Source organism: Blastococcus sp. TF02-09, from assembly GCF_003319105.1.
Lineage (GTDB): Bacteria > Actinomycetota > Actinomycetes > Mycobacteriales > Geodermatophilaceae > Blastococcus.
In genome coordinates this window covers 112,848-225,095 of sequence record NZ_QOHH01000001.1, presented here as the reverse complement: position 1 = coordinate 225,095, position 112,248 = coordinate 112,848, and the positions used below count along the sequence as shown (strand labels likewise).

Below are 112,248 nucleotides of genomic sequence, written 5' to 3'. Positions count from 1 at the left end.
GCCGGGGTCTCCGGCGCGTCGTCGGCCGCGCCGTCGCCGTCGTCCCCGCGGGGACCGTGACCGGGACCGCCGACCGGGGCCTCGCTGTTCACCCGTTCGGTGACCCGCTCCTCGAGGTCGGCGAGCCGCTCGTCGGCCTGCTCCTGGGTGAGCCGGCCGTCCTCGACCGCGGCGGCGATGCGCTCCTGCTGGGCGGTCACCAGGGCGTCCACGAGGGCGTCCACCTCGACGCCCTGGTCCGCGGCGACGTCGGCCAGCGTGGTGCCGTCGGTCTCCAGCGCCGTGCGCAGCTCGTCCTCGGTCATGCCGAGCGCCGTCGCCGCAGCGGACAGGTCGAACCCGCCACCGCGGTGCCCCCCGCCGTGGCCGATGCCGGCCGCGTCGAGCGTGCTGGCGACCTCGTCGGCCTGCTCCTGGGTGATCGAGCCGTCGGAGACCAGCCCGGACAGCGCCTCGGTGATCCGGTCGACGGCGGAACCGGTGGACCCGCCCGAGTCCGCGAGCGCCGGGACCGCGACCGCCATGCCGCCCAGGGTCAGCACCCCCGCGGTGGTGGCGATGATGAACTTCTTGCGCATGAGGTCTCCTCCGTCTGCGGCCGGACCCTCCGGCCGCGGTCGCAGCCTCGGCGGTCTTCCTGGGACTGGCCTGGCACCGACCGCCGGTGTCCCTGTGAGTGGCCGAGGGGTCGACGGGCCCCGCTCAGCGCACGTCCAGCCGGTTCGCAGGTGCGCCGGGGACGGTGGCGGCATGGACGACGACCGGGGACGACCGAACGGCCAGCCGGCGCACGCGGGCGCGCAGCTCGCCCTGGCCCCCGCGCTCGCCGTGGTGGCCGCGCTGACGCTGACCCCCGCGGGCACCGGCTGGGCGTGGGGCGCGCCGCTGGCCGAACTGCGCTGGTACGCCACCGGCCTGGACTCCGAGGCCACCGTGCTCCAGCTCCTGGGGAACCTGGGTCTGCTCGCCGTCCCGGCCGGCCTGCTCGTCGCCGGGTGGCCGGCGGCGGGCCGCCCGGGGCGCCTGGCCGCGCTGGCGGTCAGCGCGGCGACCGCCATCGAGGTGCTCCAGTGGCTGCTGCCGCTGGGCCGGGTCGTCTCGCCGCTGGACGCCGCGCTCAACGCCGTCGGCGCCGTGGCGGCCGGCCTGCTCGTCCGCTCGGTGCTGCGGGCGTCCCCCGCCGAGCCGGCCGAGCGCCCGGTGACCCTCAGGCGGGGATGACCTCGTAGGTGTGCCCGGCCGCGCGGAGCCGCCCGACGAGGACGTCGCCCAGCGCCGTCGCCGGGGTGAGGGAGCCGACGCGGTCGGGCAGCCGGTCGCCGTCCAGCGCCAGCGCCAGGGCGGCCTCCCCCAGCATCACCGCGGTCGCGGCGTAGCCCGGGTCGCCCTTCCCCGCGGCGACGGCGGTGTAGCGCCGGCCGCTCTCGGTCGTCGCCGATACGTCCATGCGGAACCAGCCCTTCGCGCGGACCTCCTCGCTGGGGCCCGTGCCCGGTGCCGGCAGCACGCGGTCCATGAGCGAGCGCGTCGGCCCGAAGCTCATCGCGGACACCGCACCGAGCAGGCCGGCGGTCACGACACCCGCGGTCACCGCCCCGCGCAGGCCGCCGCCCACGCCCATCACCTCGCCGTAGCTGAACTCCCGGCCGTAGGCCCAGTCCTGCAGGGCGTTGCTCCGCCGGACGATCCGGGTGTTGAACGACGCCATCACGAACGGGGCCGACCAGCGCCCGTCCGGCAGCTGGGCCGGCAGACCTGCGTCCCTCGGCTGCTGCGTCCTCGGCTCGGCGGCCCGGTCGGGGCTGAGCGCATAGGGGTGGCCGGCCACCTTCCGCAGCGACGGGTCCTTCTCCAGCGCCTCCACCTGCGCCCGCATCGAGTCGATCGTGCCGCCGCTGAAGCCGCCCTTGAGCGTGGCCACCAGCCGGACGTCGCGCAGCCCACCGGCGCCGTCGGCGGCGGCCCGGGCGGCGAGCAGCATCGTGCTGAGGTCCGAGGGGATCGAGTCGTAGCCGCAGGCGTGCACGATCTTGGCGCCGGTGCCGCGGGCGACGCCGTCGACCCGGTCGATCGCGTCGCGGACGAAGAGCACCTCGCCGGTGAGGTCCGCGTAGTGCGTGCCGGCCGCGGCGCAGGCCTCGACCAGGGGCATGCCGTAGCGCGCGTACGGGCCGACGGTGGTGACGACGACCCGCGTGCCCGCGGCCAGCGCCGCCATGGAGGCCGGGTCGGAGGCGTCGGCCTCGATCAGCGGCCAGTCCGCGGCAGCGGCCGGCAGCGCGGTCCGCGCCTCCTCCAGCCGTGCCCGGGACCGCCCGGCGAGGGCGATGCGGGTGCCCGCGGGGGCGTGCTCGGCCAGGTAGGCGGCGAGCAGCTTCCCGACGAAGCCGGTCGCCCCGAAGACGACGAGGTCGGAGTCGCGTGCGCTGGCGGTCATGGACGCATGCTTACCGGGCCGGGCCGCCCGCGCGCGCACCGGGCGTCGCGGGAGGTGTCGGTACCGGCTGCCACGATGGGGCCGTGCTGCTCGCCGACGTCGTCGCCGCCTCCGCCCGGGTCGCGGCCACGCGCGCCCGCACGGCGAAGGCCGCCGCGATCGCCGAGCTGCTGCGGCGGGCCGACGACGACGAGGTCCGGCCGGTCACCGCGTGGCTGTCCGGCGAGACGGGGCAGGGCCGCCTCGGCGTCGGCTGGCGCACCCTCGCGCCCCGCGTGGGCTCCCCCGCCGCCGAGCCCGGCCTGTCCGTGCCGGCGGTGGTCAGCGCGCTCGGCGAGCTGGCGACGACGTCCGGCGCGGGCTCGACGGCCCGGCGCGACGCCGTCCTCACCGCGCTGTTCTCCGCGGCCACCGAGGAGGAGCAGCGCTTCCTCGTGGCCCTGCTCACCGGCGAGCTGCGGCAGGGGGCGCTGGAGGGCGTGGTGCTCGACGCCGTCGCCACCGCCGCCGAGGTCCCGCCCGCCACGGTGCGCCGGGCCTTCATGCTGTCGGGCCGGCTGCCCGAGACCGCCGCCCTCGCGCTGTCCGGCGGGGCCGGAGCGCTCGACGGGGTGAAGTTGGAGGTCGGCCGGCCGATCCGTCCGATGCTGGCCAGCCCGGGTGCCTCGCTCGACGCGGCGCTGCACGACCTCGGCGCCGAGGTCACCGTCGAGTTCAAGCTCGACGGCGCCCGCATCCAGGTGCACCGGAACGGCGACGAGGTCCGCGTGTGGACCCGCACGCTGCGCGAGATCACCGACGGCGTGCCCGAGCTGGTCGTGCTCGTGCGGTCGCTCCCCTGCCGCACCGCGGTCCTGGACGGGGAGACCCTCGCGCTCGACGACGACGGCCGGCCGCGCGCCTTCCAGGACACGATGAGCCGCTTCGGCAGTGACGCCGCCGACGACGAGGCCGGCGTGCTGCTCAGCCCGTTCTTCTTCGACCTGCTGCACCTTGACGGCCGCGACCTGCTCGACGAGCCGCTGGACGTCCGCCTCGACGCGCTGGCGGGGCTGCTGGCCGACGACGCGCACGCCGGGCTGCGGATGAAGGGCGTGCGGCGGCCGCGGGACGGGCAGGCCGCGCAGGTGCTCGACGACGCGCTGGCCGGCGGCCACGAGGGGGTGGTCGTCAAGGCGCTGGACGCCCCCTACGCCGCGGGCCGGCGGGGCAGGGCGTGGCAGAAGGTCAAGCCGGTGCACACCCTGGACCTCGTCGTCCTCGGAGCCGAGTGGGGCTACGGCCGCCGCACCGGCTCGCTGTCCAACATCCACCTCGGAGCACGCGACACCGACGGCGGGGAGCCGGTGATGGTGGGCAAGACGTTCAAGGGGATGACCGACGAGCTGCTCGCCTGGCAGACCCGCACCTTCCGCGACCTCGCCCGGGAGCGCCCCGAGTGGGGCGTGCTGCTGCGACCCGAGCTCGTCGTCGAGATCGCGGTGGACGGCGCGCAGCGCAGCACCCGCTATCCCGGCGGCGTGGCCCTGCGGTTCGCCCGCGTGCTCCGCTACCGCCCCGACAAGACCGCGGCCGACGCCGACACGATCGACGCCGTCCGCGCGCTGCTCGCCCCCTGAGCCGCCGGGCCGCTCACCGCCGCAGGGCGTCCCCGATGAACGCGACCACGTCGGCGAGGACCTCGTCGCGGTTGGTCTCGTTGAAGATCTCGTGCTGCGCGCCGGGGTAGATCTTCTCGACGAAGGTCTCCCCGCGCAGGTGCTCGACACCGAGGCGGCTGCGGTCCATCGGCACCAGCCGGTCGGCCTCGCCGTGCGCCCACATCAGCGGCAGTGCGCCCAGCGACGGGCCCTCCTGCACGGCGTCGGTCCCGCGGACGATCGCCTCGATCGTGGGCCGCTTGAACGGGCCGTGCCACACCAGCGGGTCGTCGGCGTAGTCCCGGCCGACCGCGGGATCCCGCGAGAGGGTCGTGATGTCGAGCGGCACGTCGGGGATCTCGGGGAGCGCCAGGAGCTGGGGGCCGGCCTCCCACGGTCCGACGAGCGGGCCCGACAGCACGACGGCGGCCAGCGAGTCGCCGTACCGCTGGGCGTAGCGGGCCGCGATCAGCCCGCCCATCGAGTGGCCGACGAGCACCACCGGGAGGCCGGGGTGCTGCGCGCGGGCCTGCTCATCGGCCAGGTGCAGATCGTCGACCACCCGCTCGAAGTCGGCCACGACCACCCGGTCGCCGTCGCTCTTCCCGTGGCCGACGTGGTCGACCGCGTGCACCACGGCCCCGGCGTCCACCAGCGCGGCCGCGACGTGCTCGTACCGGCCGCAGTGCTCGCCGTACCCGTGCGCCAGCAGCACGACGTGGGTCGGCGAGTCGCCGCCCCACGTGCGGCCGGCCAGCCGGCCGGCGTGCCCGTCGAGCGTCCACTCCCGCGCGGCGGTCATGCCGACGCCGCCACGCGCGGAGCGACCTCGGTGCCGAGCAGCTCGATGCCGCGCAGCAGGTCGGCGTGCGCGAGCCGGGGGTTGGTCATCTGCAGCGAGATGCGGTCAACGCCGCCGAGCTGACCGGAGATCCGGACCAGCTTCTCCGCCACCGTATCGGGGTCACCCATGAAGAACGCTCCGTTCGGTCCACTGGTCGCATCGAACTGCGCGCGGCTCGGCGGGGAGAACCCGCGCTCGCGCGACACCTTCTCGAACATCTCGTGCCAGCCGGGGTAGATGGTGTCGGCCGCGGCCTGCGTGCTGTCCGCGACGAACCCAAACACGTGCAGCCCCACCTGCAGCGCCTCGGGCGCGTGCCCGGCCTGGGCCCCGGCGCGGCGGTAGAGGTCGATGAGCGGGCCGAACTGGCGGGGCTCGCCGCCGATGATCGCCACCATGAGCGGCAGGCCGAGCAGGCCGGCCCGCACGAAGGACTCCGGGGTGCCGCCGACACCCACCCAGATCGGCAGCGGGTCCTGCAGCGGGCGCGGGTACACGCCCTGCCCGTTCAGCGGCGGACGGTGCCGCCCGGACCAGGTGACGTGCTCGGACTCCCGGATCCGCAGCAGCAGGTCGAGCTTCTCGGCGAACAGCTCGTCGTAGTCGGACAGGCTCAGCCCGAACAGCGGGAACGCCTCGGTGAACGAGCCGCGGCCCACGACCAGGTCGATCCGGCCCTTGGAGATCAGGTCGAGGGTGGCGAACTGCTGGAACACCCGCACCGGGTCCGCGGCGCTGAGCACCGCGACGGCGCTGCCCAGGCGGATGCGGCTCGTCCGCGCCGCGGCGGCCGCCAGGATCACCGGGGGTGCCGAGTCGTAGTACTCCGGGCGGTGGTGCTCGCCGATGCCGAAGGAGTACAGCCCCACCCGGTCGGCGAGCTCGATCTCCTCGAGCAGGTGCTCCATGCGCTCCTCGGGCCCGACCAGGTGCCCCGTGCCGGGGTCGGTCACCGCCGAGACGAAGCTGTCGACGCCGAGGTGCATGGACCGTCCTCCCGGGAGCTGAGCCGACGCCGGGCGCGGCGCTGACCGGCCCAGTCAAGCAGGCGGACCCGGCACCCGCCGGTCGCGGCCGTCCCGGCCCGCCACCTGCCCGCCGGCACCCCCAGGAGGAAACTCTGCGCCATGGCGGGAACGGTGCCGGGCCCGGTCGGGCCGGAGGTCTCGGAACGCGGGCGCAGCCGCCTGCGCCGCCCCTGGCACGGGCATGACGCGCACGCGCCGCACCGGATCCCGCCGCGTGGCTGGCTCGAGGTGCTCGGCCGGGCCGGGCGGCACGTCCTGGACGACCGCCTCATGGCGCTGGCCGCGGCCGTCTCCTTCTTCGCGATCCTCTCGATCGCCCCGCTGCTGGTGACGGCGCTGTCGGTGTACGGGGCGGTCAACACCCCCGACCAGGCGCTCGACCAGCTCTCGTCGGTCGCCGAGGTGCTGCCCCCGGAGCTGGAACCGCTGGTGGCCGAGCAGCTCACCACGATCACGACCGCGTCCGCGGAGGTGCTCACCTGGCGCGGGCTCACCGGGCTGGTCGCCGCCCTGGTCACCGCCACGACCGCGGCCACCTACCTGATCGACGCGCTGACCCTGGCCTACTCCGAGACCGAGACCCGCAGCCTGTTCCGCCGCACCCGCCTGGCCGTCGTCTTCGTGCTGGGCGGCGCGCTGGTCCTCGGCGCGGTGATCGCCGGCACCGGTGCGCTCTCCCGGCACCTGGACCGGCTGCCCGATCCGCTGCGGCCCCTGGCGCCGGCGCTGCTCTGGCTGTCGCTGGCGGTGGTCCTCGCCGTCGTCGTCGCCGTCCTCTACCGGTTCGCGCCGGACCGGAAGCGCGCCCGCTGGCGGTGGATCAGCGTCGGGGCGGTGGTCGCCGTCGTGCTGTGGCTGGCCGCCTCCGTCGGGCTCTTCGCCTACGTGCAGAGCCTCGGCTCCTACGAGACGACGTACGGCTCCCTGGGCGGCGTGGCCATCAGCATGTTCTGGCTGTGGCTCAGCGTCCTGCTGGTCATCGCCGGCGCCACGGTGAACGCCGAGAGCGAGCGGCAGACCGCGCGTGACTCCACCGTGGGCCCCGACCGGCCCGCCGGGGAGCGCGGCGCCGTCGTCGCCGACAGCGTGCCGCCGCGCCCCTCCGCCGGTTAGGCCTGGGCCGGCCGCTCCGCGCGCAGGTGCTCGGCGAAGAACCGCAGGATGCGCGCCCACGCGTCCTCGGCCGAGGGCTGGTGGTAGTTGAAGCCGGCCACCCGCTCGAGCACCCTGAACGGCCCGGCGTTGTGCCGGTTCAGGAACGAGTGCCCCGCGTCGGGGTACTCCTTGACGTCGTGCGGCACGCCGAGCTCGGTGAGCACACCCTCCAGCCGATCCGCGGAGCCGCGCAGCGCCACGTCCCTGCGTCCGTAGCTGGCCACCACCGGACAGGCGCCGCGCAGCACCTCCTCGGCGTTCTTCGGCAGCTGGCCGTAGTTCGGCGCTGACACGTCGAAGCCCCGGGTGGCGGCGAGCAGCGCGAATCCGCCCCCCATGCAGAACCCGAGGACGCCGACCCGCCCGGTGCTGTCCGGGCGGTCGGCCAGCCACCGGCGGGTCGCCTCCAGGTCCCCGAAGGCCGCGCCCGTCCCGCTGTTCAGCGCGCCGAACGTCGACTTCAGGCACCGGAGCGCCCCGCCGGCGCTGTACAGGTCCGGCGCCACCGCCAGGTAGCCCGCGGCGGCCAGCCGGTCGGCCTGCTGCCTGGTGTCGTCGGTCAGGCCGAACACCTCGTGGATCACCACGACGGCCGGCCAGGGGCCCTCCCCCGTGGGCGGCACCGCGAGGTAGGCCCGGAGCTCTGGTGCGCTCTCGGCGCCGGGGATCGAAATGTCGGGCACGGGACCTCCTGGGGCGGTCGGTCAGCTGCCCGGGCGGAACGGGTTCTTGCCGGCCCGGAACAGCGTCTCCTGCGTGAAGCTGGCGGCGAGGATGCCGCCCGCGGTGAAGATCGCACCGGTGTACCAGCCGCGTCCACCCGAGACCGTGCCCGGCTCCATGTCCATGAGCACCCACTCGTCCAACGGCGCGTGCCGGTGGAACCAGACGGCGTGGTCCAGCGTCGGCCCGGGGCTCGCCTCGTCCTGCGGCATGTCCGCGAGCCCCGTGCCGATGTCGGACAGGTAGGTGAGCACGCACGCGTGCACCAGGCGGTCGTCGGGCAGCGGCACCGTCGTCCGCGCCCAGAACCGCCTCGGCAGCCGCCACCCGGGATCGGCCTGCCCGGGACGGCGGCTCTCCATGCTGAACAGCCGCGGCATGCCATGGCTGCGGAGCCCCTCGGGTCCCTCCGTGTCCGGCATCTGCCGCACCGGGACGTCCGGTCCGACGCCGCCGGCGTGGAAGGAGGCGGCCATGCTGAAGATGACCTCGCCGCCCTGCACCGCGACGACCCGGCGGGCGGAGAACGACCCGCCGTCGCGGTCCCGCTCGACGCGGAAGATCGTCGGCCGGGCGGCGTCCCCGCTGCGCAGGAAGTAGCCGTGCAGCGAGTGCGGCAGCCGGCCCGGCTCGACGGTGAGCCCGGCCGCGAGCAGCGCCTGCGCGGCCACCTGCCCGCCGTACAGCGGGAACGGGTCGGCGAAGACCAGCGTGCTGCGGTAGAGGTCGCGGTCGAGCTCCTCGAGGGCGAGGACGTCGAGCACCGTCGGCTCGGACTCGGTCGGTGCGCCCCCGGGCTCGCTGTGCACGTGTTCTCCCTGGTCGGTGTCGGATCGTCCCGCGACGATACGGTCGCCGGAGTGCGACCCACGTCACCGGCTCGGGGGACGTGACCGAACCAGGCGGCGGGTCCGCCGGCACAGGAGGCAGTGCTCCATGACAGGAACGATGCGTGCCCAGCGCTTCTACAAGGCCACGGGCCAGTGGGCGATCGAGGACGTGCCCATCCCCGAGCCGGGCCCGGGCCAGGTGCTGATCAAGGTCGCCTACTGCGGCATCTGCCACTCCGACCTCAGCCTCATCGACGGCGTGTTCGGCGGGATGGGCACCCCCGACGTCATCACCCAGGGGCACGAGGCTTCCGGCACGATCGCCGCCCTCGGCGAGGGGGTCACCGGCTGGTCGGTCGGCGACCGGGTCATCCCCGCCGCCGGCCGCCCCTGCGGCACGTGCGCGAACTGCCTGCGCGGCCCGGTCGGGCAGTGCCTGAACATCCAGCTGATGGCGTTCGCCTACGACGGCGCGTGGGCCGAGTACACGGTCGCCGGGGCCTTCGGCCTCACCCAGGTGCCCGACGGGGTGCCGATGGACCAGGCCGCGATCCTCGCCGATGCGGTCTCCACGCCGTTCGGCGCCGTCGTGCACACCGGTCAGGTGCGGATCGGCGAGGCGGTCGGCGTCTGGGGCGTGGGCGGCGTCGGCACGCACATCGTGCAGCTGGCCCGGCTGGTCGGGGCCAACCCGATCATCGCCCTCGACCTCGAGGAGAGCGTCCGCGAGCGCGCGCTGGAGATCGGGGCGGACGTCGCGTTCGACTCCCGCGACCCCGACCTCCAGGCGAAGATCGCCGAGGCGACCAAGGGCCGGATGCTCAACGTCGCCTTCGACGCCGTCGGCGTGAAGTCCACCTTCGAGCAGGGGCTGGCGATGCTGGCCAACGGCGGCCGCGTGGTCGTCGTCGGGCTGAGCGGGGACGAGGCCTCGCTGGGGTCGACCCTCGGCTTCGGCCTGTCGCGCAAGCAGGCCCTCGGGCACCTGGGCTACGAGGGCACCGACATCGCGATCCTCGCCGAGCTGGTCGCCAGCGGCCGGCTGGACCTCTCCCGCTCGATCAGCGGGGTGGTCTCCCTGGAGGACGTCGGCGAGGGCATCCGCCGCCTGCACGAGCGCGACGGCAACCCGATCCGGATCCTCGTCCAGCCCTGAGACGATCCGCGGAACGGCAGGAGAGCCGCATGTCCTCTGATGGAGTCGTGTCGCTCGCCCTGCCGTTCCGCGGCACGTGGCTCGTGCGCAACAGTCCCGCACGGCGGCTGCCCAGCCACGGCACCCGGCTGTTCGCCACCACCTATGCGATCGACTTCGTCCCGGTCCGGGGACGGCGCACCGCGACCGTCCGCGACTGGCGGACGGTGCTGGACACCGAGCCGCCCGAGCGGTTCGTCGGGTTCGGGCAGCCGGTCCTCGCGCCGGGCGCGGGCACCGTCGTCGCGGTGCTGGACGGCGAGCCCGACCACGAGGCAAGGCGGTCCCAGGTGGCGCTGCTCCCCTACGCGCTCACCCAGGCGGCCCGGATCCGGGGCGGGCCGGCGGCCATCGCCGGCAACCACGTCGTCCTCGAACTCGCCGACGGCGGGGCGTTCGTGCTGCTCGCCCACCTGCGGCAGGGCTCGGTGCGGGTGAGCCCGGGCCGGCCTGTGGCGGAGGGCGAGCCGCTCGGGACGTGCGGCAACTCGGGCAACTCCACCCAGCCGCACGTGCACCTGCAGGCGATGGACGGCCCCGACGCCGCACGCGCGTCGGCCTTGCCGGTGGAGTTCCGCTCGTACCGGATTCTGCGGTCGAGGGGCGCGCCGGTCGCGGTCGCGCGTGGTATCCCCGGGGAGTCCCAGGTCGTCGAGCCGGTGTGAGCCTCGCCGCGCCGGCGAGCCCGACTCGGCGGTGCAGCCGCAGGTCGGAGGCGCGTGCGGTGGAGAATGGCGCCGTCCGCGCGGCCCGGAACACCGGGGCCCCGGGCATGAACGCGCCGGTTCGGCTGTTGCTCAGGGCAACGGTCCGCCCACGACGGCGTCGACCCCGCGCTCCAGACGAGCCCTGCCGAAGGACACTGCTTGCCCGAGACCCACCCCACGCCCCTGCCGCGGACGGCCCGCCGCCGCGAGCGCTCCGCCGGCCGCCAGACCGCGGCCCGCGAGGCCGACCGCGCCGCCGCCCGCGCCGAGAAGCTGGCGCAGCAGAGCTGGGTCGAGGGCGCCGAGCCCGCGCTGCCGACCCGCACCACCCGGCCCGAGGACCTGGTCTTCCACCTCGGTCCCACCAACTCCGGCAAGACCTACGAGTCGCTGCAGGCGCTGGCCGCCGCCGGCTCCGGTGTGTACGCCGCGCCCCTGCGCCAGCTGGCGCACGAGGCCTACGAGAAGCTCTCCGCCCTGCTGCCCGAGGGCACCGTCGGCCTGTCGACCGGCGAGGAGGAGATCGACCCCTTCGCGCCGATCGTGTGCTGCACCGTCGAGAAGGCCCCGCCGCGCGGCGAGATGCTCGTCCTCGACGAGGCGCACTGGGTGACCGACCCCGACCGCGGCCACCACTGGGCGCGGCTGCTGCTCACCGGCGAGTACCGCACGATGCACCTCATCTCGGCCGCCGAGGCCTACCTGGTGCTCAAGCCGCTGGTGTCCGACGCCGAGCACGTCGAGGTCGTCAACCACAAGCGGCTGTCGCGGCTGGACGTGCTGCGTGGCCCGGTCCGGCCCGACGGGGTCCGCCCGCAGACGCTGGTCGTCGCGTTCTCCCGCAAGGCCGTCTACGCCGTCGCCGCCGAGCTCGACCAGCACCGGCCCGGCAAGGTCGGCGTCCTGTACGGCGCCCTCCCCCCGGCCACCCGGCGCGAGGTCATCGAGCGGTTCACCAGCGGCGAGCTCGACGTGCTGGTCACCACCGACGTGATCGGCCACGGCATCAACGTGCCGGCCACCACCGTGCTGTTCGCCGAGACGACGAAGTTCGACGGGCAGGAGGTGCGCCCGCTGCGCACCTGGGAGGCCGCCCAGATCGCCGGCCGGGCCGGCCGCTACGGGCTCACCGGGCACGGCGCCGTCGGCATCCTCATCGGCGTGAGCGGGCTCAAGCCGGTGGGCGCGCTGGTCGCCAACGGCGCCGCGGTCGCCCGGGGCGCCGAGATGAGCGACCTGCCCAAGCGTGCGCCCCGGCTGCGGCCCGAGCTCGAGGACCTCGGCGCGTTCGAGGCCGTCGACCTGCCCGAGGCGCTCGTCCGCTGGATGGCCTGGGCGCGGGCCGCCACCCGCGACGAGGCGATGACCGCCGACGACGTCACCAGCCTGGTGCTGCGGGTGCACGCGCTGCTCCCCCTGCTGCGCGGCCCGCTCGGTGCGGCCGGTGACCTGCAGACCGTCTGGCGGCTGGTCAACCTGGCCATCGACTACAACCCGCCGCGGCGCACCCGCTGGCTGGTGCTCGCGAAGGCGGCGCTCCAGCACGCCGTCGGCCTGCCCGTGCCCCCGGAGACGGTGCTGCCCGACGTCCCCCGCGGCGGCACGGTCGAGGAGTACGAGCAGGCGGCCGCCGCGGCCCGCGACGCGCAGACCCTGCTGCGCCAGTTCCCCGGCGTGGCCGGCCTGGACGGCGACGACGCCGCCTGGGTCGAGGAGGAGTGCGCCGAGATGATCACCGAGCTGCTCCCCGACGCCATCGCCCTGGGCCGCTCGGGGAAGTGCACGAGCTGCGGCAGCGCGATCGCACCGTGGTTCACCACCTGCCGCCCGTGCAGCGCCCCCGCCGGTCGTCCCGGTGGTGATCGCGGTCGCCGTCCGGGCGGGGGGCACCGCACCGCCGGCCGGGCCGCGGGCCGCGCCCTGGGCGGCCGGCAGGGCGGACCGCGCGGGCGGTCCCGCCGGGGCTGACCCCGACCTGGTGCGCGGATGCACCGTCTCCGCGCCGCGAACGACACATCCGCGCACCAGGTGACGCCGGGGCACGACGGCGGCAGGCACGTGCGCCTGGAGTACGTCACGTCCTGGACGATCCGCGCGTGGAACGTGGTCATCGGGGGCGCCGCCACGACGCCGTAGCGGGTGTCCTGCCACCGGCGTCCGGGTACCCCGCCTCCGCCGGGGTCGACCGGCCCCGGCAGTCCGAGGAGGGATGCGGGATGACCACGAGCACCGGCGACCAGGACGTCGTCGACATCCTCACCACCGACCACCACGAGGTGCTGACGCTGCTGGGCCAAATCCCCGCCGCGGCACCCGACCAGCGCCGGGACATGGCCGACACGATCATCGCCGAGCTCATGCGGCACGCGATCGCCGAGGAGATGTACGTCTACCCGGCGATGAAAGAGCACCTCCCCGGCGGCGAGGGCCGCGTCGAGCACGACGTCGAGGAGCACCAGCAGCTCACCGAGATCATGAAGCAGCTGGAGCGCCTCGACGCGGACGACGCGTCGTTCCTCCAGACGCTCGGCCGGCTCGAGGAGGTGCTGCGCGACCACGTGCAGGACGAGGAGAGCGACCAGTTCCCGCTGCTGCGGGCCCACCTCTCCCGCGAGCAGCTGGTCGAGATCGGCACCAAGGTCGAGGCGGCGAAGAAGGCGGCGCCGACCCGGCCGCACCCCAGCGCGCCGCACAGCGCGCTCTTCCACAAGACGCTCGGTCCCGGCGTCGGGCTCGTCGACCGGATCCGCGACAAGCTGACCGGGCGCCCCAACTCCCTCTGAGCCCGGCTCAGCCGGACGGCCGGATGTTCTCCTGCCAGACGTCCCAGCCGACCCGCAGCACCAGGGCACCCACCACCACGAGGAACGCGACGCGGATGAAGCGGCTGCCGCGGGCCGTCGCGGTCCGGGCGCCCAGGTAGCCGCCGACCGTGTTGGCCGCGCCCAGCAGCAGGCCCAGGCCCCAGTAGACGTAGCCGTTCGGCACGAAGAACAGCAGCGCCCCCAGGTTGGTCGCGCAGTTGACGATCTTCGCCTTGGCGCTGGCCTCGAGGAACGCGTAGCCGAGCAGCGACACCATGGCGAACACGAGGAACGAGCCGGTGCCCGGCCCGAGGATGCCGTCGTAGAAGCCGATGGCCGCTCCGATCGCCGCCGCCGTCCCGTGGTGGCGCCGGCCGGCGTACCGGAGCGCGGTGACGTCGCCCAGCGCCGGCCGCAGCAGCGTGAACGCGCCGATGCCGATCAGCGCCACGACGATGACCGGCTTGAACACGCTCGCCGGCAGCAGCGAGGCCACCGAGGCGCCGCAGAAGCTCCCGACCAGCGCGACCGCCGCCATCGGCAGCGCCGTGCGCAGGTCGGGGCGCACGCGGCGGTAGTAGGTGACGGCGCTGGTCGTCGTCCCGAACACCGAGCCCACCTTGTTCGTGGCCAGCGCCTCGACCGGGCTGATGCCGGGGACCAGCAGCAGCGCGGGCAGCTGGACCAGCCCACCACCGCCGACGACGGCGTCGACGAATCCCGCGGTCAGCCCCGCCAGCAGGACGAGCAGCAGCGTCGCGACGCCCAGGCCGTCCGGCAGGAGGTCCACCGCCAGCAGGTCGGTCATCCCACTCCCCTCGGCCGGCCGTCCCCGCCCGGCCGGGACGCCGACCACTCCACCACGGCGCCCGGCGCCCTCACGCGTCGGCCCAGGAGCGGACGACGGCGACGTCCAGCGGGAAGTCGATCGGGAAGTCCCCGAACAACAGCCGGCCCGCCGCCGCCGCTGCCTGCCGCACCGCCTCGCCGACCTCGTCGGCCAGGTGCTCCGGGGTGTGCACGACCACCTCGTCGTGCAGGAAGAACACCAGGTGCGGGCGCTCGTGCAGCTCGCCGCCCCCCAGCTCCCACAGCCGGTTGCGCAGGTCGGCCAGCCAGCACAGCGCCCACTCCGCCGCGGTCCCCTGGACGACGAAGTTGCGGGTGAACCGGCCCCACGACCGCCGCCGCCGGTCGCGGTCCTGGCGCGCGCCGCCGTCCTCGTCGTCCGGGGCCTCGCCGAGGTCGCCTGGGCCGTCCGACCACCCTGCGGCCGGAACCGGTGACCCGCGGCCCAGCAGCGTGCGCACGACCTCCCCGCGCTCCCCCGCCCGCGCGGCCTCCTCGACCCGCCCGATGGCGCGCGGGTAGCGCTCGGTCAGCCGCGGCATCATCCGCCCGCTCTCGCCCCGGGTCGCGCCGTACAGCGCTCCGAGCATCCCGACCTTGGCCTCGGCCCGGGTGGCGACCACGCCCGCGGCCACGATGCCCTGGTAGAGGTCGGCGCCCCGCGCGGCTGCCGCCATGGCCGTGTCGCGGCTCATCCCGGCCAGCACCCGCGGTTCGAGCTGGGCGACGTCGGCGACGACGAACCGCCACCCGTCGTCGGCGATGGCGGCGGGGCGCACCTGGGTGGGCATCGAGAGCGCTCCCCCGCCGTTGGACGCCCACCGGCCGGTGACCACACCGCCGGGCACGAAGTACGACCGGAACCGGCCCTCGCGCACCCAGGCGTCCAGCCACGCCCAGCCGTTGGCCGTGAGGAGCCGGGCGAGCTTGCGGTACTCCAGCAGCGGCGGCATCGCCGGGTGGTCGAGCTGCTCCAGGGTCCACGACCGGGTGTCCGGCACCGGCAGACCGGCGCCCCGGAGCGCGCGCAGCAGGTCGGCGGGCGAGTCGGGGTTGAGGCCCGGTGCACCCAGCGCCGTCCGCAGCTCGCCGGCCAGCCGCTCCAGCACCGCTGGCCGCTGCCCCGCCGGAGGGCGCGGGCCGAGCAGGTCGGCGAGCAGCCGGTCGTGGACGTCGGCCCGCCACGGCAGCCCGGTGGCGGTCATCTCGGCGGCCACCAGCGCGCCGGAGGACTCCGCGGCCAGCAGCAGCGCCAGCCGTCCCCGCTCCGGCGAGGCCACCAGCGCCGCCTGCTGGCGGTCGTGCTCGGCGAGCGGGTCGAGGCGGTCGGCGGGGTCCTCCAGCGGGAACAGCCCCGGGTCGACGACGGTCACCGGCTGCAGCGCGTCCCAGCCGGGGGTGGTCGCCGCCGCGAGCAGGCCCCGGTCGACCGACGGCGACCGCCGCAGGATCGCGTGCGCCAGCCGCAGGTCGGTGCAGCGGGCCACGCGCACCCCGGAGGCCAGCAGCGCCGGGTACCAGCGGGTGGTGTCGTCCCACACCCAGCGCACCGGGTCCGGCCCGGCCTCCCGCCCGGCGACGAGCCCGGGCAGGTCGGCGGCCGGGAGCACGACCGTGCCGGCCGGCTCGTGCACCTCGACGTCCTCGCCGCGACGCTCGAGGACGATCCGGTTCACCCCCGCAGTCTCGCCGACGGGTGCGACGGGCGACGGCGGGCGGGCCCCGGCACCGCGCGCCGGTTAGCGTGCGGGCATGGCTGTCGATCCCCGTGGCACGGACCTCAAGCGCTACCTGCAGGAGGACCCGGGTGGCCCGGTCGTGATGCTCAACCTGCTGCGCTACGCCGAGGGCGGCCGGGAGTCCTACGAGCAGTACGCCGAGGCGCTCCGGACGACCTTCCTCCCCCGGTACGGCGGGGAGATCCTCTACGCCGGCGAGGGCTCCACCGTGCTGGTCGCCGAGGCCGGCCAGGACTGGGACGCCGTGCTGCTCATCCGCTACCCGACGCGGCAGGCCTTCAGCTCGATGGTGGCCGACCCGGAGTACCAGCAGGTCACCCCGCTGCGGACCCGGGCCCTCACCGAGGCGGTGCTGCAGGCCACCGTCCCGTGGTGAGGGCAGCCTAACCTCGCGAGCTACGCTGGAACGGACGGCGAGGGTCCGGTGCCGACCGGGCCGCCGCACGCAGGACCGTTCCGGAGGAGCCAGCATGACCGAGGCAGGACAGGGCGCCCGCCCGCCCCGCAAGCGGACGGCGCGGGTCGCCGAGGTGCTGCGCACCTCCCGGATCACGCCGCACATGGTCCGCGTCGTCCTCGGGGGCGAGGGGCTGGCCGGCTTCCCCGCCGGCGAGTTCACCGACCACTACGTGAAGCTGCAGCTCCCGCCGGCCGGCGCCTCCTACCAGGCGCCCTACGACGCCGACGAGCTGCGCGCGCAGCTCCCGCCGGAGCAGTGGCCGGTCATCCGCACCTACACCGTGCGCGCCTGGGACGCCGCCGCCGGCGAGCTCACCATCGACTTCGTCCACCACGGCGACGCCGGCGTGGCCGGCCCGTGGGCGGCGTCCGCCCGGCCCGGCGACCGGATCCAGTTCCTGGGCCCCGGCGGCGCCTACCGCCCGCACCCGGACGCCGACTGGCACCTGCTGGCCGGTGACGAGGCGGCGCTCCCGGCGATCGCCGCCGCGCTCGACGGGCTGCCCGCGGGCACGCGGGCGCTGGCCTTCGTCGAGGTGGCCGGTCCCGAGGAGGAGCAGCCCGACCTGGCGCTCTCCCCCGGCACCGAGCTGCGCTGGGTGCACCGCGGGGACGCCGCACCGGGCGAGGTCCTCGTCGACGCGGTGCGGGGCACCGAGCTGCCGGCCGGCCGCGGGCACCTGTTCGTGCACGGCGAGGCCTACGCCGTCCGCGAGCTGCGCCGCCACCTGCGCGAGCGCTGCGGTCTGGCCCCGGAGTGGACGTCGATCTCCGGGTACTGGCGGCGCGGCGACACCGAGGACGGCTGGCAGTCCACCAAGCGGGAGTGGAACGCCCGGATCGAGGCCGAGGAGGCCCCGGCGCCGGCCTGAGCCGCGGGCCGGGGCAGCGGGGCCGCGGGGGCGTCTGACAAGCTCGCAGGTCACCGACGCCTACCGCAGGAGGACCCGTGCGCGCCGCCCAGATCTCCACCCTCGACGGCCCCCGGGCGATCCAGGTCGTCGACGTCCCCGAGCCCGACGCCGCCGACAAGGTCCTCATCGAGGTGCACGCCGCCGGCGTCACCTTCCCCGAGGTGCTGCAGAGCCGCGGCGAGTACCAGCTCAAGCCGCCGCTGCCGTTCGTCCCGGGCAGCGAGGTGGCCGGCGTGGTTCGCTCCGCCCCAGAGGGCAGCGGGGTCACCGCCGGGCAGCGCGTCGCGGCCTTCCCGTCGCTGGGGGGCTTCGCCGAGGTGGTCGCCGCGCCGCCGTCGATGGTGTTCCCGCTGCCGGACCGGATGAGCTTCGAGCAGGGCGCCGCGCTGCCGATGAACTACCTGACGATGCACTTCGCGCTGCGCCGCCGCGGCCGGCTGGAGGAGGGCGAGTCGGTGCTGGTGCACGGCGCCGCCGGCGGCCTGGGGACGGCGGCCGTCCAGCTGGCCAAGGCCTACGGCGCCCGCGTGCTCGCGGTCGTGTCCAGCGACGCCAAGGGCGAGGTGGCCCGCGCGGCCGGCGCCGACGAGATCGTGCCCGCCGACGGCTTCCGCGACGTGGTCAAGGAGCTCACCGGCGGGAACGGTGTCGACGTCGTCGTCGACCCGGTCGGTGGCGACCGCTTCACCGACTCGCTGCGCAGCCTGGGCCGCGAGGGCCGGATCCTGGTGCTCGGCTTCACCGGCGGGGAGATCCCCACGGTCAAGGTCAACCGGCTGCTGCTCAACAACGTCTCCGTCGTCGGCGTCGGCTGGGGCGCGTTCTGGGTGGGCGGCTCGCCCGGCTTCCCGCAGGAGCAGTGGCAGGACCTCTACCCGCTGCTCGAGCGCGGCGCGCTGGACCCGGTGCTGGGCACCGTCCACCCGCTCGAGGACGTCGTCGAGGCCGTCACCGAGCTCGACGAGCGACGCGCCGCCGGCAAGGTGCTGCTCCGCGTCCGCTGACGCCGTCCACCCCGCCGGCTGCGGCGCTACTCCCCCAGGAGGCGCCGCAGCCGGCGGGCGGGCTCGCGCACCAGGGCGCCGGGCAGGCACAGCGCCGCCGACGCCATCCGCACCGAGAACCGGAGCAGGTCGGCCCACTCGGCCGGCCGGGGGGCCACGACCGGCGGGGTGTCCTGCACCGGCGGGGGCACCGGCGGGAGCGGCTGCTCCGGCTGGGCCTGCGGCAGGAGCACGTCCAGGGCCGCGTGGGTCCGGCGCGGTGCGCGCAGCGAGGCGAAGGACGGGATGGGCGGGGCCGCGGGCGACTCGTCCTCGTCGGTTCCGCGACCACGTCCGGTCGTCGACACGGCGGCGTCCTCCAGGTCGGGCTGGGTGGTTCCGGCGGCAGCCGTGGAGCGGCGCCGCCCGGGACCGACGACACTAGCGCCGGCCCCGGGCCCGACCGCGCCCGCCACCGGACGGGGTCGTGCGTGCGTCAGCGGTAGTTCACGTGCGGGTGGTCCATGTGGTTGGCCGTCGGGCTGCCGCGGTCGGCCATCGGCTTCCAGACGCCGGGCGAGCTCATCATCCGCTGCTTCCAGATGACGTACTCCACGCCCAGCTCGTTCCAGTGGGCCACGTGGTAGGCGACGATCGCGTCGCCCAGAGCGCCGTTCGCGAGCACCATGTAGTCCACCGCCAGGCCGGAGGGGTGGCCGCCCGGGTCGGCGGCGCTGGCGCGGGTGCCGCCGAGGGTGATCGAGGCCGCCCCCGGCACGTTGCTCACGACGGCGTCCGCAGCGGCCTGCGCGCGCGGGTTGATCGCGCCGGCGGTGTTGCTGATCCGGGCGCGCACGGTGGCGGCCACCGACCGGGCCGCCTCGGCGAGCCCGGCGGCCGGGGACGGCGCCGACGCAGCCGGTGCACGCCGCGGGGCGGGCGCGGCCGCGGCGGCCCGCTGGGCGGCTTCCCGGGCGGCAGCCTCCTCGGCGGCCTTGCGGGCGGCGGCCTCCTCGGCGGCCTTGCGGGCGGCGGCCTCGGCCTCGGCGCGCTGCCGGTCGAGGACCGCCTGGTCGGCGGCGACCTGGGCGAACTGCGCGGCGACCCGGGCGTCCTCCCGGCTGCTGCGGGAGGCGGCGAGGTCGCTCAGCGCCCCGAGGTCGCGGGAAGCGTCGGCGGCCTCGGGGGACGCCTCCAGGCCGAGCTGGCGGGCGACGCTGACCGACTCGGTGCCGGCTGCCTCGGCCTGCGCGTCCGGGCCGGTGCCGACCACCAGGTTCACGGCGAGCGCGGCGGAGGCGGCGGCACCGAGGTAGAGAGCGGGCCGGCGGGCGGCTGCCGGAGGACGACGGTCCGAGCGGGTGGTACGGCGCAGGGCAGGAACGAGGGTGCGGGGGTGCATGTGTGCGGGTGCTCCGGTTGTGCGTGCAGCAGCGTCCGACCAGGGACGACGAGGGCTGCGACGGGTGTGCGGTCTGCGGGGACTGCGGCTCGCCGGCATGCGGGGACGCGCGGGGAGGCACCGGTCGGATGCCGGTGTGCTGCCCGGGGCGTGCGGGGCGCCGTCGGTGGCGCCGGGGCGAGCGGCAGGAGCGCTCAGCCGTGCGGGCGGACCCGGGGCTGGTGGTGGCGGGTGCTGCGAGGTGGTGCGGTGGTGCAGGGGCACGCCATCCGGCGGCTCTCCGTTCTTCCGATACCGCTTACCGAGTTAGCTGACGGATTCGGGCTCAGAAGTGCCCTACCCGGCCGGACGGAGGTCCGGTCCGGGACTCACCCCGGTGGTGCGGTGGGTCCCCGGCTCGCCCGCGGCCCAGGGGACGAGGGCGACTCAGCGGTGTCCGCTCGGTCTCCCCGGGTGGGGACGTGTCGGCCGGCGGACTCCACCACGGTAACCATCGTTACGGTTTCGTGACAACGAGCGACGGCGTGTCCCCTCGGGGACACGCCGTCGTCGTGGTCTGCGCGACAGTGCCGTCAGCGGTAGTTGACGTGCACGTGGTCGAGGTGGTTCGCGGTCGCGCTCCCCCGGTCCGCCATCGGCTTCCAGGCGCCACCGGGCGAGCTGAGGATGCGCTGCTGCCAGATGATGTAGGCGACGCCGAGCTCGTCCCAGTGCGCGATGTGGTACTCGGCGATGGCATCGCCGAGCGCGCGGTTGGCCAGCACCATGTAGTCCAGCGCGAGACCGGACGGGTGCCCACCGGGATCGGCCGCGCTGGCCCGGGTTCCGCCGAGGGTGATCGAGCCGGCGCCGGGCACCGCACCCACCACGGTGTCGGCCGCGGCCTGCACCTGCGGCCGGATCGCGCCGGCGCTGTTGGTGATCCGGGCGACCCCGCGCGCCGCGGCCGGTGCCGGCGCGGGGGCCGCGAGCGGGGCGACCACCCGGGGGGCCGGCGGAGCGGCGGGAGCCGGCGGGACGGGCGGCCGCGGCGCGGCCACCTCCGGCGCCGGGGCGGCAGGAGCGATCGGCGCCGCCGTCGGGGCCTGCTCCGCCGCCTCCGCCTCCGCCTCGGCCGCACGGGCTGCGGCGGCCGACTCCTCGGCGGCGGCGTAGGCCGCGGCGGCGCGCATGCCGGCAGCCTCCTCCGCGGCCGCGAACGCCGCGGCCGCCTGCATCCTGGCCGCCTCCTCGGCCGCGCGCCGGGCGGCGGCCTCGGCGTCGGCCCGCTGCCGGTCCAGCTCGGCCCGGTCGGCGACGGCCTGCGCGACGCCGGCGGCGGCTGCCGCGTCCTCGCGGCTGCTGCGGCTGGCGGCCAGGTCCTCGAGCCGCTCCAGGGGCTCGGCGCCGTCCGCCGGTGCCGGCGTGGCGCCGATCCCGAGCTGCCCGGCGATGCTCTGCGCCTCCGCGGGGGCGGGCTCCGCCGCCTCGACGCTCGGGGCATCGGCCCCGGCCGCGTCGGTCCGCGGGGCGACCTCGCTCCCGATGAGCGCGGTGACGAGGACGACACCCGCGGCGCCGGAGGCCAGGAAGGTGCCGGTGCGCACGCCGGCGCGGGGACGGCGCGGGGCGGAATGCCGGCGGCGGGCGCCGGAGATGGTGGTGCGGACGTTCATGGGTGCGGGGGCTCCGAGACGTGGGGCGCGCGGCACCCCGGGACGGGGTGGCCGGCGGCGCGGACGGGATCTGCGGGAGTGCGCTCCGGCACGCGCGACAGCGAGCGTGCGGTGAACGGTGGGGCGCGGCTCGGCCGGCGGGTCCGGCCAGGACATGACGGCGTCCGTCGGTCGTCCCGGTGAGGGGACGGAGTGACCGGCGGACGGCATGACGGTAGGCACCGTTACCCGTTCGTGACAAACGACCAGGTGGGCCCGCGGACCACCGGCCGGGGCAACCGCCCCGGGCCGTCAGAGGCGCCGCATGACCGCTATCGCCTCAGCGGCCATCCGGGACTCGCCGAGCGCGTTGGGGTGGACGACGACCGGGTTGGTGCCGACGAGCACCGGCTCGATCCACCGGACGCCGATCGGCTGGCATGCGTCGTGCCCCTCGGACACCCGGCTCAGGTCGACGAACGTCACACCCGTGGCCTTCGCCGCCCGGCGGACCGCGTCGTTGAGCGTCGCCTGGACGCCCCGCAGGTAGGGGACGTCGCCCTCGGCGACCGGCATGAGCGGATAGCAGCCGCCCGTGGCCGGGAGGATCGAGGGATAGCCCAGGATCGCGACCTCCGCGTGCCGCGCCTTGGCCCGCACCGCCTTCAGCACCCGCACCAGCGAGGGGTACGTCGTCGTCCGGATCGTGTCCTGGAACGAGGAGCCGTACTGGTCGCGGCAGGGGCTGCCCGTGCCGAGCGTCGTGAGTCCCGCGGCCCCGCAGCGCAGGATCGAGTTGATGAAGACCCCGCTGTCGTTCCCGCCGATCGTCATCGTGACGGCCTGCGCGTCCCGGGTGACGGCGTCCAGCTGGGGCGCCACGCCGGGGTACTGGCCGGTGAGGTAGTCGCCGGTGTCCGCTCCGCCGCAGGTGACGTCGGTGAGCTGCGCGCCGGTGGCCGCGGCGATGACGTGCGGGTAGTTGGCCAGCGAGCGCAGGCACTGCGGCGGCGCCGTCGGGTCGGGCGGCAGCACGCCGGAGGCGGCGCTGTAGGAGTCGCCGAGCGCCACGTACCGGACCGGACCGGTCGCCTGGGATGGAGGTGCGACCACCACGAGGGTGGTGAACACGGCCAGCAGGCAGGCGGCGAGACGGCGCACGGAGAGCTCCAGACGACGCGAGGGATGCCGACGGGAGCAACGACCCGTCGCCCGTACGGTTACGCGCGTCACACGCGTGAGCGTGAGACGTACTCCATCCGGATGGCCGGACACGGCCCGGGAACCTCCCGGCGTACAGCCGCCGTAACCCGCCTGACACCATCACCCAACACTTTCCCGATGCCGGGTCCGCCCCACTCCCTCCTGCGGGGGCGCGGTGGCTGGATCCTGCGCGGGAAGACAAGGTGGGTCGTAGCGGATGGAGAGGATCCTCGTGACTGCCATAGACGCGGTTCTGGACGAAGCCGGACTGACGAACGAGGCCGTGCGGGCCTACGTGAAGCACTGGGCGCAGCACACCGGCGCCGAGCGGGTGGAGGTCGTCAACGCCTCCGACGACGCGCGGCTGATCCGGGAGGCACTCGAGGCCGGTGAGCTCCTGCCCGCGGGCGAGGGCCGCTACTACTCCCGCAGCCACCCCAAGGACACCGCGCGCTCCGAGGAGCGCACCGTCGTGGCGACGAACAACCCCGAGGACAAGGGCGAGTACAACAACTGGCGCCCGGCCTCGGAGATGCGCCCGATGCTCGAGGAGCGGATGGCCGGCAAGTCCGCGGGCAAGACGATGTACGTCGTCCCCTACGTCATGGCCCCGCCCGGCTCCCCGCTGCAGGCCTTCGCCACCGGCGTCGAGCTCACCGACACCCGCACGGTCGTGCTGCACATGATCCGCATGGCGCGGGTGGGCGTGCAGTACGTGAACGACCTCGAGGACCAGGACTACTTCGTCCGCGGCGTGCACGTGACCGGCGACCTGGAGAACCTCGGCCAGGGCACCGCCGAGGACCAGCGCTACTTCGTGACGATCGCCGACGAGCGCACGATCCTGCACTACGGCTCCTCCTACGGCGGCAACGCGCTGCTGGGCAAGATCGCCCACGGCCTCCGCCAGGCCACCTACGACGGCTGGGCCTCCGGGAAGTTCCTCGCCGAGCAGTTCCTGCTGCTGGGCATCACCGACAAGCAGGCCGGCCGCACGTACCACATCGCCGGCGGCATGCCGAGCGCGTCGGGCAAGACGAACCTCGCCATGATCCTGGCGCCCGACGCCCTCGGTGACCGCTACCAGGTGCACTTCTACGGCGACGACATCGCCTGGCTGTGGGTCGACGACGAGGACGGCCGCGTCTACGCGATCAACCCCGAGTACGGGGCCTTCGGCGTCGCCAAGGACACCAACGAGGTCACTAACCCCACGGCCGTCGAGGCGATCGCCGAGGGCACCGGGACGATCTTCACCAACGTCGCCTACAACGAGCAGACGCAGGACGTGTGGTGGGAGGGCAAGAGCAAGAACCCGCCCGCCGACGTCACCGGCTGGCGCGACTGGAAGGGCGACCTGATCGCGGAGCGCTCCGAAGAGGAGAAGGACGCCCCCTGGGCGCACCCGAACAGCCGCTTCACCACGACGCTGTCGAACATCCCGAACATCGCGCCGGACTACGAGAACCCGAAAGGCGTGCCGGTCGACGCGATCATCTTCGGCGGCCGCACCCGCGACCGCGAGCCGCTGGTCCGCGCGATCACCGACCTCGCCGAGGGCGTCTACGACGGCCTCACCCTGGGCGCGGAGGCGACCTTCGCCGCCGAGGGCACCGAGGGCGTCCTGCGGTACGACCCGATGTCGATGCGCCCGTTCATGGCCTACTCCGAGGGCGCGTACGCCGCGCACTGGCTGAAGATCATCGGCGCCGCCAAGGACAAGCCGATCTTCGCCCACGTGAACTGGTTCCAGCGGGGCGAGGACGGCCGCTTCCTGTGGCCGGGGTACCGGGACAACCTGCGTCCGCTGCTGTGGCTGATGCAGCTGCGCAACGGCGAGGTCAGCGGCCGGCAGACCCCGGTGGGCATCGTCCCGGCCAAGGACGAGCTCGAGCTCGAGGGGATGACCGACCTCCGCCCCGACGACCTCGACACCCTCCTGTCCATCGACACCCACCGGTGGCAGCAGGAGATGGCGCACCGCGAGCAGCACCTCTCGCTGTTCCACGACATGCCGGAGGAGATCTGGGCGGCCCACCGTCGCGTCTCCGACGCCCTGGACGACCAGGCGGAGTGATCCCCGGGCGCTGAGCGCCCTGCACGACGACGGAGGCCCCGACCGCACGGTCGGGGCCTTCGTCTCGTCTCCGGGCGCTTCTCGGGCGTTTCTCGTGCTCACCGGGCGCTGCAGGACCCCACCAGCACGAGAAGAGCCCCAGGAGAGGCGCCGACGCCAGCAACGACGAGGGCCCCGACCGGCGTGGTCGGGGCCCTCGTCGTCGCTGGCCCCGTCCAGAGGCTCGCCCCGAGCGTGCGAGGGGTGAGGAGGACGGGGTCCTTTTTTCAGTCCAGGTAGTCGCGGAGGACCTGGGAGCGGCTGGGATGGCGCAGCTTGCTCATCGTCTTGGACTCGATCTGCCGGATGCGCTCACGGGTGACCCCGTAGACGCGGCCGATCTCGTCCAGCGTGCGCGGTTGGCCGTCGGTGAGGCCGAAGCGCAGCCGGACCACGCCGGCCTCCCGCTCCGACAGGGTCTGCAGCACGCTCAGCAGCTGGTCCTGCATCAGGCCGAAGCTGACGGCGTCGACGGCGACGACGGCCTCGGAGTCCTCGATGAAGTCACCGAGCTGGCTGTCGCCCTCGTCGCCGATGGTCTGGTCGAGGCTGATCGGCTCCCGGGCGTACTGCTGGATCTCCAGCACCTTCTCCGGCGTGAGGTCGAGCTCCTTGGCCAGCTCCTCCGGGGTGGGCTCGCGGCCGAGGGACTGCGACATCTCCCGCTGGATGCGGCCGAGCTTGTTGATCACCTCGACCATGTGCACCGGGATACGGATGGTGCGCGCCTGGTCGGCCATGGCCCGGGTGATCGCCTGGCGGATCCACCACGTCGCGTAGGTCGAGAACTTGAAGCCCTTGGTGTAGTCGAACTTCTCGACCGCGCGGATCAGGCCCATGTTGCCCTCCTGGATGAGGTCCAGGAACGCCATGCCACGGCCGGTGTAGCGCTTGGCCAACGACACCACGAGACGCAGGTTGGCCTCGAGCAGGTGATCCTTGGCGCGCTCGCCGTCCCGGGTCACCCAGGTGAGCTCGCGGCGACGGGAGACCGGCAGCGTCTCGCCCGCCGCAGCGGCGTCGGCCAGCTTGTGGCTGGCGTAGAGACCGGCCTCGATGCGCTTGGCGAGGTCGACCTCCTCCTCGGCGGTCAGCAGCTTCACCCGGCCGATGAGCTTGAGGTAGGCGCGGACCGCGTCGGTGGAGGCCGTCATCTCGGCGTCCTTGCGGGCCTTGCGCAGGGCGAGGGACTCCTCCTCGTCCTCCCAGACGAACCCCGGCGCCGCGGCGTCGGCCTCGCCCTCGGGGACGTCGGTGTCGTCGTCCTCGTCGACCCCCGCGGGGGCGATGGTGACGGTCTCCCCCTCGGCGGCCGGGTCGAGCACGTCCTCGGCCAGCTCGGCGTCGGGCTCGGCGGCGGCGGTCTTCGCCTTCGCCGGGGCCTTCGTGGAGGTCTTGGCCTTGGCCGGAGCCTTGGCGGCCGCGGCCTTCGCGGGTGCCTTCTTGGCGGCTGCCCGAGGCTTGGCGGCAGCCTTCGGCTTCGCCGCTGCCTCGGGGGCAGCAGCGGGTTCGTCCGGGCCGGCGGCGGCCGGCTGGGCGATGTCTGTCGCAGTCATGGTCGCCTCTCGTGACGGGATCGGACGGCGTCGCGAGAACCTGCAGTCCTAGCGGAGAGGCCGGCACGTGCCCGGCGAGGAGCCGGCACACGATCAGGGTGGGGGGCTGATGTCCTGCGGTTCCGGCCAGAGTGGCGCGTCACCGCGGACGGCACGTCATTTTAGCCCGCCTCCGCCGTCGGTGCCGCGCCCCGTCGGCCGGGTCGCCCCTCGGGGGTGGTCGCGACGCCGTGGACCGGCACCGGTCACGTGCCGATCTCGGTGCGGACGGCGTAGAGCTCGGGGAAGAACGTGAGATCCAGCGCACGCCTCAGGAACCCCACGCCGGACGAGCCGCCGGTGCCGGTCTTCGCCCCGATCGTCCGCTGGACGGTGAGCAGGTGCCGGAACCGCCACAGCTGGAAGTTGTCCTCGATGTCCACGAGGCTCTCGCAGGCCTCGTAGACCCCCCAGGGCGTCTCGGTCGACTCGTAGATGCGCCGGAACACCGGCACCAGCCCGACCTCGAAGCGCCACGGCTCCCGGACGTCGCGGGTCAGGACGGACTCGGGCACGTCCAGGCCGGTGCGGGCCAGCAGCCGGAGGAACTCGTCGTAGAGCGTCGGCGCGTCCAGCAGCTCGGCGAGCAGCTCCCGGGCGGCCGGCTCGCCGTCAAAGACCTGCAGCATCGCGGCGTTCTTGTTGCCGAGGACGAACTCGACCGCCCGGTACTGGTGGGACTGGAAGCCCGAGGCGTCGCCCAGCGCGCCGCGGAACTGTGCGTACTCCCGCGGCGTGAGGGTGGCCAGCACCGACCACTGCTCGGTGAGCGTGCGCTGGATGTTCTTCACCCGGGCGAGGCACTTGAGCGCGGGGTCGAGCTCGTCGGCCGCGAGGTACCTGCGTGCCGCCATCAGCTCGTGCAGCACCAGCTTGAGCCACAGCTCGCTGGTCTGGTGCTGGACGATGAACAGCAGCTCGTCGTGGTGCTCGGGCCGGCTGCGGGGCTGTTGCGCGGAGAGCAACCGGTCCAGCCCGAGGTAGCCGCCGTAACTGCGGTCGGCGCTCAGGTCGGTCCGGATGGACTCCTCGAGCGCCCGCTCGGCCCGGCCGTCGTGGGGATCGCTCGCCATGCCCGCACGCTAGCCCCCGGGCCCGGGCGGGCCCGGGCGCTCCGGGCGCCGGGCATGCCGTGGCCGGCGGCGGGGCATCCCTCCCGTCGCCGGGGCCGCGGGCGACGGCGCCGCCACGAAGGCGACATAGCTCACACCGCTGCGGTTTCGTGTTGAGGGTGGTTTCGGCCGACCATCTAGGGTGGCGCGCTCCGCGGGCGCCCTCCCCCGGTAGGCCAGAGAGGCAGACGTGACTTCGGATCACCGCGCAGTAGCGGACAGCTCGAACCCCGACGTGGTGCTGGTCGGTGGCGGGATCATGAGCGCCACCCTCGCCGCGCTGTTCGGCATCGTCGCGCCCGACTGGTCGGTCACGGTGTTCGAGGCCGGTCCCGCGCTGGCCGGGGAGAGCTCGGACGCCTGGAACAACGCCGGCACCGGCCACTCGGCCCTCTGCGAGCTGAACTACACCCCCGCCGGCCCCGACGGCCGGGTGGACCCGTCCAAGGCCGTGGGCATCAACGAGCAGTTCCAGGTCTCCCGGCAGTTCTGGTCGCACCTGGTGCGCCGCGGCATGACCGGCTCCCCGCGGGACTTCATCTCCCCGGTGCCGCACGTCAGCTTCGTCACCGGCGAGGAGGGTCGCCGCTACATGCGCGCCCGCTACGCGGCGCTCAAGGCCGAGCCGCTGTTCGCCGAGCTCGAGCACACCGAGGACCCCGCCGAGCTCGCCCGGTGGATCCCGCTGGTCATGGCCGGCCGCGACCCGGAGCAGGCCGTCGCCGCCACCCGGTCGATCGCCGGCACCGACGTCAACTTCGGCGCCCTGACCAAGCTGCTGCTCGCGGACGCCGAGACCCGCGGCGTCGCGGCGCACACCCACCAGCGCGTCGAGGAGATCGAGCGGGAGACCGACGGCCGCTGGAAGGTGACCGTCCGCGACACCCGTTCGGGCGAGCCCCGCACGGTGCGCACCCGGTTCGTGTTCGTCGGCGCCGGCGGCGGTGCACTGCCGCTGCTGCAGCGCACCGGCATCCCGGAGATCGCGGGCTTCGGCGGCTTCCCGGTCAGCGGCATGTTCCTGCGGACGACGTCCCAGGAGCTCGTCTCGATGCACCAGGCGAAGGTCTACGGCCAGGCGGCGGTGGGCGCTCCCCCGATGTCGGTCCCGCACCTGGACCTGCGCCTGATCGACGGCGAGCACTCGCTGCTCTTCGGCCCGTACGCCGGCTTCTCGCCGAAGTTCCTCAAGGCCGGGTCGATGTTCGACCTGCCGCTGAGCGTGCGCCCGAACAACCTCGGCTCGATGCTCGGCGTCGCCCGCACCGAACTGGCGCTCACCAAGTACCTGATCAAGGAACTGCTGCAGTCCCGGGCCGCCCGCCACCGCACCCTGCAGGGCTTCGTGCCGGAGGCCGAGGAGCACGACTGGGACATGATCACCGCCGGCCAGCGCGTCCAGGTGATCAAGCGGGACCCCGCCACCGGCAAGGGCATGCTGCAGTTCGGCACCGAGCTGATCGTGGGGGCCGACGGCACCATCGCCGGCCTGCTGGGCGCCTCCCCGGGTGCCTCCACCGCCGTCTCGGCGATGCTCACGCTGCTCGAGCGCTGCTTCCCCGACCGCACCGACGCCTGGCGCCCGCTGATCCAGGAGGCCATCCCCTCCTACGGGCACAAGCTGTCCGACGAACCGGAGCTCCTCGCGCAGGTGCGCAAGGACACGACCGAGACCCTCGAGCTCGCCGGCTGAGCGGCGCTCCGGGCGCGGGGCTACCGCCCGGCCCGCGGAACAGGGTATTCTCGCCGCCGGTCGCTGTAGTACCTCTGCTCGTTCTCGAACGTCCGCAGTCGTCTCTGCCCTGACGTTCCTCTCGGTCCTGCCGGTCGGTGCGGCGGCCCCGGGACGGCGAGTTGCCGGTCCGGTCACCCATCAGCACGGAAGAAGAAGAACGAACATGGCTCAGGGCACTGTGAAGTGGTTCAACGCGGAGAAGGGCTTCGGCTTCATCGCCCAGGACGGCGGCGGCGCCGACGTCTTCGTGCACTACTCCGCCATCCAGAGCGACGGCTACCGCTCCCTCGACGAGGGCCAGCAGGTCGAGTTCGACGTCACGCAGGGCCAGAAGGGCCCGCAGGCGGACAACGTCCGCCCGCTCTGATCTGAACTGATCCCGACGGGGGTCACGGCGCTCCGGCGCCGTGGCCCCCGTCGGCGTTCCGGGGAGCGCTAGAGCCCGACCGCCACCGTGGCGGCCAGCTCCCGGACGGCGTCCAGGTCGGCCGGTGACGCCGATCCGGTCAGGCTCAGCGGCGCGGCGACCTGCTTCCAGCGCAGCGCCCCGGTGATCCGGTCGATGCTGGTCAGCGCGCCCGCGGTGTCGTCGTTCCCGTGCACGTACACCCCGTACGGCAGCCCCACCGTGGCGTCCAGGCACGGGTAGTACACGGTGTCGAAGAAGTGCTTGAGCGCCCCGGACATGTACCCGATGTTCGCCGGCGTGCCGAGCAGGACGCCGTCGGCGGCGAGCACGTCGGCGGGGCCCGCCGAGAGCGCCGGGCGGAGCACCAGCTCCACCTCCTCGACGAGGGCCGCCCCCTCCTTCACCGCCTCGAGCACCGCCTGGAGCGCGGGCGAGGGGGTGTGGTGGACGACGAGCAGACGAGGCATGCGCGGATCATCCCGCACCCCGGGACAGGGCCCGACTAGCTCCGGGCGACGACGTCGGTCGGCGCCTCGGGTGCCTGCCGTCCGGGCTCGACGCTGATGCCGTAGCTCGGGAAGTCGTCGGCACCCTCGACCTCCAGGGTGCGCAGCTCCAGGCCCGGACCGTCGACGTCGAACTCCCCCAGTGCCTTGGGCGTGCCCTGCTCCAGGCCCCACAGGACGTAGATCTCGGCATCCCGGTCGTTGGGCTCCAGCGCGTGGCTGACCACCTGCACGCCGTCGTCGCGGGTGAGCAGCGTGGCCACCGTCCGGCCGTCGTCGGTGACCGGGACGACCGTCGCCGGCCCCGGGCGGAGCAGCTCCTCGACCAGGGCGGACTCTGCGGCCACGGCGTCGCGCGCCTCGTCCCGGTCGCCGATGAGCACGGCCGTCCAGGCACCGAGCCCGACGACCGCGGCGACGGCGGCCGCGACCAGCACCGACGTCCACCGGCGGCGCGGCACCGGCACCCCGGCGGGCACCCGGCTGGGTACGGCAGGGGATGCGGCCGCGGGCGCCGGGCGCGCGGGGGCCGGCGCAGCGGCCTGCTCCGGACGCTCGGCGGGCACGTCCTGCGGGGTGCGCGCCACCTCGGCGCGCAGCCGCTCGCCCAGCCCCGGCGGCAGCTCGACGGCCGGCGCCGCGGTGGCCAGGTCGCCCATGACCTCGGTGGTCTGGTCGACGATCTCGCGGCAGCGCGGGCAGCCGGACAGGTGCGGGAGGAACGCGTCGGCGTCCTCGGGCTCCAGGGCGTGCAGCGCCCAGCCCACGGCGAGCTCCTCGAAGCCCTCGTCGTGGCCGGGACCCGGCCGGGCCGTGCTCATCGCGTGCCCCCGTCCGTCGGCGCGATCGCGCCCCGGCCCTCGCCGGCAGCGCCGCCGCTTCCTGCCAGCTCGGACCGCAGCTTCCGCATTCCCGACAACATCCGTGTCTTGACCGTGCCGAGGGGCACACCGGTGAGGGCGGCCACCTCCCGCTGGGTGTAGCCGCCGAAGTACGCCAGCGCGAGCGCCTCGCGCTGCGGTGCGGGCAGCTCCCCGAGGGCGGTGCGGACCTGCTCGGACACCAAGCGGTCGACGGCCTGCTCCTCGGCGTCGCGGGTCGCGGTCGGCGCGCTGAGGGCCAGGTCGTCCTCCGCCCGGCGGCTGCGGCGCCGGTGCCCCTCCTCGCGCCGCACGGCGTCCACGGACTTGTGGTGGACCATCGCCAGCAGCCAGGACGAGACGCCGGCGCGGGCGGCGTCGAACGCGCCCGGGTTGCGCCACACCGACAGGAAGACCTCCTGGACGACGTCCTCGGCGAGCCCGTCGTCGAGCAGGATGCGCCGGGCCAGTGCGAAGGCCTGCCGGCCGAACAGCTCGTAGAGCTCGTCGACGGCGCGCCGGTCCCCTGCACGGACGCGCACCATGAGCGCAGCAGCGGCAGGGTTCTCCGGCCGCCGTGCCGGTTCGTCCATGATCGCCACGGTATCCGGCGATCGCCGGGGCGCGGCGTCCGGAGCGCGGGTCACGAGCAGATCGGTGCCTGTGGCCGTACGCACGGGCTCCTCCTCGTGGCCGCCGGTCGGGTCGTCGAAGGGCATTCGCACGCGGGCGCTCGATCGGTTCATCGACGCCCGGAGATCCCTGCTCGGCGCGCGGGGTCATGACCTGTCAACCCGATCGGTATAGTGCGCTTTGCCCCGCCGGCCGAGGAGAACCCGTGACCACCGTCGCCGCAGCCCGCACCCCGCAGCCCCGTACCCGGGCAGCGGCTGAGCCGGTCGACGATGGGCGCCGCGCGGCGTGGTCCGCGCCCACCGCGCCCACGAGGGTCATCGCGAACCAGCTGTACCGCCGGCCCGCCGTCGACCTGCGGCGCACGGCCAGCGCGCTGTGTCCGGCCTGCTGACGCACCTCGACACCTCCCCCTCCCATCCGCGCTCCCCCGGTCGTCCCGGGGTCCCCGAGCGCGCCCACCTCCCTGGATGCCTGATGACGCACACCCTGACCCCTGCCCTCGACACAACCGCCCGCTCGACCGGCGCCGCCGGCCTGGCCGCCGCACTGGCCACCGGCGCCCGTCACTGGCTCGACCGGGTCGAGTACCGGCCGCACAGCCGATGGACCCACCTCCTGCCCCCGGCAGACGCCGCCGCCGCCGTGGATCCCTCGTTGCACGACGAGCTCGCCGACGCCCAGGTCTGGCTGCTCTCCTGGCTGCCGGAACAGGGCACTCCCCTGCACGACCACGGCACGTCCGCCGGCGCCTTCGCCGTGGTCCGGGGCACCCTCACCGAGCGCGTCGTCGCGACCGGCCGCGACGGCGTCCGGGAGTCCGCCGACAACCTGACCCCCGGCCGGGTCCGGTACTTCGGCCCGCACTACGTCCACCAGGTCACGAACCACGGCGACCGGCCGGCGGTGAGCGTGCACGTGTACACGCCGGGCCTGACCTGGATGAATAGCTACGAGATCGCCGACGGCACGCTGCGCCGCACCGGCACCGAGCGTGCGGGGGTGGACTGGTGAGCGCGCCGGCCCGGGTCCGGCCGCCAGGGGCGCGGACGATCGACGAGCTGCTGGCCGAGGCCCGTGCCCGCATCGGCCGGCTGACCCCGCGGGAGGCCGCCACCCGGGTGGCCCGCGGCGCCCTCCTCGTCGACATCCGCCCGGCGGCCCAGCGCGCGTACGAGGGCGAGGTGCCGGGCGCGCTGGTCGTCGAGAGGAACGTCCTGGAGTGGCGGTTCGACCCGGCCAGCGACGCCCGCCTGCCCGAGGCCACCGGCTACGACGTGGAGGTGGTCGTGCTGTGCTCGGAGGGCTACACCTCCAGCCTCGCCGCCGACGCGCTGCGGTCGCTGGGGCTCTCCCGGGCAACCGACGTCGTGGGCGGGTTCCGCGCCTGGGCGGCCGCGGGCCTGCCGTCGCGCTGAGCGCCGGTCAGGTGCGCTCGGCGCTCTCCGCGTCGGCGGGCGCGGGCCGGTCGGCGGGGTCGTCCTTGAGGAAGAGGTACCAGTACGACGTCGCCACGAAGACGACCGCGCCCACGAGGTTGCCCGCCCCGGCCAGCAGCCAGTTGAGCAGCGTCTCGTCCCAGCCGACGTCGGGAACCCCGGCGAAGATGGCCGCCGGCAGGAAGAACATGTTGGCGACGACGTGGTCGAAGCCCATGGCCACGAAGGCCATGATCGGGAAGAAGATCGCCAGGATCTTGCCCGCGACGTCCTTCGCCGCCAGCGACATCCACACCGCCAGGCAGACCAGCCAGTTGCAGCCGACGGCCCGCAGGAAGGTCTGCCACGGCGACTCCCCCAGCGCCTTGCCCTCGGCGATGCCGGCCAGCCGCTCGTAGGTCAGGCCGGCGTTGCCGGCGGCGTCCGCGTCGCCGATGACGCCGGTCTGCACGGCCAGGAACCAGGCCACGACCAGGGCACCGGCGAGGTTGCCCAGCAGCACCAGCGACAGGTTCTTCGCGACGTCGCCCAAGCCGAGCTTCCCCCGCATCGCGCCCAGCGGGACCAGCGCCATGTTGCCGGTGGCGAGGTCGGAGCCCGCGATCAGCACGAGCACCAGGCCGAGGGTGAAGGTGGCGCCGGTGAACAGAGTGGGCAGCGTCCCCCAGGTGTCCGGGTCCAGCCCCGAGGAGACGGCGATCGCGACCAGCCCGCCGAAGGCGATGTAGGCACCGGCCAGGAAGGCGCTGACGAGCACCTTGTCCCAGCTGCGGTGGGTCTTCTTCGCGCCGGCCTCGGCCGCCACCCGGGCGATCTCCTGCGGCTCGCGTGCGGTCATGGCGACCTCCTGGGACGGTCCGGCCGGCGCGTCGCCGGCGGCACCCGCGGAGTGTTTCCGGGTTCGCGGTCGGCTAACCCGGGCGCGGTGACCACCGGCGCCGTCCGGCGGGTCCCGGTGTGCCAGGGTGACTCCCCGTGACCGCTGTGCTCTCCATCCAGTCGCACGTCGCCTACGGGCACGTGGGCAACTCCTCGGCCGTGTTCCCGCTGCAGCGCCTGGGCGTCGAGGTCTGGCCCATCCACACGGTGCAGTTCTCCAACCACACCGGCTACGGGGCGTGGACCGGCCGCGTCTACGACGGACAGTCGATCGAGGAGCTGGTCCAGGGCATCGCCGACCGCGGCGCGCTCGGCCGCTGCGACGCCGTCCTCTCCGGCTACCTGGGCTCGGCCGACATCGGCCACGCCGTCGTCGGCACGGTCGCCCGGGTGCGCGAGGCCAACCCCGCCGCCCTCTACTGCTGCGACCCGGTCATCGGCGACGTCGGCCGCGGGGTGTTCGTGCGCCCCGGCATCGAGGAGTTCATGCGCGAGGTCGCCGTCCCGGCGGCCGACGTCGTCACGCCGAACCACTTCGAGCTGGACCTGCTGGCCGGGACGACGACGCGCACGCTCGCCGAGGTGACCGACGCCGTCGCCGCCGTGCAGGCACTGGGCCCCCGGGTGGTGCTCACGACGTCGCTGGTCGCCGAGGACACCCCCGACGACAGCATCGACCTGCTGGCCTCCGAGGGCGGCCGGCATTGGCGGGTGCGGACGCCACGACTCGAGGTCTCGGTGAATGGTGCCGGTGACGCGATCGCCGCGCTGTTCTTCGCGCACTGGCTGGAGACCCGGTCCGCCGCCGAGGCCCTCGGCCGGGCGGCGGCGTCGGTCTTCGGCCTCCTGCAGCGCACCGAGGCCGCCGGCTCCCGGGAGATCCTGCTGGTCGCGGCCCAGGACGAGTACGTCTCGCCCACCCGGACCTTCGCCGTCGAGGAGGTCTGACCTCAGCGGTTCCGCAGCGCCGTGCCGAGGATCTGCGGCGCGGTCGGCGAGGGCACCCGGGTCTCGGGGAAGCGGAACCGCTCTACGTGCTCGAGGGTGAACCCGGCGGCCTTGATCGCGGCGGCGGTGTCCCGCGCGGTGTGGCAGCCGCCGCCGACCGCCGGCCACACCGTCCGGTCGAGCAGCCGCTGCACCCGGGCGAAGCCGGCCCCCTCGGCCCGGACGTGCTCCCAGAAGCAGAGCCGCCCGCCGGGCCGGAGCACCCGGTGCACCTCGGCCAGCGCCGCGGCCTGGTCGGGCACGCTGCAGAGCACCAGGCTGACGACGGCGGCGTCGAACGAGCCGTCGTCGGCGGGGAGGCGCTCGGCCAGCCCGTCGACGACGGTGACCGGCACCGCCGCCCGCCGGGCCGCCTCGACCGCGAGCGCGCGCAGGTGCGGCTCCGGCTCGACGGCGAGCACCTGCTCGACCGCCGCCGGGTAGTGGGCGAAGTTCGCGCCGGTGCCCGCGCCGATCTCGACCACCCGCCCGGAGAGCCCGGCCAGGAGCCGCGCGCGGTGCTCGGCGGCCCCGTGCGCCTCCACCGACGCGGCGATCCGCACCCAGAGCCGCGCGAACCAGGGGTGGTGCACTGCCGGCGGGTCGAGCGCGCCTCGGGTCATGGGCCCACGATGGCCCCGGGGACGACGGCCGGGCAACGACCCCCGGCGCCCCCGCGTGACCGACGACGCATCCCGGCCGGGCGGCGGGGCGCGGATACTGTCCAGTCGTGCCCCCCGTGAACCCCGCCCTGCCCCGCGCTGCCCGGACGACGCCCCGATGAGCGTGGTCGAGGAGCGGGCCGGCGCAGACCGGAGCGCGCGCGAGGCCCTGGGCCAGGCCAGCCGCCGGCGCACCTTCGCGGTCATCAGCCACCCCGACGCCGGCAAATCCACGCTCACCGAGGCGCTCGCCCTGCACGCCCGGGTGATCGGCCAGGCCGGCGCGGTGCACGGCAAGGCGGGCCGGCGCGGCACGGTGTCGGACTGGATGGACATCGAGAAGCAGCGCGGCATCTCCATCACCTCGGCGGCGCTGCAGTTCGAGTACCGCGACGCGGTCATCAACCTGCTCGACACCCCCGGCCACGCGGACTTCTCCGAGGACACCTACCGCGTCCTCACCGCCGTCGACGCCGCGGTGATGCTGGTCGACGCCGCCAAGGGCCTCGAGGCGCAGACGATGAAGCTCTTCGCCGTCTGCCGGCACCGCGGCATCCCGGTGCTCACGGTGATCAACAAGTGGGACCGCCCGGGCAAGGACGCGCTCGAGCTCATGGACGAGATCACCGAGCGCACCGGGCTCGCCCCGACGCCGCTGACCTGGCCGGTCGGCCTCGCCGGTGACTTCCGCGGCGTGCTGGACCGCTCGGACGGCTCCTACCGCCGGTTCACCCGCACCGCCGGTGGTGCCACCATCGCCCCGGAGGAGACGCTGTCCGCCGCGGCCGCGCTCGACCGCGAGGGCGACGCCTGGCAGCAGGCCGTCGAGGAGGTCGAGCTGCTGGGCGCCAGCGGCCAGGACCACGACCAGTCGCTGTTCCTCGACGGCGTCACCACCCCGGTGCTCTTCGCCTCGGCGGTCTCCAACTTCGGCGTCGGCGCGCTGCTGGACACGCTGGTCGACCTCGCCCCCGCGCCTACCGGCATGCCCACCGCCGACGGCGCCGTCCGGGCGCTGACCGACCCGTTCAGCGCCTTCGTGTTCAAGGTCCAGGCCGGCATGGACACCGCGCACCGCGACCGGTTGGCCTTCATCCGGATCGCCTCCGGCGTCTTCGAGCGCGGCATGGTCGTCACCCACGCGCGCACCGGCCGCCCGTTCGCGACCAAGTACGCCCAGCACGTGTTCGGCCGCGACCGGGAGAGCATCGACGTCGCCTACCCCGGGGACGTCGTCGGCCTGGTCAACGCCACCGCGCTGGGCGTGGGCGACACGCTCTACGCCGAGCAGCCGGTGCAGTTCCCGCCGCTGACCACCTTCGCCCCCGAGCACTTCGCCGTCTGCCACAGCCGGGACGCCGCCAAGCACAAGCAGTTCCGCAAGGGCATCGCGCAGCTCGACAGCGAGGGCGTGGTGCAGGTGCTCACCTCGGAGCGGCGCGGCGACGGCGCGCCGGTCCTGGCCGTCGTCGGCCCGATGCAGTTCGAGGTGGCGACGCACCGGATGGAGCACGAGTTCGGCGCCCCGGTCGACCTGGACCGGCTGCCCTACAGCCTGGCGCTGCGCACCGACGCGGCGTCCGCGCCGGGCATCCTCGCCTCCGCCCGCAACGCCGAGATCCTGCGCCGGGGCGACGGCGAGCTGCTCGCGGTCTTCCCCGACAAGTGGGGCCTGCGGGTGCTGCAGCAGAACAAGCCCGAGCTGACCCTCGAGCCGCTGGTCGCCGCCCAGCTCTGAGTGTCGGGCTCAGCCGAGCGCGGCGAGCAGCGCCCGGCAGGCCTGCTCGCAGCGCCGGCAGGCCTCGGCGCAGACCCGGCAGTGCTCGTGCATCTCCGCGTGGCTGCCGCACTCGTCGCCGCACGCCCGACAGGCGGTGGCGCACGCCTCCAGCAGCGCCCGGGTGAGGCTCGCGTCGGAGGCGGTGCGGCGGGACAGCACCCGGCCGGTCGCCTCGCACACGTCGGCGCAGTTCAGGTTCGTGCGGATGCACCGCCTCAGCTCGGTGACCATCTCCTCGGCCAGGCAGGCGTCGGCGCAGGCGGTGCACGCCTGCGCGCACGCGACGCACGCCTCGATGCACTCGACGAGGGCGTCGCGGTCGACACCACCTGCGTCTGCGGGGTGGGTGGCCAGCATCTGCGCTGCGGCGGTCATGTCGTCTCCTCGGTCGGGTGTGCGGGGTGGTCAGGGCAGGCCGGCCAGCACCTTGTCCAGCGTCACCGGCAGGTCGCGCACGCGGATGCCGGTGGCGCGGTGGACCGCGTTGACGACCGCAGCCGCCGTGCCGGTGATGCCGATCTCGCCGATCCCCTTGCTGCCCATGACGTTGACGAAGGGGTCGTGCTCGTCGAGCCAGTGCGCCTGCATGTCGGCGACGTCGGCGTTGACCGCGATGTGGTACTCGGCGAGGTCGTGGTTGACCACCTGCCCGATCCGCGGGTCCCACACGCTGTTCTCGTGCAGGGCCATCGACAGGCCCATGGTCATGCCGCCGATCAGCTGCGAGCGGGCGGTCCGCGGGTTGACGATGCGGCCGGCGGCGAAGACGCCGTAGAGGCGCGGGACCCGCAGCTCCCCGGTGTCGGCGTGCACGCGCACCTCGGCGAACTGGGCGCCGAAGGCGTAGGCCGCGTGGTCGGAGTCTTTCGCCGCCTGGTCGACGTCGCCGGACACCTCGTCGCCGTCGGAGGGTGCGCCGCCGAACTTCTCTCGGAAGGCGTCGGCCGCCACGACGATCGCCGAGCCCCAGGTGTTCGTGCCCGACGAGCCGCCCGCGACCGACGCCGTCGGGTAGCGGGTGTCCCCGATCCGCACCTCGACGTCGTCGACCGGGACGTCGAGCGCGTCCGCGGCGATCTGCGGGAGCACCGTCCACGCGCCGGTGCCGAGGTCGGCCGCGCCGATCTCCACGGCGTACCGGCCGGCCTCGAACCGGACGGTCGCGGTCGACGTCGCCTGCCGCATGGTCGGGTAGACCGACGAGGCGACGCCGGTGCCCACCAGCCAGTCGCCGTCCCGGTGGCCCGCCGGCGGGCGCTCGGCCCAGCCGAACCGCTGGGCGCCCTCGCGGAGGCAGGCGACCAGGTTGCGGCTGGACCAGGGCTTGCCGGAGTCCGGGTCGGTCTCCGGTTCGTTGCGGATGCGCAGCTCGACCGGGTCCATGCCCAGCGCCTCGGCCAGCTCGTCGAGGGCCACCTCGGGGCCGAACATGCCGGGGCACTCCCCCGGTGCCCGCATCCACGAGGGCACCGGGACGTCGAGGGGGGCGACCCGGTGGGTGGTCCGCCGGTTCGGCGAGGCGTACATCATCCGGGTCGGGACGCCGGTCTGCTCCGCGAACTCCTTGATCCGTGAGGTCTGCTCGACCACGTCGATCGCGATGGCCTGGAGCCGTCCGGTGCGGTCGGCGGCGAGCTGCATCCGCTGGATGGTGGGGGTGCGGTAGCCGGCCAGGAAGAACATCTGCTGGCGGGTGAGCGCCAGCCGCACCGGGCGGCCGGGCAGCGCGCGGGCGGCCATCGCGGCGAGCACGAGGTTCGCGTGCGGGGTGCCCTTGGAGCCGAAGCCGCCGCCCACGTAGGGGCAGACGACGCGGATGCGCTCCTCGTCCAGCCCGAAGACCTTCGCCACCGCGGCCCGGGCCGGGTGCACGCCCTGGGTGGAGTCCCAGAGCGTCAGCGGCACCTCGGCGGCGGGCTCCCACAGCGCCGTCGTGGCGTGCGGCTCGAGGGGGTTGTTGTGGTACATCGCCGTGGCGTAGGTCTGCTCGACCGTGGCGTGCGCGGTGGCCATCGCCGCCGCGACGTCGCCGTCGGCGGTGTCGGTCGGGTGGCCGGCGTTGACCTTCTCCGGCGCGTAGAGCTCCGGGTGGTCGACGGTGAGCTCGCTGTCGTGTGTGCGCTCGGCGTAGGTGAAGCGGAGCAGGTCGGCGGCCTGGCGGGCCAGCTCGGAGGTCTCGGCGACGACGACGCCGACCGGCTGCCCGCGGAAGGCCACCTCGTCGTCCTGCAGCACCGCGAGCTCGCGGTCCTCGTCGGAGGCCAGCCGCTCGGCGGTGGTGGCCGTCAGCACCGCGAGCACCCCGGGCAGCCCGTCGACCGCGGAGGTGTCGACGGTGGTGATCCGGCCCAGCGGCACGGAGGCTTGCACGATCTGCGCGAACGCGGGCCGCTCGACCGGCGTCTCGAAGGCGTAGGTGGCGGTGCCGCGGACCTTGGCCGCGCCGTCGCGGCGGGCGAGGTCGGCTCCGATGGCGCGGGGGTCGAGCAGTTCGGGCACGGTCATGCCTCCGGGGCGAGGTCGCGCAGGGTGGCGACGACGGTGCGCTGCACCAGCGTGATCTTGAAGCCGTTGCCGCCGTCGACCCCGGGCTGCGGCTGCGCGGCGGCCAGCTCGGCCTCCATCGCGGCGCGGACGGCGTGCTCGGTGAGGACGGCGCCGCGGAGGAGCTCCTCGGCCCGGCGCGCCCGCCACGGCCGGTGGGCCACGCCGCCCAGCGCGAGCCGGACCTCCCCGTCGCGCGGGACCACCGCGGCGACCGACACCAGGGCGAAGGCGTAGGACGCGCGGTCGCGCACCTTGCGGTAGGCCGACCGCGCCCCGGCCGGCAGCGGCGGGAGGTCGATCGCGGTGATCAGCTCGCCGTGCGCGAGCACGGTGTCGCGGGAGGGGTCGTCGCCGGGCAGCCGGTGCAGCTCGGGGAAGGGCACCAGCCGCTCCCCCGCCGGCCCCTGGACGTGCACCAGCGCGTCGAGCGCGGCCAGCGCCACGGCCATGTCCGAGGGGTGGGTGGCGATGCAGGTCTCCGCGGCCGTGGGGTCGGGCAGCGCGCCCGGCGTGCCGAGGATCGCGTGGTTGCGGGTGGACCCACCGACGGCGGTGCAGCCGCTGCCGGGCTCCCGCTTGTTGCACGGGGTCGTGACGTCCTGGAAGTAGGCGCAGCGGGTGCGCTGGAGCGGGTTGCCGCCCGTGGTGGCCTGGTTCCGCAGCTGACCGGTCGCCCCGGACAGGAGCGCCTGGGCGAGCACCGGGTACCGCTCGCGCACCCGGCGGTCGGCGGCGAGCTCGGCGTTGGTCACCGCCGCACCGATCCGCAGCCCGCCGTCGTCGAGGTCGACGATCGTCCGCGCGGTGAGCCGGCGGACGTCGACGACGAGGTCGGGGCGGGCGACGCCGAGCTTGAGGTGGTCGACGAGGTTGGTGCCGCCGCCGAGGAAGACCGCCCCCGGGTCGCCGGCGACGGTGCGGACCGCCTCGGCCACGTCGGCCGGGCGGGCGTACGCGAACGGCTTCATGCGGTCACGCCCCCTGCCTGCTGCACGGCCGGGACGATGTTCACGTAGGCGGCGCACCGGCAGAGGTTCCCGCTCATCCGCTCGGCCACCTCCGCGTGCGACAGCTCCGGCTCCGCGCCCAGGTCGGGGGTCGCGGCGCTGGGCCAGCCGCGCCGCACCTCGTCGAGCACGCCGACCGCGGAGCAGATCTGGCCCGGCGTGCAGTAGCCGCACTGGAAGGCGTCGCGGTCGACGAACGCCTGCTGCACCGGATGCAGCTCGCCGCCGACCGCGAGGCCGTCGGCGGTGGTGATCTCCGCTCCGTCGTGCGCCACGGCCAGCGCCAGGCAGCTCAGCGCGCGGTCGCCGTCCAGGAGCACCGTGCAGGCGCCGCACTGGCCGTGGTCGCACCCCTTCTTGGGGCTCGGGTTGCCGAGGCGCTCGCGCAGCGCATCCAGCAGGGTCGTGCGGGTGTCGACGGTCAGCCGGCGGGGCTCGCCGTCGACCGTCAACGAGATCTCGGCGTCCACGGATCGCCCGGTGCCCACCGTCGTCGGGGCGGCAAACCCGACCGTCGGCCCGTCGCGGCTCAATCGCCGGGCAGGCTCGCGGTGATCCGCGCGATCGTGCCGTCCTCGACCGGCAGGTGCGGCAGCACGGCCGGCAGCTCCTCGGCCTCGAGGCCGGCGTCGGCCAGCGCGGCGAGCAGCAGATCGGCCTCGGCCGCGGGCACCGGGACGGTGCAGCCGGACGCCTCGACGGCGGCCCGGGCCAGGAACAGCGCGCCGGCCAGGCTGTCGTCGGGCGCGCGCACCACCGGCGCGGGGACCGCGGCCCGGGTGGCCTGCTCGGCCGCGCGCACGAGCGACAGCGGCAGCCCCTCGCTCTCCACCTCCAGCAGCGGCTGCGCACCGAGGGCGGCCAGCACCAGCTGCTCGGCGTCGATCCGCAGCGGCCCCTCCCACTCGCCGGCCCGGACCACCGCCGCCAGGTCGGCGCCGTCCTCGCCGACGTCGTCGGCCAGCTCGGCCCAGGCGGCCGGCCGGTCGGCCCGGGCCCGCTCCGCTGCGGCCACGCAGGTGTCGTGCACGAAGGGCACCAGCACCTCGTCGTCGAACCGCTCGGCGTGCACCCCGCCGTCGGCGGCCAGGGCGTTCAGCGCGTCCTGGAAGCTGCCCGGCACGGCGTCCCCGAGGTCCAGCCGCCCGCCGTCGTCGCTGCTGAGCGGCAGCCCGCCCGCGGCGCGCTCGCCGAGGGTGGGTCCGGTGGGCAGCGGCAGCCCGGCCCGCCGGCGCAGGTGCGGCCGGTCGGACAGGCCCACCGCCCAGGCGCACGACTCCGCGATCAGCGCGGGAGTGCGCTCCCGCAGGACCTCGCGGGCGAGCAGCCCCATCCAGTCGACGTCGAACACGCCTCCCAGTGTCCACGCGTCCGGTCGCTCAGTTCCGGCGCCGGACGCGGTCCTTGCCTCCGGGACCCGACGGACGGGCCTGCGCACGCGGAGGAGACGACATGGCCCGGCTGATCTACTCGATGATCACCTCGCTGGACGGCTACGCGGTGGCCGGCGACGGCGGCGGGCTGGGGGTGGGGGCCGACGACGAGGAGGTGCACACCTTCGTCGGCGACGTCTTCCGGGACGTCGGCACGTACCTCTACGGACGGCGGATGTACGAGACGATGGCCTTCTGGGAGACGGCGCACACCGACCCCGCCGCGCCGCCGCACATCGTCCAGTACGCCCGCGACTGGCAGGCGGCCGAGAAGGTCGTCCACTCCACGACGCTGGAGGCGGTGTCCAGCGCGCGGACCCGGATCGAGCGGACGTTCGACCCCGACGCGGTGCGCCGGCTCAAGGCGGAGTCCGACGCCGATCTCACCGTCGACGGCCCGACCCTCGCCGGCCAGGCGATCGCCGCGGGCCTGGTGGATGAGTACCACCTGTTCGTGACCAGCACCGTGGTCGGGGGCGGGACGCGGTTCTTCCCCGACGCGGTCCGCCTGGACCTGGACCTGGTCGAGGAGCGTGCCTTCGCCAGCGGTCTGGTCTACACCCGGTACCGGACCCGCTGAGCCGGTCAGCCGGCCGGCTCGGTGAGCGGCAGCAGCACCTGCAGCCGGGTGTCCCCCGGCTCCGACCGCACCCGCAGGTCGCCGCCGTGCCGCTTGACGACCACCCGCCAGGAGACGTCGAGCCCGAGCCCGGTGCCCTGCCCGACCGGCTTGGTGGTGAAGAAGGGCTCGAACACCCGCGACCGCAGCTCGGCGGGGATGCCGGGGCCGGTGTCGGCGATCTCCACCAGCGCGCAGTCGCCCTCCCGCCCGGTCCGCACGGTGAGCGTGCCCTCGCCGTCCATCGCGTCGAGGGCGTTGACGACCAGGTTGGTCCACACCTGGTTGAGCTCGCCGGCGTAGGCGGGCACCGCCGGCAGGGTCCGGTCGTACTCCTTGACCACGGTGATCCCGGGCCCGATCTTCGCGTTGAGCATCACCAGCGTGGCGTCCAGTCCGGCGTGCAGGTCGGTGGGCTGGTGCGGGGTGCGGTCCATCTGCGAGTACTGCTTGGCCGCGTCGACCAGGGCGGAGATCCGGTGCGTGCTGTCGGCGATCTCCACCAGCAGCGACTCGGCCTCGACGGTGTAGGCCAGCCAGCGCAGCGCCGGCGCCAGGTGCTCAGAGCCGACGGCGTCGACGACCCGGTCGAGCTCCCCGGGCCCGAGACCGGCCGCCACGAACACCCCGGCCATCTCCCAGGCCTGCGGGACGTCGTGGTCCTCGAGCCAGTCACCGAGCTCGTCCTCGCGGTCCGAGCGCTCCAGCGCGGTGAGCTCCGGGGCGGTCCCGACGCGGGCGACGAACTCCTCCTGGAGGCCGGTCAGCGACCGCAGCACCGCGCCGTCGAGCCGGCCCTCGGACAGCATGGCCAGCTTGTGGCGCATCCCGGCGAAGCGGTCGCGCAGCGCGTCGGCCGCCCGGGACGCCGCCGCTGCCGGGTTGTTCAGCTCGTGGGTGAGCCCGGCGGTTAGCTTGCCCATCGCCAGCAGCCGTTCCCGCTGGCCGACCAGCTCGGCGGAGTTCCGCTGCCCGACGAACATGCCCTCGAGCAGGTGGACTGCCATCGGGTACCACTGGCGGAACACCGTGGCGAACGGCCCGGCGGGCAGCGCGAGGAACCGGCAGTCGGTGACCGCACGCACCGTCGCCGGGTACCGCTGCTCCAGCCGGTCGCCGAAGTAGAACTGCACGGCGCCGGAGTAGACCCCGCGGTGCGCCGTCCGCACCGTCTCGACCTCGCTGCCGCCGACGAGGCGGGACATGGTCATCGTCCCGTCGAGCAGCACGAAGAAGCACTCCGCCGGCTCGCCCTCGACCGACACGTCGGTGCCCGCGGGCCGCTCGACGACGTCGCCGTTGTCGGCCACCCACGCCAGCTGTACCTCGTCCAGGTGCTCGAAGAGGAAGAGCTCGCGCAGCTCGCCGGCCGACAGCCGCTGGTCGGTGCTGGTCATCGCTCCTCCAGGTACCGGTGCACGAGGGTGACCGCCATGGCGCCCTCGCCGACGGCCGAGGCGACCCGTTTCACGGAGTCCGACCGCGCGTCGCCGGCGACGAAGACGCCCGGGAGGCTGGTCTCCAGGAAGTACGGATCGCGGTCGGGCAGCCAGCCCGGTGGCCGGCGGCCCTCGGTCAGCAGCGCCGGACCGGTCGGGATGAACCCGTGCTCGTCCCGGGCCACCGCCCCGTCCAGCCACCCGGTGCGCGGGGCGCCGCCGATGAAGACGAACAGGTGGCTCGCGGGCAGCGTCTCGCGCTCGCCCGTCAGGGCGTCCCGCAGGGTGACGGCCTCCAGGTGCCCGTCGCCCTGGGTGCCGGCGACCACGCAGCTGGTGCGCACCGAGATGCTGTCGATGCCGGCGGTCTGCTCGATGAGGTAGGCCGACATCGAGGCCTCCAGGGACTCCCTGCGCACCAGCAGGCACACCGTCCGGGCGAACCGCGACAGGTACACGGCGGCCTGCCCGGCGGAGTTGGCCCCGCCCACCACGTAGATGTCGCGGTCGGTGCACTCCACCGCCTCGGTCATCGCCGACCCGTAGTAGACGCCACGCCCGGTGAGGTCGTCGACGCCGTCCACGCCCAGGCTGCGGTAGGAGATGCCGGTGGCCAGGACGACGGCGTGCGCGGCGAGCACCCGGCCGTCGTCCAGGCGCACCACCCGCTTGGGGCCGTGGGCCTCCAGCGCGACGACGTCCCGGGTCAGCAGCAGCTCGGCGCCGAAGCGCACCGCCTGGCGCCGGGCGCGCTCGGCCAGCTGCCCGCCGGAGACGCCGTCGGGGAAGCCCAGGTAGTTCTCGATCCGGCTGCTCTGCCCGGCCTGCCCCCCGGTGGCCTCCCGCTCGACGAGCACCGTGCGCAGCCCTTCGGACGCCCCGTAGACCGCCGCACCGAGCCCGGCCGGCCCGCCACCGACCACGATGAGGTCGTAGAAGACCTCCCGCGCCTCCACCGCGAGGCCCGCCACCGCGGCGAGGTCGGACTCGTTCGGGTGCAGCAGCACCCGGGCGTCGGCCGTGACGACGACCGGGATGTCCTCCCGCCCGGCGCCGGCCGCCGCGAGGATCCGCTGGCCCTCCGGCTCGTCGACGGAGAACCAGGTGTAGGGCACGGCGTTGCGGGCCAGCAGGTCGCGCGCCCGGAACGACGGGGCCGACCAGCGGTGGCCGACGATCTTGACGCCCGCGACCTCCGGGTCGGGGGTCTCCCGCCACGCCGTCAGCATCGCGTCGACCGTCGGGTAGAGCTTCTCCTCCGGCGGGTCCCACGGCTTGAGCAGATAGGCGTCGACGTCGACCACGTTGATCGCCGAGATCGCCGCGTCGGTGTCGGCGTAGGCGGTGAGCAGCGCGCGGCGGGCCCGCGGGAACAGGTCCATCGCCATCTCGAGGAAGTCGATGCCGTTCATCTCCGGCATCCGGTAGTCGGCCAGGAGCACCGCCACCGGGTCGCCCCGGAGCTTCAGCTCGCGCAGCGCCTCGAGACCCTCGGCGGCCGACGAGGCGCGCAGCACCCGGTGGTCCGCGCCGTACCTGCGGCGGAGGTCGCGGGCCACGGCCCGCGAGACCCCCGGGTCGTCGTCCACGCTGAGGAGGACCGGTGTGCCCACGTGCGCTCCTGTCCCGCGCCGACGTCGTCCGGGCCACCGGGCCGGGTCGGCGTCCGGAGGGTGGTCCCCGTGGTGCCGGGAGGAACGCTAGTCCGGCGGGGACCCGCTGCGCACCCCTCCGGACGGGGCGCGGTCGACCGCCCCGCCGGGCGGGCGGAGGTCGTAGCGTGACCGGGAGCCCCCCGGCGGGAGGAAGCGGATGACGAGCCCGGTGATCGACCCCGCGGTGCCCCCGTCCGGCACCGGCTGCCTGGACTGCGAGCGGACCGGCGGGTGGTGGTTCCACCTGCGCCGCTGCGCCGCGTGCGGCCACATCGGCTGCTGCGACTCCTCCCCGAGCCGGCACGCCCGCGGCCACGCGGCGGCCACCGGGCACCCGGTCATCCGCAGCTTCGAGCCGGGCGAGAGCTGGTTCTGGGACTTCGCCGCCGAGCAGCCGGTCGACGGGCCTCCGCTCGCCGACCCGCAGCACCACCCGCTCGACCAGCCGGCACCCGGCCCCCGCGGCCGGGTGCCCGCCGACTGGGTGTCACACCTGCACTGACGCCGGCCGGCGGCGGGCGCGGTCAGGGGCTGACCAGTACCTGGGTCGCGGACACCTTGAGCGTGGCGTTCGCCCAGCGCAGCTGCCGGAGCGTGTCCGGGTGGCAGCGCTCGGCCAGCGCGAGGAGCTCCCGCTTCCGCGCGCCCTGCGCCGCCTGGGCGAGCAGCTCCCAGTCCAGCGAGACACCTGCCGCCTCCCGGTGGACGTGGCGCAGGTCGGCGAGCAGCAGCAGGCCCGGCTCCGGCCGCCGGCCCAGCAGGTCCGCGGTGGTCTGCTGGATCCGCTCCAGGATCCCGGGCTCCCCCGCCGGCTCGGGCTCCAGGTCGACGCCGAAGTCGGTGCCGATGCGGGCCAGCTCGGTGACGTGCCGCTGGGACCAGCGGGCGATGTCCCGCGCGACGTGGAACACCTCGTGATCGGCCTTGTGCCGGTCCGACACGGCCAGCAGCACCCGGGCGAGGTGGTTCTCCGACCGGTGCAGCTCCTCGATCGCCAGCCCGAGCTTCACCGCGACCCTCCCCGCACCTGCTCGTCGGCCAGGGCGTCCTCGCCGCCCCGGGTCGCCGGCACGGTCCCGGACACCGGCCGGGACCCCGTCGTGGTCGGCGCCGGAGCCGGCCCGTCTCCCGGGGCCACCCGGGTGACCGCGGCCGCGGCGGTCTTGAAGATCGGCTGCTTGGAGCAGGGATCCCAGTCGGTGAGGGTGAGCTCGTTGGCGGCCCGGCCCCGCCCGTCGGGCCCGGCACCGCCCGGCCGGTCCCAGTAGCCGTAGTGGAAGGGCAGGAAGAGGACCCCGGGGCGGATGCCGCTGATCCGCAGCCGCGCCTCGACCCGGCCGCGCGGGGTCGCGACCTCCAGCACGTCGCCCTCGGACCAGCCGCGGTCGGCGGCGTCGGAGGCGGCCATCTCCACCCACACCTCCGGGGCGGCGGCCTGCAGCTGCGGCGCCCGGCCGGTCTTGGTGCGGGTGTGGAAGTGGTACAGCGTGCGGCCGGTGATCAGCTGGAAGGGGAACTCCTCGCTGACCAGCTCGTGCGGCGGCAGGTATTCGGCCGCCTTGAGCACCGCCCGGCCGGTCGGGTTGAGCGCGCGGTACTCCGTCTCGTCCAGCGGGGCACCGGTGACCAGGTCCCGCCCGTAGCTCTCGCAGTAGTCCGGCTGCGCCCAGAACTGCCCGTCCACGTAGATGCGTTCGGTGCCCTCGGGGTGCTCGTCGGTGACCGGCCACTGGATGCCGTTGCGCTGCCGGAGCCGGTCGTAGGACAGCCCGCTGTAGTCGCACGGCCGGCCGCGGGAGCACTCCTTCCAGCCCTCGAAGGCGCCCTCGGGGTCGGTCCACTTCACCAGCGGGGCGCCGTCCTTGTCGCGCAGGTCCAGCCGGTGGGCGAAGTCGACCAGGATGTCGAGGTCCGGCCGGGCCTCGCCGGGCGGGTCCACGGCCTTCTCCGACAGGTGCACGGTGCGGTCGACGTTGGTGAAGGTGCCGGTCTTCTCGCCCCACGTCGCCGCGGGCAGCACCACGTCGGCCAGCTGGGCGGTCTCGGACAGGAAGATGTCCTGGACGACGAGGAACAGCCGCTCCTGCGCGAGGATCTCCCGGATGCGGGCCAGCTCCGGCAGGGAGACCGCCGGGTTGGTCGCGGTGACGTAGAGGAACCGGATCGACCCCTCCTCGGCGTACCGGAACATCTGCATCGCGTGGGTCGGCGGCGAGTAGTGCGGGATGTCCATCGGGTCCACGTTCCAGATCCGCGCCAGCTCGGCGACGTGGCTCTCGTTGGACCAGTTGCGGAAGCCGGGCAGGTCGCCGTCGGCCCCGGCCTCGCGGGTGTTCTGGGCGGTGGGCTGGCCGTTCATCTGCAGCAGGCCGCAGCCCGGCCGGCCGAGCATCCCGCGGAGGACGTGGACGTTGTTGACCTGCACGGCCGCCGCGGTGGCCTGGTGCGACTGGTAGAAGCCCTGCAGCACCGTCGACACCAGCCGCTGCGCGGTGCCGATGATCCGGGCCGCCTCCCTGATCTGCGCCACCGGCACGTCGCACACCTCGGCGGCGACCTCGGGCGGGTAGTCGCGCACCCGCTGCGCCAGCTCGTCGAAGCCCACGGCGTGGGCGTCGACGTACCCGCGGTCGATCCAGCCGTTGCCGATGAGCTCGTGCAGCACCGCGTTCATCAGCATCACGTTGGTGCCCGGGCGCGGCGCGAGGTGGACGGTCGCGGCGCGGGCCACCGGGGTCTCGCGGGGATCGACGCAGACGATCCGGGGCGGGTTCGGCCCGGCCAGCCGGTCGAGGATCCGGGTCCAGAGCACGGTCTGCGTCTCGGCCATGTTGTGCCCGTAGAGGCAGATGACGTCGGCGGAGTCCAGGTCGGTGTAGCTGCCCGGCTGCCCGTCGGAGGCGAAGGTCTCCTTCAGCGCGGCGGCCGCGGTGGCGGTGCACAGCCGGGTGTTGCCGTCGACGTGGTTGGTCCCGATGCCGCCGTGGGCGATCAGCCCCAGCGTGTAGTACTCCTCAAGGAACAGCTGCCCGGTCGTGTAGAACGCGACCGAGCTCGGCCCGCGCTCGGCGAGCAGCTCCCGGCACCGCCCGGCGACGGCGTCCATCGCGGTGTCCCAGTCGGTCTCCACCAGCTCGCCGTCCCGCCGGATCAGCGGCTTCGTGAGCCGGTCCGGCGAGTGGTTGGCCTGCCAGCCGAAGAGGTCCTTGGGGCCCAGCCGCCCGTGGTTGACCCGGTCGTCGGCCCGGCCGCGCACCCCCACGATCCGGTCGTCCTTCACGGCGATGTCCAGGCCGTCGCCGTTGGAGTGCAGAATCGTCGCCGACTGCACCCAGCGGTCGACGTCGTCCTCGCCCAGCCCGTCGGCGAGGTAGGCGTCGACCCGCGTCGGCCAGGTCTCCCCCGGCCCGTAGGGCGTGCGCGTCCCCCATGGCTCAGCGATGCGATCGACCCGTGCCACGCCGCCCCCGTTCGTCGCTGTCCGGCAAGTGTCCGGCTGCCAGTGTGCCGCCCCGGCCGCCGCTCCGCAGGCCGGCGGGGGTGCACCCGCCCGCATCACTCCGCGGCGGCCCCGGCGGTGCTGCCCTCGGCCTGCTCGCTGCTCGGCGGCCCGACCCAGACCGTCTTCGCGTTCATGAACTCCCGCATGCCCAGCTCGGTCAGCTCGCGGCCGTAGCCGCTCTGCTTGACCCCGCCGAAGGGCAGGTCCGGGTAGCTCGTGGTCATGCCGTTGATGAAGGCCATGCCGGACTCGATGTCGCGGACGAACCGGGCGCGCTCGTCGTCGTCCTCGCTCCACAGGTTGCTGCCCAGGCCGTAGGGGTGGCTGTTGGCGATCTCGATGGCCTCGTCGAGCGAGTCGACGGTGAACAGCGCGGCCACCGGCCCGAAGACCTCCTCGGCGTACAGGTCCATCTCCGGTGTGATGCCCGACAGCAGGGTCGGCTCGAAGAACCAGCCGGGCCGGTCGACCCGCTTCCCGCCGACGAGGACGGTGGCCCCCTTCGCGACGGCGTCCTGCACGTACCGGTCGACGTCCTCGAGGCCGGACTCCGTGGCCAGGGGCCCCACCTGGGTGTCCTCCGCCATGGGGTCTCCGACGGTCAGGTCGGCGATCTTGGCCGCGAACAGCCGGGTGAACTCCTCGGCGACGTCGCGGTGCACGAAGAACCGCTTGGCGGCGATGCAGCTCTGCCCGTTGTTCTGGTTCCGGGAGGTGACGGCGACCTCCGCGGCCCGGTCCAGGTGCGCCGACGGCATCACGATGAACGGGTCGCTGCCGCCCAGCTCGAGCACCGTCGGCTTGAGCGCGTCACCGGCGATCGAGGCGACCGACTGACCGGCCGGCGCGCTGCCGGTGAGCGTCGCGGCGGCCACGCGGTCGTCGCGGAGCACCCGCTCGATGGTCGAGGAGCCGATGAGCAGGGTCTGGAAGACGTGGTCGGGGAAGCCGGCCTTGACGAAGAGCTCCTCCATGTACAGCGCGGTCTGCGGCACGTTGCTCGCGTGCTTGAGCAGCCCGACGTTGCCGGCCATGAGCGCCGGGGCGGCGAAGCGCATCGCCTGCCAGAGCGGGAAGTTCCACGGCATGACGGCCAGCACCACGCCGAGGGGCTGGTGCACGACGTAGGCCTGCGCGGCACCCACCGCGTCGGCGTCGTAGGGCTGCGGCTCGAGCAGGGCCGGGCCGCGCTCGGCGTACCAGCGCAGCGCCGCGGCGCACTTGCCCACCTCGGCCTTGGCGGAGGCCAGCGTCTTGCCCATCTCGGTGGTCATCAGCTCGGCGACCGCGTCGGTGTCGGCGTCCAGCACGTCGGCGGCCGACCGCAGCCAGCCGGCCCGCTGCTCGGGAGTGGTGCGGCGGTAGCTGCGCGCCGCCGCGGCGGCCCGCGCGAGCTTCTCCTCGAGCGCGTCGTCGGTCAGCGGCTCGAAGGTCTTCAGCGTCTCCCCGGTGGTGGGGTTGATGGTGGCGATGGCCATGGTGGCTCCCTCCGTCGTTCGCGGAGGTCACCTGCCCGGGTCGCCGCGGGTGAAACGGCCCTGCTCAGCCGAAGAGGTCGCCCAGGAAGGACTCCTTCTTGCGACGGGAGCCGTACGGCTGCGAGCCGTGGGAGCTGCTCCTGCTGCCCCGCACCTGGCGCAGCACCTCGCCGACGACGGCGCCGAGGTCACCGCTGCCCTGCTGCTGGGCCGGCTGCCCGTGGTGGACGTCCCGGTCGTCGCGGTACCGGTCGGCGGGCTGGGCCGGGGCCGCCGCGGCCGCTCCCCCGTGCCATGCGTTCTCCGCGTCGATCAGCCGGTCGAGCTCGCCGCGGTCGAGGAAGATCCCCCGGCACTCGGTGCACTGGTCGACGTGCACGCCGTTGCGCTCGTAGGTCCGCATCGTGCCGTGGCACTTCGGGCAGGTCAGCTCCATGCCGGGCCAACGCCGACCGGGGGCGGCCGGGTTCCCGGGGCCCTCCGTCCCTGGCCACCGGCGCGCGGCACGGAGCAGGCTCGGCGGCATTCCTTGGAGGTCCGTCATGGCCGACGACGTCCCGATCGTCTACTACACGCCGGGCTGCCCGTACTCGGCCCGGCTGCGCGCCCGGCTCACCCTCGCCCGGGTCCCGCACCGGTCGGTGCGCTTCCGGGACGACGAGGCGGGTGCCCGCGCGGTGCGCGAGCACCACGAGGAGGGCTTCGAGCTCTCCCCCACCGTGGTCGTCGGCTCGGAGTACCTCAGCAACCCGTCCCTGCGGCAGGTGCGGGAGGCGATCGCGCGGCGCTGACCCGGCGGGCGGACCTCCGGGCCGCCGTCAGGGCGCCCGGAGCACCTCCTCGAGCGCGGCGCGGGCGCCACGGGTGCGCACCAGCTCCAGCGTGCGCACGTAGGTGTCGGCGAAGCGCTCGTCGTCGACCAGGTCGCCGAAGAGCTCGCGGTCGGAGACGAACGCCAGCGGGTCCTCGGCCTGCCGGCGGGCGGCGGCCATCAGCCGGTCGCGCAGCGGGTCGACGACCTCGATCGGCGCGCCGTCCTCCCCCGTCCCCTCGGCGTACCGGGCCCAGCCGGCCAGGACGGCCACCGAGCAGCGGATGTCGCCGCCCGAGGCGAGGTTCGCGCGCAGCACCGGCAGCAGGAACTTCGGGATCCGGTCGGAGCTCTCCGCGCAGAGCCGGGCGAGGGTGTCGCGCATGCTCGGGTTGCCGAACCGGCGGATCAGGTCGTCCTTGTAGGCGCCGAGGTCGATGCCGGGCACCGGCGGCAGCGTCGGCGTCGCCTCCCGGTCCATGTAGGCGCGCAGGAAGCTGCGGAACAGCGGGTCCTGGCACACGTCGTGCATGAAGGTGCAGCCGGCCAGCGTGCCCAGGTAGCCCATCGCCTGGTGGCTGCCGTTGAGCAGCCGCAGCTTCATCAGCTCGTAGGGCTCGACGTCGCCGACCACCTGCACGCCGACGTCCTCCAGGGGCGGGCGCCCGGAGCCGAACCGGTCCTCCAGCACCCACTGCGTCCACGGCTCGCACACCACCGGCCACCCGTCCTCCACGCCGGTCCGCCGGGCGAGCTCGGCCCGGTGGACGTCGGTGGTGGCGGGGGTGATCCGGTCGACCATCGAGTTCGGGAACGCGACCTCGCGCGCCACCCACTCCCCCAGCTCGGGGTCGCGGAGTGCGGCGAAGGCGGCGAAGCTCCGCCGGGCGACGTCGCCGTTGCCGGGGATGTTGTCGCAGGACAGGACGGTGAACGGAGCGGTGCCGCGGGCCCGCCGGCGGACCAGCGCCTCGGTGACCAGCCCGAAGCTGGTGGCCGGGACGGCGCCGGGCGCGAGGTCCGCCCGCACCGCCGCGTTGCCGGCGTCGAAGGCCCCGGTGACGGCGTCGACGTTGTAGCCGCCCTCGGTGACGGTGAGCGAGACGATGCGGATGGCCGGGTCGGTCATCCGCTCCACCACGGCCTCCGGGTCGTCGGGGGCGAGCAGGTACTCGACGATCGAGCCGATCACCCGGGCGTCCTGCGTGCCGTCGGGATGGGTGACCACGAGCGTGTACAGGCAGTCCTGCGCCGCCATCACCTCGGCCATCCGCCGGTCAGCGGGCAGGACGCCGACGCCGCAGACGCCCCAGTCCAGCGCCCGCCCCGCCTGCATGAGGTCGTCGAGGTACACGGCCTGGTGGGAGCGGTGGAAACCGCCGACGCCGAGGTGCACGATGCCGGCGCGCACCTGCGCCCGGTCGTACGCGGGCCGGGCGACCGAGGCGTGGAGCCGGGGCAGCGTGCGGGTGGAGAGTGCGGGCACCGGGGCGGGCATGCCCTTCTGTACGGCGGCTGACGGGAGGGGTGAACCGAATCCGGTTCGGAGATGTGGGATCGTCGCACGTACACGTCGAGACCGCAGCGCGGCTGCGGTCAGGAATGAGGACCGATGCAGTTGCAGCTGTCCCCGGAGATGCAGGCGTTCCGGGAGGAGATGCGGACCTTCTTCACCACCCAGGTGCCGAAGGAGATCCGGGACAAGGGCGCGGCCCGTCACCACCCGACGAAGGAGGACTTCGTCACCACCCAGCGGATCCTCAACGCCGCCGGTCTGGCCGTGCCGCACTGGCCGGTCGAGTACGGCGGCCGGGACTGGACGCCCCTGCAGCGCCACATCTGGCGCGAGGAGATGCAGCTGGCCCACGTGCCCGAGCCGCTGGCCTTCAACACCAGCATGATCGGCCCGGTGCTGGCGCAGTTCGGCAACCAGGAGCAGAAGGACCGCTTCCTCGCCAAGACGGCCAACCTCGACATCTGGTGGTGCCAGGGCTTCTCCGAGCCCGACGCCGGCTCCGACCTCGCGGGGCTGCGCACCGTCGCCGTCCAGGACGGCGACGAGTGGGTCGTCAACGGCCAGAAGACCTGGACCACCATGGGCCAGCACGCCGACTGGATCTTCTGCCTGGCGCGCACGGACCCGACGGCGGAGAAGAAGCAGCGCGGCATCTCGATGCTGGTCTTCCCGATGGACACCCCGGGCGTCACGCTCCGCCCGATCGAGCTGCTCGACGGCGGCTTCGAGGTCAACGAGGTCTTCTTCGAGGACGTCCGCGTCCCGTCGGAGAACCTCATCGGCGAGGTCAACAAGGGCTGGGACCAGGCCAAGTTCCTGCTCGGCAACGAGCGCGTCGGCATCGCCCGCGTCGGCGGCACCAAGGGCATGCTGGCCCTGGCCAAGGAGCTCGCCCGCGAGACGACCTACAACGGCCGTCCGCTGCTGGAGGACCCGCGCTACGCCTCGCGCATCGCCGAGATCGAGAACGAGCTCGTCGCGCTGGAGCTGACCGCGCTGCGCGTCGTCGCCAACTCCGCCGACGGCAAGCCGCACCCGGCCTCCTCGGTGCTCAAGCTCAAGGGCTCGGTGCTCCAGCAGGAGGTCACCGAGCTGATCGTCGACATCGCCGGCCCGCTGTCGGTGGCCTCCTTCGCCGAGGAGGGCTCCGACGTGCCCGACTGGGCGCGGGTCTCGGCCCCCGAGTACCTGAACTACCGGAAGGTCTCCATCTACGGAGGCTCCAACGAGGTGCAGCGCGTCATCATCAGCGGCACGATCCTGGGGTTGTGAGATAGCCATGGACTTCACCTACGACAGCGAGCAGAACGACCTGCGCGAGGCGGTCGCCTCGCTGCTGGCCCGCGCGTACAGCGACAGCGAGAACCGCCGCAAGGTCACCACGACCGACCCGGGCTTCGACGAGAAGGTCTGGGCGCAGCTGGCCGACATGGGCCTGCTCGGTCTGCCCTTCGCCGAGGAGCACGGCGGCATGGGCGCCGGCCCGGTCGAGGTGGCGATCGTCGCCGAGGAGATCGGGCGGGTGCTGGCACCCGAGCCGTTCGTCGAGGCCGTCGTCCTCGCCGGTGGCCTGATCGACGCCGTCGGCACCGACGCGCAGAAGGGCGAGCTCCTCGAGGCGATCGCCGGCGGCACCTCGCTGCCGACGTTCGCGCATGCCGAGATCGGCGCCCGGTGGACCCCGACCGCCTCGGCGGTCACGGCCACCGAGACCGGCGGCAGCTGGACGCTCTCCGGCGTCAAGGAGCCGGTGCCGCACGGCGCCCGCGCCGACGTCCTCGTCGTCTCGGCCGCGCTCCCCGGCGGCGGCACCGGTCTGTTCGTCGTCCAGGGCGACGCGACCGGCCTGACCCGCACCGGTTACCGCAACCACGACGGCACGCGGTCGGCCAACGTCCGGTTCGACGGCACCCCGGCCACCCAGCTGGGCACCGGCGGCGACCAGACGCAGGCCATCGAGCGGGCGCAGGCCGTGGCTCGCATCGCCTACGCCCACGAGTCCGTGGGCGCGATGGACACCGCGCTGCGCACCACCGTCGAGTACCTCAAGACCCGCAAGCAGTTCGGGGTGACGCTCAACAAGTTCCAGGCGCTGAACTTCCGCGCCGCGGACATGTACGTGTCGCTGGAGCTGGCCCGCAGCATCGCGCTGTGGGCGTCGGTGGTTCAGCTCTCCGACGGTGACGTCGTCACCGCCGCCGACCGGGCCCGGCTGACCACCAGCCGCACCGGCCGGCACATCGGCAAGGACGCCATCCAGCTGCACGGTGGCATCGGTGTGACCGCCGAGTACAAGGTCGGCCACTACACCAGCCGGCTGACCGCGATCGACCACCTGCTGGGCGACGGCGACTTCGCCGCCGACCGGCTGGCGGCGAAGGTCGGCAGCTACCCCACGGTGGACCCGATCGGCGCCCCGTACGCCTGAATAAGGACCCCGTCCTCCTCACCCCTCGCAAGCTCGGGGTGAGCCTCTGGACGGGGCCGAACACGACAGAGCCCCGCCCCCTCTTCAGGGGGCGGGGCTCTCGTCCGTTAGTCGCCGAGCATGGCGCGGCGCAGCTCGGCGGCGTCGGACCGGACGACGTCGAGCACCGGCACCACGTCGTCCTCGCGGAGCTGACCGCAGCTGACCCGCACGATCGGCACCCGCTCGTAGCCCTCGGTGGTCAGCCGCGCCGCGATCTCGAAGCTGCTGCGCAGCAGGGCGCCCTCCGGAGCCCGGTAGTCGTCCACGTGCTTGAGCGGCACGACCATCGGGGCCGGGAAGCCCCACTGCTCCAGCGCGACCGCGGTCAGCCGGAGGCTGTTGATGCCGTACCGGCGGGTCTCCGCGGCGCGGCGGCCCGCGAACGTCGGCTCGGCGGCCTCGATCGCCGCGTAGCCCTCGGGGTCGTCGTGGAACAGCAGCGCGGCTCCCAGCTGGGCGAGCAGCCCGAGGCACAGCGCGTCCTGCGGGCGCTCGCCGAAGCGGGGCGCCAGTGAGGAGGCGGCGAGCGCCAGGTGCGTGGTGAGGTCCCAGAAGTTCTCCGGCAGCCGCGACTCGTCGTCCAGTTCGGTCAGCGCGACCGTCGCCATGGTGCGCACCGTGGTGAAGCCGACGACGGTGACCGCGAACTGCAGCGAGGTCACCCGCCCGCGCATGCCGAAGTAGGCGGAGTTGGCCAGCTTCATCACCCGGCCGGCCAGCGCCACGTCGGAGGCGAGGATCCGGGCCAGCTCCTTGGCGCTGGTCTCCTCGGCGTTGGCCACCGAGACCAGCTGCGCGGCGACCGGCTTCTGCACGGCCATCGTGTCGATGCCGGCGAGGATCGTCTCGATGTCGAACACCGGGGCCGGTGCGAGGTCGGGGAAGGGTGTGACGGTCATGATGCGGTTCCCCCGTGGACGGCGAACCAGGCGGCGGCGTGCCCCCCGGTCATGGGTTCGGCGAGGCTGAACCCCTGCAGGTAGGTGGCGCCGAGGCGGCTGAGCTCCTCGACCTGCTCGGGGCTCTCGACGCCTTCGGCGACGGTGCACAGGTTGAGGTTGCGCGCCAGGGCGATGACCGCCGAGGCGATCTCCCCGTGCCCGTCGGCGAGCTCGGCGACGAACGACCGGTCGACCTTGAGGCACTGCACGGGCAGGTGCCGCAGGTAGGCCAGCGAGGAGTAGCCGGTGCCGAAGTCGTCGATGGCCAGCTCCACGCCCACCTCCCGCAGCTCGTGCAGCACCTGCTGGGCGGACGCGGGGTCCTTCATCAGCGCGGACTCGGTGATCTCGATCGAGATGCGGGCGGGCGACAGGCGGTGGCGCTCCAGGGCGTCGCGCACCCGGTCGGGCAGGTTGCCGTCCAGCTGCAGCGCGGAGACGTTCACGTTGGCCCGGGGCGGCGCGGAGGAGCCGGCCAGCCGGTCCCACTCGGCCAGCTGGCGGCAGGTCTCGTCGAGCACGAACATGCCCAGGCCGCCGATGAGGCCGCTCTCCTCGGCCAGCGGCACGAAGACCGTCGGGCTGATCGCCCCGCGCTGCGGGTGCTCCCACCGGGCCAGCGACTCGACGGCGACCGGCGTGCGGGTCACCGTGTCGAAGATCGGCTGGTAGAGCAGCTCGAGGTCCCGGTTGTCGATGGCGTCGCGCAGCTCGGTGACCAGGCGCAGCTTGTCCCGCGCCTGCGCCCGGGCCTCCTGGTCGAGGACCGTGATCCGCCCCTTGCCCCCGGCCTTGGCCTGGTACATGGCGATGTCGCAGTCCCGGATGAGCTCCTCGGGGGCGACGTGCTCGCTGGTCTGCACGGTGACGCCGACGCTGGCGTGCGGGCGGACGTCGACCCCGCCCAGGCGCAGCGGCCGGGACAGCGCCTCGGTGATGCGCTCGGCCAGGGCGACGGCGTCGTCCTCCCCCACCTGCTCGCACACGACCACGAACTCGTCGCCGCCGAAGCGGGCGACCAGGTCGGCCGGGCGCACCGTCGCGCGGAGCCGGTCGGCCACCTCGACGAGCAGCTCGTCACCGGAGGTGTGGCCGAGCGAGTCGTTGACGACCTTGAAGTTGTCCAGGTCCAGGAACAGGCAGGCCAGCCCACCGCTGCCCGGGCGGAACCGCTCGGCCACGTACCGGGCCAGCAGCGTGCGGTTCGGCAGACCGGTCAGCGGGTCGTGGTTGGCCTGGTGAGCCAGCTGCGCCTCGAAGGCCAGCCGCTCGGTGATGTCCTCGATGGTGCCGACGAAGCCGGCGCCGACGCCGGGGGTGAAGAGGTGGGCGAAGCGGACGATCGTCGTGCGGACCACGCCGTCGTTGCGGATCAGGCGCGCCTGCACCTCGACCTCGCCGCCCTCGAGGGCGGCGGAGACGTGCTCGATGACGGCGTCCAGGTCGTCGGGGTGGATCGTGTCGATCCAGCCGGTGCCCAGCATCTGCTCGGCGCCGCGGCCGACCAGGGCGCAGAAGGCGTCGTTGACGTGCGCCAGCCGCATGCCCTGCTCGGACAGTAGCGTGGGCACCGGTGAGCGCTCGGTGAGGGCGGAGAACCGCCGCTCGTGCGCGTCGGCGGTCGCGCGCAGGGCGCGTTCGTGCTCGTTGGCCGTGGCCCGCAGCAGGACCGTCCACCGGTGCCCTCCGGGGGACGGCGTGGTGAGGACGCCGACCTCGACGAGGGCGCCGCTGGCGGTGCGCACCTGCAGCGTGCGCTGCGCGGAGCGCTCCCGTCGCAGCATGAGCTTGAGCTCGCCGCCGCCGAGGGTCGGGAACAGCTGCTCGACGGGCATCGCGGACAGGTCCGCCAGGCCGTAGCCCAGCAGCTGCACCGCACCCTCGTTGGCCCAGGTGACCCGCTGCGTGCGCCCGGACGTCTCCGCCACCAGAAGCGCCATCGAGTCGCTCACCGAGGCGCTGTAGAAGACGGAGGAGACGATCTCCGGCGGGACGTGGTCGTCCGACGCGATCACGGCGGTCACGGTCCTCCCTCGGTGCAGCGGTACGGCGCACCGACGTGGTGCGCCACCGCCTACTTCGGCGGGCGGGAGCACCCTCTTTGAGCCGAACGGTGCCGGTTCCCCCCATCGGGGGGTCTGTCGCGCCCGCGGCGTACCGCCGCACGGGCGGCGTCGTGGGGGCCGGCGCGGGTTCACCCCACCGGACGTGGCAGTGGTCACATCGGCGGGCCCCGGGCGGGCGCCGCGTCGTTGCCCAGGCATGATCCCCCTCGGATCACGGAGCACCCGTTCGACCCCACAGCTGGTGACCGGCCGAGAAGCCGGTCCCCGATGATCGGAGCCACGTTGCACATCGGAGTGCCGCGCGAGACCCGCCCCCGCGAGACGAGGGTGGCCGCGACGCCGACCACGGTGGGGCAGTTGGTCGCCCTGGGCTACGACGTCGTCGTGGAGACCGGGGCCGGCGGGCCCAGCAGTTTCCCCGACGAGGCCTACACCGGGGCAGGTGCGCGCATCGGCACCGCCGACGAGGCGTGGCAGGCCGACGTCGTGCTGCGGGTCAACGCCCCCTCGGTCGAGGAGATCGGCCGGCTGCGCGACGGCGCCACCCTGATCGGCCTGATCAGCCCGGCGTTCAACCCCGAGCTGGTCGAGGCGCTCGCCGCCCGCCCGATCACCGTGCTCGCGATGGACGCGGTGCCGCGCATCTCCCGGGCGCAGTCGCTGGACGTGCTCAGCTCGATGGCCAACATCGCCGGCTACCGCGCCGTCGTCGAGGCCGCCCACGTCTTCGGTCGCTTCTTCACCGGCCAGGTGACCGCGGCGGGCAAGGTCCCGCCGGCCAAGGTGCTCGTGGCCGGCGCCGGCGTGGCCGGCCTGGCCGCCATCGGCGCGGCCAGCAGCCTCGGCGCGATCGTCCGCGCGACCGACGTGCGGCCCGAGGTCGCCGAGCAGGTCCGCTCCCTCGGTGGCGAGTACGTCGCGGTGCCGGCCGGCGAGCAGGAGGTCAGCTCCGACGGCTACGCCCGCGAGATGGGCGAGGACTTCAACCGCCGGGCCGCCGAGATGTACGCCGAGCAGGCCCGGGACGTCGACATCATCATCACCACCGCGCTGATCCCCGGCCGGCCCGCGCCGCGGCTGATCACCGAGGAGATGGTCGCCTCGATGCGCTCGGGCTCGGTCATCGTCGACATGGCCGCCGCCCAGGGCGGGAACGTCGCGGGCTCGGTGCCCGACGAGGTCGTGGTGACGCCCAACGGCGTCTCCATCATCGGCTACACCGACCTGCCCGCCCGGCTGCCCGCGCAGGCCTCGCAACTCTACGGCACCAACCTGGTCAACCTGCTCAAGCTGCTGACCCCGGGCAAGGACGGCGAGCTCGTCCTCGACATGGACGACGTCGTCCAGCGGTCGATGACCGTGGTGCACGACGGGGCGAAGACCTGGCCGCCCCCGCCGGTCCAGGTCTCGGCCGCGACGGCTCCTGCCGCCGCCGCGCCGGCGGCCAAGGAGCCCGCTCCCCCACCGGAGCCACCCAAGCCGGGCCGCCGCCTCGCGCTGGTCGGGCTGGGCGCCGCGCTGCTGTTCCTCCTCGCCGGCTTCTCGCCGAGCGAGCTGGTCCAGCACCTCACGGTCTTCGCCCTCGCCGTCGTCGTCGGCTTCTACGTCATCAGCGGAGTGCACCACGCGCTGCACACCCCGCTGATGAGTGTCACCAACGCGATCTCCGGGATCATCGTCGTCGGCGCCCTGCTCCAGATCGGGCACGACGACGCGCTGGTGACGGCGCTGGCCTTCGTGGCGATCCTCGTGGCCAGCATCAACGTCTTCGGTGGCTTCGCCGTCACCCGCCGCATGCTCGGCATGTTCACCCGCGGCCCGAGCACTGCCGTCCGCCCGAGCACCGGGAGTGCAGCACGATGAGCGCCACCACCGCCGCGTCCGCGGCCTACATCGTCGCCGCGCTGTTGTTCATCCTCAGCCTCGCCGGCCTCTCCAAGCACGAGACGGCCAAGACCGGCAACGCCTACGGGATCGCCGGCATGGTCATCGCGCTGGCCGCCACCATCGGCCTGGCGGTCGACCACGACCTGTCCGGCACCGGCGCCGCCCTGATGGCCCTCGCCGTGATCATCGGCGCCGCCATCGGCCTGTGGCGGGCGGCCAGGGTCGAGATGACCGGCATGCCCGAGCTCATCGCGATCCTGCACAGCTTCGTCGGCCTGGCGGCGGTGCTCGTGGGCTGGAACGGCTACCTGTCGGTCGAGGCGGACCTGGAGAACCAGACCGAGGTCTCCTCCGATCTGCTGGGCATCCACTCGGCCGAGGTGGCGATCGGCGTCTTCATCGGCGCGGTCACCTTCACCGGGTCGATCGTGGCCTTCCTCAAGCTGTCGGCCCGCATCAAGAGCAACCCGCTGGTGCTGCCGGGCAAGAACTGGCTGAACCTCGGGGCGCTGGCCGCGTTCGCCGTCCTCACCGTCGTCTTCGTGATCGAGCCCAGCCTGCCGGTGCTCGCCGTCCTCACCGTGCTGGCGCTGGCCCTGGGCTGGCACCTGGTGGCCTCGATCGGCGGCGGCGACATGCCGGTCGTCGTCTCGATGCTCAACAGCTACTCCGGCTGGGCGGCGGCGGCCTCGGGCTTCCTGCTCGGCAACGACCTGCTGATCATCACCGGCGCCCTGGTCGGCTCCTCGGGTGCCTACCTCTCCTACATCATGTGCAAGGCCATGAACCGGTCGTTCCTCTCGGTGATCGCCGGCGGCTTCGGCAACGAGGGCAGCGCCGGGTCCTCCGACGTCGACTACGGCGAGCACACCGAGATCAGCGCGGAGGACGCCGCCGAGCTGCTGCGCGACGCCAAGTCGGTCGTCATCACCCCGGGGTACGGCATGGCGGTGGCGCAGGCGCAGGGCGCGGTCGCCGACCTGACCCGCAAGCTGACCGACCGCGGCGTCGAGGTGCGGTTCGGCATCCACCCGGTGGCCGGGCGCCTGCCGGGGCACATGAACGTGCTGCTCGCCGAGGCCAAGGTGCCCTACGACGTCGTCCTCGAGATGGACGAGATCAACGACGACCTGGCCGACACCTCCGTCGTCCTGGTCATCGGGGCCAACGACACGGTGAACCCGGCTGCCTCCGAGGACCCCTCCAGCCCGATCGCCGGCATGCCGGTGCTGCGGGTGTGGGAGGCCGAGCGGGTCGTGGTGTTCAAGCGGTCGATGAACACCGGCTACGCCGGCGTCCAGAACCCGCTGTTCTTCCGCGACAACAGCCGGATGCTGTTCGGGGACGCGCGCGAGCGGGTCGAGGACATCCTGCGGGCGCTCTGACGCCCGCAACTGCGATGGGGGCACGGCCGGACTCCGTACCGGCCGTGCCCCCGTCGCGGTTATGATCCGGGGGCGTCAGACAACCGGCGCCTGGAGGTATCCCTCCACCGGGCACCCCGGGAGACCGGGAGCCCTGCCGATCCCACCGGCACACCCCGCCGGTGAGACCTGACCCGGAGCACGACGTGACATCCACGGACGACGACCGGCGGGACGACGCCGCCGTCCAGTCGGCCTTCGCCGAGCTCGGCCGCATCAGCTTCGCCGAGCACTCCCTGGAATCGGTCGTCCGCACCGTCACCGAGCTGACCGGGCGGGTGCTCCCCGGCCGGCCCATCGCCTCGGTGACCATCGTGCGCGGCGGCCGGCCCAGGACCGTGGCCAGCAGCGGCGCCCTGGCCCTCGAGCTGGACCAGGAGCAGTACCGCCTCGGAGCGGGCCCCTGCCTGAGCGCGGCCACGACCGGGCGGCTCTCGGAGATCCCGGACACCCGGGTGGACGAGCAGTGGCCGGAGTTCTCCGCGCTCGCGGCCCGGGCGGGGTGCGACAGCATGCTCTCCCACCCGCTGCCGGGGCAGGAGAAGGTCTCCGGTGCGCTGAACGTCTACGCCCGCGCGCACACCGCCGTCGACCAGCGGACCCGTGACCTGCTCGCCCGGCTCACCGCCTACGCCGTCGTCCCGGTCTCGAACATGTACCTGTACGAGGCGGCCGTCGAACGGGCCGAGCACCTCCGGTCGGCGCTGGACTCCCGCGCGGTGATCGACCAGGCCAAGGGCATCCTCATGGAGCGCTTCCGGCTGACGCCCGACGCCGCCTTCCAGGCCCTGACCCGCGTGTCCATGGAGACCAACACCAAGGTGCGGGACGTGGCGCTGCGGTTCGTGACCACCGGCGAGTTCCGGCCGGACTGACCGCGCCCGGTCAGGCGGGCGGCGGCTCGGTGCCGCCGTCCCGGCGCACGAGGTCGCCGACGGCCTCCTCCAGCCGCGCCCACGTGCCGCTCCACTCCACCAGCGGCTCGAGGATGCGCTCGAAGACCACGAGCTGCTGGTCGAACGCGTCGAGCTGGGCGCGCATGCCGGCGATCGACGCCCGCTGCGCCGCCACCATGTCGGACACGGCGCGCAGCTGGGCGGCCGACATGGCCCCGGGCGGGCTGGGTAGTGCCGGCAGGGGCAGCCGGGACTGCACCGATCCGGCGGCCGAGCGCGCCCGGTCGGTGAAGCCCCGGAGCTGCTGCACGAACTCCTCGATCGACCGCCCGACGGCGCTCCCCGGCGGCACCTGCCGGTCGGCTGCGGGCTGCTGCTCGCTCATGACCCGACGCTATGCCGCGGACGCCGGCGGGGCGAACCGGCCTCCGACCGTGCCGAATACGCCAGGCCGGTGCGGGGCAGACTGACCGACGGCGGTGCCTGGTGCGCCCGCCGCCCCCCGCGCGAACCGACGGAGGACAGCCATGCGCCCGACCACCCCCCGTGTCGCTGCGGTCCTGCTGGCCGCCGTCTGCGGGCTGGCCGGGTGCGGGAGCGAGGGTGCCGCCCGGTCCGCCGGCTCGTCGTCTTCCCCGTCCTCGTCCTCGACCTCGACCTCACCGTCACCCGACCCGGCGCCCGCCCCCGAGGGCGACCTGGAGCAGCAGGTGACCACCGCGCTCGACGGGCTGGACCGGCGCGCCCGGATCGCGCAGCTGTTCGTCGTCGGCGTCCCGGCGGACCAGCCCGACCGCGGCGCCGAGCTCGCCGGTCAGGGCGTGGGCGGCACGTTCCTCGCCGGCCGGCCGCGCGCGTCGGCCGACGAGCTGGCTCGCCTGACCGCGGGGTGGCAGGAGCGCAGCACCGGCCCGGAGCTGTGGATCGCCGTCGACCAGGAGGGCGGCAGCGTGCAGAGCCTCCAGGGCCCCGGGTTCGACCGGCTGCCCCCGGCCACCGAGCAGGGCGACCTGCCCGCCGATGAGCTCACCGCGCTGGCCGGCACGCTGGGCGACCAGCTGGCCGGCGCCGGGGTGAACCTGAACCTCGCCCCCGTGGTCGACGTCGTCCCGGCCGGGACGGAGAGCGCGAACGGCCCGATCGGCTCCTTCGACCGGCAGTACGGGGCGACGGCGGCGGAGGTGGTCCCGGCCGCGACCGCGATCGTCGACGGGCTCGCCGGCGCGGGGGTCACCTCGACGCTCAAGCACTTCCCGGGCCTGGGCAGGGTGCGCGGCAACACCGACGACACCCCGGACGTCGTCGACGCGGAGACCGCGGCCGGGGACGACTCCGTGGCCGCCTTTGCCGGCACCCTCGCGGGCACGGCGGCGGCGGACCCGATGGTCATGCTGTCGTCGGCGACCTACGCCCGCATCGACCCGGCGAACCGGGCGGCCTTCTCCCCCGTCGTCGCCCGCGACGTGCTCCGCGGTGAGCTCGGGTTCACCGGGCCGGTGATCTCCGACGACCTGGGTGCCGCCACCGCGGTGGCGGACGTGCCGGTGGGCGAGCGGGCGGTGCGGTTCCTGGGCGCGGGCGGCACCCTGGTGCTCACCGTCGACCCGGCCACCTTCCCGGCGATGCTGGACGCGGTCGTCGCCCGCGACGCCGCGGACGCGGCGTTCGCCGCGGCGGTGGACGACGCCGTCCGGACCGCGCTGCTGGCCAAGGCGCGGGCCGGTCTGCTCGACTGACGCGCGACGCACCGGAGGCCCACCCCGCACCAGCGGGATGGGCCTCCGGATGCCTCATGGCCTCCCTGCAGGGTCCCACGCCGAGCCTGCGAGGTGTGGGGGGCAGGGAGGTCCTTCTAGTACCAGCCCGTGGCCTGCGAGTGCGCCCAGGCGCCGCAGGGCGAACCGAAGCGGTTCTCGATGTAGATCAGGCCGGCGTCGATCTGGCGGTAGCCGTTCGACGTCTTGGCGATCCCGGTGCTGGCCCACGTGCTGTTGAGGAACTGCGGGATGCCGTAGGCGGTGCTGCTGGGGTTCTGCGCGTTGGGGTTCCAGCCGCTCTCCTTGCCCCAGAGCTTCTCGAGGCAGGAGAACTGCGAGCTGTCGCCGCCGAGCTTCTGCAGCGCGTAGCTCTGGAAGGAGCCCGACGGCGCCGCGGCGGCGGTGCCACCGGAGGACCGGGCCGGAGCCTGCGTCGACCGCGCGGCCTCGGCGGCACGCGCGGCCTCGGCGGCACGGGCGGCCTCGGCGGCGCGGGCGGCCTCCTCGGCGGCACGCCGGGCAGCCTCCTCGGCGGCGCGGCGGGCGGCCTCCTCCGCGGCGATGCGGTCCCGCTCCGCCTGCTCGGCGGCCAGCTGGGTGAGGGCGGCGTTGACCTGGTCGGCGTCCCGCGCGCTGCGGCTGGCGGCCAGCTGCTCGAGCGGTGCGACGTCCTCGGCGTCGAGGGCGTCCGTCGGCTCGGCGGAGATGCCGAGCTGCTGGGCGACGCTCATCGACTCGGTCTGCGCGACGGCCTGCGCCTCGGGCTCCCCGCCCGAGAGGACGCCGACCACGAGGGCGCCGGCGGTGGCCACGCCCAGGAGGGCTGCGGACCGGCGGGCGCCCAGGGGCGGACGGTTGCGAAGGCGTGCGTGCATCGTCGTGCGGAGGTTCATGAAGAAGTTCTGCTCCGAATGTCAGGGCGCAGCAGAGCGACCGCCCTCCCAGGGGCGGTACGAATCTGCGGCTGTCCAGTTCTTCCGTGAGCCGCCTACCGAGTTAGCTGACGGATTCGGGCGGGAAGCAGCCCTACCCGCCCCGGACTGGAGGTCCGGGGTCAGGATTCACCCCAGTTGTGCGGTGGGTCCCCGGCTCGCCCGTGGGCGATTCGGCGGCGCCCGGCTCGGCACCCTCGGTGAGGGGCCGCCGACCGGACCGACCCAACGTAGCCGCCGTTATCCGTCCGTGACAAACCTTCACCGACAATAATCCACGTGACACATGTCGCGTGGTGTTCCGGGACGATCGTCAGGGCAGCCGCCAGACGGTCGTGCGCCGCACGCGCGGCGGCCGGCCCGGCGCGTCCTCGGTGTCGACGACGTCGTGGACGGCCGCCGCCTCCAGGCGGTCGTGCGGCAGGTACGGCCGGCCCGGGTCGCCGATGAGCACCTCGGCGCCGGCCGCCCGCGCCGCGTCGAGGAACGGCAGCACCCGCTCGGTCATGGTCCGGTCGTAGCAGACGTCACCGGCGAGGACGACGTCCACGGCGGGGGGCCGCTCCCCCAGCAGGTCGCCCACCGGCTCGATCCCAGTCACGCCGTTGAGCGCCGCGTTCTCCGGGATGGCGGCCAGCCCGAACGGGTCGATCTCGCTGGCCACCACCCGCGTGGCACCGGCCAGGACCGCCGCGACGGCGACCAGCCCGCTGCCGGCCCCCAGGTCGAGGACGGTGCGGCCCGCGACCAGGCCGGGGGTATCGAGCACGTACCGGGCCAGCGCCTGACCACCGGGCCAGGCGGCCGCCCAGAACGGCGGGTCCTGCTCCGTGCGGCCCTGCTCGACCTCCATCGCCTCCCACAGGGCGACGACGTCGTCGGCGACCAGCAGCTGCACCTCGGGCACCAGCGAGGGCCGGGCGGGCCGGGTGTGGGCGCGGATGAAGGCGGCGGGGACGGGCACCCCGCCAGTCTCGCCCGGTCGGTGCGGCACCGTGCGGTGGGGCTACCTCGCGGCGCCACCGCGAGCGGCGACGCCCCGGGCGATGAGCCGCCAGTAGGTGCCGGGCCGCAGCCGCACGAGCAGGTCGGGCAGCCGGGCGCTCAGCCCGATGAGCAGCCGCGGCCGGCGGGCCTCGATCGCGGCGACGATCTGCGCCGCCGCCTTCTCCGGCGGGATGCGCAGCAGCTTGCCCATCTGCTCGCGGCCCGCGGCGACCTCGTCGGGGTCCACGCCCGAGCCCAGGCGGGCGCTCTCGGCGATCCGCGTGCGGATTCCACCGGGGTGCACGACGGTCACCCCGACCCCGTCGTCGGCCAGCTCGTGGCGCAGCGACTCGCTGAACCCGCGGACGGCGAACTTGCTGGCGGCGTAGGCGGCCTGCCCGGGCGGGGCGAAGATGCCGAAGACGCTGGAGACGTTGACCAGGTGGGAGCCGGGGTTGGCCTTGAGCACCGGGAGCAGCGCCGCGGTGAGCCGCACGACCGCCCGGAAGTTGATCGCCAGCACCCAGTCGAACTCCTCGAGGGTGACCTGGTCGAACCGGCCGCCGAGCGCGACGCCGGCGTTGTTCACCAGCAGCGTCGTCCCCGGGTGGGCGCCGGCCAGCGTCGCGCCCAGGGCGTCGGTGGCCGCCTCGTCGGCGAGGTCGACGACGTAGGTCTCGACCTCCAGTCGAGGGTGAGCTGCCCGGATGCGGTCGGCGACGGCAGCCAGCCGGTCGGCGTCCCGGTCCACGAGCGCCAAGGAGCTGCCGCGCTCGGCGAGCTGCACGGCGAGGGCCTCCCCGATCCCGCTGGCCGCGCCGGTGACGACGGCGGTGCCGCCGGCGAACGCGTAGGCGTCCATCAGGCGGCCGCCTGCTCGGTCCGGGCGGGAGCGGCGCTGAACGTGATGCCCTCGTCCTCCAGCGGGCCCCGGCGCATCAGCCGCACGTCGCGGAGGTAGTTCTGGTGCAGCCGCCACGGCGTGCGGCTGCCCTGCTTGGGCAGCTGCACGAGGCTGCGCTGCACGTAGCCCGCGGCGAGGTCGAGGAAGGGCAGGTCGGCACCCTCGGGCGGGGCGACCGGGGTGGCGACGGCGAGGCCGCGCCGGTCCATCTGCTGGAGCAGCCGGCAGACGTAGCGGCTGACCAGGTCGGCCTTGAGCGTCCAGGAGGCGTTCGTGTAGCCGATGACCATGGAGAAGTTGGGGACGCCGGAGAGCATCATCCCCTTGTAGGAGACGGTCTCGGACACGTCGACCGGCTCGCCGTCCACGCGCAGCGTCATGCCGCCCATCGCCAGGAGGTTCAGGCCGGTCGCGCTGACGATCACGTCGGCGTCGAGGTGGGCGCCGGACTCCAGCTCGATGCCGGTCTCGGTGAAGGTGGCGATCCGGTCGGTCACCATCGACGCCTTGCCGCTGCGCAGGGTGCGGAACAGGTCGCCGTCGGGGACGAGGCACAGCCGCTGGTCCCACGGGTCGTAGGGCGGGTTGAAGTGCGTGTCGACGTCGACACCGGCCGGCAGCTGCTTCTCCGTGAGCCGGCGGATGAGCTTCCGGACCCCGTTCGGCCAGCGCCGGCTGGCCTGGAACAGCGCGGTCGTGGTGAGCACGTTCTTCCACCGCACGATCGGATAGGCGACCTTCGGCGGGAGCTTGCTGCGCAGCAGCTCGGCGAGGGGGTCCTTGCCGGGCAGCGACATGATGTAGCTCGGCGTCCGCTGCAGCATCGTGACGTGCTCGGCGGCGTCGGCCAGGTTGGGCACGAGCGTGACCGCGGTGGCGCCGCTGCCGATGACGACGATGCGCTTGCCGGTGGCGTCGAAGTCCGCGGGCCAGTGCTGCGGGTGGACGATCTCGCCGGTGAAGCGCTGCTCGCCGGGGAACTCCGGCCGGAAGCCCTCGTCGTAGCGGTAGTAGCCGGAGCACACCGAGAGCCACGAGCAGGTCAGCTGCACCGTCTCCCCCGTGTCGGTGCGCCGCGCCGTCACCGTCCAGCGCGAATCCGCGCTCGACCAGTCGGCGGAGAGCACCTCGTGGTGGAAGCGGATCTTCTCCTCGACGCCGTACTCGCGGGCGGTGTCGACGATGTACTCGCGGATCGCCTGCCCGTCGGCGATCGCCTTCGCGCCGGTCCACGGCCGGAAGGCGTAGCCCAGGGTGAACATGTCGGAGTCCGAGCGGATGCCCGGGTAGCGGAACAGGTCCCACGTGCCACCGATGGCTCCGCGCGACTCGAGCACCGCGTAGGTCTTGTCGGGGCACTCGGCCTGCAGGTGGCAGGCGGCACCGATGCCGGACAGCCCTGCGCCGACGACCAGGACGTCCACGTGCTCCGGACTCATGTCCACACTCCAGGAACGGGCCGGCCGGAGCCGGGCGGGGGTTCGGCATCGCCGCGAGACGCGCTGCGGCGACGACGGTATCGACGTCGTGTCGAACGAGTCAACAGGGTGTCGAGTTACGGGTCCGCGCCGGTACCCTGCGGACATGTCCGACGGCAGCGCTCCCCCGATCGCGCCCGGCCGCGGCCGTCGTCCGGCGCGCCCCACCGGGGACGACCGGGAGCTGGCCATCCTGGCCACCGCGGAGCGGCTGCTCGAGGAGCGGTCCCTCGGCGCGATTTCGGTCGACGACCTGGCCCGCGGAGCGGGCATCTCCCGGCCGACCTTCTACTTCTACTTCCCGTCCAAGGACGCCGTCCTGCTCACCCTGCTCGACCGGGTGGTCGCCGAGGCCGACGCCGCGATGGACGCCGCCTTCGCCAGGTCGGCCGAGGGACCCCGGGAGGCCTGGCAGCGGGTGCTGGGCGCCTACCACGACACGTTCCGCCGCCACCGCGCGCTCACCGTCGCGTGGGCGGAGGCCCGCACGTCGAGCGAGGCCGTGCGGACGCTCTGGGGCGAGGTCGTCGAGCGCTGGGTGCAGCGCTGCACCGCGGCCATCGAGGCCGAGCGGGCCCGCGGAGCGGCGCCGGCGGGACCGGCGGCGCGCGACCTGGCCATCGCCCTGACCTCGATGAACGAGCGGGTGATCTACGCCTCGCTGAGCGGCGACGGGCCGGCGGTGGACGGCGCGGACGTCGTCCCGGTGCTCCTGCGGGTCTGGCTGACCGCCGTGTACGGCGACGAGCCGGGCTGATCCGGGACACCCCCGCCGCTGCCGCGCCGGGTCAGCCGACCTGGACCACGGTCCCCTCGTCGGCCTAGATCTCCTTGCCGGTCGCCCCCGTGCGGACCACCGTCACCGGGCAGGGGGCGTGGTGCACCAGCTTGTCCGACACCGAGCCCAGGAGCAGGCCGCTGAAGCCGCCGCGCCCCCGCGGTCCCATGACGAGCAGGCTGGCGTTCTCGGCCGCCTGCATGAGGGCCTGCGCCGGCGGGCGGTGCACGACGTGGCAGGTGACCTGGCAGTCCGCGCCGAGCTGCGCGACCTCGACGTGCGCCTCCAGCTCCTCCCGGACGGCCTTCTCGTAGTCGGCCAGCGGCGGCACGTACCCGGGCGCCCAGGTCGCGGGCTGCGGAGCGGTCGTCATCGACCACGCCCGGACGACGTGCAGCCGGAGACCGGCGCGGGCGGTGAGCCGCCCGGCCCACTTCAGCGCCTCCTGCGCGCTCCTCGAGCCGTCGTGCGCGACGACCACACCACCGTCGAGCTGGACCGTCTCGGCGACCTCGTCCACGGCTGGACCTCCCTGTCGGCTGCGTCTCCGGTGCGCACCGCACCGGAGCCCCTTCCTACCGCACGCGCGGAACGACGGAGGGGCCAGGCACGGGCGCGGGCGTCAGGCGGAGACGGCAGCCGGACGTGGGACGAGCACCAGGCCGTCCCCGCTGCCCCGCTGCCCGTTCGCACCGGCCTGGTCCGGGTCGTACTCCCGGCCCTCCACCGCGATGTTGGGCTCCACGACGTCGGGCACCGTCGCCGCGACGGCCTGGAGGGCCTCGCCGATGCGGCTGCTCAGGCCGCGCAGCGACTCGTGGGCCTGGTCGCGCTGGCGGCGCAGGTCGGCCACCTCGGCCTGCAGACCGGCCAGGCGTCGCGCGGCGGTGGCCGCCGCCTCCTCGCGCTCGCGGGCGGCCTCGTCGTCCAGGCGCCGGCGTTCCTCGGCGGCCGCGGTGGCGAGCCGGTCGCGCTCCGCGGCAGCGGCGGCGGCCAGCCGGTCGCGCTCGTGTGCGGCCTCCTCACCCAGCCGGTCGCGCTCCACCGCCGCTGCCCGCAGCACCTCGGCGGCCTCCGACCGGGCGTGGTCCAGCACCGACTGCGCCACGGCCCGCTGCTTGCGGGCCTGGTCGCGGAGCTCGTCGGCGGCGCGGACCGCGTGCTCCTTGATCTCGTGGGCCTTGCGCAGGCGGGCGTCGGCCTCGCTGCGCGCCTCGGCCAGCAGGTGCTCGGCCTCCCGCGCACCGTTCTCGGTGATCGCGGCCGCCTCGTCGGCGGCGAGCTGCAGCATCTCCTCGACGCGCTCGGACACCGGGAACACCACCCGCCCGCGCGGCGCGTCGGCCAGCAGGCGGCGGGAGATCTCGAGCTCGGCGGAGCAGGCGCCGAAGCGGCCCAGCAGGTCGTCGACCTGGCGCCGCACGGAGCGCAGCTCGGACTCCGCCCAGGAGACGTAGGTGTCGACCTCGACCGGGTCGTAGCCGCGCATCCTGCTCCGAAACAGCGGCCCGGACCCGAGCATCGTGTCCAGCGCCCCGGTGAAGGCGGGGATCGCCGAGCTCCTGCGCGCCCCGCCCTCGTCGCCGGACCCGGTCTCCGCCCGCACCACCATCGCGCCGCCCCCTCGCACCTCACTGCTTCCAGGCCGGACAGTGCCAGAACGACGAGGGGGCTATGGCGGACCGTGACCGGACCGTGAACTGCCACCGGCGTAGTTCTGCGGGTGGTGGCGGGTCGGCTACGCAGCGAAGTCATCGGTACGGCTGCCGGCACGGGGAATGCCCCGCCCGTCCGGTAGGTTCCACCCGGCAGTAGTTGTACTCTCAACCAACCTCAGGGGCGGTCATGCAGTTCGGCATCTTCACGGTCAGCGACATCACCCAGGACCCGACCACCGGTCGCACGCCGACCGAGGCCGAGCGGATCAAGGCCGTCCTCGCCATCGCGCAGAAGGCCGAGGAGGTGGGGCTGGACGTCTTCGCCCTCGGCGAGCACCACAACCCGCCGTTCTTCTCCTCCTCCCCCACCACGACGCTGGCCCACGTCGCCGCGACGACGGAGAAGCTGCAGCTGTCGACGTCCACGACGCTGATCACCACCAACGACCCGGTGAAGATCGCCGAGGACTACGCGATGCTCCAGCACCTGGCCGACGGGCGGGTCGACCTCATGATGGGCCGCGGCAACACCGGCCCGGTCTACCCGTGGTTCGGACAGGACATCCGCAACGGCATCGAGCTCGCCGTCGAGAACTACGCCCTGCTGCGCCGGCTCTGGACCGAGGACGTCGTCGACTGGCAGGGCAAGTACCGCACGCCGCTGCAGGGCTTCACCTCGACGCCGCGCCCGCTGGACGGCGTCCCGCCGTTCGTCTGGCACGGCTCGATCCGGTCCCCGCAGATCGCCGAGCAGGCCGCGTACTACGGCGACGGCTTCTTCCACAACCACATCTTCTGGCCGCCGGAACACACCCAGCGGATGGTCGAGTTCTACCGCCGCCGGTACGAGCACTACGGCCACGGCAGCGCCGACCAGGCCATCGTCGGCCTCGGCGGCCAGGTGTTCATGCGCAAGAACAGCCAGGACGCGGTGGACGAGTTCCGGCCGTACTTCGACAACGCCCCCGTCTACGGGCACGGCCCCTCGCTCGAGGAGTTCTCCACCGAGACCCCGCTGACCGTGGGCAGCCCGCAGCAGGTCATCGAGCGCACGCTCGGCTTCCGCGACTACGTCGGCGACTACCAGCGCCAGCTGTTCCTCATCGACCACGCCGGCCTGCCGCTGAAGACCGTGCTCGAGCAGCTGGACCTGCTCGGCGAGGAGGTCGTGCCGGTGCTGCGCCGCGAGTTCGCCGCCCTCAAGCCCGCGCACGTGCCGGACGCCCCGACCCACGCCTCCCGCGTGGCCGCGGCGGGCGGCGCGACGGACAGCACGGTCCACGCCGCCGGCGACAGCGTCACCGGCCGGTCCCGCGAGGAGGTCGAGGCCCGATGAGCACCCGCACCATCGCCGTCGTCAGTGCCGGGCTGAGCACCCCCAGCTCGACCCGGCTGCTGGCCGACCGGCTGACCGCGGCCACGGTCGCGGCGCTGGCCGACCGCGGCATCTCCGCCACCGTGGAGGTCGTCGAGCTGCGCGAGCACGCCCGCGACCTCGCCGACAACCTGCTGACCGGGTTCGCCAACACGTCGCTCCGGGCCGCGGTCGACACCGTGGTCGGGGCCGACGCGGTGATCGCCGTGACGCCGATCTTCTCGGCGTCCTACAGCGGTCTGTTCAAGACCTTCGTCGACGTACTGGACAGGGACGCCCTGGTCGGCACGCCAGTGCTCATGGGGGCGACGGCGGGGACGGCGCGGCACTCGCTGGCCCTGGAGCACGCGATGCGGCCGCTGTTCGCCTACCTGCGGGCGACCGTCGTCCCCACCGCGGTGTTCGCCGCCGCCGAGGACTGGGCCGGCGCCGGCGAGGCCGACCGGGCGCTGGCCGACCGGGTGACTCGGGCAGCGGGCGAGCTCGCCGACCTGGTGGCCGGCCGCCCGCCCGCCGCGCCGGTCGACCCGTTCGCCGACCCCACGACCTCCTTCGAGGACCTGCTCCGCGGCGCCTGATCCCTCGACGTCAGGGAGAGGTTCAGCCCACGGCGTCCGGGGACGGCGGTGCGCTGCCGCCCCGGGACGCCTCCCCCTCCATGAGCGCGACGATCGCGGCGCGGTCGGCCGCGGACGGCAGCCCCCACGCCGGGTCGTAGCCGTAGACCTCGTGCAGCGGCGTGGACGCCGTCCGCCCGGTGAGCACCTCCACCGAGCCGGTGCCGATCAGGCCCGGGTGCTCGACCCCGCACGCCTCGGCGACCTTGAGCAGGTCCCGGCGCAGGGTCCGCACGTAGGAGGCGGCCCGCACCGACTTGAGGGCCGGGTCCAGCCCGTGCGCCAGCCACGGGTTCTGCGTCGCGACGCCGGTGGGGCAGGTGTCGGTGTGGCACTTCTGCGCCTGGATGCAGCCGATCGCCAGCATCGCCTCCCGGGCGACGTTGACCAGGTCGCAGCCCAGCGCGAAGGCGACGACGGCGTTGTCCGGCAGGCCGAGCTTGCCGCCGCCGACGAAGACGACGTCCTCGTGCAGGCCCTTCCGGGCGAAGGTGGCGTAGACGCGGGCGAAGCCGAGCTGGAAGGGCAGCGACACCGAGTCGGTGAAGATCAGCGGTGCCGCGCCCGTGCCGCCCTCGCCACCGTCGATGGTCACGAAGTCGACCCCGCGGCCGCTTCGGGCCATCCGGTCGGTGAGCTCCTCCCAGAAGGCCAGATCGCCGACGGCGGACTTGATGCCGACGGGCAGCCCCGTCTCGTCGGCCAGGAGCTCCACCCAGTCGAGCAGGCTGTCGACGTCGGAGAACTCGGCGTGCCGGGACGGGCTGATGCAGTCCTCCCCCACCGGTATGCCGCGCGTCGCCGCGATCTCGGGTGAGACCTTCGCCGCGGGCAGGACGCCCCCCAGGCCCGGTTTCGCGCCCTGGCTGAGCTTGATCTCCAGCGCCCGCACCGGCGCCTCGGCGACCAGTGCCTTCAGTCGCTGCAGGTCGAACCGGCCGCGCTCGTCGCGGCAGCCGAAATAGGCAGTGCCCAGCTGGAAGACCAGCTCGCCGCCGTGCCGGTGGTGCGGCGAGAGGCCGCCCTCCCCGGTGTTGTGCAGGCAGCCGGCCAGGGCCGCGCCGCGGTTGAGCGCCTCGACCGCCGCACCCGACAGCGACCCGAAGCTCATGGCGGAGATGTTCACGACCGACGCCGGCCGGAAGGCGTGCCGGCGTCCCCGCGCGGCGCCGAGCACCTTCGCGGCCGGCAGGGCGACGTCGTGCCCGGTGTGCACGTCGGTCGCCGGCACCGCCCGGCCGAACGTCCGGTGGTTGATGACCGGATAGCCGGCGGTGTACTCGAGGTCGTTGTCGGTGCCGAAGCCGAAGTAGTTGTTCTCGCCCTTCGCCGAGGCGTACACCCACCGGCGCTGGTCGCGGGTGAACGGTCGCTCCTCGTTGTTGCCGGCCACCAGGTACTGGCGCAGCTCCGGGCCGATCGACTCCAGCAGGTAGCGGGCGTGTCCGAGCACCGGGAAGTTGCGCAGCAGGGAGTGCTCGCGCTGCACCAGGTCGCGGACGGCGACGGCCGCGACGGCGGACAGGCCCGCGGCGGCCGCACGGGAGACGCGGTTCATGGCGTCACCATCGCACGCGGCGCCCCCGGCGACACCGGGTGCGGCGCGGGGTCAGGAGGAGTAGGCCGAGCCGCCGCGCAGCCGGGCGCGCACCGCGGTGTGCAGCGGCGCCAGGACGACGCCGTCGCGCGCCAGCCGCGCACGCAGCTCGCGCCGGTGCCGCAGCACCCCGACCAGGCCGATCGCCCAGAAGACGTACTGCACGGCGAAGGCGGCCCGGAAGGCCCCCAGGTCGTAGTCGGTCGACGTGCCGGGGGTGAGCAGGTCGAGCACGGCGCCGATCGCGAGGATGGTCAGCAGCGAGGCGACGAACCCGCCGACGTTGACCACGCCGCTGGCGCTGCCCAGCCGCTCCGCCGGGTTCTCCGTCCGGGCGTAGTCGAAGCCGATCATCGAGCCCGGCCCGTTGGTGCCCAGGACGACGACGAGAACGACGAGCAGCGGCAGGGGCGCGCGGCCCGGCCAGGCCAGCACCACCGTCCAGACCGCCGCGGTGGCGCCGAGGATCGAGAAGACGAGCACCGACCGGCGCAGCGGCCAGCGCCCGCACAGCCGGCCGAGCAGCGGGCCGACGCCCATGCCCACCAGCACCAGGAGGGTGAGCAGCCCCGCCGCCGTCCCCGGGGAGAGGCCCTGCCCCACGACGAGGAAGGGATAGCCCCACAGCAGCGCGAAGACGGTGCCGGAGAACTGGGTGACCAGGTGCGTGTAGAGGCCGATGCGCGTGCCCGGCTCCCGCCAGGTGTCCAGCAGGGTGGCCCGCAGGTCGGCCAGGCCGACGGCGGGCCCCCGCACCGTGCCGCCCGGGGCGTCGCGCAGCGCGACGAGGACCAGCACCGCCACCAGCAGCCCGGTCGCGGCGGCCCCCAGGAAGGTCACCTCCCACGAGGTGCCGTGCAGCAGGGCGACCAGCGGATAGGCCGCGAGCACCGAGCCCAGCTGGCCCAGGATGCCGGTGAGCTGGGTGATCAGCGGGATGACCGGCCCCGGGAACCAGAACGAGACGACGCGCAGCACGCTGATGAACGTCATGGCGTCGCCGGCGCCGACCAGCACGCGCGCCGCCACCGCGGTGGGCACGTCCTCGGCCAGGGCCAGCACCAGCTGCCCGGCGGCCATGGTCACCGCGCCGGCGAGGATGAGCCGGCGCGACCCGAGCCGGTCCAGGGCCACGCCCACCGGGATCTGCAGCCCCGCGTACACGGCCAGCTGGAGCACCAGGAACAGCGAGACGGCCGAGGCCCCGGCGGAGAACCGCTCCTGCGCGTCGACGGCGGCCACCCCGAGCGAGGCCCGGTGGAACACCGCCACGACGTAGGACAGCAGCGCCACGCCCCACACCAGGTAGGCGCGGGCAGGCGTCGGCGGGGTCACCCCAGTCCCGACACCGGACACGCCCCCGATCTTCCGGGAGCGCCGGTGACCTCGCTCACCGGTTGCGGACCGGGCGGCGGACGAGGCGGCTCAGGGCCGGGGCACCTGCGCGAACCGCGGGATGCCGAGCTCGGGCTGCCGGAACAGCTGCGCGAAGTCGGTGATGTTCCGGGAGTAGTGCACGATCATCTGGCCGGGCTCGGTCGGGATGTCCGGGTGGGCCAGCGGCATGTAGGAGATGACACCGGTCTCCCAGCCGAACGGCACCGAGAGCAGCGGCTCGGCGGTGAAGGGGCCGGAGGGGTTCTCGGAGGTCCACACCGCCGCGGTGTCCGAGAAGTCGCCGCCGAGCTTCGAGAACGCTACCCAGGTGCCGTCGACCAGGTCCACCGACAGGCGCTGCGACGACCCGTCGACCGCGTCGAGGATCGGGATGGCGCGGGACTCCTCGGGCTGCCAGGACGTGCCGTCCCAGAACTCCATCGCCGTCCCGTCGGCCACGGCGTCCAGCGGCAGCCGGGCGACGTAGAGCTCCCGGCCGTACACGAGCGCCTCGCCGGTGTTGCGGGTCCCGTAGAGGTAGACGGTGTCGCCGTCCAGTGCCGAGGCCGCACCCCAGTGCACCGACCCGACGTCCGGCAGGTCCGGGGTCAGCTCCCGGAGCTCGGTCAGCACGGGCACACCGCTGGCGCCGACCGTGAGGGTCGCCACCGTGGTGCCGCGCTCCTCGAAGTCGAAGTTGCTGATCCCCCGCTGCACGCGCGAGAAGTACACGACGATCACGTCGGTCACGTCGGCGGCGTCGCCCGGCCGGGGGTCCAGCCGCAGCGCCGACAGCGGCCACAGCGAGAACTCCTCCGGGGTCTCCGGGACGATCGGCCCCTCGTCGGGCGTGAGCACCTGGGACACGCAGGTACCGGACGACACGAGGATGGAGTTGTCGGCCATGCGCGGCCGCACCTCGCGGCCGCGCACGGTGTCACCCCAGACCCAGACGACGCGGCCGTCCTCCAGCACCGCGGTGGTGCCGACGTCGGACTGCTTCCAGTAGGGCAGGTTCATCTCCGCGAACGCCGTGTTGAGACCGTCGGCGGTCACCGGCTGGGCCGGGTCCGCCGGCGGGCACGCCGGCTCCAGCCGGGACTCCGCGGCGTCCTCCGGGACGGGCAGCGACCGGAGGGCCGGCTCCGCCGCCGCCGCGGGGGACGGCGCGGGGGCCGGCGCCTCCAGCGCGGCGCAGCCGGTCAGCAGCAGCCCGAGGACGGGTGCGAGGACAGCAGATCGACGGAGCACTCCCCCATGGTGACTCACGTGCGCCACCTCGCCGCCCAGCTGGAGCGGGCCCCGGGGGCGGTCGTGGCACGTGGGGCCGCTGGGAGCACCCCGGCGAGCACGGCGGCGAGCGCGACGACCGACAGGGTCTGCGGGCCGGTGACCGCACCCTCGGGGTCGAGCAGCACCATCGCGCCGGCGGCGAGCAGGGCCCCGGTGGCGATGACGCCCAGCACCGCGTGCCCGCGCGCACCGACGACCTGGCGGAGCAGCCACAGCACCGCCAGCGCGGCGAGCCCGAACAGGCCCCCGTACAGCGCCGTGCCGAACAGCACCGCCCCGGGGACGAAGAGCGCCCCCAGCACCGTGGACGCACGGGACAGCACCCCGGACGCGCGCGCGGGCAGCCGGATGCCGCGCCAGGTGCGCCCGCGCGAGGCCCGCGCCGGCAGCACCGCCACCAGGACGAGGAGCAGCACGGCGACGGCGCCGACGGCGAGGGCCGCGCGGTAGTAGGGCCCTGGCCGGAAGTCCAGCTCCACCGTGCCCGCGGCGCCCGCCGGCACGATGTAGCCCTGCTGCCACCCGTCGACGGCGACCTTAGCGAGCACCTGCCCGTCCAGGGTCGCCCGCCAGCCGGGATTGGTGTTCTCGGGGATGACGAGCAGCGTGTCCTCGCCGCGGTCGCCGAGCTGCACCGTGCGGCGCTCGGCGTCCCAGCCGGTTGTGTCGGCGGCCACCCGCACGCCGGGATCGGTGTCGCGGGGCCAGCCGACCCGCGCGAGGGTGACCGAGTCGATGCTCAGCAGCTGGCTGCTGCGGGCGCGGAGCCGGTGCTCCCCCGCGGTGACCTTGACGGTCGGCAGGGCGCCGCAGAACTCCAGCGCCAGGGGCTGCTGCGACTCCAGCGCACCCAGGGTGGTGCGCACCGTGGTCAGCATCGTCGCCCCGTCCAGCCGGACGTCCGGCCCGCTGCCGCACTCGGGCACCACCGGGGTGCCCGGGTCGGCGACGACGTTCGGGCCGCCCACCTCCAGCTCGCTCACGCCGACCCCGAGGCGCGTCTCCCAGAGGGTGTACGGGTCCAGCGACTCGACCTCGTCGGGCAGCAGGAAGGTGACCGACAGCCGGTCGGTCACCACGGGGGCGAACGACGCGGTGCCGTCGTCGGCGAGGCGCACGGTGCGCGACAGACCGCCGGCGTCGACGGAAACCGCGGTCGCCGTGGCGGCGGCCAGACCGTCCTCGGTCACCACCCGGAGGGAGTCCACCGTGCGCGGCTCGGGCCAGGTGAGCTCCAGCGTGGGCCGACGGTCGTCCCCGCCGGCGATCCAGGCCGTGGTCGGGTCGCCGTCGACGGCGGCGGCAGCACTGCCCCGGGGGTCGGGCACGGACTCGCTGCTGGCGACGACCAGCGGGGTCCCCCGCACCTCGGCGAGCAGGGCGTCCAGCGTCCGGCCGGGACGCGCCACCGCCGTGCCGAACAGCTCGTAGTCGAACCACGCGGGCGTGGTGAAACCGCGGTCCAGCCAGGTGGCCTCCTCGGCACCCTGGACCAGGCCGGACGCGCACAGGGACGCGTCGTCGGCGCCGGTGACGCACCCGGAGCGGCCACCGACGGCGTCGAAGGCGTACACGCTGACCGGGCCGGCGGCCGGGGTCACCGTGGAGCGGCTGACGTTCAGCCCGGGCACGCGCACCTCCGCCAGCGAGAGCGACGGAGCGCCCTCCCCAGCCGGAACCGTCGAGGCGATGGTGATCTGCGACGTGTTCCCCTCCGGCAGCGGAACCGTCTGCTCCTCGCCGGTGTCCTCGACCGGCACGACGACCGATCCGGCGTCGGTGGTGATCCGCAGCTCCGACGGTCGCGCGACGCCGGGCTCCTGCCCGAGCGCCACGACCATCTCCCCGGCCACGGTCTGCAGGTCGGTGTCCAGCCGCCACCACGGCGGCTCGCCGCTCTCGTCCCACGGGGCGGGCCGCCAGGCGGTCAGCGGGTCGCCGTCCACGGCCGCCCAGGCCTGGGTGTCCGCCCGCGCCGGGGTGAAGCCGTCGGGGTCCGAGGCCGAGCTCGACGCCGTCGGCGTGCCGCCGCTGTACTCGATGACGCTCTCCGAGGCGCCAAGCGCCGGGATCACGTAGTCGCGCGCCGGGTTGTCCATCCGCAGCCGGTCGTCGACGGTCAGCCCGCCGGAGGTGGCCCCGAGCAGCCGGCCGTAGTTGCGTTCCCGGCGGAGCAGCGCGTCGCTGACCATGGCCGGTTCGGCGGGGGCGCCGGGGGTGCCCGCCATCAGGACCGGGCGGTCGGTGACCAGACCCCGGTCCTCGAGCGCCAGCACCGCCTCGGGGCCGCCGTGCACGGTGACCGCCTCCGACAACGGCGTGGTCCAGGCCGACGGCGCGACGTCGGCGACCGACCAGACCTCGATCGCCGGAGCCGACTCCTCGAGCCCCGCGTCGACGACCGAGCCGTCGCGCACGTCGTCCGCCTCGGACACGGGCCCGAAGGTGGCCACCTGCTCGATGCCCGGTGACTCGCGGAGCGCCTCGCGCACCAGCGCCGGGCGCGTCGCCCCCGCTGCGCCGGTGTCCAGGTCGTTGCGCAAGACGAGGTGCGAGATGCCGGCGCGCGCGAGGTACCGCGTCAGACCCTCGGACCCCTCGCCCGTCGCCAGCCGCGCCTCGATGGCGTCGAGCATGCGGATGTGACCCTCGGGAGTCAGCGGGATCGCGTTGCGGACGTCCCACGGCGACTCGGCGAGCGCCTGCATCGGCTCGTCGATCGGCGTCCCCCACTCGTACTGCGGGAAGGACGAGCCCGGCACGAGCAGCGCCCGCCCGCTGGGCTGCTGCGCGGCGAGGAAGTCCGCCGTCTCCTCCCAGTACTCGGGCACGTCGGAGAACGCGCCGGGCGGCGCGAGCCGTCCCGCGAGCGCCGGCGAGACCGACGCCACCAGCGCCAGCACGAGCCCGAGGAGCGCCGCCCGCGACCCGAGCGCGACGGCCCGTCGGCGCCCCGGCGCGTCCCCCGCACCCGCGGCACGCGATCGCTGCACCCACCGGACCGCGACGCCGCCGAGGTGCGCCAGCCCCAGGACCAGCGGCAGCCGGACGACGGGGTCCCACTTGTGCACGTTCCGCAGCGGGGCCAGCGGCCCGTCCAGGGCGTCGTGCAGCCGCTCGGCGAACAGCCCCTGGACGTCGGAGAGGTGGCCGAGGGAGACCAGTCCGACCCCGGCGAGCAGGCCGAGCGCCAGCCACGTGCGCTCGGGCAGGTCGCGCCGGCAGAGGGCGGCCAGACCGGCGGCGGCGAGGACGACGGTGCCCAGGACGGGGACCACCTCGTGCACCAGTGCCCACCCGGCGGGCCAGTTGGGACCCGACGGCGAGGCGAGCTCCGCCAGCCAGTGGGAGGAGCCCCGCAGCACGCTGAGCACATCGGTCGGCCCGGTGGTCGCGTCCGCCGTCTCGATGTAGTAGAGGAAGGAGGAGCCGAAGCGGCCGAGCAGCAGCAGGGGGCCGGCCCACCAGGCGGTCGCCAGCCCGACGGCCACGACCCACCAGGCGATCAGCCGGCGCTTGACCGGCCCGGCGGGCCGGGTGAGCAGGTACAGCACCGCCAGCGGGAACACCGCGGCGGTGGCGACGGCGTTCACCCCGCCGACGCAGAACACGGCCAGACCCGACAGCGCCGCGGCCCGGCGCACGGAGCCCCGCTCCACCGCGCCCACGAGCGGCACGATCACCCAGGGGGCGAGGGCCAGCGGGATCGTCTCGACCGAGATCGCGCCGAGCTCGGTGACCATGCGCGGCGAGAGGGCGTAGGCGATGCCGGCGACCAGCGCCGTGGCCGGCGTCCCGATCCGCAGCCGGCGGGCCAGGACGACGACGCCCAGGAACGCCACGCTCATCAGCGCCGCGAACCACAGCCGCTGGACGATCCAGGCCGGCACCCCGGCCAGCTGGCCCAGGGCGAAGAACGGGCCCATCGGGAAGAGGTAGCCGTAGGCCTGGTTCTGGATCTGACCGGCGGCGCCCTCGGGCTCCCACAGGGTGAGGGCACGCCCCAGGAAGGCCAGCGGGTCGACGACCAGGTCGGACTTGGTGTCGCCGAGGATCTTCCCCGGCTCCTGCAGCATCGCCAGGACCACGAAGCCGGCGCTGACCAGCGCCAGGCGCCAGCGCCCCAGCAGCGCCGGGAGCCGGCGGCGCACCGGTTCCCGTTGTGCCCCCGACGACGTCGGGTCGGCAGGTGCGGGTCCGGCGGACGTGCCGGTGACCATGGTCGCCATGTGCTGCGTTCCCCCGTCGCCTCAGGCGCTCGGGACGGGAACCCGGGCGGGCTCGTCCCGGGCATCGTCGGATCGGGTGGAGGTGCCGCGGGCGGCCAGGAGGGCGCCGAGGACCAGCAGCACCGCGCCGGTCCCGCCCGCGCCCCAGCGCACCGCGGTCCGCAGCTCGCCGCACTGGGTACGGACGTCCTCGGCGCGGGCGAGCGCGTCGGCCACCGAGGCCTCCGTCCAGCCGAACGTGCCGGCCAGGAGGACCGCGCCGTCCGCGCCGTCGGGACTCCGCAGCGCCGTCACCGGGCTCTCCTCCTCCGACACGACGACGCCGCTGACCGGCTCGACGAGCACCGTGCGGGTGCTGCGGTGCACGACCTCGGCCTCGACCTCGTCCGCACCGGCCGCCACCAGGGGGCCGGGCACGGGCACCGACCGGATCACCTGCTCGGGGACCTCCTGCTCGAAGCGGTACACCTGCACGCCGTCGAGACGCTCGGCACCCACATAGCGCGCCGGCAGGGGCTGCCTCGACGTGGGGTCCCAGAGATCGTAGTCGCGCTCCTGCGTGTCGGCCGGGAAGCGGACCGTGAGCCCGCGGACGTCGGTCGGCTCCCCGTCGACGGCCTCGCCGACGCAGTCCTCGGCCTCGGCGCTGCGACGGTCCAGGCACACGACGGTCGTCCGGGTGTCCACGAGCGTCCCGTCCGCGTCGCCGGTCTCCGAGGTGAACTCCCAGACGGCGGTGTCGTCGTCCGCAGCACCGGTGTCCTCGTCGCCGCGCACGCGGACCGACACCGTGACCTCCGCACCGGTCACCTCGGCGAGCCGTGCCGGGTCCAGGTACCGGACCTGCTCCCCCAGCGACTCCGTCTCGAAGCTCGCGTCGAGGGGCAGCGGGGCGGGGGTCAGCGGGACCCAGGCGTCCGCGGTGACCGCCGCGACGACCGCGAGGCCCCCCAGGACCGTTCCGACCAGCCCGACGACGCGCGTCCGCATGCAGCTCCCCTCGCCGCTACGCCACGCGCGGCACGGGACCCGACGGTACGTGACCCGGGCCCCCGGCCCCGGCCGACGCCCCGGGGACCTCGCGCCGGATCCGCCCACCTCGCGGCGCGCCCACGACACGCCCGGGAGGCCCGGGGGGCCCGCGGGCCGGATGAGGGAGCCGTGCCCGCCGGTGCCCGTGGTGCGGGAGCGGCGCGCCGCTCCCGCGTCAGCCGTGCTTGCGCAGCACCAGGACGATGTTCCAGCTGGCGAACTCCCGCAGGCCGGGGACGCGCGCCACCCAGGTGGCCCACCACGGGTGGTACCGGGGCAGCGCGGCGACGAGCTCGGCGTCCGGGCAGGCGCGGGCCCACTTGAGGGCCGCGCCGGCAGACGTCGCGAACAGCGACTCCCCGAACTTGTTCTTCGGCTCGGCCCCCATGCGCTTGCGGTACCGGCGGCGGGCCCGGTGGCCGCCCAGGTAGTGCCACGGCGCCGTCTCGTGCCCGCCCCACGGCGAGAACCAGGGCGTGAAGGAGAGGAAGACGGTGCCCCCGGGTTTGGTCACACGCACCATCTCGTCGGCCATGGTCCAGGGCCGCCGCACGTGCTCCAGCACGTTGGAGGAGTAGCAGACGTCGACGGCGCCGGTGCGGATCGGCAGCTCCTCGCCGCTGGCCCGCAGCGTGCCCGGCTCGGGCTCCCCGCGCGCGGCCATCTCCCCGGCGTCCGGCTCCAGCCCGACGTACCTCGCGCCGGCCCCGCGGAAGGCGTCCGCGAAGTAGCCCGGACCGCCCCCGACGTCGAGCACCGTGGTGCCGGAGAGGTCCACCCAGCGGGACAGCTGCGCCACCGAATCGGCAGCCAGGACGCTGTAGAAGCGCTCAGGATCGTCCTGCTCGTGCAGGAAGGCCTGGAACAACGAGACCGACCGGGAGAGGGTGGCCGATCGGTTCATCCGTGTACTCCAAAGGGTCGTGGGCGCTCGTCGTGGGTCGATGCCGCTGCTCGGGTGCATTAGTGTGCCGCGGGTGTTGTACCGAACGACGGACATCGATGTTCTCTTCGTGAACTGGCGTGACGTCAGCCACCCGGAGGGCGGCGGATCGGAACGGTACGTGCAGCGGATCGCCGAGGGTCTGGCCGCTGCCGGACTGCGCGTCACGCTGCTGTGCGCCGCCCACGGCCGCGCCCCCCGCGAGGAGACCGTCAACCGCGTCCGGATCATCCGCCAGGGCGGACGGTTCAGCATCTACCCCCGGGCCATGGCCTTCGTCCGGAAGCACAAGCCGCGGCTGGTCGTCGACATCCAGAACGGCATCCCCTTCTGCAGCACCCTGGTCACCCGCTCCCCCGTGACCACCGTGGTCTTCCACGTGCACAAGGAGCAGTGGCCGATCGTCTTCGGTCCCGTCGGTGGCCGCATCGGCTGGTGGCTCGAGTCGGTCCTGGCGCCGAAGATCTACCGCCGGGTCCCCTACGTCACGATCTCCGACGCCACGGGCCGCGAGATGAGCGGTCTGGGCATCGATGCCGGGCGCATCACGCTGGTCCCCGTCGGCACCGAGCCGATCGTGCAGGTCGACACGCCCCGCTCCCCGACCCCGCGGCTGGTCACCCTCGGCCGGCTGGTGCCGCACAAGCAGGTCGAGCACTCCCTGGAGATCCTCGCCCGGCTGAGCGACCGCTGGCCCGACCTCACCCTCGCCGTCGTCGGCGAGGGGTGGTGGGAGGACACGCTGCGCGCCGAGGCCGAGCGGCTGGGCGTGGCCGACCGCGTCGAGTTCCTCGGTTTCCTCGACGAGACCGCCAAGCACGAGCAGCTCGCCGCGGCCTGGGTCTTCGTCTGCCCCTCCATCAAGGAGGGCTGGGGCATGGTGGTCATCGAGGCCGGCGGCCACGGCGTCCCCACCGTCGGCTACCACTCCTCCGGCGGCCTCCAGGAGTCGGTTGTGGACGGCGTCAGCGGCGTGCTCGTCGACGACCTCGACCAGATGACCGAGGCCGTCGCCCGGCTGCTGGAGGACGACGCGTCCCGCCACGCGATGGGTGAGGCGGCGATGAAGCACGCGGCCACCTTCGAGTGGTCGGCGAGCGTCCGCGAGTTCGCCGGCGTGCTCGCCCGCTCGGTCCGCGAGTCCTCCCACGCCGCCGTCCGCGAGGACGCCGAGCTGCTCGAGCAGCTGGAGCGCATCCAGCAGGGCACGGGCGACCTGGGGGCGGATCCCGGCGCGCGCGTCGACGTGTCCGCCGCCGGCTCGCCCTCCTCCCGGAAGATCGCTTCCTCAGGGGTGCGGTGAGCGGCAGCGGCCACCCCGACGCCCGGCAGCGAGCAGTCCCCCCGGACGCTCGGTGCGGGGTGCGGCGATGACCGCCACCGAGGCACCGCCCGCACCCGGTTTCCTCCGCCGCCGTCGCGCGGCCGCCATCCCGGCCGCCCTGGTCTCCCTGGCCCTGCTGGGCGTCAACGGGCTCGCCTACGTCATGACCGTGGTGGCGGCCCGCCTGCTCGCCCCCGAGGCCTTCGGTGAGCTGGCCGCCCTGCTGGGCGTCATGTTCATCGGCGTCGTCCCCGCGACCGGCCTGCAGACCGCGGCCGCGCTGACCCTGGGGGCCAACCCCCGCGACCGCGCCGCCGTGGTGGCCCGGCTGCACACCGCGACGTGGGTGGGCGCGGCCGCGGTCGGCGTCCTCGGCCTGCTGGCGGTGGTGCCGCTGGTCTCGCTGCTGCACCTCTCCGGCGCCTCGACGGTGCTCTGGCTGATCGCCGTCCTCGTGCCGCACACGCTCGTCGGCGGCTACGACGGGCTGCTCCAGGGCACCCGCCGCTACCGGCGGCTGGCGCTGGTCAACACCACCTTCGGCCTGCTGAAGTCCGGCGGCGGCATCGCCGGCCTGCTCATCGGCGGGACCCCCGAGGCCGCGCTCATCGGGATGGCCGTGGGCTGCGCGGGCAGCGCCGTCGTCGGCTGGTGGTTCACCGGCCGGCCGGGCTTCGCCCGCGGGCTGCGCGCGCACGTCGTCTCGGCCACCAAGGCGTCCGGCGCGCTCCTCGGGCTGGTGCTCATGGTCAACCTCGACCTGCTGCTCGCCCGTCACCACCTGCCCGCCGACCTGGCCGGCGAGTACGCCGTCGCCTCGATCTTCGCCAAGGTCGCCTTCTGGCTGCCGCAGGGCGTCAGCGTCGTCCTGCTGCCGCGGCTGGCCAACGCGGGTGGACGACGACGGCTGCTGCCGGTCGCCGCCGCCCTCGTCGCCCTGGTGGGCGCGGTCATCACCGCCGCCACGGCCGTGCTCGGCGCCCGCGCCCTCCCGCTGGTGGGCGGCGCGGAGTACGGCGACGCGCTGGGCGGGGCCGTCTGGGTCTTCGCGATCCTCGGGACCCTCTTCGCCCTGGCCCAGCTGCTCCTCTACTCCGGCATCGCCGCCTCCGACCGCGTCGCCGCGGTCGCCGTCTGGTGCGCGGTGGCGCTGGAGGCGATCGGCGTCGAGGTGCTCGCCTACCGGGACGGGCTGACCGTGCTGACGGTGGCCGGCACCGCGGTCGCCGCCACCGTCCTGCTCGTCGGCACCGGGCTCATCCGGGTCTGGCGCGCCCACGCCGGACCCCCGGTGGCGGCCGGGCGGCCCGCCGCGGCCTGACGACGCTGCGGGCTCCGCGGCGAGCAAGATCAGCAATACGGGCGAACGAGGACTACTCCTCCGGCTGCGCGGGCAGGACCCTGCGCGGTCGCCCGTCCGGTCGCTCCGGCGGGCTGCTCAGCAGAGGAGTCGAGACGAGAGGAGCGCCGTCCATGGCGTCCGTCATCCACTACACGATCGCCACCGAGGCCGAGAAGAGCCCCGACTTCCGTCGCGTGCTCTGGACCGGGAAGCACACCCAGCTCGTCATCATGACCATCCCCAAGGACGGCGAGATCGGCGAGGAGATCCACGAGGTCGACCAGATCCTCACCTTCGTCAGCGGCACCGGCAAGGCCGTCATCGGCGGCTCGGAGAAGGCCGTCGCGCAGGGCGACCTGGTCGTCGTGCCCGCCGGGAAGAAGCACAACTTCCTGAACACCGGCGAGAACCCGCTCATCCTCTACACCGTCTACGGCCCGCCGGAGCACGCCGACGGCGCGGTGCACAAGACCAAGGAGGAGGCCGACGAGCTCGAGGAGGCCGGCAAGGACGAGCCCCCGACGTCCGGCTGATCCCGCCCCGGAGGGCCGCCGTCCTGCCGACGGCGGCCCTCCCGCAGGTCGGCGTCCCGACGGGTGGGCACCCGGTGGCCGGCGGCTGAGACGGCGAGGGAGACTCGGGGCCATGACCACCACCTCGCCCGGACCGCTGCGCACGGGGGACGACACCGGTCCCGAGCTCGCCGCTGCGCTCCGCCGCGCGGGGATCGACGACGTCGACGACTCCGGTCTGGCCCGCGCCCTCTACTCCTCCGACGCCTCCCTCTACCGCGTCCACCCCCGCGCCGTGGTGCGCCCCCGCGACGTCGACGAGGTGCTCGCCACGCTCGCCGTCTGCCGCGAGCTGGGCGTGCCGCTGACCGCCCGCGGCGCCGGCACCTCCATCGCGGGCAACGCCGTCGGCACCGGCGTGGTGCTGGACACCAGCCGCCACCTCAACCGCGTCCGGTCCATCGACGCCGAGGCGCGGACGGCGGTCGTCGAACCGGGCCTGGTGCAGGCCGCGCTGCAGACGGCGGCCCGCCCGCACGGCCTGCGCTTCGGCCCCGACCCGAGCACCCACAACCGCTGCACGATCGGCGGGATGATCGGCAACAACGCCTGCGGCTCGCGGGCGCTGGGCTACGGGCGGACGTCGGACAACGTCGTCGGCCTGGACGTCGTCACCGGCGACGGCACGCGGCTGGCCCTGGGTCCGGGCACGACGCCCGACGCGGGCCCCCTGGCCGACCTGCACCGCCTCGTGGCCGGCTCCCTCGGCACCATCCGCACCGAGCTCGGCCGCTTCGGCCGGCAGGTGTCGGGCTACTCGCTGGAGCACCTGCTGCCCGAGCGCGGCTTCGACGTCGCCCGCGCGCTGGTGGGCAGCGAGGGGACTCTCGGGCTGGTGCTGGGGGCCACCGTGCGGCTGGTGGCCGACGCCCCGTTCCGCGGTCTGGTCGTCCTGGGCTACCCCTCCATGGCCGACGCCGCCGACGCCACCCCCGGGCTGCTCCCCCACCGGCCCACGGCGGTCGAGGGCCTGGACGAGCGGATCGTGCAGCGCCTGCGCGACGTGCCCGCCGCCGTCGTCCCCGACCTGCCGCGCGGTGCGGGCTGGCTGATCGTCGAGCTGACCGGCGACACCGTCGCCGAGATCGAGGACAAGGCGCGCGGCGTGCTCGCCGACGCCGGCGCGCTGGACTCCCTCGTCGTCACCGACCCGGCGCACGCCGCGGCCATCTGGCGCATCCGCGAGGACGGCGCCGGGCTGGCCAACCGCACCTCCGACGGGCGCCCCGCCCACGCGGGCTGGGAGGACGCCGCCGTCCCGCCCGAGCGGCTGGGCGCCTACCTGCGGGAGTTCGAGACGCTCCTCGACCAGCACGGCCTGCAGTGCGTCCCGTACGGGCACTTCGGTGACGGCTGCGTGCACGGCCGGGTCGACTTCCCCTTCGGTGCCGGGGACGAGCCGGACCGGGGGCGGTCGCGGTACCGGGCGTTCGTGGAGGACGCCGCGAAGCTGGTCGCCGGCTACGGCGGCTCGCTGTCCGGCGAGCACGGCGACGGCCGCGCCCGCAGCGAGCTGCTGCCGGTCATGTACACCCCGGCCGTCATCAGCCTGTTCGAGCAGGTCAAGGCGGTGTTCGACCCCGCCGACGTGCTCAACCCCGGCGTCCTCGTGCGGCCGGCGCCGCTCGACGCCGACATCCGCATGGCGGAAGCGCCCGTCGTGCGCCGTGACACGACCCGACCCACCCTGGCGCTGGCCTACCGGCACGACGGCGGCGACCTGTCGGCGGCCGTCCACCGCTGCACCGGCGTGGGCAAGTGCCGGGCGGACCTGCAGTCCTCCGGCGGTGTCATGTGCCCCTCCTGGCCGGCGACGCGGCAGGAGAAGGACTCGACCCGCGGCCGGGCCCGGGTGCTGCAGGAGATGCTGGCCCCCGGTGGCCCGGTCACCGGCTGGCGCTCCCCCGAGGTGCACGACGCCCTCGACCTCTGCCTGTCCTGCAAGGGCTGCTCCTCGGACTGCCCGACCGGGGTGGACATGGCGTCGTACAAGTCCGAGGTGCTGCACCAGTCCTACCGGCGGCGGCTGCGCCCCCGCCCGCACTACACGCTGGGCTGGCTGCCGCGGTGGGCCGACCTCGCCGCCCGGGCGCCGCGGCTGGTCAACGCCGTCCTCGGCTCGCGGGTGGGGGGCCGGCTGGCCAAGTGGGGTGCCGGCATGGACCAGCGCCGCCAGGTGCCCCCGTTCGCCGTCCGCACCTTCCGCCAGCAGTGGGCCGACCGGCCGGCCCCGGCGGGGACGGGCGCCCCGGTGGCGCTGTGGGTGGACTCGTTCACCGACCACTTCGACCCCGACGTCGCGCTGGCCACCGCGGAGGTGCTGGAGGCGGCGGGCTACCGCGTGCAGGTGCCGGGCGCCGATACCTGCTGCGGGCTGACCTGGATCACCACGGGCCAGCTGGACGCCGCGCGCCGGATCCTCGGGCACACCGTGGCCGAGCTCGCCCCGATCGTCGACGCCGGCATCCCGGTGGTCGGCGTGGAGCCCTCGTGCACCGCCGTGCTGCGCAACGAGTCCCTGGAGGTCGTCGGAGGACCGGAGGCCGAACGGGTCGCCCGGGGCACCCGCACGCTGGCCGAGCTCCTGGCCGAGACGCCGGGCTGGACACCGCCGTCGCTGGACGGCGTGCAGGTGGTCGCCCAGCCGCACTGCCACCACGCCTCGGTGCTGGGCTGGTCGGCCGACGCCGCGCTGCTGCGCAAGGCCGGCGCGGAGGTCACCCGGCTGGGCGGCTGCTGCGGCCTGGCGGGCAACTGGGGCGTCGAGAAGGGCCACCACGACGTGTCGGTGGCCATCGCCGGGCAGCAGCTCCTGCCGGCGGTCGAGGAGCTGCCCCCGGGCGCCGTGGTGCTCGCCGACGGGTTCTCCTGCCGCACCCAGCTCGACCAAGTGGCCGGCCGGAACGGTCTGCACCTCGCCCAGCTGCTGGCCGGGCGCCCGCGCTGATCAGGCGGCGGTCCGGTCCCGGCGGGAGCGGGCCGCGTCGAGGACGGCGGGCACCAGGGCCGCGGCGATGCGGGCGTAGCCGGCCGACGACGGGTGGAAGCGGTCCGCGGCGAACAGCGAGGGGTCCGAGCCGAAGGCCCGGTTGACCTCGGCGACCGAGACGACGGTGGCCCCGGCCGCCGCGGCGACCGAGACCTGCCGCTGCCGCAGCTGGGCGCAGGCGGCCTGGACGAGCGGGCGGAAGGCCGGGGGCACCGCGGGCACGGAGGACATGTCCGGCGCCGGCACGAGGACGACGTCGGTGCCGGCGGCGCGCAGCACGCGCAGGGCCTCGTCCAGGGAGGCGGCGGCCCGCCCGGGCGGCACCAGGCGGGTGAGGTCGTTGGCGCCGATCACCACGAGCGCCAGGTCGGCACCGACGTCGGCGGACGTGCGCGCCTGGCGCGGGAGGTCCGCGGAGACCGCGCCCGGCACGGCGCGCACGTGGAGGTCGACGTCGAAGCCGTCGGCGGTGAGCGCGGCGGCCAGCCGGGATCCCAGGGTGTCCTCGGGAGACCGGGCGCCGGTGCCGTGGGCGATCGAGTCGCCGAGGACGAGGAGCCGGAGAGCAGAGCGGGGCACGGACAGCTCAACGCCGTCCGTGCCCCGCCGATTTCGTGCACCCCGCGCGCCGCGCGGGGTCCGTGCTCAGGCCTTCGGGCCACCCGCGGCGTAGACGACCTGGCCGGAGACGAAGCCGGCGCCCTCGCTCACGAAGAACGAGACCAGGTGCGCGATGTCCTCGGGCTGGCCGACGCGCTGCACCGGGATCTGCGAGCCCGCGCCCTTGATGAAGTCGTCGAAGGGGATGCCCATGCGGTCGGCGGTCGCCTTGGTCATCTCGGTCTGGATGAAGCCCGGGGCGATGGCGTTGGCGGTGACGCCGAACTTGCCGAGCTCGATGGCGAGGGTCTTGGTGAAGCCCTGCAGGCCGGCCTTGGCGGTGGAGTAGTTGGCCTGGCCGCGGTTGCCGAGCGCCGAGGTGCTGGACAGGTTGACGATCCGGCCCCACTTCTGCTCGATCATGTGCTTCTGGGCGGCGCGGGTCATGAGGAAGGCACCCCGGAGGTGCACGTTCATGACGATGTCCCAGTCGGAGTCCGACATCTTGAACAGCATGTTGTCGCGCAGCACGCCGGCGTTGTTGACCAGCACGACCGGCGCGCCGAGCTCGGACGCGATGCGGTCGACGGCGGCCTGGACCTGCTCGGCGTCGCTGACGTCGGCCCCGACCGCCAGGGCCTTGCCGCCGTCGGCCTCGATGGCGTCCACGGTGTTCTTGGCCGACGCCTCGTCGAGGTCCAGGACCGCGACGGCGAAGCCGTCCTTGGCCAGCCGCTGCGCCGTGGCGGCACCGATGCCGCGGGCACCGCCGGTGACGATGGCCACCCGGGTGCTGTTTGCCTCGCTCATGAACTTTCCTCTCGTCAGGTCTACTGCTGCGCCGGTCCCCGGCCGGGCGGGGACGACGAGCTTCCCGGCACCTTACGGCCACCGCGTGAGGTCGCCGTCACACGGGCCGATCCGCGGCCGCTACGGCCAGATCGAGGCCACGATGATCGCGGCCACGGCGAGCTGCGCGGCGGCGCTGACCAGGCTGGCCGGGTGGAAGCGCACCTGCACCAGCGCGCTGCCGAGCGAGCCGGGGGTGACCAGGTTGAGCGCCAGGAAGGCCAGCGCCTGCAGCAGCACGCCCAGCACCCCGAAGACCACCGTGTACCAGAGCGCCTCGCCGAAGCCGTTGGTCGCGTTGGTCCAGATGGTGGTGAAGGCGATCGCGCCCTGGCCGAGGAAGCCGGCCGACAGCACGATGCCGGCGTTGACCGAGCCCTCCTCGTAGATGTGCCGGGCGAGGTGCCCCGGGGTGAGCAGGTCGAGCGCCACGAAGCCGAGCGCGAGGAGCGCGATGCCCACGCCCGTGTAGGCGGCGGCGTAGCCGATGCTGGCCAGCACGAGGAGACCTCCGGAAATCGGGGACGGGCGTGCCGTGTCTACCGCACCGGGCCCGGCGCGCACGCACCAGGCCGGGCGACGTCGCGGCGCGCCGCGCTCAGCGCACCGGCGTCCCGGCGTCCCCGGTCGGTGCGGCGTCCGTCGGTGATGGATCGGTCGTGGTCGCGTCGGTCGTGGTCGGGTCGGGTGCCGGGCCCGGCGCCCGGCGGGGGTGGTGCAGGCGCCGGACCGAGGCGAGCGCGGACCGCCGGGCGGCCATGCGGCGCCGGGCACGGGAGGTCCGGGGCGCCCGGGGTTCCTCCCGGAGCAGCGCGTCGAGCCAGTGACCGCGCGGATCGACGTCGACCAGCAGTGCCTTGACCGCGAGCGTGAGCGGGATGGCCAGCAGCGCGCCGAGCGCACCGAGCACCCAGCCCCAGAACAGCAGCGCGATGAAGGTGACCGTCATCGACAGCCCGACGGAGTCGCCGACGAACCGCGGCTGGATGAGCGTCTGCACGACGAAGTTGAGCAGCGTGTAGATGACGAGGATGGCGGTCAGCTCGCCCCAGCCGCCGGCCAGCAGACCGAGGAGGGCGGGCGGGACGACGCCGAGCACGAAGCCGATGTTCGGCACGTAGTTGGTGATGAACGCCAGCAGTCCCCACAGCGGTGCGGCGGGCACGGACAGGATGGCGAGGGCGACGGCGTCGCCGACCGCCACGATGGCCCCGAAGACCGTGCTCACCAGCAGGTAGCTGCGGGTGCCCTGCGCGAAGAGGCTGAAGGCCACCGGCAGGTGCGGCCGCTCCCTGCCGACGAGTGCGAGGCGCCGGCCGAAGCCGCTGGACTCGATGGTCATGAACACCAGGGCCGAGAGCAGCAGGACCAGCGTGCTGGCGGCGTCGGTGAGCTGGCCGAGCAGGCCGGTCGCCAGGTTGACCACCTGGGTGTAGTCGATCTGCTCCACGAGGTCGGAGAACTGGCCGGAGACCAGCCCGGCGTCGTTCAGGTCGGCCACGACGCCGTCGATGAGCGCCTCGGCCCGCGGCGCGTAGTCCGGGAGCAGCGCGGCGAGCTGGGCGACGCTGACCACGAGCAGCGCCACGAAGCCGAGCAGGACCGCCCAGACCAGGACCAGCAGCACCGTCGTGGCCACCCAGCGCGGCGCACCGTGGCGACGCAGCCAGCTGGCGACCGGCCACAGCCCGACGACCACCACGAGCGCCAGCAGCAGCGGCGCGACCAGCCAGGCGACGGCGCGCACGCCGGCGACGGCGATCGTCGCGGCCGCCGCCCCGGCGAGCAGCAGCAGCCAGCGCGGCAGCCCGCTGGACGTGCCGTCCGGGTTCCCGGTCGCGATGGTGGTCTCGGTCGCGATGGTGGTCTCGGTCGCGGTGGTGGTCTCGGTCGCGACAGTGGTCTCGGTCGCGGTGGTGGTCTCGGTCGCCCCACTGGTGGTGTCGACCGCCGGTGTCGGCTGCGTCGCCGCCGGGTCGGTGGACAGGGCGGCGGTGGGGACGTCGCCGGGGGCGGCCTCGACGGCCGGCGACGCGCTGCGGTCGAGCCCGCGGGACGCATCCCGTCCGCTGCCGTGCACCGCCGGTCGCACCACCGCAGCCCACCTCCCCTCTCGTGCGCCCCCCTACCCCCGGAGTCTCCACCCAAGCCCCGTGCGGTCTCCACGCTCCCGCCCGCCGCGGCGCGGGAGTTCCGCGACCAACGGCGGCATGCCGGCGCCGGCACGTTGGCGGCATTCGCTCCCCCGCGACGAAGCCGGGCGGCGCCGACGCAGTTGAGGACCACCACGCCTGCTCCGCCGGTCACCTGACGGCCGAGGCCGGTCCCCCGGTGTCGGCCGCCCACCCGGAATCGGTGCCGGCTGACCGGAGCCGGAGAGAACTGTCGTACCCCGAACGTATGTTCGATGCATGTCAGTGGCCGAGCTGGACCCCTCGCCCGAGGGCGGGCTGGTCGAGTGGTGGCTGTGGCGTGCGCCGTCGGTCGAGCGGTTCCCGGTCGAGCAGCTGTCGGCCGAGGAAGTGACCCTCGAGCTCCAGCGGGTGCAGGCGCGCAAGGCGATGGACGCCGCCTACGAGGCGGAACTGGTCATGGCCCTGGCCGCCGCCCGGCCGGACGCCGACGACCCCCCGCCCGGGCATCCCGGTGCGCGGCGGCGGGCCCAGGGCTCGCCGGTGCCGGGGACGTCGGAGTTCCTGCCCGACGAGCTGGCGCTGGTGCTCAACTGCGGTCGCCCGTTCGCCACCCAGGTGCTGTCCGATGCCCACCAGCTGGTGGAGCGGATGCCGGCGGTGCACGCGGCCCGTGCCGCCGGACAGCTGGACGACTACCGGGCCCGGGTGTTCGCCGACGTGCTCGGCACCGCCTCTGACGAGGTGGTCGCGGTCGTGGTGCCGGCGGTGCTGCCGCTGGCGGCGGGGTTGTCAGCAGCAACACTGCGCAGGCGGCTGGTCGCCGCGGCGGAAGCAGCCGACGAGGAGTTCGCCGAACGGCGGCGGGTGGAGGCCGAACGGCGGGCGGCGGTACGGCTGTACCCGACCGCCGATGGCATGTCGGTGCTGGCCACCGAGGCGCCTGCGGCGGTGGCGGCGGCGATGTGGTCGACCATCGACCAGGCCGCCCAGCTCGCCCGCACCGGCGGGGACGACCGGCCGATCGGAGTGCTGCGCACCGAGGCGCACGCCGCGCTCGTGCTGCGCCCCTGGGACACCTCCCGCCCGACGATGACCGGCCACCTCACCCTCACCGCCCCGCTGTCCGCGCTCCGCCCGCCGGGACATCCGCGCGCCGCGGCCCACCCCGCGGCGGGCCAGCCCGCCACGGCGGACGAGTCAGGAGCACCGGGCGAGGCGGACGAGCGTGTCGCCCGGGCGGCCGCGGGCGCGGCAGTACCCAGCGTGCAGGGCACTCCGATCACCGCCGCGCACCTGCGCGAGCTGCTCACCCAGCTCGGCGCCCTCGGCGTGACCGCGCCGGCCGGCGGCAGCCTCGCCGTCGCCCTCACCGACGACCAGGGCACCCTGCTGGCCACCGCCACCGCCTCCGAGCTGGCCGGCCTCGCGGGCCGCGGCTGCGCCCAGCAGCACCCGGATCTCGACTGCGACTGCCCGGTGCTCGGCCCACCCCCCGAGGTCCCCGGCTACGCACACACCGCCGCGCAGGAACGTTTCGCCCGGCTGCGGGACCGCACCTGCCGGCATCCCGGCTGCGGACAACCCGCCGGCCGCACCGACCTCGACCACGTCCTGCCCTACGACTGCGGCGGCCGCACCGCCTGCCAGAACCTCTGCTGCCTGTGCCGGAGCCACCACCGGCTCAAGACCTTCGCCCGCAACTGGCGCTTCCGAATGGGTCCCGATGGCACCCTCACCGTCACCACCCCGTCCGGGATCACCCGCACGACCCGACCACCGGGTCTCCACGAGCAGCGCGCACTCCCACCGCCTCGACCGGCACCGGTCGACGAGAGCCCACCGCCGTTCTGAACCGAGCGGGGTCAGTGCGGCGTGGGGTCAGCGAGGACCGTCGAGGAGCTCGGTCATGGCGGGCAGGCCGAAGAAGTGGGCCGTCATCCGGGCGTTCATCTCGCCCAGGTCGGGGTCGGCGCCGGCGGCGAGCAGGTGCTCGACGGCCTCCGCGGACTGCTTGAACACCGCCGCGGCCAACGCCGTCTGCCCCTTGTCGTTGACGCGGGAGTGGTCGGCTCCCCGGGCCAGCAGGGCAGCCACGGTGTCGCCGTGCGCGTAGTAGGCGGCGAGCAGCAGGAGCGTGTCGCCCGCGGTGTTGGTCAGGTCGACCGGGACGCCGGCGTCGATGTAGGCCGCCAGCTCCTCGGTGGCACCTGAACGGGCGAGGTCGAACAGGTGGCCGGCGGGGACCGTGCCGCGGGACGAGCTGCCCTCGGTGCTCATGGAGCGACACCCTAGGAGCACCGGGGACAGCGGCGACAGTGCCCGGACGGCGGGGATCAGCGCGGCGCGTCGAGCAGTTCGGTCATCGCGGTGAGCCCGAAGAACTGCGCCGTCGCCCGGGCGCTCTGGCCACCCAGGTCCGGATCGGCACCCGCGGCCAGCAGGTGGCCGACGGTCTCGGCCGACTGTTTGAACACCGCCGCGGCCAGCGCCGTCTGCCCCTGGTCGTTGACCCGCGCGTGGTCGGCCCCGCGCGCGAGCAGCGCCGCCACCGTCTCCGCATGGCCGTAGTAGGCCGCGAGCAGCAGCAGCGTGTCGCCCTTCTCGTTGGTGAGGTTCACCGGCGCCCGGCGGTCGATGTAGGACACCAGCTCCTCGGTGTGGCCGAACCGCGCCAGGTCGAACATGCGGCGGGCCACCTCGAGCAGCTGGGGATCCATCGGTTCGCTGGTCACGGGCACACCCTAGGAGCCGTCGAGCGTCAGCTTGAACCCCGTGTGCGACGCGACGAACCCCATCCGCTCGTAGAAGCGGTGCGCATCGGCGCGCGTGCTGTCGCTGGTGAGCTGCACCAGCGCGCACCCCCGTCGGGCGGCCGCGGCGACCGCCCAGCGCAGGAGCGCCTCCCCCACCCCGTCCCCACGGCGGTCGGCACGGACGCGGACGCCCTCGACCTGGGCCCGCAGCGCACCTCTGCGGGACAAGCCGGGCAGGAACGACAGCTGCAGGGTGCCGACGACGTCCTCGCCGTCCGCCACGACGACGAGCAGGTGCGCCGGATCGGCGTCGACGGCCGCGAAGGCGCGCGCGTACGGGGCCAGGTCCTCACCCGGCGCCTCCCGGGCGGCACCGAGGGGGTCGTCGGCGAGCAGCGCGACCAACGCGGGCAGGTCGGCGGCGCCCGCCCGGCGCACGGACGCACCGTCGATGCCCGGCAGCGGTCCCCAGCCGACGTCGTCCATGCCGCGAGTGTGCCGGGGCGCAGCACCGACGTACGGCGCCGCACCCCGCCGGAGTCAGCCCGCGGCCGGCCGGATGCCGCGCTGGTCGGCGTTCGGCGCCGCCTTCGCGACCAGACCGGGGAGGACGTCGTCGAGCTCCTCGACCGTCCACCGCGCGCCCTTGTCGACGCCCGGACCGGCCTGCCACCCCTCGGCCACGCTGATCATGCCGCCGCGCACGTTGAACACCCGCCCGGTGACCTCGCGGGCCGCGGGTCCGGCCAGCCACACCACCAGCGGCGCGATGTTGTCCGCGGCGGACGGGTCGAACGCGTCCGGGTCCGGCCTCTCCCGGTCGGGCCGCAGGTTCTCCGTCATCCGGGTCAGGGCCGCCGGCGCGACCGCGTTGACCGTGACGCCGTAGCGCCCCAGCTCCATCGCGGTGATCACGGTGAACGCGGCGATCCCGGCCTTGGCCGCGCCGTAGTTCGCCTGCCCCTGGTTGCCGTAGATGCCCGACGACGACGTCGTGTTGATGACCCGGGCGTCGACCGGTCGGCCCGCCCGGTGCTCCTCACGCCAGTAGGCGGCCGCGTGGCGCAGCGGGGCGAACGTGCCCTTGAGGTGCACCCGGATGACCGCATCCCACTCCTCCTCGGACATGTTGACCAGCATCCGGTCGCGCAGGATGCCGGCGTTGTTGACCAGGACGTCGACCCGGCCGAACCGGTCGATCGTCGAGCGCACGAGCTGCTCGGCGGCCGCGAAGTCCGAGACGTCGTCGCCGTTCGCGACGGCCTGACCGCCCAGGGCCCGGATCTCGTCGACGACCTCGCCCGCGGGCCCGGTCGAGCCACCCGTGCCGTCCACCTCGGCACCCAGGTCGTTGACCACGACGGCGTAGCCCTGCCGGGCGAACTCGAGGGCGTGCCCCCGGCCGATCCCCCGGGCCGCACCCGTCACGATGACCACGCGTTGCTCGTCGGATTGCATCGGGCAGCCTCCTTCTCGTCGGTGCCCCCTAGAATCGGGTTCCAGGATTGCCGGAGTCAACCGCCTGGGCCGCCCGAGAGGCGGCGACCCGATCGCCGAGGGGACGCATGGCCACCGACGCACGCAGCACCAGCAGCGAGGTCGCCGTGGCCCCGACGCCCGCACCCGCGGAGGTTGGCCCCGAGGAGGCGCCCGACGAGCGCGCGGTCATGACAGAGGCCTGGCGCACCCTCTCGGTCGTCAGCCTCGCCAGCATCTTCTCCGGCATGTCCGGGAGCGCGCTGAACGTCGCGCTGCCCACCGTGGTCCGGCACTTCGACGCCAGCGCGACGGCGGCCAGCTGGATGCTGCTGGCCTTCATGCTGGCGAACACCGGCCTGATGATCTTCTTCGGCCGGCTCGCCGACATGTTCGGGCGCCGGCAGATGTACCTGATGGGTCTGGCGACCTTCACCCTCGCCAGCTTCCTGTGCGGCCTGGCGCCCAACGCCTGGACGGTGGTCGGACTGCGGGTCCTCCAGGCCGCGGGCGCGGCGATGCTGCTCACCAACAGCGCAGCGCTGGTCACCGCGGCCTTCCCCCGCGCCCGCCTCGGACAGGGCATGGGCATCTACCTGGCGTCCTTCTCGGTGGCCCAGCTGCTCGGCCCGACCGTCGGCGGGGTGCTCGCCGAGCACGCCGGCTGGCGCTGGGTGTTCTGGTTCAACGTGCCGATCGGGCTGCTCTGCCTGGCCTGGGGCGCCTGGGCCCTCCCCCGCGTCGCCCGGTCCGGCCAGCGCCAGGGCATCGACGTGCCGGGCAACCTGCTCGTCATCGTGGCGCTGGGCAGCGGTCTCGCGGCGCTGTCGCAGGCGACGACCCTGGGCTGGACCAGCTGGGTGGTCATCGGCGGCCTGGTCGTCTTCCTCCTCGGCATGCCGACCTTCGTGCTCTTCGAGCGCCGGGTGACCCACCCGCTGGTCGACATGACGCTGTTCCGCGACCGGCCGTTCGCCCTGGGCCTGCTCGCCTCGTTCCTCAATTCCACGTCACAGGCCGGCGTCCTGCTGCTCTTCTCGCTGTACTTCCAGGCCGTCCAGGGCGTCGACCCCCTGGACGCCGGTCTGCGCGTGCTGCCGCTGGCGGTGTCGACGCTGGTCTTCTCGTCGTCCTCGGGCTTCTTCCACCGGCGCATCTCCCCCCGGGCGCTGGCCGTGGTGGGCAACCTCTGCACCGGCGCCGGCCTCGCGGTGCTCGCCTGGTCGGTGATCACCGATGCCGGCTACGTCGCGATCGCCGCGGGCCTCGTCCTGGCCGGCGCCGGGTCCGGGCTGTTCATGCCGTCCAACACGACGGCGCTCATGGGCGCCATGCCGAACGACCGGCTGGGCATCGCCAACGCGATGCGGCTGATGCTGCAGCAGAGCGGGTTTGTCGTCGGCACCGCCGTCGTCCTGTCCGTGCTCACCGCTCCGCTGGCCCCCGAGCTCCGGCAGTACGCGTTCGCCGGCACGTTGTCCGACGTCTCCGCCGACGGGCTCGCCGACCTCCTGACCGGCTACCGGCTGACCCTGTTCACGATGCTCGCGCTCAACGCGGCCACCGTGCTCACCTCGCTGGCGGCGCTGCGCGCCAGCCGGCGGGCGGAGGCGGCCCTCAGCTCTCCGTCAGGTCCGCCAGCCGGCGGATGATCACCAGGGCGCTCTCGGTGACCGCGACGGCCTGCTCCTCGGTCTCGCAGCCGATGATCTGGCGCCCCGCCTCACCCATGGCCGCGGTGAGGATCGAGACCAGCAGCCGGTCGGCCGGCCCGGTGCCGACGGCGAGCAGCACCGCGTTCTGCCGCACCCAGTCGTTGCGCCGGCGGCTGCGCACGAGGAAAAACCCGGGCGGGCCGTCCCCGTCGAGGAACAGCCGGGCCAGCGCCCGGCGCTCCCACGTCGTCTCCAGGTAGGCCCGCGCCCCCACGAGGAACAGCTCGGCCGGCGACGTCGTCCCGGCCCGGCGGGCGACGGCGACGGCGGTGGCCGCCCGCTCCTCGTAGGCGGCCTGGTGGTCCTCCCACACGGCCAGGAACAGCTCGGACTTGCCCCCGTAGTGGTGGTAGAGGCTGCCCACCCCGAGCCCGGCGCGCTCGACGACGTCGGCCACGCTGCACTCGGCGAACCCCCGCTGGGCGAACACCTCGCCGGCGGCGGCGATCAGGGTCTGGCGCGTGTCGGCGGTCCGGCTCCATTGCCAGGCGCTGCCCTGCGACTGCCCGCTCCCCTGCACCGGCCCACCCCTCGACCCGACCACTCGGGAACGCCGGAACAGTACTGGCGCGTAGTGGCCTGCGTCACCTCACGGGATCGGCACGGCCGTGCGCGAGGAGTCGCGGAGCCTCTTGCCAAAGAACTTCGAACCCTGAATGGTTAGCCATTGTGATCGAAGCCACCGGCGCCCGGACGGTCGCCCGTCTCGCCCGGCACGTCGAGGTGGCCCTCGCCGGCTGCGATCTCTCCGTTCCGCAGTACCGGCTGCTCAGCCTGCTGTCGGAGGGCTCGGTCAACGCCTCCACGCTCGCCCAGCGGCTGGTCGTGAGCCGCCCCAGCGTGACCGCGCTCGTGGACGGCCTGGTCGCCCGCGGGATGGTCGAGCGCGGCACGGACCCGGCCGACCGCCGCCACGTCACCCACCTGGTCACCGAGCTCGGCGAGCAGGTGCTCGCCGAGGCCGACCGCGCGGCGGAGGCCCGCCTGCGCGACCTGGCCACGCACCTGGCCCCCGACGACGCCCCGGACGCCGCGGCGGGGCTGGCCGCCTGGGGGCGCGCCCTGGACTCCTACCGCGACACCGCAGCCCGCGCCCGCCACTGGCCCGACCGCTCCCCGTCAGGAGACAGCATGCCGCCGACCGCACCCCAGGACGAGGCGAGCCGGACCCCCGACGAGGAGGTCACCGAGGCCGAGGCCCGGACCGAGGACGATGCCGCCGCGCGCCAGGCACTCGTCGAGCGGGCCACCGCCACCGGGATGCTGAGCGCCCTCTGGGCCACGGTGCAGCCGGACGCGCCCGCGGTCCGCTCCGCCCAGGGCGACCGGACGTTCCGGGAGCTGAACGCGCGCACCAACCAGCTGGCCCGCGCGCTCCGCGGCCACGGCCTCCAGGCCGGCGACTCGATCGCCCTCATCTGCGCCAACCGGCCCGAGTTCGTCGAGACCCTCCACGCCGCCCAGCGCACGGGGCTCCGCCTGACGCCGGTCAACTGGCACCTCACGGCGGAGGAGATCAACTACATCCTGCGCGACTGCGGCGCGGCCGCCGTCGTGACCGAGCGCCGCTTCGTCGACACCGTCGCCGCCGCCCTGGACGGCGTGGACGCCCGCGCCCTGCTCCTCGTCGACGCCGCGGGCGAGGACCGGCCCGCCGGCTTCGACGACTACGAGCAGGCGCTCGCCGGCCAGGCCGGCGACGACATCGACGAGCCGGTGCTCGGGACCACCATGGCCTACACCTCGGGCACCACGGGCCGACCCAAGGGGGTCCACCGCGCGAGCGTCGCGGTGTCGCCGTTCACCGCCCTCATCGGCGAGGTCTCCGGCTACGTCGCCGGCAAGGACCTGAACCTGGTCACCGGCCCGCTGTACCACTCCGCGCCGCTGGCCTTCTCGCTGAGCCTCCCGATGACCCGCGGCGCGGGCGTGGTGCTCATGGACAAGTGGGGCGCCGAGGAGACGCTGCGGCTGATCGAGGAGCACCGGATCACCCACACCCACCTGGTGCCGACCATGTTCCACCGCATGATCTCGCTGCCCCAGGAGGTCAAGGACCGCTACGACACGAGCAGCCTGCGCCACGTGTGGCACGGCGCGGCCCCCTGCCCGGTGCCGGTCAAGCAGGCCTTCATGGACTGGCTCGGTCCGATCGCGTGGGAGTACTACGCGGCCACCGAGGGCTTCGGCTCGGTCGTCGGCCCGCACGAGTGGCTGGCGCGTCCCGGCACCGTCGGGCTGCCCCCGGCCGGGCACATCCGCATCCTCGACGAGGCCGGCGAGGACCTGCCCGCCGGCGTCCCGGGCACCATCTACCTGAAGGCCCCGGACACCAACCGCTTCGTCTACCTCGGCGACGAGGCCAAGACGGCGTCCTCCTACAAGGGCGACTACTTCACCCTCGGCGACGTCGGCTACCTCGACGAGGACGGCTGGCTCTTCCTCACCGACCGCAGCGTCGACCTGATCATCTCCGGCGGGGTCAACGTCTACCCCGCCGAGGTCGAGGCCGTGCTCATCACCCACCCCTCGGTCGGCGACGTCGGCGTCATCGGCGTGCCCGACCCCGACTGGGGCGAGTCGGTGAAGGCCGTCGTCGAGCTCCAGCCCGGCTACGAGGCCACCCCGGCGCTCGCCGAGGAGCTCACCGCCTGGGCCCGCGAGCGGCTGGCCCACTTCAAGTGCCCGCGCACGGTGGACTTCGTCGACGAACTGCCGCGCACCCCGTCCGGGAAGCTCTCCAAGCGGACCCTGCGGGAGAGCTTCCGCCGGCAGGCCGCGGCCACCGGCGCGGACGCCTGAGAGGCACAGACTCCGGAGGACATGACATGCCCCTGACCGTGCGGCCCATCCCGACGCTCGACGACCGGATCAACGACATCCGCTTGCGCACCGCGGAGATCGTGAACGACGACATCCTCCCCAACGAGCGCAACCTGTGGCGCTCCGCGCACGGCGGCGCCGTCGAGACCGAGCCCTCGGTCATCGACGCCAAGGAGCTGCGGGAGCAGATCAAGCAGAAGGTCCGGACGGCCGGCCTGTGGGCTCCGCACCTGCCGCAGGAGTACGGCGGCATGGGGCTGGACTTCCTCGCGCACGCCTACATGAACGAGGTGCTGGCCTACGCCATGGGCGCGGCCGCGCTCTTCGGCGTCGTCGCCCCCAACTCGGGCAACCAGACCATCCTGCTCAAGTACGGCACCCCGGAACAGAAGGAGCAGTGGCTCCGCCCCCTGGTGGAGGGCGAGCTGGAGTCCGGCTTCTCGATGACCGAGCCGGAGAACCCGGGCTCGGACCCGCGCTCGCTCACCACCACCGCGGTCCGCGACGGCGACGAGCTCGTCCTCAACGGGCACAAGTGGTTCACGTCCAACGGCAACGCCGCCGACTTCTTCATCGTCATGACCCGCGTCGTCGACGCCGACCACGACCCGGCGACCGGCCGCGGCCAGATGGCCCAGCTCATCGTCCCCACGGACACGCCGGGGGTGCGCATTGTGCGCGGCGTGGGCATCTGGGGCCGGCCGACGTCGGACCACGTCGAGGTCCGCTACGAGAACGTCCGGGTGCCGGCCGCCAACCTGCTGGGCGCGGTCGGTCAGGGGCATCAGGCCGCGCAGGACCGGCTGGGTGCCGGCCGCGTCTTCCACTGCATGAACTCCATCGGGCAGATGTGGCGCGCCTTCGACCTCATGGTCGAGCGGGCCAGCACCCGCACGGTCCACGGCGGGCCGCTGCAGGACAAGCAGTTCATCCAGGGCTTCATCGCCGACAGCTACCTGGACATCACCGCCGCCCGGCTGATGACCATCCAGGCCGCCGAGCGGGTCGCCCGGAACGACCGCGGCGCCCGGACCGACATCTCCGCGATCAAGGTGTTCGTGCCCGCGGCCTACTCCCGCGTCGTCGACCGCGCCATCCAGGTCTGGGGCGCGGCGGGGGTCTCCAGCGACCTGCCGCTGTCCGGCATGTACCTCGGCGCCCGCACGCTTCGGTTGGCTGACGGCCCGGACGAGGTGCACAAGGTGCTGATCGCCAAGCACGTGCTCGACCGCTACGCCACCGAGGGCGGCTGGGACTTCGGCAACTGACCCACCGTCTCCGTCCGCGATCGTCTTGTCCCGTCCGTACGACTCCTGAGAGGTTCACCCCATGCTGATGCAGTTCGACAAGGAGCAGGAAGAGCTGCGCCGCACCCTGCGCCGGTTCCTGGAGACGAAGTCCTCCTCCGAGGAGGTCCGCCGCCTCATGGAGACCGAGGAGGGCTACGACCCGGCCGTCTGGAAGCAGATGGCCGAGCAGCTCGGACTGCAGGGCCTGGCCATCCCCGAGGAGTTCGGCGGCTCCGGCTTCAGCATCCTGGAGACCGCGCTGGTGACCGAGGAGATGGGCCGCGCCCTGCTGCCGGCGCCCTACCTCGCGACCGTGCTGGCGGCCAACCTGCTCCAGCTGTCGGACGACCAGCAGGCCCAGGCCGACCTCCTCCCGGGCATCGCCGACGGCACGACGATCGCCACCGTCGCGCTCGCCGAGGCCGACGGGAAGTGGACCGCGGAGAACCTGCAGACCAGCGCCACCCCGTCCGGCGACGGCTGGACCCTCGAGGGCTCGAAGTCCTTCGTCCTCGACGGCACCACGGCCTCGCTGCTCCTGGTCGTCGCGCAGGCACCCGGCGGCCCCAGCGTGTTCGCCGTCGACGGGTCGGCGTCCGGCCTCACCCGTCGCGGCCTGACCACCCTGGACATGACCCGCAAGCTCGCCGAGGTCGGCTTCTCGGGCACCCCGGCCCGCCTCGTCGGCGCCGAGGGCGACGCCGCGACGCTGATCCCCCGGCTGATGCGCATCGCCGTCGTGCTGCTCGCGACCGAGCAGGTCGGCGGCGCCCAGCGCTGCCTCGAGCGCACCGTCGAGTACGTCAACATCCGGTACCAGTTCGGCCGCCCCGTCGGCAGCTTCCAGGCCGTCAAGCACCGCTGCGCCGACATGCTGCTCGAGGTCGAGTCCGCCCGGTCCGCGGCCTACTACGCCCTCTGGGCGCTGGCCGAGGGGGCCGACGACGCCGAGATCTCCGTCGACCTGGCCAAGGCGTACTGCTCGGAGGCCTACTGGATCGCGGCCTCGGACTCGATCCAGCTGCACGGCGGCATCGCGTTCACCTGGGAGCACGACGCCCACCTGTACTACCGGCGCGCGAAGTCCACGAGCCTGCTGTTCGGCACCCCGACCGAGCACTGGGACGCGGTGGCCGAGCAGCTGCTCTCTCGCTGACCCCTGCGCCACGACCCCTGCACCGGCCCGCGCGGCCGGTGCAGGGGTCGTCCTCCGTCCGGGGTCGGCCACCGGGCGGTGGCGACGGCGACGCGCTAGAACGAGGTCCATGTGCCATGACCACGACAGCCGCCCGCCCGCCCCGCCCCGCAGCGGGGCCGTGGCCGCCCGGGAATCCCTGACCCTGACGTCGGCCGACGGGACCCCGTTCGCCGCCGCGTACGCCGCTCCCGAGGGCACCCCGGGCGCCGGCGTGGTGGTCCTCCCCGACATCCGGGGGCTGCACCCGTACTACGTGGCGCTGGCCGAGCGGTTCGCCGAGGCGGGCGTCGCCGCGGTGGCCGTCGACTGGTTCGGCCGAACCGCCGGCGTGCCCGACGGCGGCACGCGCGGCGAGGACTTCGACTGGCAGGCGCACATCCCGCAGACGACCGCCGACGGCATCGACGCCGACATCGTCAGCGCCATGGCCGCGCTGCGGGAGCGGCACGGCGCGGACCTGCCCGTCGTCACCGTCGGCTTCTGCTTCGGCGGCAGCCACTCCTGGCGGCAGTCCGGCGGCGACCTCGGGCTGGCCGGCTGCGCGGGCTTCTACGGCCGGCCCTCGCTCGTGGGCGACGCGGCCGACCGGGCGCACCTCCCCACGGTGATGCTGATCGCCGGCGCGGACCAGGCCACCCCGGTCGAGGACCAGCTCGCCCTCGCCGAGCGGATGCGCGACGCCGGTGCCGACGTGGACGCCCCGGTCTACGACGGGGCGCCGCACTCCTTCTTCGACCGTGCCTACGGCGACTGGAGCGAGGCCTGCCAGGACGCCTGGGCGCACGTCCTGGCGCTCACCGACCGCGTCGCGCGCCGCTGACCCGGAGCGCAGCAGCCCCGGGCCCGCGAACGGCCGCGGCCGGGCGGACCAGTTCCCTGGTCCGCCCGGCCGCGCCGTGCTGCTCGCTCCGGGATCAGGCCGACACCGCGGTGGCGCCGGCCGCATGCCGACCGCCCTCGGAGGCCTGGTCGCCCACCAGTGGGAAGTGGCACGCGACGTACTGACCCCCCGCGACCTCCCGCATCTGCGGCTCCTCCAGCTCGCACCGCTCCGCCGCCCGCGGGCAGCGGGTGCGGAAGCGGCACCCCGACGGCGGGTTCACCGGCGAGGGCAGCTCACCCTTGAGGCCGGCGTCGGTGTGCGTGGCCTCCGGGTCGGGCTCGGGGATCGAGGCCAGCAGCGCCGCCGTGTAGGGGTGCGCCGGGTGCGCGTACAGGGTGTCCGACGGCGCGACCTCGCAGATCTTGCCGAGGTACATGACCGCCACCCGGTCGCTGATGTTCTTCACCACGGCCAGGTCGTGGGCGATGAAGACCATCGTGAGGTTGTACTCCTCCTTGAGATCCTCGAGCAGGTTGAGGATCTGCGCCTGCACGGAGACGTCCAGGGCCGACACCGGCTCGTCGCAGATGAGCACCTCGGGCCGCATGATCAGCGACCGCGCGATCGAGACGCGCTGGCACTGACCACCGGACAGCTCGTGCGGACGGCGCGTGCCGGCCCGGTCGGGGTCCAGGCCGACCGCCGCGAGCAGCTCGGCGACCCGGGGGTCGTCGCTGCCCTTCCCCTCCCAGATCGAGAGGCCCTCGGCCACGATGTCCTTCACCCGGCGCCGGGGGTTCAGCGACGAGATCGGGTCCTGGTAGATCATCTGCAGCTTCGTGCGACTGCGGCGCAGCTCGTCGGCCGACAGCCCGCTGAGGTCCTTGTCGTCGAAGAGGATCTTGCCGCCGGTCGGGCGGGGCGCCTGCATGATCGCCCGCCCGGTCGTCGACTTGCCGCAGCCGGACTCCCCGACCAGGCCCAGCGTCTCGCCCTTGGCGATGTCGAAGCTGATGCCGGAGACGGCGTGGACCTTCTGCCCCCGCTCCAGCGGGAACTCGACGACGAGCCCTTCGACGCGGAGGACGATGTCGTCGGAGTCCCGCAGGTGCGCGGTGCCGCTGCCGGCCATCAGGCTGCTCCTGCCGTTGCGATCAGTGTGCTGTCCAGGGGGGTCCCCGCGGCGGTGCGCCCGGCGGCCAGGTTGCGCTCGAGCGCTTCCTGACCGGCCGTCGTCCCCACCGGGAAGTGGCAGGCCGCCTCGTGCCCGGCGGCGTGCGGCGCCAGCAGCGGCGTCTCCGTCAGGCACTTGTCCTGCGCGTAGTTGCACCGCGGCGCGAAGCGGCAGCCCGCCGGCGGGTCGATCAGCTCCGGCGGCCGGCCCGGGATGGCCTGCAGCCTGGTGTGGCTGGGCTGGTGCAGCCGCGGGATGGACCGCAGCAGACCCTCGGTGTACGGGTGCCGGTTGCGGGCGAAGAGCTCCTTCGTGGGCGCCCGCTCGACGATCCGGCCGGCGTACATGACGGCGATCTCGTCGGCACGACCGGCGACGACGCCGAGGTCGTGGGTGATGATGATCAGACCCATGTTCCGCTGGTGCTGCTGGGACTCCAGCAGGTCCAGGATCTGGCGCTGCACGGTGACGTCCAGCGCCGTCGTCGGCTCGTCGGCGACCAGGAGCTTGGGGCCGCAGGCCAGCGCGATGGCGATGGTCACGCGCTGGCGCATACCGCCGGAGAGCTGGTGCGGGTACTCCCCCAGCCGCCGCTCGGCCGCCGGGATGCCGACGGACTTGAGCAGCTCGACGGCGTGCGCCCGGGCGGTCTTCCCCTTCTCGCCCAGGTGAATGCCGAGGGACTCGGTGATCTGCTCGCCGATCTTGGTGACCGGGTTCAGCGAGGTCATCGGGTCCTGGAGGATCATCGCCAGCTCGGCGCCCCAGATGGTGCGCATCTCCTTGTTCTTCATGGTCGTGAGCTCACGACCCTCGAAGCGCACGGAGCCCTCGCGGATGGTGTTGTTCTTCGGCAGCAGGTTCATGATCGACCGCGACAGCACGGTCTTGCCGGAGCCGGACTCACCCACGATGCCGAGCGTCTTGCCGCGGTCCACCCGCAGCGAGACCCCGTCCACCGCCTTCACGACACCGCGAGGGGTGTCGAAGTAGGTGCGCAGGTCGTCCACCTCGAGGAGGGGCTCGTCGACTCGGCCGTCCAGCGGCCGCGCGGTGCTCACAGGTTGCTCCCTCGGACGTCGAAGCGGGTGCGGAGCGCGTCGCCGACCAGGTTCAGCGAGAGCACCGTCAGGAACATGGCGATCGAGGGGATGAGCACGACGTGGGCGGCCTCGTTGATGTACCGCTTGCCGTCGAAGATCATCCCGCCCCAGGTCGGGGCCGGCTGCTGGACGCTGAGCCCCAGGAAGGCCAGCGTCCCCTCCAGCACGATCACCACGCCCATGGCCACCAGTCCGAACGCGGCCACGGGCAGCACCACGTTGGGCAGGATCTCCCGGGCGAGCACCCGGGAGTTCTTGGCGCCCATGGTCCGCGAGGCCCGGACGAACTCCCGTTCGGCGACGGCGAGCGTCGTCGCCCGGGCCACCCGGGTGTAGATCGGGATCGAGAGGAACCCGACGATCAGCGAGATGACGACCAGGCTGCGGCCGACGAAGGCCAGCAGGACCAGCAGCAGCACCAGGGCCGGGAAGGCCAGGATGATGTTGATGATCGTCATCAGGACGGTCTCGGTCTTGCCGCGGAAGAAGCCCGCGATGATGCCGAGGAAGCCGCCCACGACCATGCCGATGGTGACGGCCGTCACGCTGATCACGACCGAGACGCGCGCGCCGTGGACCAGCCGGGCCAGGGTGTCACGCCCCAGGCCGTCGGTGCCCAGCCAGTGGTCGGGTCCAGGGTAGGCCAGCTTGTTGATGACGTCGGGCGTCAGCGGGTCCTTGACCGGCAGCAGGTCGGCGAAGACGGCGCAGATGAGCACCACCACGAGCCAGCTCGTCGCCAGCCAGAAGACCAGGCCCAGGCCCCGCTTCCGCTTCTTCTTGCCGGGCGCCGCGGCGACCTCGGTGGTCTCCGCGATCAGCCCGTCGGAGACCGTTAGCTCGGACGTCGCTCCGGGGTGGGGAGCGCCGAGGTTCGGCACGGGCGTGCTCATGCTTCTCCCTGTGCGGTTGATCCGTGCACGGCGGGCGGGGAATCAGACTCGTGCCGCAGAGCGTCCATGCGAGATCCTCGGGTCGAGATACGAGTACAGGATGTCGACGGTGAAGTTCACGACGACGTAGCTGACGGCGATCACCAGAGCGACGCCCTGGACCATGAGCAGATCGCGCTGGACGACCGAGTCCAGCAGCAGCCGGCCCACGCCCGGCAGGGCGAACAGCGTCTCGATGACCACCGAGCCGCCGATGATCGCCCCGACCTGCACGCCCGCGACCGTCATGAGCGAGAACGACGACGGACGCAGGGCGTGCCGGAAGAGGATCCGCCGGTTGGAGACGCCCTTGACCCGGGCCATGGTCACGAAGTCCTGCTGGAGCGTCGCGATCATGTCCGTGCGGAGCAGCCGGGTGTAGACCGCCATCTCCGCGATCGCCAGGGACAGCGCCGGCAGCAACGCCGACCTCAGGTTCTGCACCGGGTCGTCGGTGAAGTTCACCCAGCCCGTCGCGGGCAGGATCCCGAGCGTCACGGAGAAGATCAGGATCAGGAAGATCGCCACCATGAAGTTCGGCACCGCGAGGAGGCCGAAGCTCGTGCTGCTGATGATCTTGTCGGTCCGCGTGCCGGCCCGGTAGGCCGACAGCATCCCGACCGGGATCGCGACCAGCAGCGCGATGATGATCGCGAGGATCCCGACCTCGGCGGTGACCGGCAGCCGGTCGATGATCGCCTCGGCGACCGGCTCGCTCGTCCGGTAGGAGCGACCGAAGTCGCCGGTCAGCGCGTCACCGATCCACGCCAGGTAGCGCACCGGCAGCGGGTCGTCCAGGCCGAGTTCGGCTCGGACTTCCGCGATCGCCTCCGGGGTGGCGTTCTCCGCTCCCAGGATCTGCAGCGCCGGGTCACCGGGCAGCAGGCTGGTCATCAGGAACGTCAGCAGCGACACCGCGAACAGGGTCGCGAGCAGCGACGGGAGCCTGCGGAGGACATACATGGGCGGTTACTCCGTCGTCCAGACGAAGCCCCACATGGCCTGCGCGCCAGGGACCCCGTCACCCTCGGTGCCGTCGGGGAACGTCCAGCCGTCGACGTTCTTCACCACGTCCCGCACCGCGATGTCGGTGAGGGTGTAGCCGGTGAACAGGTTCGGCACGTTCTCCGAGATGTCCAGGCTGATCTGCGCGACCGCCTCCTGGCGCTCGGCCAGGTCGGTCGTGGTGCGCAGCGTCTCCAGCCCGTCGGCGATCTCCGGGCTGGTGTAGCCGGTGAAGTTGAGCGGGCCCTCGGTGAACGCGTTCTTCAGCGTGACGTAGGGGTCCTGCTCGTCGCCGACCCGCCAGCACTGCACCTCGTAGTCCTTGGAGATGCCGTTCTGCACGTGCGCGGCCTGCTCGACGGTCTCCAGCGAGACGTCCATGCCCAGCTGGCTCCAGAAGTTCTGGTAGAGCTGGGAGAGCTCGTTGAGGGTCGGGTCGGGCGGGCAGCGGTAGGTGAACGCGAGGTCGGTCCCGACCGGCTCGCCGTCGGAGCGCTGCGGGTCGTTGATGTAGTCGTCGTACAGCTCCTGGGCCTGCTCCATGTCGTACGTCGGGAAGGCCTCGGCGGCCTTCTCCGAGTAGAAGGGGCTGTCCGGGCTGAAGTACTGGGTGGCGGCGGGGGTCAGCCCGGTACCGCCGATGACGTCGATGAGCGCCGGCTGATCGATGGCGTAAGCCAGGGCCTGCCGCACCCGCAGGTCGTCGAACGGCGCGATGGACGAGTTGATGATCGACCCACCGGCGTTGTTGCCCAGGTACTCGTAGTTGTCCACGCCGTCGAGGTCGCGGGCGCGCTGGACGGTGCTCTGCCGCAGCGTCTGCATGGCGTCGATGTCGCCGCTCTGCAGGCTGGAGACGCGGGTGTCCTCGTCGGGGATCGGCCGGAAGGTGATGCCGTCGAGGTGGGGCAGCCCCTCCTGCCAGTAGTTGTCGTTCTTCTCGACCACGAAGGCGCTGTCGCGCTGCCAGGAGACGAACTGGAACGGTCCCGTGCCGACCGGGTTGGCGCCGGCGTCCTCACCGGCGGCCGCCGCGGCGGTCGGGGAGAACGGCCAGCCCGGGGAACCGGTGAGGACCGAGGGGAAGGCGGCGTTGGTCTGGGCGAGGACGTACTCGACGGTGAGGTCGTCCACGACGTTGAGCGCGGTGACGTCGGCCAGCGTGTTCTTCACGTTGGACGTCGGCGCGGTGAGGTACTCGTCGAAGATCGTCTTGAGCGCCTGCGCGTTGAGCGGGGTGCCGTCGTGGAACTGCACGTTCGGGCGGAGCTTGAGCGTCCACACGGTCAGGTCCGCGTTCGGCTCCATCGACTCCGCGAGGTAGGGCCGGAAGTCGCCCTCCGCCGTCCGCTTGATCAGCGGGTCGTAGATGGCATAGGCGACCGTCGTGCCCGAGTTGCTGAAGCTGCCCTCGCCGGGCAGCCAGCTGTTGGTCTCGGCCTCCAGACCGACCGTGATCTCGCCGCCCTCGACGGGGTCGCCCTGCTCGGAGACGTCCTCGACGGTGCCCTCCTGGGCCGGGCCGTTGTCGTCCCCGTCGCCGCCACCACAGGCGGCGCTCCCCAGGAGGAGACCCACGAGACCCACGGAAGCGAGAACCCGCTTCCCCGAGACCCGCACCGGACGCCGATGTCCTCGCATGTATGTGCTCCTTGACCAGTTCTGTTCCGGCACAGCGACGAGGCCGGCGAAGGCGCGTCGATGTGCGAGCGCCCACAGCGCGTGCTGGGAGTCTGTCCTACGGGAGTGGGCTGCGTCACTAGGCGCCTCGCCACTTACCCCGGGCGCCGGACTATGCGGTGCGCACAACGTCGTCGCGACCCCTCGGAGGGGCCGGGCGGTGCGGCGTCCCCGGCCGGGACACCGCACCGCCCGGGACCCGCTACTCGACCGTCCAGACGTGGCCCCACATGACCTGGGCGCTCTCGGCTCCGTTGCCCTTCGTCCCGTCCGGGAAGACCCAGCCGTCGAGGTTCTTCACCACGTCCTCGGCCGCCATCACCGTGAGCGTCCCGCCCGCGAACGTGTTCGGGACGTTCTCGTTGATGACCAGGCCGATGGCCTCGACCGCCGCCTTGCGCTCCTCGATGTCGGTGGTGGTCCGCAGGACGTCCAGCTGCGCGTCGATCTCGGGGCTCTGGAACGCCGTCATGTTCAGCGGGCCGTCGGTGAAGGCCGCGTCGAAGACCAGGTACGGGTCGCGGTCGGCGCCGACGCGGGTGCACCCGGTGTCGTAGTC

Annotated in this window: 102 protein-coding genes and 2 riboswitches (2 of these 104 running past the window's edge); of the genes, 41 read left to right on the top strand and 61 right to left on the bottom strand. The window is 74.1% G+C overall.

Translation table 11 applies throughout. The features are described 5' to 3' along the window. On the bottom strand, nucleotides 1-578 hold the 5' portion of the coding sequence (locus DQ239_RS20235) for a hypothetical protein (protein ID WP_158544752.1). The gene continues 7 nt to the left of window position 1, outside the view; the window shows 578 of its 585 coding nt (coding positions 1-578); the start codon lies at nucleotides 576-578; its stop codon lies beyond the left edge, outside the window. 172 nt (nucleotides 579-750) lie between these two features. Between DQ239_RS20235 and DQ239_RS01045 the strand changes: the two genes are divergently transcribed. After that, nucleotides 751-1,221 carry a VanZ family protein gene (locus tag DQ239_RS01045; protein WP_113832410.1) on the top strand — a complete coding sequence of 157 codons (471 nt, stop codon included), beginning with the start codon at nucleotides 751-753 and terminating at the stop codon, nucleotides 1,219-1,221. Here DQ239_RS01045 and DQ239_RS01040 read toward each other — a convergent pair. Next, on the bottom strand, nucleotides 1,208-2,437 hold the full coding sequence (locus tag DQ239_RS01040; RefSeq protein ID WP_113832409.1) for a saccharopine dehydrogenase NADP-binding domain-containing protein: 1,230 nt from the start codon (nucleotides 2,435-2,437) through the stop codon (nucleotides 1,208-1,210). The genes DQ239_RS01045 and DQ239_RS01040 overlap by 14 nt on opposite strands. 83 nt (nucleotides 2,438-2,520) lie before the next feature. Between DQ239_RS01040 and DQ239_RS01035 the strand changes: the two genes are divergently transcribed. Beyond that, nucleotides 2,521-4,056, top strand: a complete 1,536-nt coding sequence (locus tag DQ239_RS01035) for an ATP-dependent DNA ligase (RefSeq protein WP_113832408.1) — start codon at nucleotides 2,521-2,523, stop codon at nucleotides 4,054-4,056. A gap of 13 nt (nucleotides 4,057-4,069) precedes the next feature. Here DQ239_RS01035 and DQ239_RS01030 read toward each other — a convergent pair whose 3' ends face one another. Beyond that, nucleotides 4,070-4,879 (bottom strand): alpha/beta hydrolase, encoded by an 810-nt coding sequence (locus DQ239_RS01030; protein WP_113832407.1) that lies wholly within the window; start codon nucleotides 4,877-4,879, stop codon nucleotides 4,070-4,072. Next, entirely contained in the window at nucleotides 4,876-5,907 is a 1,032-nt protein-coding gene (locus DQ239_RS01025; protein WP_113832406.1) for an LLM class flavin-dependent oxidoreductase, read from the bottom strand. The genes DQ239_RS01030 and DQ239_RS01025 overlap by 4 nt, the downstream gene beginning before the upstream one ends. Nucleotides 5,908-6,048: 141 nt before the next feature. Here DQ239_RS01025 and DQ239_RS01020 point away from each other — a divergent pair, with 141 nt between their 5' ends. Beyond that, nucleotides 6,049-7,062 (top strand): YihY/virulence factor BrkB family protein, encoded by a 1,014-nt coding sequence (locus DQ239_RS01020; protein ID WP_113832405.1) that lies wholly within the window; start codon nucleotides 6,049-6,051, stop codon nucleotides 7,060-7,062. On the opposite strand, the gene DQ239_RS01015 is transcribed toward DQ239_RS01020, so the two are convergent. Further along, a complete protein-coding gene (locus tag DQ239_RS01015) occupies nucleotides 7,059-7,787 on the bottom strand; it encodes a dienelactone hydrolase family protein (RefSeq protein WP_113832404.1) in 729 nt (242 codons plus the stop codon). The two genes, DQ239_RS01020 and DQ239_RS01015, sit on opposite strands and share 4 nt — an antisense overlap. 21 nt (nucleotides 7,788-7,808) lie before the next feature. Then, nucleotides 7,809-8,636, bottom strand: a complete 828-nt coding sequence (locus DQ239_RS01010; protein WP_233488606.1) for an acyl-CoA thioesterase domain-containing protein — start codon at nucleotides 8,634-8,636, stop codon at nucleotides 7,809-7,811. Nucleotides 8,637-8,763: 127 nt separating this feature from the next. On the opposite strand from DQ239_RS01010, the gene DQ239_RS01005 reads away from it, so the two are divergent. The 5 genes from DQ239_RS01005 to DQ239_RS00990 all read left to right on the top strand — a co-directional run bounded on the left by DQ239_RS01005 (nucleotide 8,764) and on the right by DQ239_RS00990 (nucleotide 13,342). Continuing rightward, complete coding sequence (locus tag DQ239_RS01005) at nucleotides 8,764-9,813, top strand: zinc-binding dehydrogenase (RefSeq protein WP_113832403.1); 1,050 nt, start codon at nucleotides 8,764-8,766, stop codon at nucleotides 9,811-9,813. A 29-nt stretch (nucleotides 9,814-9,842) separates the two neighbouring features. Continuing rightward, entirely contained in the window at nucleotides 9,843-10,517 is a 675-nt protein-coding gene (locus DQ239_RS01000; protein ID WP_113832402.1) for a M23 family metallopeptidase, read from the top strand. A 201-nt stretch (nucleotides 10,518-10,718) separates the two neighbouring features. Next, entirely contained in the window at nucleotides 10,719-12,527 is a 1,809-nt protein-coding gene (locus tag DQ239_RS00995) for a helicase-related protein (protein WP_233488604.1), read from the top strand. Between the two features lie 18 nt (nucleotides 12,528-12,545). Continuing rightward, nucleotides 12,546-12,695, top strand: coding sequence for a hypothetical protein (locus DQ239_RS20230; RefSeq protein ID WP_158544751.1), 150 nt, complete (start codon nucleotides 12,546-12,548; stop codon nucleotides 12,693-12,695). 80 nt (nucleotides 12,696-12,775) lie between these two features. Further along, the gene (locus DQ239_RS00990; protein ID WP_113832401.1) at nucleotides 12,776-13,342 is read left to right on the top strand and encodes a hemerythrin domain-containing protein; all 567 of its coding nucleotides are present in this window, start codon (nucleotides 12,776-12,778) and stop codon (nucleotides 13,340-13,342) included. Between the two features lie 7 nt (nucleotides 13,343-13,349). On the opposite strand, the gene DQ239_RS00985 is transcribed toward DQ239_RS00990, so the two are convergent. After that, nucleotides 13,350-14,171 carry a TSUP family transporter gene (locus DQ239_RS00985; protein WP_113832400.1) on the bottom strand — a complete coding sequence of 274 codons (822 nt, stop codon included), beginning with the start codon at nucleotides 14,169-14,171 and terminating at the stop codon, nucleotides 13,350-13,352. Between the two features lie 70 nt (nucleotides 14,172-14,241). Then, nucleotides 14,242-15,888 (bottom strand): bifunctional 3'-5' exonuclease/DNA polymerase, encoded by a 1,647-nt coding sequence (locus DQ239_RS00980; protein ID WP_113832399.1) that lies wholly within the window; start codon nucleotides 15,886-15,888, stop codon nucleotides 14,242-14,244. Nucleotides 15,889-15,964: 76 nt separating this feature from the next. On the opposite strand from DQ239_RS00980, the gene DQ239_RS00975 reads away from it, so the two are divergent. From DQ239_RS00975 to DQ239_RS00965, 3 genes are all read left to right on the top strand, one after another. After that, complete coding sequence (locus tag DQ239_RS00975; protein WP_113832398.1) at nucleotides 15,965-16,327, top strand: DUF1330 domain-containing protein; 363 nt, start codon at nucleotides 15,965-15,967, stop codon at nucleotides 16,325-16,327. Nucleotides 16,328-16,421: 94 nt separating this feature from the next. Beyond that, on the top strand, nucleotides 16,422-17,282 hold the full coding sequence (locus DQ239_RS00970) for a siderophore-interacting protein (RefSeq protein ID WP_113832397.1): 861 nt from the start codon (nucleotides 16,422-16,424) through the stop codon (nucleotides 17,280-17,282). A gap of 77 nt (nucleotides 17,283-17,359) precedes the next feature. Continuing rightward, nucleotides 17,360-18,328, top strand: coding sequence for an NADPH:quinone oxidoreductase family protein (locus DQ239_RS00965; RefSeq protein WP_113832396.1), 969 nt, complete (start codon nucleotides 17,360-17,362; stop codon nucleotides 18,326-18,328). Nucleotides 18,329-18,354: 26 nt separating this feature from the next. On the opposite strand, the gene DQ239_RS00960 is transcribed toward DQ239_RS00965, so the two are convergent. The 4 genes from DQ239_RS00960 to DQ239_RS00945 form a co-directional block, all read right to left on the bottom strand. Further along, nucleotides 18,355-18,675, bottom strand: a complete 321-nt coding sequence (locus tag DQ239_RS00960; RefSeq protein ID WP_147251940.1) for a hypothetical protein — start codon at nucleotides 18,673-18,675, stop codon at nucleotides 18,355-18,357. Nucleotides 18,676-18,803: 128 nt separating this feature from the next. Then, entirely contained in the window at nucleotides 18,804-19,709 is a 906-nt protein-coding gene (locus DQ239_RS00955; protein WP_113832394.1) for a hypothetical protein, read from the bottom strand. Between the two features lie 280 nt (nucleotides 19,710-19,989). Next, nucleotides 19,990-20,151, bottom strand: a riboswitch (cyclic di-AMP (ydaO/yuaA leader). Nucleotides 20,152-20,281: 130 nt separating this feature from the next. Beyond that, nucleotides 20,282-21,364, bottom strand: coding sequence for a hypothetical protein (locus DQ239_RS00950; RefSeq protein ID WP_113832393.1), 1,083 nt, complete (start codon nucleotides 21,362-21,364; stop codon nucleotides 20,282-20,284). Between the two features lie 291 nt (nucleotides 21,365-21,655). Then, nucleotides 21,656-22,504, bottom strand: a complete 849-nt coding sequence (locus tag DQ239_RS00945) for an SGNH/GDSL hydrolase family protein (protein WP_113832392.1) — start codon at nucleotides 22,502-22,504, stop codon at nucleotides 21,656-21,658. Between the two features lie 274 nt (nucleotides 22,505-22,778). On the opposite strand from DQ239_RS00945, the gene DQ239_RS00940 reads away from it, so the two are divergent. Next, complete coding sequence (locus DQ239_RS00940) at nucleotides 22,779-24,623, top strand: phosphoenolpyruvate carboxykinase (GTP) (protein ID WP_113832391.1); 1,845 nt, start codon at nucleotides 22,779-22,781, stop codon at nucleotides 24,621-24,623. A 266-nt stretch (nucleotides 24,624-24,889) separates the two neighbouring features. Here the strand turns inward: DQ239_RS00940 and DQ239_RS00935 are convergent, their stop codons facing one another. Both DQ239_RS00935 and DQ239_RS00930 read right to left on the bottom strand, forming a co-directional pair. Continuing rightward, complete coding sequence (locus DQ239_RS00935) at nucleotides 24,890-26,218, bottom strand: RNA polymerase sigma factor (protein WP_113832390.1); 1,329 nt, start codon at nucleotides 26,216-26,218, stop codon at nucleotides 24,890-24,892. Between the two features lie 245 nt (nucleotides 26,219-26,463). After that, nucleotides 26,464-27,330, bottom strand: coding sequence for a tryptophan 2,3-dioxygenase family protein (locus DQ239_RS00930; protein ID WP_113832389.1), 867 nt, complete (start codon nucleotides 27,328-27,330; stop codon nucleotides 26,464-26,466). Nucleotides 27,331-27,559: 229 nt separating this feature from the next. Here DQ239_RS00930 and mqo point away from each other — a divergent pair, with 229 nt between their 5' ends. Both mqo and DQ239_RS00920 read left to right on the top strand, forming a co-directional pair. Beyond that, nucleotides 27,560-29,062 carry a malate dehydrogenase (quinone) gene (gene mqo, locus DQ239_RS00925; RefSeq protein WP_113832388.1) on the top strand — a complete coding sequence of 501 codons (1,503 nt, stop codon included), beginning with the start codon at nucleotides 27,560-27,562 and terminating at the stop codon, nucleotides 29,060-29,062. A 205-nt stretch (nucleotides 29,063-29,267) separates the two neighbouring features. Then, nucleotides 29,268-29,471, top strand: coding sequence for a cold-shock protein (locus DQ239_RS00920; RefSeq protein ID WP_113832387.1), 204 nt, complete (start codon nucleotides 29,268-29,270; stop codon nucleotides 29,469-29,471). 68 nt (nucleotides 29,472-29,539) lie between these two features. Here DQ239_RS00920 and DQ239_RS00915 read toward each other — a convergent pair whose 3' ends face one another. From DQ239_RS00915 to DQ239_RS00905, 3 genes are read right to left on the bottom strand one after another with little or no spacing between them, the layout of a single operon-like run. Beyond that, nucleotides 29,540-29,980 (bottom strand): flavodoxin family protein, encoded by a 441-nt coding sequence (locus tag DQ239_RS00915; RefSeq protein WP_113832386.1) that lies wholly within the window; start codon nucleotides 29,978-29,980, stop codon nucleotides 29,540-29,542. Nucleotides 29,981-30,015: 35 nt separating this feature from the next. Beyond that, on the bottom strand, nucleotides 30,016-30,840 hold the full coding sequence (locus DQ239_RS00910) for an anti-sigma factor (protein WP_113832385.1): 825 nt from the start codon (nucleotides 30,838-30,840) through the stop codon (nucleotides 30,016-30,018). Further along, entirely contained in the window at nucleotides 30,837-31,472 is a 636-nt protein-coding gene (locus DQ239_RS00905; RefSeq protein WP_113832662.1) for a sigma-70 family RNA polymerase sigma factor, read from the bottom strand. Before DQ239_RS00905 ends, DQ239_RS00910 begins: the two co-directional genes overlap by 4 nt. 245 nt (nucleotides 31,473-31,717) lie before the next feature. Here DQ239_RS00905 and DQ239_RS00900 point away from each other — a divergent pair, with 245 nt between their 5' ends. From DQ239_RS00900 to DQ239_RS00890, 3 genes are all read left to right on the top strand, one after another. After that, a complete protein-coding gene (locus DQ239_RS00900) occupies nucleotides 31,718-31,906 on the top strand; it encodes a putative leader peptide (RefSeq protein ID WP_113832384.1) in 189 nt (62 codons plus the stop codon). An 83-nt stretch (nucleotides 31,907-31,989) separates the two neighbouring features. After that, complete coding sequence (locus tag DQ239_RS00895) at nucleotides 31,990-32,526, top strand: cysteine dioxygenase family protein (protein ID WP_113832383.1); 537 nt, start codon at nucleotides 31,990-31,992, stop codon at nucleotides 32,524-32,526. Continuing rightward, complete coding sequence (locus DQ239_RS00890; RefSeq protein WP_113832382.1) at nucleotides 32,523-32,930, top strand: rhodanese-like domain-containing protein; 408 nt, start codon at nucleotides 32,523-32,525, stop codon at nucleotides 32,928-32,930. The genes DQ239_RS00895 and DQ239_RS00890 overlap by 4 nt, the downstream gene beginning before the upstream one ends. Nucleotides 32,931-32,937: 7 nt before the next feature. Here the strand turns inward: DQ239_RS00890 and DQ239_RS00885 are convergent, their stop codons facing one another. Next, entirely contained in the window at nucleotides 32,938-33,789 is an 852-nt protein-coding gene (locus DQ239_RS00885; protein WP_113832381.1) for a formate/nitrite transporter family protein, read from the bottom strand. 137 nt (nucleotides 33,790-33,926) lie between these two features. Between DQ239_RS00885 and pdxY the strand changes: the two genes are divergently transcribed. After that, nucleotides 33,927-34,778 carry a pyridoxal kinase PdxY gene (pdxY, locus tag DQ239_RS00880; RefSeq protein WP_113832380.1) on the top strand — a complete coding sequence of 284 codons (852 nt, stop codon included), beginning with the start codon at nucleotides 33,927-33,929 and terminating at the stop codon, nucleotides 34,776-34,778. 2 nt (nucleotides 34,779-34,780) lie between these two features. On the opposite strand, the gene DQ239_RS00875 is transcribed toward pdxY, so the two are convergent. Beyond that, entirely contained in the window at nucleotides 34,781-35,440 is a 660-nt protein-coding gene (locus DQ239_RS00875) for a class I SAM-dependent methyltransferase (RefSeq protein WP_113832379.1), read from the bottom strand. Between the two features lie 157 nt (nucleotides 35,441-35,597). Between DQ239_RS00875 and DQ239_RS00870 the strand changes: the two genes are divergently transcribed. Beyond that, a complete protein-coding gene (locus DQ239_RS00870) occupies nucleotides 35,598-37,217 on the top strand; it encodes a peptide chain release factor 3 (protein ID WP_113832378.1) in 1,620 nt (539 codons plus the stop codon). A 9-nt stretch (nucleotides 37,218-37,226) separates the two neighbouring features. On the opposite strand, the gene DQ239_RS00865 is transcribed toward DQ239_RS00870, so the two are convergent. Genes DQ239_RS00865 through DQ239_RS00845 form a run of 5 tightly spaced genes read right to left on the bottom strand, consistent with a single transcriptional unit; the run spans nucleotide 37,227 to nucleotide 42,164 of the window. Further along, complete coding sequence (locus DQ239_RS00865) at nucleotides 37,227-37,634, bottom strand: four-helix bundle copper-binding protein (RefSeq protein WP_113832377.1); 408 nt, start codon at nucleotides 37,632-37,634, stop codon at nucleotides 37,227-37,229. 30 nt (nucleotides 37,635-37,664) lie between these two features. Next, on the bottom strand, nucleotides 37,665-39,764 hold the full coding sequence (locus DQ239_RS00860) for a xanthine dehydrogenase family protein molybdopterin-binding subunit (protein ID WP_233488602.1): 2,100 nt from the start codon (nucleotides 39,762-39,764) through the stop codon (nucleotides 37,665-37,667). Next, nucleotides 39,761-40,774, bottom strand: a complete 1,014-nt coding sequence (locus tag DQ239_RS00855; protein WP_113832376.1) for a xanthine dehydrogenase family protein subunit M — start codon at nucleotides 40,772-40,774, stop codon at nucleotides 39,761-39,763. Before DQ239_RS00855 ends, DQ239_RS00860 begins: the two co-directional genes overlap by 4 nt. Beyond that, nucleotides 40,771-41,283, bottom strand: coding sequence for a 2Fe-2S iron-sulfur cluster-binding protein (locus DQ239_RS00850; RefSeq protein WP_113832375.1), 513 nt, complete (start codon nucleotides 41,281-41,283; stop codon nucleotides 40,771-40,773). Before DQ239_RS00850 ends, DQ239_RS00855 begins: the two co-directional genes overlap by 4 nt. A gap of 59 nt (nucleotides 41,284-41,342) precedes the next feature. After that, on the bottom strand, nucleotides 41,343-42,164 hold the full coding sequence (locus tag DQ239_RS00845; protein WP_113832374.1) for a hypothetical protein: 822 nt from the start codon (nucleotides 42,162-42,164) through the stop codon (nucleotides 41,343-41,345). Nucleotides 42,165-42,265: 101 nt separating this feature from the next. Here DQ239_RS00845 and DQ239_RS00840 point away from each other — a divergent pair, with 101 nt between their 5' ends. Next, entirely contained in the window at nucleotides 42,266-42,826 is a 561-nt protein-coding gene (locus DQ239_RS00840; RefSeq protein ID WP_113832373.1) for a dihydrofolate reductase family protein, read from the top strand. Nucleotides 42,827-42,831: 5 nt separating this feature from the next. Here DQ239_RS00840 and DQ239_RS00835 read toward each other — a convergent pair whose 3' ends face one another. Then, complete coding sequence (locus DQ239_RS00835; RefSeq protein ID WP_113832372.1) at nucleotides 42,832-44,262, bottom strand: ATP-binding protein; 1,431 nt, start codon at nucleotides 44,260-44,262, stop codon at nucleotides 42,832-42,834. After that, nucleotides 44,259-45,917, bottom strand: a complete 1,659-nt coding sequence (locus DQ239_RS00830; RefSeq protein WP_113832371.1) for an FAD-dependent oxidoreductase — start codon at nucleotides 45,915-45,917, stop codon at nucleotides 44,259-44,261. The genes DQ239_RS00835 and DQ239_RS00830 overlap by 4 nt, the downstream gene beginning before the upstream one ends. Before the next feature lie 199 nt (nucleotides 45,918-46,116). On the opposite strand from DQ239_RS00830, the gene DQ239_RS00825 reads away from it, so the two are divergent. After that, nucleotides 46,117-46,461 carry a UBP-type zinc finger domain-containing protein gene (locus tag DQ239_RS00825; RefSeq protein ID WP_113832370.1) on the top strand — a complete coding sequence of 115 codons (345 nt, stop codon included), beginning with the start codon at nucleotides 46,117-46,119 and terminating at the stop codon, nucleotides 46,459-46,461. 22 nt (nucleotides 46,462-46,483) lie between these two features. Here the strand turns inward: DQ239_RS00825 and DQ239_RS00820 are convergent, their stop codons facing one another. The 4 genes from DQ239_RS00820 to DQ239_RS00805 form a co-directional block, all read right to left on the bottom strand. Beyond that, nucleotides 46,484-46,969: a hypothetical protein gene (locus DQ239_RS00820; RefSeq protein ID WP_113832369.1), complete on the bottom strand. Its 486-nt coding sequence runs from the start codon at nucleotides 46,967-46,969 to the stop codon at nucleotides 46,484-46,486. After that, nucleotides 46,966-49,419: a nitrate reductase gene (locus DQ239_RS20770; RefSeq protein WP_113832368.1), complete on the bottom strand. Its 2,454-nt coding sequence runs from the start codon at nucleotides 49,417-49,419 to the stop codon at nucleotides 46,966-46,968. The genes DQ239_RS00820 and DQ239_RS20770 overlap by 4 nt, the downstream gene beginning before the upstream one ends. Before the next feature lie 95 nt (nucleotides 49,420-49,514). Next, nucleotides 49,515-50,939 carry an NADP-dependent succinic semialdehyde dehydrogenase gene (locus tag DQ239_RS00810; protein WP_113832367.1) on the bottom strand — a complete coding sequence of 475 codons (1,425 nt, stop codon included), beginning with the start codon at nucleotides 50,937-50,939 and terminating at the stop codon, nucleotides 49,515-49,517. Between the two features lie 64 nt (nucleotides 50,940-51,003). Next, nucleotides 51,004-51,375, bottom strand: coding sequence for a zf-TFIIB domain-containing protein (locus DQ239_RS00805; RefSeq protein WP_113832366.1), 372 nt, complete (start codon nucleotides 51,373-51,375; stop codon nucleotides 51,004-51,006). 106 nt (nucleotides 51,376-51,481) lie between these two features. On the opposite strand from DQ239_RS00805, the gene DQ239_RS00800 reads away from it, so the two are divergent. Beyond that, entirely contained in the window at nucleotides 51,482-51,730 is a 249-nt protein-coding gene (locus tag DQ239_RS00800) for a glutaredoxin domain-containing protein (protein WP_158544750.1), read from the top strand. A 27-nt stretch (nucleotides 51,731-51,757) separates the two neighbouring features. Here DQ239_RS00800 and DQ239_RS00795 read toward each other — a convergent pair whose 3' ends face one another. After that, nucleotides 51,758-53,248, bottom strand: coding sequence for a mannitol dehydrogenase family protein (locus DQ239_RS00795; protein ID WP_113832364.1), 1,491 nt, complete (start codon nucleotides 53,246-53,248; stop codon nucleotides 51,758-51,760). Nucleotides 53,249-53,362: 114 nt separating this feature from the next. Between DQ239_RS00795 and DQ239_RS00790 the strand changes: the two genes are divergently transcribed. Together DQ239_RS00790 and DQ239_RS00785 are read left to right on the top strand one after the other, a co-directional pair. Then, complete coding sequence (locus DQ239_RS00790) at nucleotides 53,363-54,538, top strand: acyl-CoA dehydrogenase family protein (RefSeq protein WP_113832363.1); 1,176 nt, start codon at nucleotides 53,363-53,365, stop codon at nucleotides 54,536-54,538. Between the two features lie 7 nt (nucleotides 54,539-54,545). Then, complete coding sequence (locus tag DQ239_RS00785; RefSeq protein ID WP_113832362.1) at nucleotides 54,546-55,694, top strand: acyl-CoA dehydrogenase family protein; 1,149 nt, start codon at nucleotides 54,546-54,548, stop codon at nucleotides 55,692-55,694. A 107-nt stretch (nucleotides 55,695-55,801) separates the two neighbouring features. Here the strand turns inward: DQ239_RS00785 and DQ239_RS00780 are convergent, their stop codons facing one another. Together DQ239_RS00780 and DQ239_RS00775 are read right to left on the bottom strand one after the other, a co-directional pair. Next, entirely contained in the window at nucleotides 55,802-56,635 is an 834-nt protein-coding gene (locus tag DQ239_RS00780; RefSeq protein ID WP_113832361.1) for an HDOD domain-containing protein, read from the bottom strand. Next, nucleotides 56,632-58,701 (bottom strand): EAL domain-containing protein, encoded by a 2,070-nt coding sequence (locus DQ239_RS00775; protein WP_233488600.1) that lies wholly within the window; start codon nucleotides 58,699-58,701, stop codon nucleotides 56,632-56,634. The genes DQ239_RS00780 and DQ239_RS00775 overlap by 4 nt, the downstream gene beginning before the upstream one ends. A gap of 309 nt (nucleotides 58,702-59,010) precedes the next feature. On the opposite strand from DQ239_RS00775, the gene DQ239_RS00770 reads away from it, so the two are divergent. From DQ239_RS00770 to DQ239_RS00760, 3 genes are all read left to right on the top strand, one after another. After that, on the top strand, nucleotides 59,011-60,606 hold the full coding sequence (locus DQ239_RS00770; RefSeq protein ID WP_113832360.1) for a Re/Si-specific NAD(P)(+) transhydrogenase subunit alpha: 1,596 nt from the start codon (nucleotides 59,011-59,013) through the stop codon (nucleotides 60,604-60,606). Beyond that, entirely contained in the window at nucleotides 60,603-62,015 is a 1,413-nt protein-coding gene (gene pntB / locus DQ239_RS00765; RefSeq protein ID WP_113832359.1) for a Re/Si-specific NAD(P)(+) transhydrogenase subunit beta, read from the top strand. The genes DQ239_RS00770 and pntB overlap by 4 nt, the downstream gene beginning before the upstream one ends. 185 nt (nucleotides 62,016-62,200) lie before the next feature. Next, on the top strand, nucleotides 62,201-62,929 hold the full coding sequence (locus tag DQ239_RS00760; RefSeq protein ID WP_113832358.1) for a GAF and ANTAR domain-containing protein: 729 nt from the start codon (nucleotides 62,201-62,203) through the stop codon (nucleotides 62,927-62,929). A gap of 10 nt (nucleotides 62,930-62,939) precedes the next feature. Here DQ239_RS00760 and DQ239_RS00755 read toward each other — a convergent pair whose 3' ends face one another. Continuing rightward, nucleotides 62,940-63,335 (bottom strand): hypothetical protein, encoded by a 396-nt coding sequence (locus tag DQ239_RS00755; RefSeq protein ID WP_113832357.1) that lies wholly within the window; start codon nucleotides 63,333-63,335, stop codon nucleotides 62,940-62,942. Nucleotides 63,336-63,477: 142 nt separating this feature from the next. On the opposite strand from DQ239_RS00755, the gene DQ239_RS00750 reads away from it, so the two are divergent. Continuing rightward, nucleotides 63,478-64,686 carry a glycoside hydrolase family 3 N-terminal domain-containing protein gene (locus DQ239_RS00750; protein WP_113832356.1) on the top strand — a complete coding sequence of 403 codons (1,209 nt, stop codon included), beginning with the start codon at nucleotides 63,478-63,480 and terminating at the stop codon, nucleotides 64,684-64,686. Nucleotides 64,687-64,802: 116 nt separating this feature from the next. On the opposite strand, the gene DQ239_RS20225 is transcribed toward DQ239_RS00750, so the two are convergent. The 4 genes from DQ239_RS20225 to DQ239_RS00730 all read right to left on the bottom strand — a co-directional run bounded on the left by DQ239_RS20225 (nucleotide 64,803) and on the right by DQ239_RS00730 (nucleotide 68,969). Next, a complete protein-coding gene (locus DQ239_RS20225) occupies nucleotides 64,803-65,600 on the bottom strand; it encodes a transglycosylase SLT domain-containing protein (protein ID WP_158544749.1) in 798 nt (265 codons plus the stop codon). Nucleotides 65,601-65,677: 77 nt separating this feature from the next. After that, nucleotides 65,678-65,828: riboswitch (cyclic di-AMP (ydaO/yuaA leader) on the bottom strand. Nucleotides 65,829-65,952: 124 nt separating this feature from the next. Further along, nucleotides 65,953-66,603, bottom strand: coding sequence for a 50S ribosomal protein L11 methyltransferase (locus tag DQ239_RS00740; RefSeq protein WP_113832355.1), 651 nt, complete (start codon nucleotides 66,601-66,603; stop codon nucleotides 65,953-65,955). Between the two features lie 42 nt (nucleotides 66,604-66,645). Then, nucleotides 66,646-67,488, bottom strand: a complete 843-nt coding sequence (locus DQ239_RS00735; protein ID WP_113832354.1) for an SDR family NAD(P)-dependent oxidoreductase — start codon at nucleotides 67,486-67,488, stop codon at nucleotides 66,646-66,648. Beyond that, entirely contained in the window at nucleotides 67,488-68,969 is a 1,482-nt protein-coding gene (locus tag DQ239_RS00730; RefSeq protein WP_113832353.1) for an NAD(P)/FAD-dependent oxidoreductase, read from the bottom strand. The genes DQ239_RS00735 and DQ239_RS00730 overlap by 1 nt, the downstream gene beginning before the upstream one ends. A 145-nt stretch (nucleotides 68,970-69,114) precedes the next feature. Here DQ239_RS00730 and DQ239_RS00725 point away from each other — a divergent pair, with 145 nt between their 5' ends. Continuing rightward, nucleotides 69,115-69,765, top strand: coding sequence for a TetR/AcrR family transcriptional regulator (locus DQ239_RS00725; RefSeq protein ID WP_113832352.1), 651 nt, complete (start codon nucleotides 69,115-69,117; stop codon nucleotides 69,763-69,765). Between the two features lie 64 nt (nucleotides 69,766-69,829). On the opposite strand, the gene DQ239_RS00720 is transcribed toward DQ239_RS00725, so the two are convergent. After that, nucleotides 69,830-70,306, bottom strand: a complete 477-nt coding sequence (locus tag DQ239_RS00720) for a universal stress protein (RefSeq protein WP_113832351.1) — start codon at nucleotides 70,304-70,306, stop codon at nucleotides 69,830-69,832. A gap of 102 nt (nucleotides 70,307-70,408) precedes the next feature. After that, nucleotides 70,409-71,416, bottom strand: coding sequence for a hypothetical protein (locus DQ239_RS00715; protein ID WP_147251938.1), 1,008 nt, complete (start codon nucleotides 71,414-71,416; stop codon nucleotides 70,409-70,411). A gap of 215 nt (nucleotides 71,417-71,631) precedes the next feature. Between DQ239_RS00715 and DQ239_RS00710 the strand changes: the two genes are divergently transcribed. Together DQ239_RS00710 and DQ239_RS00705 are read left to right on the top strand one after the other, a co-directional pair. After that, the gene (locus tag DQ239_RS00710; RefSeq protein WP_113832349.1) at nucleotides 71,632-72,780 is read left to right on the top strand and encodes an LLM class flavin-dependent oxidoreductase; all 1,149 of its coding nucleotides are present in this window, start codon (nucleotides 71,632-71,634) and stop codon (nucleotides 72,778-72,780) included. After that, nucleotides 72,777-73,397: an FMN reductase gene (locus DQ239_RS00705; RefSeq protein ID WP_113832348.1), complete on the top strand. Its 621-nt coding sequence runs from the start codon at nucleotides 72,777-72,779 to the stop codon at nucleotides 73,395-73,397. The genes DQ239_RS00710 and DQ239_RS00705 overlap by 4 nt, the downstream gene beginning before the upstream one ends. A 22-nt stretch (nucleotides 73,398-73,419) precedes the next feature. Here DQ239_RS00705 and DQ239_RS00700 read toward each other — a convergent pair whose 3' ends face one another. The 6 genes from DQ239_RS00700 to DQ239_RS00675 form a co-directional block, all read right to left on the bottom strand. Next, nucleotides 73,420-74,994 carry an FMN-binding glutamate synthase family protein gene (locus DQ239_RS00700; RefSeq protein ID WP_113832347.1) on the bottom strand — a complete coding sequence of 525 codons (1,575 nt, stop codon included), beginning with the start codon at nucleotides 74,992-74,994 and terminating at the stop codon, nucleotides 73,420-73,422. A gap of 51 nt (nucleotides 74,995-75,045) precedes the next feature. Then, nucleotides 75,046-76,389 (bottom strand): MFS transporter, encoded by a 1,344-nt coding sequence (locus tag DQ239_RS00695; RefSeq protein ID WP_233488597.1) that lies wholly within the window; start codon nucleotides 76,387-76,389, stop codon nucleotides 75,046-75,048. Nucleotides 76,390-76,458: 69 nt separating this feature from the next. Next, on the bottom strand, nucleotides 76,459-77,661 hold the full coding sequence (locus DQ239_RS00690) for a DUF4185 domain-containing protein (RefSeq protein WP_113832345.1): 1,203 nt from the start codon (nucleotides 77,659-77,661) through the stop codon (nucleotides 76,459-76,461). Between the two features lie 14 nt (nucleotides 77,662-77,675). Next, nucleotides 77,676-81,932 carry an alpha-(1->3)-arabinofuranosyltransferase gene (locus tag DQ239_RS00685; RefSeq protein WP_147251936.1) on the bottom strand — a complete coding sequence of 1,419 codons (4,257 nt, stop codon included), beginning with the start codon at nucleotides 81,930-81,932 and terminating at the stop codon, nucleotides 77,676-77,678. Between the two features lie 21 nt (nucleotides 81,933-81,953). Further along, a complete protein-coding gene (locus DQ239_RS00680) occupies nucleotides 81,954-82,922 on the bottom strand; it encodes a DUF3068 domain-containing protein (protein WP_113832343.1) in 969 nt (322 codons plus the stop codon). Nucleotides 82,923-83,139: 217 nt separating this feature from the next. Further along, nucleotides 83,140-83,868, bottom strand: coding sequence for a class I SAM-dependent methyltransferase (locus tag DQ239_RS00675; protein WP_113832342.1), 729 nt, complete (start codon nucleotides 83,866-83,868; stop codon nucleotides 83,140-83,142). 109 nt (nucleotides 83,869-83,977) lie between these two features. Here DQ239_RS00675 and DQ239_RS00670 point away from each other — a divergent pair, with 109 nt between their 5' ends. The 4 genes from DQ239_RS00670 (at nucleotide 83,978) to DQ239_RS00655 (ending at nucleotide 90,092) form a co-directional block, all read left to right on the top strand. Beyond that, complete coding sequence (locus tag DQ239_RS00670) at nucleotides 83,978-85,210, top strand: glycosyltransferase family 4 protein (RefSeq protein WP_199582431.1); 1,233 nt, start codon at nucleotides 83,978-83,980, stop codon at nucleotides 85,208-85,210. Nucleotides 85,211-85,277: 67 nt separating this feature from the next. Next, nucleotides 85,278-86,552: a polysaccharide biosynthesis protein gene (locus DQ239_RS00665; protein ID WP_147251934.1), complete on the top strand. Its 1,275-nt coding sequence runs from the start codon at nucleotides 85,278-85,280 to the stop codon at nucleotides 86,550-86,552. Nucleotides 86,553-86,704: 152 nt separating this feature from the next. Further along, a complete protein-coding gene (locus tag DQ239_RS00660; RefSeq protein ID WP_113832340.1) occupies nucleotides 86,705-87,106 on the top strand; it encodes a cupin domain-containing protein in 402 nt (133 codons plus the stop codon). 112 nt (nucleotides 87,107-87,218) lie between these two features. Then, entirely contained in the window at nucleotides 87,219-90,092 is a 2,874-nt protein-coding gene (locus DQ239_RS00655) for an FAD-binding and (Fe-S)-binding domain-containing protein (protein ID WP_113832339.1), read from the top strand. Here the strand turns inward: DQ239_RS00655 and DQ239_RS00650 are convergent, their stop codons facing one another. The 4 genes from DQ239_RS00650 to DQ239_RS00635 all read right to left on the bottom strand — a co-directional run bounded on the left by DQ239_RS00650 (nucleotide 90,093) and on the right by DQ239_RS00635 (nucleotide 93,678). Continuing rightward, the gene (locus DQ239_RS00650; protein ID WP_113832338.1) at nucleotides 90,093-90,713 is read right to left on the bottom strand and encodes an SGNH/GDSL hydrolase family protein; all 621 of its coding nucleotides are present in this window, start codon (nucleotides 90,711-90,713) and stop codon (nucleotides 90,093-90,095) included. It abuts the gene before it with no gap. A gap of 66 nt (nucleotides 90,714-90,779) precedes the next feature. Further along, nucleotides 90,780-91,544: a 3-oxoacyl-ACP reductase FabG gene (gene fabG / locus DQ239_RS00645; RefSeq protein ID WP_113832337.1), complete on the bottom strand. Its 765-nt coding sequence runs from the start codon at nucleotides 91,542-91,544 to the stop codon at nucleotides 90,780-90,782. Between the two features lie 120 nt (nucleotides 91,545-91,664). Continuing rightward, complete coding sequence (locus DQ239_RS00640) at nucleotides 91,665-92,084, bottom strand: DUF350 domain-containing protein (protein WP_113832336.1); 420 nt, start codon at nucleotides 92,082-92,084, stop codon at nucleotides 91,665-91,667. A gap of 97 nt (nucleotides 92,085-92,181) precedes the next feature. Next, nucleotides 92,182-93,678 carry an AI-2E family transporter gene (locus DQ239_RS00635; protein ID WP_233488595.1) on the bottom strand — a complete coding sequence of 499 codons (1,497 nt, stop codon included), beginning with the start codon at nucleotides 93,676-93,678 and terminating at the stop codon, nucleotides 92,182-92,184. A gap of 316 nt (nucleotides 93,679-93,994) precedes the next feature. On the opposite strand from DQ239_RS00635, the gene DQ239_RS00630 reads away from it, so the two are divergent. Further along, nucleotides 93,995-95,569 carry an HNH endonuclease signature motif containing protein gene (locus tag DQ239_RS00630; protein WP_113832335.1) on the top strand — a complete coding sequence of 525 codons (1,575 nt, stop codon included), beginning with the start codon at nucleotides 93,995-93,997 and terminating at the stop codon, nucleotides 95,567-95,569. A 27-nt stretch (nucleotides 95,570-95,596) separates the two neighbouring features. Here DQ239_RS00630 and DQ239_RS00625 read toward each other — a convergent pair whose 3' ends face one another. From DQ239_RS00625 to DQ239_RS00610, 4 genes are read right to left on the bottom strand one after another with little or no spacing between them, the layout of a single operon-like run. Continuing rightward, on the bottom strand, nucleotides 95,597-95,995 hold the full coding sequence (locus DQ239_RS00625; protein ID WP_113832334.1) for an ankyrin repeat domain-containing protein: 399 nt from the start codon (nucleotides 95,993-95,995) through the stop codon (nucleotides 95,597-95,599). A 56-nt stretch (nucleotides 95,996-96,051) separates the two neighbouring features. Further along, nucleotides 96,052-96,450, bottom strand: coding sequence for an ankyrin repeat domain-containing protein (locus DQ239_RS00620; RefSeq protein ID WP_233488594.1), 399 nt, complete (start codon nucleotides 96,448-96,450; stop codon nucleotides 96,052-96,054). Nucleotides 96,451-96,459: 9 nt separating this feature from the next. After that, nucleotides 96,460-96,957 carry a GNAT family N-acetyltransferase gene (locus DQ239_RS00615; protein ID WP_113832333.1) on the bottom strand — a complete coding sequence of 166 codons (498 nt, stop codon included), beginning with the start codon at nucleotides 96,955-96,957 and terminating at the stop codon, nucleotides 96,460-96,462. 54 nt (nucleotides 96,958-97,011) lie between these two features. Then, on the bottom strand, nucleotides 97,012-97,929 hold the full coding sequence (locus tag DQ239_RS00610) for an SDR family oxidoreductase (protein ID WP_113832332.1): 918 nt from the start codon (nucleotides 97,927-97,929) through the stop codon (nucleotides 97,012-97,014). A gap of 107 nt (nucleotides 97,930-98,036) precedes the next feature. Between DQ239_RS00610 and DQ239_RS00605 the strand changes: the two genes are divergently transcribed. Then, nucleotides 98,037-99,599, top strand: coding sequence for an MFS transporter (locus DQ239_RS00605; protein WP_113832331.1), 1,563 nt, complete (start codon nucleotides 98,037-98,039; stop codon nucleotides 99,597-99,599). Here DQ239_RS00605 and DQ239_RS00600 read toward each other — a convergent pair. Beyond that, nucleotides 99,565-100,182, bottom strand: coding sequence for a TetR/AcrR family transcriptional regulator (locus tag DQ239_RS00600; protein ID WP_113832330.1), 618 nt, complete (start codon nucleotides 100,180-100,182; stop codon nucleotides 99,565-99,567). The two genes, DQ239_RS00605 and DQ239_RS00600, sit on opposite strands and share 35 nt — an antisense overlap. 149 nt (nucleotides 100,183-100,331) lie before the next feature. Between DQ239_RS00600 and DQ239_RS00595 the strand changes: the two genes are divergently transcribed. From DQ239_RS00595 to DQ239_RS00580, 4 genes are all read left to right on the top strand, one after another. Continuing rightward, the gene (locus DQ239_RS00595) at nucleotides 100,332-102,464 is read left to right on the top strand and encodes an AMP-binding protein (protein WP_113832329.1); all 2,133 of its coding nucleotides are present in this window, start codon (nucleotides 100,332-100,334) and stop codon (nucleotides 102,462-102,464) included. 26 nt (nucleotides 102,465-102,490) lie between these two features. After that, a complete protein-coding gene (locus tag DQ239_RS00590; RefSeq protein WP_199582428.1) occupies nucleotides 102,491-103,753 on the top strand; it encodes an acyl-CoA dehydrogenase family protein in 1,263 nt (420 codons plus the stop codon). A gap of 61 nt (nucleotides 103,754-103,814) precedes the next feature. After that, on the top strand, nucleotides 103,815-104,930 hold the full coding sequence (locus tag DQ239_RS00585) for an acyl-CoA dehydrogenase family protein (RefSeq protein ID WP_113832328.1): 1,116 nt from the start codon (nucleotides 103,815-103,817) through the stop codon (nucleotides 104,928-104,930). Nucleotides 104,931-105,090: 160 nt separating this feature from the next. Further along, nucleotides 105,091-105,792 carry a dienelactone hydrolase family protein gene (locus DQ239_RS00580; RefSeq protein ID WP_233488593.1) on the top strand — a complete coding sequence of 234 codons (702 nt, stop codon included), beginning with the start codon at nucleotides 105,091-105,093 and terminating at the stop codon, nucleotides 105,790-105,792. Between the two features lie 94 nt (nucleotides 105,793-105,886). On the opposite strand, the gene DQ239_RS00575 is transcribed toward DQ239_RS00580, so the two are convergent. The 6 genes from DQ239_RS00575 to DQ239_RS00550 all read right to left on the bottom strand — a co-directional run. Further along, nucleotides 105,887-106,927 carry an ABC transporter ATP-binding protein gene (locus DQ239_RS00575; RefSeq protein WP_113832326.1) on the bottom strand — a complete coding sequence of 347 codons (1,041 nt, stop codon included), beginning with the start codon at nucleotides 106,925-106,927 and terminating at the stop codon, nucleotides 105,887-105,889. Further along, a complete protein-coding gene (locus DQ239_RS00570) occupies nucleotides 106,927-108,030 on the bottom strand; it encodes an ABC transporter ATP-binding protein (protein ID WP_233488592.1) in 1,104 nt (367 codons plus the stop codon). The genes DQ239_RS00575 and DQ239_RS00570 overlap by 1 nt, the downstream gene beginning before the upstream one ends. Then, the gene (locus DQ239_RS00565) at nucleotides 108,027-108,965 is read right to left on the bottom strand and encodes an ABC transporter permease (RefSeq protein ID WP_113832325.1); all 939 of its coding nucleotides are present in this window, start codon (nucleotides 108,963-108,965) and stop codon (nucleotides 108,027-108,029) included. The genes DQ239_RS00570 and DQ239_RS00565 overlap by 4 nt, the downstream gene beginning before the upstream one ends. A gap of 42 nt (nucleotides 108,966-109,007) precedes the next feature. Further along, on the bottom strand, nucleotides 109,008-109,967 hold the full coding sequence (locus DQ239_RS00560) for an ABC transporter permease (protein ID WP_113832324.1): 960 nt from the start codon (nucleotides 109,965-109,967) through the stop codon (nucleotides 109,008-109,010). A gap of 6 nt (nucleotides 109,968-109,973) precedes the next feature. Beyond that, a complete protein-coding gene (locus tag DQ239_RS00555; RefSeq protein WP_158544748.1) occupies nucleotides 109,974-111,587 on the bottom strand; it encodes an ABC transporter substrate-binding protein in 1,614 nt (537 codons plus the stop codon). 304 nt (nucleotides 111,588-111,891) lie between these two features. Then, nucleotides 111,892-112,248, bottom strand: the end of a protein-coding gene (locus tag DQ239_RS00550; protein WP_158544747.1) for an ABC transporter substrate-binding protein. 1,182 nt of this gene lie beyond the right edge of the window; 357 of the gene's 1,539 nt are visible here — the last part of the coding sequence; the start codon falls outside the window, past its right edge; it ends in the stop codon at nucleotides 111,892-111,894.

Excerpts from the sequence above, each read along its gene's own strand:
- DQ239_RS01045 (WP_113832410.1), top strand. The coding sequence starts at position 751 with ATGGACGACGACCGGGGACGACCGAACGGCCAGCCGGCGCACGCGGGC.
- DQ239_RS01040 (WP_113832409.1), bottom strand. The coding sequence starts at position 2,437 with ATGACCGCCAGCGCACGCGACTCCGACCTCGTCGTCTTCGGGGCGACC.
- DQ239_RS01030 (WP_113832407.1), bottom strand. The coding sequence starts at position 4,879 with ATGACCGCCGCGCGGGAGTGGACGCTCGACGGGCACGCCGGCCGGCTG.
- DQ239_RS01025 (WP_113832406.1), bottom strand. The coding sequence starts at position 5,907 with ATGCACCTCGGCGTCGACAGCTTCGTCTCGGCGGTGACCGACCCCGGC.
- DQ239_RS01020 (WP_113832405.1), top strand. The coding sequence starts at position 6,049 with ATGGCGGGAACGGTGCCGGGCCCGGTCGGGCCGGAGGTCTCGGAACGC.
- DQ239_RS01005 (WP_113832403.1), top strand. The coding sequence starts at position 8,764 with ATGACAGGAACGATGCGTGCCCAGCGCTTCTACAAGGCCACGGGCCAG.
- DQ239_RS01000 (WP_113832402.1), top strand. The coding sequence starts at position 9,843 with ATGTCCTCTGATGGAGTCGTGTCGCTCGCCCTGCCGTTCCGCGGCACG.
- DQ239_RS20230 (WP_158544751.1), top strand. The coding sequence starts at position 12,546 with ATGCACCGTCTCCGCGCCGCGAACGACACATCCGCGCACCAGGTGACG.
- DQ239_RS00990 (WP_113832401.1), top strand. The coding sequence starts at position 12,776 with ATGACCACGAGCACCGGCGACCAGGACGTCGTCGACATCCTCACCACC.
- DQ239_RS00985 (WP_113832400.1), bottom strand. The coding sequence starts at position 14,171 with ATGACCGACCTGCTGGCGGTGGACCTCCTGCCGGACGGCCTGGGCGTC.
- DQ239_RS00975 (WP_113832398.1), top strand. The coding sequence starts at position 15,965 with ATGGCTGTCGATCCCCGTGGCACGGACCTCAAGCGCTACCTGCAGGAG.
- DQ239_RS00970 (WP_113832397.1), top strand. The coding sequence starts at position 16,422 with ATGACCGAGGCAGGACAGGGCGCCCGCCCGCCCCGCAAGCGGACGGCG.
- DQ239_RS00955 (WP_113832394.1), bottom strand. The coding sequence starts at position 19,709 with ATGCACCCCCGCACCCTCGTTCCTGCCCTGCGCCGTACCACCCGCTCG.
- DQ239_RS00950 (WP_113832393.1), bottom strand. The coding sequence starts at position 21,364 with ATGAACGTCCGCACCACCATCTCCGGCGCCCGCCGCCGGCATTCCGCC.
- DQ239_RS00935 (WP_113832390.1), bottom strand. The coding sequence starts at position 26,218 with ATGACTGCGACAGACATCGCCCAGCCGGCCGCCGCCGGCCCGGACGAA.
- DQ239_RS00930 (WP_113832389.1), bottom strand. The coding sequence starts at position 27,330 with ATGGCGAGCGATCCCCACGACGGCCGGGCCGAGCGGGCGCTCGAGGAG.
- DQ239_RS00920 (WP_113832387.1), top strand. The coding sequence starts at position 29,268 with ATGGCTCAGGGCACTGTGAAGTGGTTCAACGCGGAGAAGGGCTTCGGC.
- DQ239_RS00915 (WP_113832386.1), bottom strand. The coding sequence starts at position 29,980 with ATGCCTCGTCTGCTCGTCGTCCACCACACCCCCTCGCCCGCGCTCCAG.
- DQ239_RS00910 (WP_113832385.1), bottom strand. The coding sequence starts at position 30,840 with ATGAGCACGGCCCGGCCGGGTCCCGGCCACGACGAGGGCTTCGAGGAG.
- DQ239_RS00905 (WP_113832662.1), bottom strand. The coding sequence starts at position 31,472 with ATGGACGAACCGGCACGGCGGCCGGAGAACCCTGCCGCTGCTGCGCTC.
- DQ239_RS00895 (WP_113832383.1), top strand. The coding sequence starts at position 31,990 with ATGACGCACACCCTGACCCCTGCCCTCGACACAACCGCCCGCTCGACC.
- DQ239_RS00885 (WP_113832381.1), bottom strand. The coding sequence starts at position 33,789 with ATGACCGCACGCGAGCCGCAGGAGATCGCCCGGGTGGCGGCCGAGGCC.
- DQ239_RS00875 (WP_113832379.1), bottom strand. The coding sequence starts at position 35,440 with ATGACCCGAGGCGCGCTCGACCCGCCGGCAGTGCACCACCCCTGGTTC.
- DQ239_RS00870 (WP_113832378.1), top strand. The coding sequence starts at position 35,598 with ATGAGCGTGGTCGAGGAGCGGGCCGGCGCAGACCGGAGCGCGCGCGAG.
- DQ239_RS00865 (WP_113832377.1), bottom strand. The coding sequence starts at position 37,634 with ATGACCGCCGCAGCGCAGATGCTGGCCACCCACCCCGCAGACGCAGGT.
- DQ239_RS00860 (WP_233488602.1), bottom strand. The coding sequence starts at position 39,764 with ATGACCGTGCCCGAACTGCTCGACCCCCGCGCCATCGGAGCCGACCTC.
- DQ239_RS00855 (WP_113832376.1), bottom strand. The coding sequence starts at position 40,774 with ATGAAGCCGTTCGCGTACGCCCGCCCGGCCGACGTGGCCGAGGCGGTC.
- DQ239_RS00840 (WP_113832373.1), top strand. The coding sequence starts at position 42,266 with ATGGCCCGGCTGATCTACTCGATGATCACCTCGCTGGACGGCTACGCG.
- DQ239_RS00835 (WP_113832372.1), bottom strand. The coding sequence starts at position 44,262 with ATGACCAGCACCGACCAGCGGCTGTCGGCCGGCGAGCTGCGCGAGCTC.
- DQ239_RS00825 (WP_113832370.1), top strand. The coding sequence starts at position 46,117 with ATGACGAGCCCGGTGATCGACCCCGCGGTGCCCCCGTCCGGCACCGGC.
- DQ239_RS00810 (WP_113832367.1), bottom strand. The coding sequence starts at position 50,939 with ATGGCCATCGCCACCATCAACCCCACCACCGGGGAGACGCTGAAGACC.
- DQ239_RS00805 (WP_113832366.1), bottom strand. The coding sequence starts at position 51,375 with ATGGAGCTGACCTGCCCGAAGTGCCACGGCACGATGCGGACCTACGAG.
- DQ239_RS00800 (WP_158544750.1), top strand. The coding sequence starts at position 51,482 with ATGGCCGACGACGTCCCGATCGTCTACTACACGCCGGGCTGCCCGTAC.
- DQ239_RS00795 (WP_113832364.1), bottom strand. The coding sequence starts at position 53,248 with ATGCCCGCCCCGGTGCCCGCACTCTCCACCCGCACGCTGCCCCGGCTC.
- DQ239_RS00790 (WP_113832363.1), top strand. The coding sequence starts at position 53,363 with ATGCAGTTGCAGCTGTCCCCGGAGATGCAGGCGTTCCGGGAGGAGATG.
- DQ239_RS00785 (WP_113832362.1), top strand. The coding sequence starts at position 54,546 with ATGGACTTCACCTACGACAGCGAGCAGAACGACCTGCGCGAGGCGGTC.
- DQ239_RS00780 (WP_113832361.1), bottom strand. The coding sequence starts at position 56,635 with ATGACCGTCACACCCTTCCCCGACCTCGCACCGGCCCCGGTGTTCGAC.
- DQ239_RS00770 (WP_113832360.1), top strand. The coding sequence starts at position 59,011 with ATGATCGGAGCCACGTTGCACATCGGAGTGCCGCGCGAGACCCGCCCC.
- pntB (WP_113832359.1), top strand. The coding sequence starts at position 60,603 with ATGAGCGCCACCACCGCCGCGTCCGCGGCCTACATCGTCGCCGCGCTG.
- DQ239_RS00755 (WP_113832357.1), bottom strand. The coding sequence starts at position 63,335 with ATGAGCGAGCAGCAGCCCGCAGCCGACCGGCAGGTGCCGCCGGGGAGC.
- DQ239_RS00750 (WP_113832356.1), top strand. The coding sequence starts at position 63,478 with ATGCGCCCGACCACCCCCCGTGTCGCTGCGGTCCTGCTGGCCGCCGTC.
- DQ239_RS20225 (WP_158544749.1), bottom strand. The coding sequence starts at position 65,600 with ATGAACCTCCGCACGACGATGCACGCACGCCTTCGCAACCGTCCGCCC.
- DQ239_RS00735 (WP_113832354.1), bottom strand. The coding sequence starts at position 67,488 with ATGGACGCCTACGCGTTCGCCGGCGGCACCGCCGTCGTCACCGGCGCG.
- DQ239_RS00730 (WP_113832353.1), bottom strand. The coding sequence starts at position 68,969 with ATGAGTCCGGAGCACGTGGACGTCCTGGTCGTCGGCGCAGGGCTGTCC.
- DQ239_RS00725 (WP_113832352.1), top strand. The coding sequence starts at position 69,115 with ATGTCCGACGGCAGCGCTCCCCCGATCGCGCCCGGCCGCGGCCGTCGT.
- DQ239_RS00710 (WP_113832349.1), top strand. The coding sequence starts at position 71,632 with ATGCAGTTCGGCATCTTCACGGTCAGCGACATCACCCAGGACCCGACC.
- DQ239_RS00705 (WP_113832348.1), top strand. The coding sequence starts at position 72,777 with ATGAGCACCCGCACCATCGCCGTCGTCAGTGCCGGGCTGAGCACCCCC.
- DQ239_RS00700 (WP_113832347.1), bottom strand. The coding sequence starts at position 74,994 with ATGAACCGCGTCTCCCGTGCGGCCGCCGCGGGCCTGTCCGCCGTCGCG.
- DQ239_RS00685 (WP_147251936.1), bottom strand. The coding sequence starts at position 81,932 with ATGGCGACCATGGTCACCGGCACGTCCGCCGGACCCGCACCTGCCGAC.
- DQ239_RS00680 (WP_113832343.1), bottom strand. The coding sequence starts at position 82,922 with ATGCGGACGCGCGTCGTCGGGCTGGTCGGAACGGTCCTGGGGGGCCTC.
- DQ239_RS00675 (WP_113832342.1), bottom strand. The coding sequence starts at position 83,868 with ATGAACCGATCGGCCACCCTCTCCCGGTCGGTCTCGTTGTTCCAGGCC.
- DQ239_RS00665 (WP_147251934.1), top strand. The coding sequence starts at position 85,278 with ATGACCGCCACCGAGGCACCGCCCGCACCCGGTTTCCTCCGCCGCCGT.
- DQ239_RS00660 (WP_113832340.1), top strand. The coding sequence starts at position 86,705 with ATGGCGTCCGTCATCCACTACACGATCGCCACCGAGGCCGAGAAGAGC.
- DQ239_RS00655 (WP_113832339.1), top strand. The coding sequence starts at position 87,219 with ATGACCACCACCTCGCCCGGACCGCTGCGCACGGGGGACGACACCGGT.
- fabG (WP_113832337.1), bottom strand. The coding sequence starts at position 91,544 with ATGAGCGAGGCAAACAGCACCCGGGTGGCCATCGTCACCGGCGGTGCC.
- DQ239_RS00630 (WP_113832335.1), top strand. The coding sequence starts at position 93,995 with ATGTCAGTGGCCGAGCTGGACCCCTCGCCCGAGGGCGGGCTGGTCGAG.
- DQ239_RS00625 (WP_113832334.1), bottom strand. The coding sequence starts at position 95,995 with ATGAGCACCGAGGGCAGCTCGTCCCGCGGCACGGTCCCCGCCGGCCAC.
- DQ239_RS00615 (WP_113832333.1), bottom strand. The coding sequence starts at position 96,957 with ATGGACGACGTCGGCTGGGGACCGCTGCCGGGCATCGACGGTGCGTCC.
- DQ239_RS00610 (WP_113832332.1), bottom strand. The coding sequence starts at position 97,929 with ATGCAATCCGACGAGCAACGCGTGGTCATCGTGACGGGTGCGGCCCGG.
- DQ239_RS00605 (WP_113832331.1), top strand. The coding sequence starts at position 98,037 with ATGGCCACCGACGCACGCAGCACCAGCAGCGAGGTCGCCGTGGCCCCG.
- DQ239_RS00590 (WP_199582428.1), top strand. The coding sequence starts at position 102,491 with ATGCCCCTGACCGTGCGGCCCATCCCGACGCTCGACGACCGGATCAAC.
- DQ239_RS00585 (WP_113832328.1), top strand. The coding sequence starts at position 103,815 with ATGCTGATGCAGTTCGACAAGGAGCAGGAAGAGCTGCGCCGCACCCTG.
- DQ239_RS00575 (WP_113832326.1), bottom strand. The coding sequence starts at position 106,927 with ATGGCCGGCAGCGGCACCGCGCACCTGCGGGACTCCGACGACATCGTC.
- DQ239_RS00565 (WP_113832325.1), bottom strand. The coding sequence starts at position 108,965 with ATGAGCACGCCCGTGCCGAACCTCGGCGCTCCCCACCCCGGAGCGACG.
- DQ239_RS00560 (WP_113832324.1), bottom strand. The coding sequence starts at position 109,967 with ATGTATGTCCTCCGCAGGCTCCCGTCGCTGCTCGCGACCCTGTTCGCG.